General features: G+C 66.4%; 105 protein-coding genes and 4 pseudogenes (1 of these 109 only partly in view). 75 read left to right on the top strand and 34 right to left on the bottom strand.

Annotation, left to right across the window (positions count from 1 at the left end; all coding sequences use genetic code 11):
• The 10 genes and pseudogenes from QLQ86_RS17980 to QLQ86_RS17935 all read left to right on the top strand — a co-directional run.
• Positions 1 to 923: the 3' portion of a sodium:solute symporter family protein gene (locus QLQ86_RS17980; protein ID WP_282817867.1), read on the top strand. 550 nt of this gene lie to the left of the window's left edge; only the last 923 of its 1473 coding nucleotides appear in the window; its start codon lies beyond the left edge, outside the window; its stop codon occupies positions 921 to 923.
• A gap of 138 nt (positions 924 to 1061) precedes the next feature.
• The gene (locus QLQ86_RS17975) at positions 1062 to 1184 is read left to right on the top strand and encodes a hypothetical protein (protein ID WP_282817866.1); all 123 of its coding nucleotides are present in this window, start codon (positions 1062 to 1064) and stop codon (positions 1182 to 1184) included.
• A 96-nt stretch (positions 1185 to 1280) separates the two neighbouring features.
• Entirely contained in the window at positions 1281 to 2216 is a 936-nt protein-coding gene (locus QLQ86_RS17970; protein WP_282817865.1) for a BKACE family enzyme, read from the top strand.
• Positions 2217 to 2226: 10 nt separating this feature from the next.
• Positions 2227 to 3036, top strand: coding sequence for a glutathione S-transferase family protein (locus QLQ86_RS17965; RefSeq protein ID WP_282817864.1), 810 nt, complete (start codon positions 2227 to 2229; stop codon positions 3034 to 3036).
• 60 nt (positions 3037 to 3096) lie between these two features.
• The gene (locus tag QLQ86_RS17960; protein ID WP_282817863.1) at positions 3097 to 4113 is read left to right on the top strand and encodes a type 2 periplasmic-binding domain-containing protein; all 1017 of its coding nucleotides are present in this window, start codon (positions 3097 to 3099) and stop codon (positions 4111 to 4113) included.
• Positions 4113 to 4634, top strand: a complete 522-nt coding sequence (locus tag QLQ86_RS17955; protein WP_282817862.1) for a TRAP transporter small permease — start codon at positions 4113 to 4115, stop codon at positions 4632 to 4634. Before QLQ86_RS17960 ends, QLQ86_RS17955 begins: the two co-directional genes overlap by 1 nt.
• Positions 4634 to 5929 carry a TRAP transporter large permease gene (locus QLQ86_RS17950; protein ID WP_282817861.1) on the top strand — a complete coding sequence of 432 codons (1296 nt, stop codon included), beginning with the start codon at positions 4634 to 4636 and terminating at the stop codon, positions 5927 to 5929. Before QLQ86_RS17955 ends, QLQ86_RS17950 begins: the two co-directional genes overlap by 1 nt.
• A 4-nt stretch (positions 5930 to 5933) precedes the next feature.
• The gene (locus QLQ86_RS17945; RefSeq protein ID WP_282817860.1) at positions 5934 to 7523 is read left to right on the top strand and encodes an alkaline phosphatase family protein; all 1590 of its coding nucleotides are present in this window, start codon (positions 5934 to 5936) and stop codon (positions 7521 to 7523) included.
• A 3-nt stretch (positions 7524 to 7526) separates the two neighbouring features.
• Complete coding sequence (locus QLQ86_RS17940) at positions 7527 to 9320, top strand: SulP family inorganic anion transporter (protein ID WP_282817859.1); 1794 nt, start codon at positions 7527 to 7529, stop codon at positions 9318 to 9320.
• A gap of 195 nt (positions 9321 to 9515) precedes the next feature.
• A pseudogene (locus tag QLQ86_RS17935) lies at positions 9516 to 10831 on the top strand (IS1380 family transposase).
• Between the two features lie 180 nt (positions 10832 to 11011).
• On the opposite strand, the gene QLQ86_RS17930 reads toward QLQ86_RS17935, so the two are convergent.
• Positions 11012 to 12583, bottom strand: a complete 1572-nt coding sequence (locus tag QLQ86_RS17930; RefSeq protein ID WP_282817858.1) for a CocE/NonD family hydrolase — start codon at positions 12581 to 12583, stop codon at positions 11012 to 11014.
• A 168-nt stretch (positions 12584 to 12751) separates the two neighbouring features.
• Here QLQ86_RS17930 and QLQ86_RS17925 point away from each other — a divergent pair, with 168 nt between their 5' ends.
• Complete coding sequence (locus QLQ86_RS17925; RefSeq protein WP_282817857.1) at positions 12752 to 13726, top strand: LysR family transcriptional regulator; 975 nt, start codon at positions 12752 to 12754, stop codon at positions 13724 to 13726.
• 165 nt (positions 13727 to 13891) lie between these two features.
• Here the strand turns inward: QLQ86_RS17925 and QLQ86_RS20190 are convergent.
• Together QLQ86_RS20190 and QLQ86_RS17915 are read right to left on the bottom strand one after the other, a co-directional pair.
• A pseudogene (locus tag QLQ86_RS20190) lies at positions 13892 to 13942 on the bottom strand (hypothetical protein); the annotation flags it as partial.
• A gap of 74 nt (positions 13943 to 14016) precedes the next feature.
• Positions 14017 to 14265, bottom strand: a complete 249-nt coding sequence (locus tag QLQ86_RS17915) for a hypothetical protein (RefSeq protein ID WP_282817856.1) — start codon at positions 14263 to 14265, stop codon at positions 14017 to 14019.
• Between the two features lie 211 nt (positions 14266 to 14476).
• Here QLQ86_RS17915 and tnpC point away from each other — a divergent pair.
• The 5 genes and pseudogenes from tnpC to QLQ86_RS17895 all read left to right on the top strand — a co-directional run.
• Positions 14477 to 15712 (top strand): annotated as a pseudogene (gene tnpC, locus QLQ86_RS17910) (IS66 family transposase); the annotation flags it as partial.
• Positions 15713 to 16062: 350 nt separating this feature from the next.
• Positions 16063 to 16872, top strand: coding sequence for a GlxA family transcriptional regulator (locus QLQ86_RS17905; RefSeq protein ID WP_282817855.1), 810 nt, complete (start codon positions 16063 to 16065; stop codon positions 16870 to 16872).
• Positions 16844 to 17026: a helix-turn-helix domain-containing protein gene (locus QLQ86_RS20185; protein WP_407650123.1), complete on the top strand. Its 183-nt coding sequence runs from the start codon at positions 16844 to 16846 to the stop codon at positions 17024 to 17026. Before QLQ86_RS17905 ends, QLQ86_RS20185 begins: the two co-directional genes overlap by 29 nt.
• Positions 17027 to 17625: 599 nt before the next feature.
• On the top strand, positions 17626 to 18630 hold the full coding sequence (gene thpD / locus QLQ86_RS17900) for an ectoine hydroxylase (RefSeq protein WP_282817854.1): 1005 nt from the start codon (positions 17626 to 17628) through the stop codon (positions 18628 to 18630).
• Between the two features lie 103 nt (positions 18631 to 18733).
• The gene (locus QLQ86_RS17895) at positions 18734 to 19399 is read left to right on the top strand and encodes a fumarylacetoacetate hydrolase family protein (RefSeq protein ID WP_282734404.1); all 666 of its coding nucleotides are present in this window, start codon (positions 18734 to 18736) and stop codon (positions 19397 to 19399) included.
• An 85-nt stretch (positions 19400 to 19484) separates the two neighbouring features.
• On the opposite strand, the gene speA is transcribed toward QLQ86_RS17895, so the two are convergent.
• The 3 genes from speA to QLQ86_RS17880 form a co-directional block, all read right to left on the bottom strand.
• A complete protein-coding gene (gene speA / locus QLQ86_RS17890; RefSeq protein WP_282817853.1) occupies positions 19485 to 21407 on the bottom strand; it encodes a biosynthetic arginine decarboxylase in 1923 nt (640 codons plus the stop codon).
• Entirely contained in the window at positions 21404 to 22363 is a 960-nt protein-coding gene (locus QLQ86_RS17885) for a homoserine kinase (protein ID WP_282817852.1), read from the bottom strand. The genes speA and QLQ86_RS17885 overlap by 4 nt, the downstream gene beginning before the upstream one ends.
• Before the next feature lie 122 nt (positions 22364 to 22485).
• On the bottom strand, positions 22486 to 22779 hold the full coding sequence (locus QLQ86_RS17880; protein ID WP_282734401.1) for a DUF2782 domain-containing protein: 294 nt from the start codon (positions 22777 to 22779) through the stop codon (positions 22486 to 22488).
• Between the two features lie 155 nt (positions 22780 to 22934).
• Between QLQ86_RS17880 and polA the strand changes: the two genes are divergently transcribed.
• The gene (gene polA, locus QLQ86_RS17875; RefSeq protein ID WP_282817851.1) at positions 22935 to 25703 is read left to right on the top strand and encodes a DNA polymerase I; all 2769 of its coding nucleotides are present in this window, start codon (positions 22935 to 22937) and stop codon (positions 25701 to 25703) included.
• A 58-nt stretch (positions 25704 to 25761) separates the two neighbouring features.
• Here the strand turns inward: polA and QLQ86_RS17870 are convergent, their stop codons facing one another.
• Positions 25762 to 26793: a Fe(3+) ABC transporter substrate-binding protein gene (locus QLQ86_RS17870; protein WP_282817850.1), complete on the bottom strand. Its 1032-nt coding sequence runs from the start codon at positions 26791 to 26793 to the stop codon at positions 25762 to 25764.
• Between the two features lie 299 nt (positions 26794 to 27092).
• Here QLQ86_RS17870 and QLQ86_RS17865 point away from each other — a divergent pair, with 299 nt between their 5' ends.
• Positions 27093 to 28220 (top strand): ABC transporter ATP-binding protein, encoded by a 1128-nt coding sequence (locus QLQ86_RS17865; protein ID WP_407650122.1) that lies wholly within the window; start codon positions 27093 to 27095, stop codon positions 28218 to 28220.
• Here the strand turns inward: QLQ86_RS17865 and QLQ86_RS17860 are convergent.
• The 4 genes from QLQ86_RS17860 to dctP form a co-directional block, all read right to left on the bottom strand.
• Complete coding sequence (locus QLQ86_RS17860) at positions 28137 to 29744, bottom strand: ABC transporter permease (RefSeq protein WP_282817962.1); 1608 nt, start codon at positions 29742 to 29744, stop codon at positions 28137 to 28139. The two genes, QLQ86_RS17865 and QLQ86_RS17860, sit on opposite strands and share 84 nt — an antisense overlap.
• Positions 29745 to 29979: 235 nt before the next feature.
• The gene (locus tag QLQ86_RS17855) at positions 29980 to 31308 is read right to left on the bottom strand and encodes a TRAP transporter large permease (RefSeq protein ID WP_282817849.1); all 1329 of its coding nucleotides are present in this window, start codon (positions 31306 to 31308) and stop codon (positions 29980 to 29982) included.
• Entirely contained in the window at positions 31305 to 31808 is a 504-nt protein-coding gene (locus QLQ86_RS17850) for a TRAP transporter small permease subunit (protein ID WP_282734396.1), read from the bottom strand. Before QLQ86_RS17850 ends, QLQ86_RS17855 begins: the two co-directional genes overlap by 4 nt.
• 106 nt (positions 31809 to 31914) lie before the next feature.
• Positions 31915 to 33018 carry a TRAP transporter substrate-binding protein DctP gene (gene dctP, locus QLQ86_RS17845; RefSeq protein ID WP_282817848.1) on the bottom strand — a complete coding sequence of 368 codons (1104 nt, stop codon included), beginning with the start codon at positions 33016 to 33018 and terminating at the stop codon, positions 31915 to 31917.
• A 336-nt stretch (positions 33019 to 33354) separates the two neighbouring features.
• Here dctP and QLQ86_RS17840 point away from each other — a divergent pair, with 336 nt between their 5' ends.
• The 3 genes from QLQ86_RS17840 to rmuC are packed head-to-tail and all read left to right on the top strand — an operon-like array spanning position 33355 to position 38508.
• Positions 33355 to 35538, top strand: coding sequence for a tRNA(Met) cytidine acetyltransferase TmcA (locus QLQ86_RS17840; protein ID WP_282817847.1), 2184 nt, complete (start codon positions 33355 to 33357; stop codon positions 35536 to 35538).
• Positions 35539 to 35570: 32 nt separating this feature from the next.
• Positions 35571 to 37034 (top strand): aminoacyl-histidine dipeptidase, encoded by a 1464-nt coding sequence (locus QLQ86_RS17835; RefSeq protein WP_282817846.1) that lies wholly within the window; start codon positions 35571 to 35573, stop codon positions 37032 to 37034.
• A 58-nt stretch (positions 37035 to 37092) separates the two neighbouring features.
• Positions 37093 to 38508 (top strand): DNA recombination protein RmuC, encoded by a 1416-nt coding sequence (gene rmuC, locus QLQ86_RS17830; RefSeq protein WP_282817845.1) that lies wholly within the window; start codon positions 37093 to 37095, stop codon positions 38506 to 38508.
• An 84-nt stretch (positions 38509 to 38592) separates the two neighbouring features.
• Here rmuC and QLQ86_RS17825 read toward each other — a convergent pair whose 3' ends face one another.
• Together QLQ86_RS17825 and QLQ86_RS17820 are read right to left on the bottom strand one after the other, a co-directional pair.
• Positions 38593 to 39066, bottom strand: a complete 474-nt coding sequence (locus tag QLQ86_RS17825) for a Dps family protein (RefSeq protein ID WP_282817844.1) — start codon at positions 39064 to 39066, stop codon at positions 38593 to 38595.
• 119 nt (positions 39067 to 39185) lie between these two features.
• Entirely contained in the window at positions 39186 to 40331 is a 1146-nt protein-coding gene (locus QLQ86_RS17820; RefSeq protein ID WP_282817843.1) for a glycerate kinase, read from the bottom strand.
• Between the two features lie 127 nt (positions 40332 to 40458).
• On the opposite strand from QLQ86_RS17820, the gene QLQ86_RS17815 reads away from it, so the two are divergent.
• From QLQ86_RS17815 to QLQ86_RS17800, 4 genes are read left to right on the top strand one after another with little or no spacing between them, the layout of a single operon-like run.
• Positions 40459 to 40995 carry a hypothetical protein gene (locus tag QLQ86_RS17815; protein ID WP_282734389.1) on the top strand — a complete coding sequence of 179 codons (537 nt, stop codon included), beginning with the start codon at positions 40459 to 40461 and terminating at the stop codon, positions 40993 to 40995.
• Positions 40992 to 41348 (top strand): outer membrane protein assembly factor BamD, encoded by a 357-nt coding sequence (locus tag QLQ86_RS17810; RefSeq protein WP_282734388.1) that lies wholly within the window; start codon positions 40992 to 40994, stop codon positions 41346 to 41348. The genes QLQ86_RS17815 and QLQ86_RS17810 overlap by 4 nt, the downstream gene beginning before the upstream one ends.
• A gap of 27 nt (positions 41349 to 41375) precedes the next feature.
• Positions 41376 to 42047, top strand: coding sequence for a DUF1007 family protein (locus tag QLQ86_RS17805; protein WP_282734387.1), 672 nt, complete (start codon positions 41376 to 41378; stop codon positions 42045 to 42047).
• The gene (locus tag QLQ86_RS17800; protein WP_282734386.1) at positions 42038 to 43054 is read left to right on the top strand and encodes a nickel/cobalt transporter; all 1017 of its coding nucleotides are present in this window, start codon (positions 42038 to 42040) and stop codon (positions 43052 to 43054) included. Before QLQ86_RS17805 ends, QLQ86_RS17800 begins: the two co-directional genes overlap by 10 nt.
• On the opposite strand, the gene QLQ86_RS17795 is transcribed toward QLQ86_RS17800, so the two are convergent.
• The gene (locus QLQ86_RS17795) at positions 43051 to 43485 is read right to left on the bottom strand and encodes an HIT domain-containing protein (RefSeq protein WP_282734385.1); all 435 of its coding nucleotides are present in this window, start codon (positions 43483 to 43485) and stop codon (positions 43051 to 43053) included. The genes QLQ86_RS17800 and QLQ86_RS17795 overlap by 4 nt on opposite strands.
• A gap of 138 nt (positions 43486 to 43623) precedes the next feature.
• Between QLQ86_RS17795 and QLQ86_RS17790 the strand changes: the two genes are divergently transcribed.
• From QLQ86_RS17790 to QLQ86_RS17775, 4 genes are all read left to right on the top strand, one after another.
• Positions 43624 to 44370 (top strand): sulfite exporter TauE/SafE family protein, encoded by a 747-nt coding sequence (locus QLQ86_RS17790; protein WP_282817842.1) that lies wholly within the window; start codon positions 43624 to 43626, stop codon positions 44368 to 44370.
• 88 nt (positions 44371 to 44458) lie between these two features.
• Complete coding sequence (locus QLQ86_RS17785; protein ID WP_282817841.1) at positions 44459 to 44590, top strand: entericidin A/B family lipoprotein; 132 nt, start codon at positions 44459 to 44461, stop codon at positions 44588 to 44590.
• A 102-nt stretch (positions 44591 to 44692) separates the two neighbouring features.
• Entirely contained in the window at positions 44693 to 44824 is a 132-nt protein-coding gene (locus QLQ86_RS17780) for an entericidin A/B family lipoprotein (protein WP_282817840.1), read from the top strand.
• Positions 44825 to 44939: 115 nt separating this feature from the next.
• A complete protein-coding gene (locus QLQ86_RS17775) occupies positions 44940 to 45272 on the top strand; it encodes an I78 family peptidase inhibitor (protein ID WP_282817839.1) in 333 nt (110 codons plus the stop codon).
• Between the two features lie 13 nt (positions 45273 to 45285).
• Here QLQ86_RS17775 and QLQ86_RS17770 read toward each other — a convergent pair whose 3' ends face one another.
• The 4 genes from QLQ86_RS17770 to QLQ86_RS17755 form a co-directional block, all read right to left on the bottom strand.
• Positions 45286 to 45795 carry an acyl-CoA thioesterase gene (locus QLQ86_RS17770; RefSeq protein ID WP_282734380.1) on the bottom strand — a complete coding sequence of 170 codons (510 nt, stop codon included), beginning with the start codon at positions 45793 to 45795 and terminating at the stop codon, positions 45286 to 45288.
• An 84-nt stretch (positions 45796 to 45879) separates the two neighbouring features.
• Positions 45880 to 47190: a short-chain fatty acid transporter gene (locus QLQ86_RS17765; RefSeq protein ID WP_282734379.1), complete on the bottom strand. Its 1311-nt coding sequence runs from the start codon at positions 47188 to 47190 to the stop codon at positions 45880 to 45882.
• Between the two features lie 71 nt (positions 47191 to 47261).
• Positions 47262 to 48635: an MATE family efflux transporter gene (locus QLQ86_RS17760; RefSeq protein WP_282817838.1), complete on the bottom strand. Its 1374-nt coding sequence runs from the start codon at positions 48633 to 48635 to the stop codon at positions 47262 to 47264.
• A gap of 101 nt (positions 48636 to 48736) precedes the next feature.
• The gene (locus QLQ86_RS17755) at positions 48737 to 49348 is read right to left on the bottom strand and encodes a porin family protein (protein ID WP_282817837.1); all 612 of its coding nucleotides are present in this window, start codon (positions 49346 to 49348) and stop codon (positions 48737 to 48739) included.
• Between the two features lie 187 nt (positions 49349 to 49535).
• On the opposite strand from QLQ86_RS17755, the gene QLQ86_RS17750 reads away from it, so the two are divergent.
• Positions 49536 to 49859 (top strand): hypothetical protein, encoded by a 324-nt coding sequence (locus QLQ86_RS17750; protein ID WP_282817836.1) that lies wholly within the window; start codon positions 49536 to 49538, stop codon positions 49857 to 49859.
• Positions 49860 to 49998: 139 nt separating this feature from the next.
• On the opposite strand, the gene QLQ86_RS17745 is transcribed toward QLQ86_RS17750, so the two are convergent.
• The 3 genes from QLQ86_RS17745 to QLQ86_RS17735 all read right to left on the bottom strand — a co-directional run bounded on the left by QLQ86_RS17745 (position 49999) and on the right by QLQ86_RS17735 (position 52683).
• On the bottom strand, positions 49999 to 50247 hold the full coding sequence (locus QLQ86_RS17745; RefSeq protein ID WP_282734376.1) for a YfhL family 4Fe-4S dicluster ferredoxin: 249 nt from the start codon (positions 50245 to 50247) through the stop codon (positions 49999 to 50001).
• A gap of 67 nt (positions 50248 to 50314) precedes the next feature.
• Positions 50315 to 50794, bottom strand: a complete 480-nt coding sequence (coaD, locus tag QLQ86_RS17740; protein ID WP_282734375.1) for a pantetheine-phosphate adenylyltransferase — start codon at positions 50792 to 50794, stop codon at positions 50315 to 50317.
• Positions 50794 to 52683, bottom strand: a complete 1890-nt coding sequence (locus QLQ86_RS17735) for a beta-ketoacyl synthase (protein WP_282817961.1) — start codon at positions 52681 to 52683, stop codon at positions 50794 to 50796. Before QLQ86_RS17735 ends, coaD begins: the two co-directional genes overlap by 1 nt.
• 193 nt (positions 52684 to 52876) lie before the next feature.
• Between QLQ86_RS17735 and trmB the strand changes: the two genes are divergently transcribed.
• The 16 genes from trmB (at position 52877) to QLQ86_RS17655 (ending at position 71605) form a co-directional block, all read left to right on the top strand.
• Positions 52877 to 53593: a tRNA (guanine(46)-N(7))-methyltransferase TrmB gene (trmB, locus tag QLQ86_RS17730; protein ID WP_282817835.1), complete on the top strand. Its 717-nt coding sequence runs from the start codon at positions 52877 to 52879 to the stop codon at positions 53591 to 53593.
• Positions 53590 to 53922, top strand: coding sequence for a DMT family transporter (locus QLQ86_RS17725; protein ID WP_407650118.1), 333 nt, complete (start codon positions 53590 to 53592; stop codon positions 53920 to 53922). Before trmB ends, QLQ86_RS17725 begins: the two co-directional genes overlap by 4 nt.
• A 31-nt stretch (positions 53923 to 53953) precedes the next feature.
• Positions 53954 to 55387, top strand: coding sequence for a D-alanyl-D-alanine carboxypeptidase/D-alanyl-D-alanine endopeptidase (gene dacB, locus QLQ86_RS17720; protein WP_282817834.1), 1434 nt, complete (start codon positions 53954 to 53956; stop codon positions 55385 to 55387).
• Positions 55388 to 55405: 18 nt separating this feature from the next.
• The gene (locus QLQ86_RS17715; RefSeq protein WP_282817833.1) at positions 55406 to 55777 is read left to right on the top strand and encodes a diacylglycerol kinase; all 372 of its coding nucleotides are present in this window, start codon (positions 55406 to 55408) and stop codon (positions 55775 to 55777) included.
• A gap of 62 nt (positions 55778 to 55839) precedes the next feature.
• Positions 55840 to 58827, top strand: coding sequence for a bifunctional [glutamate--ammonia ligase]-adenylyl-L-tyrosine phosphorylase/[glutamate--ammonia-ligase] adenylyltransferase (gene glnE / locus QLQ86_RS17710; RefSeq protein WP_282817832.1), 2988 nt, complete (start codon positions 55840 to 55842; stop codon positions 58825 to 58827).
• A 417-nt stretch (positions 58828 to 59244) separates the two neighbouring features.
• Positions 59245 to 60183 (top strand): sugar ABC transporter substrate-binding protein, encoded by a 939-nt coding sequence (locus tag QLQ86_RS17705; protein ID WP_282734370.1) that lies wholly within the window; start codon positions 59245 to 59247, stop codon positions 60181 to 60183.
• Positions 60184 to 60455: 272 nt separating this feature from the next.
• Entirely contained in the window at positions 60456 to 61433 is a 978-nt protein-coding gene (locus tag QLQ86_RS17700; RefSeq protein WP_282734369.1) for an ABC transporter permease, read from the top strand.
• 14 nt (positions 61434 to 61447) lie between these two features.
• Complete coding sequence (locus QLQ86_RS17695) at positions 61448 to 62407, top strand: ABC transporter permease (RefSeq protein WP_282734368.1); 960 nt, start codon at positions 61448 to 61450, stop codon at positions 62405 to 62407.
• A gap of 11 nt (positions 62408 to 62418) precedes the next feature.
• Positions 62419 to 63978 (top strand): sugar ABC transporter ATP-binding protein, encoded by a 1560-nt coding sequence (locus tag QLQ86_RS17690; RefSeq protein ID WP_282817831.1) that lies wholly within the window; start codon positions 62419 to 62421, stop codon positions 63976 to 63978.
• Positions 63979 to 64031: 53 nt separating this feature from the next.
• Positions 64032 to 65111: a maleylacetate reductase gene (locus QLQ86_RS17685; protein ID WP_456067104.1), complete on the top strand. Its 1080-nt coding sequence runs from the start codon at positions 64032 to 64034 to the stop codon at positions 65109 to 65111.
• Positions 65108 to 66472: an amidohydrolase family protein gene (locus QLQ86_RS17680; RefSeq protein WP_282817830.1), complete on the top strand. Its 1365-nt coding sequence runs from the start codon at positions 65108 to 65110 to the stop codon at positions 66470 to 66472. The genes QLQ86_RS17685 and QLQ86_RS17680 overlap by 4 nt, the downstream gene beginning before the upstream one ends.
• Positions 66469 to 67371 (top strand): NAD(P)-dependent oxidoreductase, encoded by a 903-nt coding sequence (locus tag QLQ86_RS17675; protein WP_282817829.1) that lies wholly within the window; start codon positions 66469 to 66471, stop codon positions 67369 to 67371. Before QLQ86_RS17680 ends, QLQ86_RS17675 begins: the two co-directional genes overlap by 4 nt.
• 4 nt (positions 67372 to 67375) lie before the next feature.
• Positions 67376 to 68239, top strand: coding sequence for an intradiol ring-cleavage dioxygenase (locus QLQ86_RS17670; RefSeq protein ID WP_282817828.1), 864 nt, complete (start codon positions 67376 to 67378; stop codon positions 68237 to 68239).
• A gap of 54 nt (positions 68240 to 68293) precedes the next feature.
• The gene (locus tag QLQ86_RS17665; protein ID WP_282734363.1) at positions 68294 to 68884 is read left to right on the top strand and encodes a malonic semialdehyde reductase; all 591 of its coding nucleotides are present in this window, start codon (positions 68294 to 68296) and stop codon (positions 68882 to 68884) included.
• A gap of 130 nt (positions 68885 to 69014) precedes the next feature.
• On the top strand, positions 69015 to 69752 hold the full coding sequence (locus QLQ86_RS17660; RefSeq protein WP_282734362.1) for a sulfite exporter TauE/SafE family protein: 738 nt from the start codon (positions 69015 to 69017) through the stop codon (positions 69750 to 69752).
• An 80-nt stretch (positions 69753 to 69832) separates the two neighbouring features.
• The gene (locus QLQ86_RS17655) at positions 69833 to 71605 is read left to right on the top strand and encodes an ABC transporter substrate-binding protein (RefSeq protein ID WP_282734361.1); all 1773 of its coding nucleotides are present in this window, start codon (positions 69833 to 69835) and stop codon (positions 71603 to 71605) included.
• A gap of 25 nt (positions 71606 to 71630) precedes the next feature.
• On the opposite strand, the gene QLQ86_RS17650 is transcribed toward QLQ86_RS17655, so the two are convergent.
• Entirely contained in the window at positions 71631 to 72437 is an 807-nt protein-coding gene (locus QLQ86_RS17650) for an SDR family NAD(P)-dependent oxidoreductase (protein ID WP_282734360.1), read from the bottom strand.
• Positions 72438 to 72804: 367 nt separating this feature from the next.
• On the opposite strand from QLQ86_RS17650, the gene aroQ reads away from it, so the two are divergent.
• A complete protein-coding gene (gene aroQ / locus QLQ86_RS17645) occupies positions 72805 to 73260 on the top strand; it encodes a type II 3-dehydroquinate dehydratase (protein ID WP_282817827.1) in 456 nt (151 codons plus the stop codon).
• Between the two features lie 10 nt (positions 73261 to 73270).
• Here aroQ and QLQ86_RS17640 read toward each other — a convergent pair whose 3' ends face one another.
• Positions 73271 to 74221, bottom strand: coding sequence for an AEC family transporter (locus QLQ86_RS17640; protein WP_282817826.1), 951 nt, complete (start codon positions 74219 to 74221; stop codon positions 73271 to 73273).
• A 28-nt stretch (positions 74222 to 74249) separates the two neighbouring features.
• Complete coding sequence (locus QLQ86_RS17635; RefSeq protein WP_282817825.1) at positions 74250 to 75041, bottom strand: IclR family transcriptional regulator domain-containing protein; 792 nt, start codon at positions 75039 to 75041, stop codon at positions 74250 to 74252.
• Between the two features lie 141 nt (positions 75042 to 75182).
• Here QLQ86_RS17635 and QLQ86_RS17630 point away from each other — a divergent pair, with 141 nt between their 5' ends.
• The 10 genes from QLQ86_RS17630 to QLQ86_RS17585 all read left to right on the top strand — a co-directional run bounded on the left by QLQ86_RS17630 (position 75183) and on the right by QLQ86_RS17585 (position 85589).
• The gene (locus QLQ86_RS17630; protein WP_282817824.1) at positions 75183 to 76526 is read left to right on the top strand and encodes a class-II fumarase/aspartase family protein; all 1344 of its coding nucleotides are present in this window, start codon (positions 75183 to 75185) and stop codon (positions 76524 to 76526) included.
• A 208-nt stretch (positions 76527 to 76734) separates the two neighbouring features.
• Positions 76735 to 77565 carry a CoA transferase subunit A gene (locus tag QLQ86_RS17625; RefSeq protein WP_282817823.1) on the top strand — a complete coding sequence of 277 codons (831 nt, stop codon included), beginning with the start codon at positions 76735 to 76737 and terminating at the stop codon, positions 77563 to 77565.
• Complete coding sequence (locus QLQ86_RS17620) at positions 77565 to 78338, top strand: CoA-transferase subunit beta (protein WP_282817822.1); 774 nt, start codon at positions 77565 to 77567, stop codon at positions 78336 to 78338. The genes QLQ86_RS17625 and QLQ86_RS17620 overlap by 1 nt, the downstream gene beginning before the upstream one ends.
• Positions 78339 to 78350: 12 nt before the next feature.
• Complete coding sequence (gene pcaF / locus QLQ86_RS17615; protein WP_282817821.1) at positions 78351 to 79553, top strand: 3-oxoadipyl-CoA thiolase; 1203 nt, start codon at positions 78351 to 78353, stop codon at positions 79551 to 79553.
• Positions 79554 to 79625: 72 nt separating this feature from the next.
• On the top strand, positions 79626 to 80456 hold the full coding sequence (locus tag QLQ86_RS17610; protein WP_282817820.1) for a BKACE family enzyme: 831 nt from the start codon (positions 79626 to 79628) through the stop codon (positions 80454 to 80456).
• 103 nt (positions 80457 to 80559) lie between these two features.
• Positions 80560 to 81753: an alpha/beta fold hydrolase gene (locus QLQ86_RS17605; protein WP_282817819.1), complete on the top strand. Its 1194-nt coding sequence runs from the start codon at positions 80560 to 80562 to the stop codon at positions 81751 to 81753.
• Between the two features lie 139 nt (positions 81754 to 81892).
• The gene (locus QLQ86_RS17600) at positions 81893 to 83098 is read left to right on the top strand and encodes an MFS transporter (protein WP_282817818.1); all 1206 of its coding nucleotides are present in this window, start codon (positions 81893 to 81895) and stop codon (positions 83096 to 83098) included.
• Entirely contained in the window at positions 83099 to 84025 is a 927-nt protein-coding gene (gene pcaQ / locus QLQ86_RS17595; RefSeq protein WP_282817817.1) for a pca operon transcription factor PcaQ, read from the top strand. It begins immediately after the preceding gene.
• Positions 84026 to 84128: 103 nt separating this feature from the next.
• Positions 84129 to 84857 carry a protocatechuate 3,4-dioxygenase subunit beta gene (gene pcaH / locus QLQ86_RS17590; RefSeq protein ID WP_407650117.1) on the top strand — a complete coding sequence of 243 codons (729 nt, stop codon included), beginning with the start codon at positions 84129 to 84131 and terminating at the stop codon, positions 84855 to 84857.
• 39 nt (positions 84858 to 84896) lie between these two features.
• Positions 84897 to 85589: a protocatechuate 3,4-dioxygenase subunit alpha gene (locus QLQ86_RS17585; protein ID WP_282817816.1), complete on the top strand. Its 693-nt coding sequence runs from the start codon at positions 84897 to 84899 to the stop codon at positions 85587 to 85589.
• A 115-nt stretch (positions 85590 to 85704) separates the two neighbouring features.
• On the opposite strand, the gene QLQ86_RS17580 is transcribed toward QLQ86_RS17585, so the two are convergent.
• Positions 85705 to 87414, bottom strand: coding sequence for a sigma-54-dependent Fis family transcriptional regulator (locus tag QLQ86_RS17580; protein ID WP_282817815.1), 1710 nt, complete (start codon positions 87412 to 87414; stop codon positions 85705 to 85707).
• A 345-nt stretch (positions 87415 to 87759) separates the two neighbouring features.
• Between QLQ86_RS17580 and QLQ86_RS17575 the strand changes: the two genes are divergently transcribed.
• From QLQ86_RS17575 to QLQ86_RS17550, 6 genes are all read left to right on the top strand, one after another.
• Positions 87760 to 88143, top strand: coding sequence for a c-type cytochrome (locus QLQ86_RS17575; protein WP_282817814.1), 384 nt, complete (start codon positions 87760 to 87762; stop codon positions 88141 to 88143).
• Between the two features lie 4 nt (positions 88144 to 88147).
• A complete protein-coding gene (locus tag QLQ86_RS17570) occupies positions 88148 to 88693 on the top strand; it encodes a hypothetical protein (protein ID WP_282817813.1) in 546 nt (181 codons plus the stop codon).
• A 31-nt stretch (positions 88694 to 88724) separates the two neighbouring features.
• Entirely contained in the window at positions 88725 to 90275 is a 1551-nt protein-coding gene (locus QLQ86_RS17565) for an FAD-binding oxidoreductase (protein ID WP_282817812.1), read from the top strand.
• Between the two features lie 35 nt (positions 90276 to 90310).
• Complete coding sequence (locus QLQ86_RS17560) at positions 90311 to 91777, top strand: aldehyde dehydrogenase family protein (protein ID WP_282817811.1); 1467 nt, start codon at positions 90311 to 90313, stop codon at positions 91775 to 91777.
• A 70-nt stretch (positions 91778 to 91847) separates the two neighbouring features.
• Positions 91848 to 92759 carry a SphA family protein gene (locus tag QLQ86_RS17555; protein WP_282817810.1) on the top strand — a complete coding sequence of 304 codons (912 nt, stop codon included), beginning with the start codon at positions 91848 to 91850 and terminating at the stop codon, positions 92757 to 92759.
• A gap of 105 nt (positions 92760 to 92864) precedes the next feature.
• Positions 92865 to 93953 carry an NAD(P)-dependent alcohol dehydrogenase gene (locus QLQ86_RS17550; protein ID WP_282817809.1) on the top strand — a complete coding sequence of 363 codons (1089 nt, stop codon included), beginning with the start codon at positions 92865 to 92867 and terminating at the stop codon, positions 93951 to 93953.
• Between the two features lie 135 nt (positions 93954 to 94088).
• Here the strand turns inward: QLQ86_RS17550 and QLQ86_RS17545 are convergent, their stop codons facing one another.
• From QLQ86_RS17545 to QLQ86_RS17535, 3 genes are all read right to left on the bottom strand, one after another.
• On the bottom strand, positions 94089 to 95387 hold the full coding sequence (locus tag QLQ86_RS17545; RefSeq protein ID WP_282817808.1) for an amidohydrolase: 1299 nt from the start codon (positions 95385 to 95387) through the stop codon (positions 94089 to 94091).
• Between the two features lie 17 nt (positions 95388 to 95404).
• Positions 95405 to 96658 carry a sodium:solute symporter family protein gene (locus QLQ86_RS17540; protein ID WP_282817807.1) on the bottom strand — a complete coding sequence of 418 codons (1254 nt, stop codon included), beginning with the start codon at positions 96656 to 96658 and terminating at the stop codon, positions 95405 to 95407.
• A gap of 206 nt (positions 96659 to 96864) precedes the next feature.
• Positions 96865 to 97077, bottom strand: coding sequence for a hypothetical protein (locus tag QLQ86_RS17535; protein WP_282734325.1), 213 nt, complete (start codon positions 97075 to 97077; stop codon positions 96865 to 96867).
• 158 nt (positions 97078 to 97235) lie between these two features.
• On the opposite strand from QLQ86_RS17535, the gene QLQ86_RS17530 reads away from it, so the two are divergent.
• Positions 97236 to 98159 (top strand): LysR family transcriptional regulator, encoded by a 924-nt coding sequence (locus tag QLQ86_RS17530; RefSeq protein ID WP_282817806.1) that lies wholly within the window; start codon positions 97236 to 97238, stop codon positions 98157 to 98159.
• 39 nt (positions 98160 to 98198) lie between these two features.
• Entirely contained in the window at positions 98199 to 99014 is an 816-nt protein-coding gene (locus QLQ86_RS17525; RefSeq protein ID WP_282817805.1) for a M48 family metallopeptidase, read from the top strand.
• On the opposite strand, the gene QLQ86_RS17520 is transcribed toward QLQ86_RS17525, so the two are convergent.
• A complete protein-coding gene (locus QLQ86_RS17520; protein ID WP_282817957.1) occupies positions 98978 to 99223 on the bottom strand; it encodes a type 2 periplasmic-binding domain-containing protein in 246 nt (81 codons plus the stop codon). The genes QLQ86_RS17525 and QLQ86_RS17520 overlap by 37 nt on opposite strands.
• A 69-nt stretch (positions 99224 to 99292) precedes the next feature.
• Here QLQ86_RS17520 and QLQ86_RS17515 point away from each other — a divergent pair.
• The 3 genes and pseudogenes from QLQ86_RS17515 to QLQ86_RS17505 all read left to right on the top strand — a co-directional run.
• Positions 99293 to 99541, top strand: a pseudogene (locus QLQ86_RS17515) (FAD-dependent monooxygenase); the annotation flags it as partial.
• 73 nt (positions 99542 to 99614) lie between these two features.
• Positions 99615 to 99905 (top strand): hypothetical protein, encoded by a 291-nt coding sequence (locus tag QLQ86_RS17510; protein ID WP_326521291.1) that lies wholly within the window; start codon positions 99615 to 99617, stop codon positions 99903 to 99905.
• A 212-nt stretch (positions 99906 to 100117) separates the two neighbouring features.
• Positions 100118 to 101146 (top strand): TRAP transporter substrate-binding protein, encoded by a 1029-nt coding sequence (locus QLQ86_RS17505; protein ID WP_282734322.1) that lies wholly within the window; start codon positions 100118 to 100120, stop codon positions 101144 to 101146.
• Positions 101147 to 101314: 168 nt separating this feature from the next.
• Here QLQ86_RS17505 and QLQ86_RS17500 read toward each other — a convergent pair whose 3' ends face one another.
• From QLQ86_RS17500 to QLQ86_RS17490, 3 genes are all read right to left on the bottom strand, one after another.
• Positions 101315 to 102325 carry a TRAP transporter substrate-binding protein gene (locus QLQ86_RS17500; RefSeq protein WP_282734321.1) on the bottom strand — a complete coding sequence of 337 codons (1011 nt, stop codon included), beginning with the start codon at positions 102323 to 102325 and terminating at the stop codon, positions 101315 to 101317.
• A gap of 67 nt (positions 102326 to 102392) precedes the next feature.
• Entirely contained in the window at positions 102393 to 103364 is a 972-nt protein-coding gene (locus QLQ86_RS17495; RefSeq protein ID WP_282734320.1) for a PDR/VanB family oxidoreductase, read from the bottom strand.
• Positions 103361 to 104419, bottom strand: coding sequence for an aromatic ring-hydroxylating dioxygenase subunit alpha (locus QLQ86_RS17490; protein WP_282817804.1), 1059 nt, complete (start codon positions 104417 to 104419; stop codon positions 103361 to 103363). Before QLQ86_RS17490 ends, QLQ86_RS17495 begins: the two co-directional genes overlap by 4 nt.
• 149 nt (positions 104420 to 104568) lie before the next feature.
• On the opposite strand from QLQ86_RS17490, the gene QLQ86_RS17485 reads away from it, so the two are divergent.
• From QLQ86_RS17485 to QLQ86_RS17475, 3 genes are all read left to right on the top strand, one after another.
• Positions 104569 to 105273 (top strand): GntR family transcriptional regulator, encoded by a 705-nt coding sequence (locus QLQ86_RS17485; RefSeq protein ID WP_282734318.1) that lies wholly within the window; start codon positions 104569 to 104571, stop codon positions 105271 to 105273.
• 123 nt (positions 105274 to 105396) lie between these two features.
• Positions 105397 to 105924, top strand: a complete 528-nt coding sequence (locus tag QLQ86_RS17480; protein ID WP_282734317.1) for a TRAP transporter small permease — start codon at positions 105397 to 105399, stop codon at positions 105922 to 105924.
• Positions 105914 to 107203, top strand: a complete 1290-nt coding sequence (locus QLQ86_RS17475; RefSeq protein WP_282734316.1) for a TRAP transporter large permease — start codon at positions 105914 to 105916, stop codon at positions 107201 to 107203. Before QLQ86_RS17480 ends, QLQ86_RS17475 begins: the two co-directional genes overlap by 11 nt.
• A gap of 70 nt (positions 107204 to 107273) precedes the next feature.
• Here QLQ86_RS17475 and QLQ86_RS17470 read toward each other — a convergent pair whose 3' ends face one another.
• On the bottom strand, positions 107274 to 108167 hold the full coding sequence (locus QLQ86_RS17470; RefSeq protein ID WP_282817803.1) for a helix-turn-helix domain-containing protein: 894 nt from the start codon (positions 108165 to 108167) through the stop codon (positions 107274 to 107276).
• Between the two features lie 160 nt (positions 108168 to 108327).
• On the opposite strand from QLQ86_RS17470, the gene pobA reads away from it, so the two are divergent.
• Positions 108328 to 109512, top strand: a complete 1185-nt coding sequence (gene pobA, locus QLQ86_RS17465) for a 4-hydroxybenzoate 3-monooxygenase (protein WP_282734314.1) — start codon at positions 108328 to 108330, stop codon at positions 109510 to 109512.
• 101 nt (positions 109513 to 109613) lie between these two features.
• On the opposite strand, the gene QLQ86_RS17460 is transcribed toward pobA, so the two are convergent.
• A complete protein-coding gene (locus QLQ86_RS17460) occupies positions 109614 to 110516 on the bottom strand; it encodes a LysR family transcriptional regulator (protein WP_282734313.1) in 903 nt (300 codons plus the stop codon).
• 105 nt (positions 110517 to 110621) lie between these two features.
• Here QLQ86_RS17460 and QLQ86_RS17455 point away from each other — a divergent pair, with 105 nt between their 5' ends.
• The 3 genes from QLQ86_RS17455 to catA all read left to right on the top strand — a co-directional run.
• A complete protein-coding gene (locus QLQ86_RS17455) occupies positions 110622 to 111740 on the top strand; it encodes a muconate/chloromuconate family cycloisomerase (protein ID WP_282734312.1) in 1119 nt (372 codons plus the stop codon).
• Positions 111741 to 111806: 66 nt separating this feature from the next.
• The gene (gene catC / locus QLQ86_RS17450) at positions 111807 to 112097 is read left to right on the top strand and encodes a muconolactone Delta-isomerase (RefSeq protein ID WP_106232437.1); all 291 of its coding nucleotides are present in this window, start codon (positions 111807 to 111809) and stop codon (positions 112095 to 112097) included.
• A 65-nt stretch (positions 112098 to 112162) separates the two neighbouring features.
• Positions 112163 to 113073, top strand: a 911-nt coding sequence (catA, locus tag QLQ86_RS17445) for a catechol 1,2-dioxygenase (protein WP_282816692.1), incomplete at its 3' end; no start/stop codon positions are given.

Genomic DNA, 113073 nt, shown 5'->3' with positions numbered 1-113073 from the left:
ACTGTGGCGTGATGTACGTGGGGCTCATGGTCACGATGGTTTTCCTGACCGGTGCGCTTCCAGAAGGCGGCTGGGGGCGCGTCTCGAGCTTCTATATCGACCAGGACCAGGCCGAGATGCTGTCACTCTTCGGCACTCCGGAACTGCTCTACACGTTCGCGCTTGGTACCATCCTATCGGTCACGTTCTGCCAGTCGATCAGCCAACAGCATCTGCAGCCGGCCATGTCGGCGAAGAGTGAGGTCACGATCCGCCGGACGCTTTGGATTGCTGTGCCCCTGAACGGCCTCTTCGCGGTCTTCATCGCCAGCATCGGGCTTGCCGCTAAGGCGGATCCCGCCTTCAACGAGCTTGGCCCGAAGCTCGCCGCGCCGACCATGCTGCTCAACAGCCTGCCGGAATGGCTCGTCGCCTGGCTGATGGCGTCGCTCCTCGCAGCCGTCCTGTCGAGCTTCGCAATGGCGGTGCTGGCGCCGGCGACGATCTTCACCAGCGACGTCTACAAGAACCTGTTCAATCCGCAGGCGAGTGAGGCCGAGGAGCGGCGGGTCACGCGGATCATGATCGTGGTCCTGGGTGTCGCGGCATTCCTCGTCGCCGGGTACCTGCCGACGATCGTCGAAGCCATCAACTGGCTCTTCGCCTGGATGACCCCGGTCTTCTGGATGATCATCATCGGTCTCTTCTGGAAGCGGTCCAGCGCCGCGGCCACGATCACGATGGCGGTCACCTGGATCGTGAACTCGCTCTGGAGCTTCACGTCGCTTCCAACAAGCTTGGGACTTGAGAGCACCCCCAATGTCTATCCCTGCCTGGTAGTCAGCCTGGTGGTCGGACCCGGCCTGACCGCGGTGTTCGGCGGCAAAACAGGCCTCTTCCGCGAACGCAAATCCGCTGGTGCGCCGGCCGGCGCGTCGAAATAAACGAGGTGATTGCTGATGCTGTTCTGGAGCCTGTTCCTGAAATCCGCTGCGATCATCCTGGTTGTGATGCTCATCGGAAAGGGAGTCGCTGCATGGATCCGCTCGCGAGCCGAAGACTGAGAGCTAGAGGAAACGAAAATGGGACTAGAAGCGAACTGGATGCTAATGGTGATGGGGCTGATGCTGGCCTACGCCATCACGATCTTTGTGGGTCTCGTGGTCAAGCGCACCCGCGACGGGCGGATGACGCCGCCCGAATGACGCGGCGGCTCTCTGGCAGTGGACCGTGCCACTGTGGCTCTGCATGCCGGCATTTGCCCCCCCCACCCCCCCGGAATGACCTGAAAGGAGGCCATCATGGCTCGCCAAAAGACCATCATCACCTGCGCCATCACAGGCGCGATCCACACCCCTACCATGTCGGAGGCACTGCCGTATACCTATGACGATATCGCCAAGCAGGCGGTCGCCGCAGCCGAGGCAGGAGCCTCTATCTTGCACCTGCATGCCCGCGACAATGAGACCGGCGCACCTTCGGTCGATGTAAAGGATTTCCAGCCTTTCCTGCCGCGTATCAAGCAAGCAACGGATGCGGTGGTCAATATCTCGACTGGCGGCTCGCTGTCGCTGTCGATCCAAGATCGGATTAAACCCGCCAAGACGTTCTCCCCCGAGATGTGTTCGATGAACATGGGGAGCATGAATTTCTCGTTCCACCCATTGGCCAAGCGCTACAGCGATGATGACTGGAAATTCGACTGGGAAAAGGATTACGTCGCCAACTCCGACGGCAACATCTTTCGTAACACCTTCCGCGACATCAAGGAAGCCGCCGATACGCTGGCCCCACACGACATCAAGTTCGAGCACGAATGCTATGACGTGGGCCACCTCTACAACCTGAAATTCTGCATGGATATTGGGCTCTTCACGGCGCCGGTCTTCATCCAGTTCATCTTTGGCATCCTCGGCGGCATTGGGCCGGAGATCGACAACCTGATCTTCATGAAGCGCACCGCCGACCGGCTCTTCGGCGACGATTACCGCTGGTCCGTGCTGGGGGCGGGCGGGTCGCAAATGAATCTCGCCACCACCGCAAGCCAGATGGGCGGAAACGTGCGGGTGGGACTGGAAGACAGCCTGTTCATCAGCCGCGGTAAGCTGGCAGAGAGCAACGCAATCCAAGTCGCCAAGATCCGCCGCATCGTCGAGGATCTGGACTGCGAGGTTGCCACTCCCGACGAGGCGCGGGAGATCCTCGCGCTCAAGGGCGGCGACCAGGTCAATTTCTGAGGAGCAAGAAATGCCCCGTATCGAGCCGAAAGACCCCGCGCTGAAAACACTTACCGGTCTGCACCTTTGGCACGCCCCGATGTCGAGCTGTTCGCAGCGGGTGCGGATCGTGATGGCGGAGACCGGGCAGGATTTCGAAAGCCATCTGGTCAACCTCCAAGAGAACGAACATGCGACCGAGGCCTACCAGAGGATTCACCCCAAGGGGCTGGTGCCGGCTCTGGTCGATGACGGCGATCTGATCATCGAGTCGATCGACATCATCCGCCACCTTGCGGGCCGGAACGTGGCGCTAGCGCAGACCACCTTGCACGAGCTTCTGGAGATGGCCGATGCGGCGCAACTGGACCTGAAACTTCTGACCTACGAGTTCCTGTTCCGCGCCGCACCTCCGCCGCCTGAAACGGCCGAGGCTTTCCAGGCGCGGCACCAGAATGAATGGCTGAAGCAGTTTCGCCGCGATTTTGCCGTCGGTTTTGACCGCGACAGGGTCGAAGCAGCGGTACAGCGCACCGATGAAGGATTCCACAATCTAGACGCATTGCTGTCGGACGGGCGGGCTTTCCTGGCGGGCGAGGAGTTTACGCTCGCCGATATCGCCTGGATGCCTAACCTGCACCGGTTCGACCTGATGGGCTGGCCCTATGAGCGTACACCGAACCTGAAAGCCTGGTTCGACAAGGTATCGCAGCGTCCGAGCTATTACAGCGCGCTGGAGAAATGGGAGGATGCGCAGGCGGTGGAGGCTTTCACCGCCTACACAGAAAGACGCCGCGCCGCGGGCACGGATATCCGCAGCTTAGGCGGGTTGTCAGACTGACGATTTTCAAGACGCTATGGCCACACCGCAAGCTAACAGACACACAGGGGGGAGAGAATAATGAAACTGAAACTTGCACTGATCGCCTCGTCGTTTATCGTCACGGGAGAAGCCGCCACGGCCAATACCCGGCTACTGGTCAACTGCTTCTGGCCGGCGAGCCATTTTGCCTGCAGCGAAGTGCTACCCAACTGGATCGAAGAGGTAGAGCGCGTGACCAAAGGTCGCGTTACGGGCATCATTCCGCCGAAATCCGTGGCGCCGCCGCCGGAGCAATTGGCCGCCGTGGAAGAGGGTATTGTCGACATTTCGGTCATGTTCAACGGTTTCTTCGGAGACGATGTCCAGGGATCGAGGGTCGCGATGAACCCCTTTGTCGGTATTCACGACGCCGAGACAATGTCGCGTGCTCTCTGGGCCGCCAATCAGAAATATTTCCCAGACGAGATCACCTCGGTACAGCTGCTGTCGCAGTTCGTGATCTCTCCAGGCGAGCTTTACAGCCTGACAGACACACCGATCAATTCAATTGACGATATGGCCAGCCGCAAGATGTGGGTGCTGCCCGGGCCGCTTACTGCGATCACCAAGAAACTGAACTCCGGCGTGGTGTCGACCCCGGCGGTGGAATCGAATGAGATAATTTCGCGCGGGGTGGTCGATGGGCACCTCGGCCTCGATCCGCAGGCGGTACAGTCTTTCCAGCTTCTGCCTTACACCGAGTCGACCACGAAATTTGCTAATCCGATCTATTCTTCCTCCTTCTCGGTCTTCGCCAACAAGGACAAATGGGACGAAATCTCGGCCGAGGATCAGGCGGCGATCATGAGCGTATCTGGCGACGTGCTGGGCGCTGCCTTCGGCGCGCGCTGGGACGCGGCGGCTGCGCAAAGCGAAGCGGCCTATAGCGATGCGGGTCTTGAGGTGGTCGAGGCCGACCCGGACTTCGAGCAGGCACTGAACGAGGCTTCGGCCTTTGTCACCGAGGACTGGATCAAGAGGGCGAAAGAGACAGGGATCAACGCACAAGGAGCACTCGGCTTCTACCGCAGCCAACTTGAAGGGGGGACGAAATGATGACCCGGCGGATAGATAGAAACGCGGGTGCGGCGATCCTCGCGCTAATCGTGCGGATGCTGGAGATATTCTCCAGCATCATTCTGGCGCTCATGATGCTGCTGACCTTCGTCGATGTCGTCGGCCGCTACCTCCTCGGTGCTCCGATTTTCGGGGCGACGGAAATGATCTCGACGATGCTGGCGCTGGTGATCTTTGCAGGGCTGGCCATAGCCAACGCGCGAGACAAGCACATCGTGGTGGAGCTGTTCGATTCACGTGTACGGGCGTTGGCGCCGCGGGTCTACGATATTGCCGTGCAGGGCCTGTCGCTCTTCGTGATGTGCCTAATCGTCTACGTGCTGTTCGACGCCGCATTCCACGCTGCGGAAGTGGGTTCGAGCACCATCGTGCTGGGATGGTCGCTGGCCTGGATATTCGGGATCGTCGCCGTACTGGCCGCGCTCAGCGTCGTGTGCCAGATCCTGGGGCTACTGACCGGCGCCACAAGTCCTAGAGACCATCATCTGGAGGACGAGTGATGACAACCGCACTGATCGGCTTCGCCGCACTCCTTGGGCTATGTTTTCTGGGCTTCCGCGTTGGCTTTGCCACTTTGCTTGTGGGTTTCGTCGGTTTCGGATTCATGCGCGGGTTTGAAGCCTCGCTGACCATGGTCGGCCAGCAGGTGCTGGAAGACAGCATGAACTATAGCCTCTCGGTCATTCCGCTCTTTATCCTGATGGGTGTCTTCATTGTGCACGCGCGGATATCAAGTGACCTCTACGATGCCGCCTATGCCGGCCTCGGTCGGTTCCGCGGCGGACTGGCACTGGCGACGGTGCTGGCGGCGGGCGGGTTTTCCTCGGTCTGCGGCTCGACACTCGCGACAGCGGCTACCATGTCCAAGGTCGCGATGCCGCCGATGAAGGCCTACAAGTATTCCGACCGGTTGGCCTCGGGCACCATAGCAGCGGGGGGCACGCTTGGAATCATGATCCCGCCTTCCGTTCCGCTGGTGATCTATGGGCTAATCGCGGAACAGGACATCGGGCTCTTATTCATCGCCGGGATCTTGCCGGGACTATTGCTGATCACGCTGTTCATGATCTGCGTCGGCATCGTCGTGCGGCGTGATCCGCTGGCGGCTCCGGAAGCACCGCCGCTGGAGCCTGCCCGTAGGAAAGAGGCCATTCGCGGCACGCTACCGGTTCTGATCCTATTTCTCGTTGTTCTCGGCGGTATCTATACCGGAGCCTTCACCGCCACCGAAGCCTCGGGCATCGGTGCGTTCGGAGCCGCTGTGATCGCGCTTCTGCGTGGTAACCTGCGCACTTTGTCCGAGTGGAAGGAATGCTTGACCGACGCCACCACCACTACAGCTACGATCTTCATCGTGCTGCTGGGCGCCATCGTTTTTGCGCAGTTCATCAACCTCTCGGGCATGCCCTATGAGCTTTTGGATTTCGTCGATGCTTACGAACTTACGCCGTTAGAGTTAGTGATCTTTGTTTGTGTCATCGCAATCCTCATGGGCATGGTGTTTGAAGCCATCGGCATCCTCGTACTGCTGGTACCGGTGTTTCTTCCAGCACTAATGATCAGCGGAGTTGATATGATCTGGTTCGGCATACTCGTGGTGCTGGTCTCGGAAATCGGGCTGATCACGCCTCCCATTGGCATGAACGTGTTTGTCGTAAAATCAGTGTTGCCGGACGTCAAGCTCGGCGCGATCTTCCGCGGCGTTACGCCTTACATCTTTGCGCTGCTGCTTGGGCTCATACTCGTGCTTGTATTTCCGCAGATTGCCATCTTCCTACCCAACCTGATGAGGTAAATTAATGACCAAGATCAAGAATATCCTCTTCATAATGGCCGACCAGTTGCGATGGGACTACCTGTCCTGCTACGGCCATCCGCATCTGGACACGCCCAATATCGATAGCCTCGCGGCGCGGGGTGTGCGTTTCGACCGGGCCTATGTGCAATCGCCGGTCTGCGGGCCGTCGCGTGCATCCTGCTATACCGGCCGCACGGTTTTCAGCCATGGCGCCACTTGGAACCGTGTGCCATTGCCGGTGGGGGAGCTCACGCTGGGCGATTACCTGCGCCCACAGGGTGTAACCACAGCCGTTGTCGGAAAGACGCACATGGTTCCTGACCGCGAGGGCATGGCGCGTCTTGGGCTGAACGCCTCGACAGAACTCGGCATGGTGATCAGCCAGCCCGGGTTCGATCCCTATGAACGCGACGACGGGCTCCACCCGACGCCTCTGTTGCGTAACAAAGGCGGCATGCTGCGTTACAACGACTGGCTCCGCAAACGGGGCTATGGTGGCGAGAACCCCTGGAACGACTACGCCAACGCGGCCGAGGGTCCGGATGGCGAGATCCTGTCGGGCTGGCATCTGAAGAACTCGAACCTGCCGGCCCGGGTCAGAGAAGAGGATTCCGAGACCGCCTATATGACCATGCGTGCACGCGAATTCATCGAGGAGATGGGCGACGAGCCTTGGCTCTGCCACCTGTCTTACATCAAGCCGCATTGGCCTTACATGGCGCCTGCGCCTTATCACAACAGGTACGGGCCGGAAACATTCCTGCCAATCCACCGCAGCGAGGCAGAGCACGAAAACCCGAACCCGGTCTTCAGCGCCTTCATGAAGATGGAAGTCAGCGAGACTTTCTCGATGCAGGGCGCGCGCGAGGTTGTGCTGCCGGCCTACATGGGCCTGATCAAGCAGATCGACGACCACCTGGGGCGGCTCTTCGACTGGCTGGAGGAAACCGGGCGCGACAAGGACACGATGATCGTGCTGACGTCGGACCATGGCGATTACCTGGGCGATCACTGGATGGGCGAGAAGGAGTTGTTCCACGAATGCTCGGTCCGCGTGCCGCTGATCATATTCGATCCTCGGCCCGAGGCTGACGCCAGCCGCGGTACGGCGAGCGATGCGCTAGTCGAGGCCATCGACCTCGTGCCGACCTTCCTCGAGGCCACCGGCGCACCACCTGCCGATCACCGGCTGGAAGGCCGCTCGCTGATGCCGCTGTTAAACGGCGAGAAGCCTGAGAATTGGCGGGACGCGGTGTTCTCGGAGATCGACTATGCCTTCTATGCCGCACGAGAGACGCTCGGCGTCGGCATCTCGGATGCGCGCGGTTACATGCTGCGCACCGACCGGTGGAAGTACGTACATTTCCGGGGCTTCCCGCCGCAGCTTTTCGATCTTGAGAACGATCCGGACGAGTTCCATGATCTCGGCCGCGACACCGATTACAAGGCCCAGCGCAATCACATGCGCGCGGCACTGCTCGACCGGCTGACGGCGCGCAAGAACCGCGTGACCATGACTGACGACGGTGTGCGCGCGCTGCGCCGTGACGAGGACACCTCCGGCATATTGATCGGCAAATGGGGGGACTGATAAATGAGGGGACTGAGTGGGATAAGCCTGCGCGGGCCGGACTGGCTGGCGCAGATCACGCCTGCCTCGCTGCGCGGTGACGCGCTAGCCGGTCTGACCGGCGCTGCCATCGTCTTGCCACAGGCTGTGGCCTTTGCCTCCATCGCTGGTTTGCCTCCGGAATATGGGCTCTACACAGCGATGATCCCGCCGATCGTCGCGGCGATCTTCGGGTCGTCGCTGGTGATGGTCTCCGGCCCGACGACGGCGATCTCGGCCGTGGTCTTCAGTGCGCTTGCCGGAAATTACACCCCCGGCTCGTCGGAATTCGTCTCGGCGGCTATCCTGCTGGCACTGTTGGTGGGCGTCATCCAGCTGGCCTTTGCGCTGGCCCGCGTCGGGCGGCTCGCGGGATTCGTGTCGCATTCGGTGATGACCGGCTTCACTGCCGCCGCTGCGCTCCTGATCTTCGTCAGCCAGCTTGGTCCAGCGCTTGGCCTGGTGACGGAGAAAGGTCACGGGATCGTCGGGCGGCTTTCTGCGCTAGTTACCGCGTTGCCAGGCATCGATCCGGTAGCGGCGCTGGTCGCGGGCGTCACGCTGGCGACAGCGATCCTGCTACGTGTCTTTCTGCCGCGGTCTCCGGGATTCCTGATCGCCGTGGGCCTCGGCACCGTGGTGGCGATGCTCATGGGCGACATGGCCGGCGGACTGTCGCGGGTCGGCAACCTGCCCAGCGCCTTCCCAGCGCCGATGCTGCCGCAGATCGCGGAGGGCGAATTCCCAGGCATGCTGGAAAGCGCCTTCGCCATCGCGCTGATCGGCCTGCTGGAGGCCATCGCCATCGGCCGCAACCTCGCCCATCGCACGCGCACCGATTTCTCCGCCAACCGCGAGGTGGTGGGACAGGGACTCTCTAATATCGTCGGCAGCCTCTTTCAGTGCTACCCGGCGTCCGGCTCCTTTACCCGCAGCGGCGTTAACCTTGAAGCCGGCGCGCGCACCCCCATAGCCGCGATCTTCGCCGCACTGTTTCTCATCACCATGGTCGTCGCTTTTCGCCCGGTCATTGCCCAGGTGCCGATTGCCGCAGTCGCCGGGCTGATCCTCTATGTCGCCTACAAGCTGCTCGATTTCCATGAAGTGGCGCATCTGATCCGCACCAGCTTGACCGAGACGACTATCGCCGCGCTGACCTTTTTGGTTGGGCTGCTGGTCAGCCTTGAATTCGCGATCTACATTGGCACCTTCGCTTCGCTCGCGGTCTTCCTCGGTAAGAGCGCAAATCCAGTGCTGGCCATCGGTGCGCCGGACCAGAGTGCCGAGCCGCGCAAGATCAAGAACGCTAAGATTTTCGACCTTCCTGAATGTCCCGCCGCGCTGATACTGCGGCTCGACGGGCCGCTGTTCTTCGGTTCGGTGGATTCGATCAATGCGAAGTTGCGCCAACTGGCTCGCCGCCGCCCGGAACAGGTCAACCTGATACTGATCTTGCATGGTGTGGGTGAGGTCGATCTGGCAGGGGTTGGGCTTCTGGAGCTTGAGGCCGAACGTCGTCGCGCACTGGGGGGCGACATTTTCGTCGTCGTGCATTACCCGCAGCTGGTGGCAAAGCTGAAACGTTTCGGACTGGTCCGCATCCTAGGCGAAGACAGGATCTTTGCAGACAAGGGTGCGGCAATTGCCGCTGCTGTCACTAATATCCGCCTCGAGCGCTGCGCTACTTGTTACGCGCGCGTTTTCCTCGAGTGCCGCCACCGCCCCGCGCCGCCCGATCTGGAACCGGTTTCGACACGAAAAGGCCCCGACCATGACTGATCTGACCTGAAAAACCGCAGTAACCGGGCATTCCGGCGCGCTATCTCTCGAAGCGGCTTATCCCCCTACGCTGATCCCGTCACTCACCGACGGATAATCACTTCCTATCCCGGAAATTGCATCAGACATGAAAAAAGCGGCTGAAAATCGGTTATAATTCAAGAGCCTAACCAAGAATCAACCACATCAGCCGCCATGACAAAATGTACCACGCCGACTGCTTCCTTTCCACGCTGTAAAGGCCGCCAGGTCACCGCCGGTTTCGACGGGGGCGATATCACCTCCGATGGCGGTGTCCTGCTGCTTCGCCAGCTCGATCGCGAGATGGGGCTGACCGTACCATCGCGCGCCGCCTCGATGATGCTCGGGCCGCTCGCCGTTGCCAGCACCGCGCCGAGACCATGCTCCGGCAGCGCGTCTTTGGCCTGCCACTGGGCTACGAGGACCTCAACGATCACCACGACCTGCGCCGCGACATCGCTCTGCAGACCGCGGTCGATACCGACGGCGTGCTGGCCAGCCAGTCGACGCTGTGTCGCTTCGAGCAGCAGGCCAGTCGCCAGTGGGCGGTAGCCATCCAGGAGGAGATCGTCGAGCAGTTCATCCGCTCGTTCCGCAAGCCGCCGAAGAAGCGCTTGATCCTCGACTTCGACGCCACCGACGACCCGGTGCATGGCGAGCAGCTCGGCCGCCATTTCTCCGACTTCTACGACGGGTACTGCTTCCTGCCGCTCTACGTCTTCTGTGGCCAGCAGTTGCTGGTCAGCTACCTGCGCCCGGCCTATCGCGATGCGGCCCACCATGCCGGCGCCATCCTGGCGTTGCTGGTGCGGCGGCTGCGCCAGGCCTGGCCCGAGGTGAAGCTCGTCTTCCGCGGCGATAGTGGCTTCTGCCGACCGCTGATTCTCGATTGGTGTGAGCGCCATGGCGTCGAGTACATCGTCGGCCTGGCCACCAACAGCCGTCTCGAGAAGATGTCGTTGGAGATTCGCTATGAGTCGGCCATCCGCTGGGAGGCCGAGCGCACCAAGCAGCGCCACTCCGGGCGCATCGACTATGCCGCCCACAGCTGGAGGAGCCCGCGACGCAAGGTGGTGGTCAAGGCCGAGACTAGCCACCGCGGTTTCAACACCCGCTACGTGGTGACCAACCTGCGCGGCAGCCCTCAGTGGCTCTACGACAGCCGCTATTGCCCGCGTGGCGACATGGAGAACCGCATCAAGGAGCAGCAGTGGCTCTTCTCGGATCGCACCAGCTGCCATGAATGGTGGCCCAACCAGTACCGGCTGCTGCTGGCCGGCCTGGCCTACCTACTGATGGAACGGCTGCGTCGGGTTTACCTCAAGCGCACGGCATACGCCACGGCCCAGGTCACCACCCTGCGCCTGACGTTGCTGAAGATCGGTGGCGTGGTGATCCGCAATACCCGGCGCTTCCGCCTGATGCTGAGCAGCCACTATCCCGACCACGACCTCTTCCTAAAGCTGGTCAAGAAACTGGTGCCGGGATGACCGGCAGGGTGCTGTCCCCGGCACGGAATAAACAACGGGGGTAGGGGGAAGTGCGTCTTGATGGCGGGAAATCGATCACAAAGTGACCAAATCTCGCTCCATCCAGCATGAAGAGTGGACCTGCTTACCCAGCAGGCCGAACTCGCGACACTGGTGCAATATGCAGGCTAGCGTCGTTCGTCACGGTTTGCCAACGAATGGCAGCGCCAGGTGCGAAGGATAAGCGCCACCAAAGTATACTGTGTGCGTGCCGCGCGGTCGGCGGTGCCAGCCGCTCAGGTAGCCGGCCCCAGATCCGGCGATACGAAGGCGTAGACGCTCTCCGGGCTGAATCCGTACCGCGAAAGGCCAGATCTCGATATGCATTTCCACCTTCTCCCCGGGAGTCAACGGCGTGCGCCGCGTGTGCGCGTGGTACGGCCTCCGCTGGGTGCTGCGCGCGGGGTCAAGTTCGCGCTGCGACGCCTTGAGCCACCCGCGTGAGAGGTCAATCAAGTCGCCATTGGCTGAGACCAGGCTCAGGTAAACGTGTATGTCCATGTCATCGTAGGAGGACGCGGCCCAGAGGTCGAGCGCGGCTTCTCCGACGAGGTCGGTCGTCTCCTGGAACGGCGCCGACAGGAAGATCGCTCCTGTGTCGTCCCCCATCGCCCCGAGGATCGGTTCGGCATGAACTGAGAGTTCTCCCGGGGCTTCGTACTGAACGCTGCCCTCCCGCTGTGACTCCATGCCGAGGGCTCCCGCGCCCGAGCTGTCATCGCCAAGATAGAGCGTCATGGTCTCGGTGTCGGGTAAGGGCCAGTCCTCTTCGTTCCGCCAGATCGCTTCGTTGCTGGACGACTGCAGCTGCACTCGTACGCGCGGCACGTGATACGCCTCACTAGTCTCGCCCTTCAGCCAGTAATCGAACCAGGCTCGCTGTTCCGCGAAGACCTCGTCGGAGTAGTACTCGAGGAAGTAGTTGCCGGTGGAGACACGCAGACGCTTGTGCTCGCATGGAGAGTCCTTGAACATCTCCAGGTTACCGCGGATGTGGCCGGGACCGCGCCACGCATGCCAGGAGCTGGCACTGAGGAACGGGATGTCAATGCGCGTCCCGTCAGGGCGTCGCTCGTCCCAGAACGGCCCGTCGAGGTCGTTGATCACAAACGTACGGAAAGCGTCTTCCTCGCCATAAGCGACGGGCGCGTGCTGTGCCTTGCCGTGGTAGTGGTCGGCGACGAGCCGCGTGTACCACTGGGAGAAAAAGTCATGGGCCATCAGGCCGCCGCGATAGACGAACTCGCGGTAGGCGTCGGCGCTGCCGCTCCATGGCACAAAGGCCTTCAGAGACGGTGGAGCAAGGGCGGCAACACGCCACTGTGACATCGCGTAGTAGGAGATCCCCGTAGCGCCGACGTTACCTGTGCACCAATCCTGAGTGGCGACCCACTCGATCGCGTCGTAGTAGTCAGTGGCCTCCTGATGCGAGAAGATCGCGTGTATGCCGCCCGACTTTCCCGACCCACGTGCATCGACCCGGACTGTAGCGTACCCCGCCGCGGTCCATTGTACCGGGTCTGGTGTCTCCCAGCACTGGTACTCGTGATGTGCGGCGGTATGTCCCTCAGGCACGAACCAGGGCACATCCTTCTGGTAAGGGCTCAGCGTGACCAGTGCAGGGTGGCTGCCTCCCTCATCAGGCAGGAACACGTCGGCGTAGAGAACGGTCGAGTCACGCGTCGTGATCGGGAGATCCTTGAGAACTTTCATCTTGCTTCCTCATTAGGGGCACAGCATCGGTTTTTCTAGCGTGCTTAAGATATCGGTGTCTCGTTACCTCAGTTCGGCTTGGCCTGATTGCCTCCGTCCGCGAATGGGATGGTTCCACCTTTCTTCGAAGCTGAGCCGGTCCGACCGGGATAGGTTCGGAGGACATTATTGAATAGAACGAAATTACAATCTAATATCTATCTGCAAATACAACATACCCCTGACAATATGTTTATCAACCCGATACATTTGGAGCAACTGGCGGCAATTGTCGACTACGGGACGTTCCAGGACGCGGCCACGAAGCTCGGCACGACGCAGCCGGCACTGAGTCGGATGATCCGGACGCTCGAGGAGCGCACCGGCTCGCTGTTGTTTGAGCGGTCGACCCGTCCGCTGGTGCCGACGATCATCGGCCTGGAACTGGCCGAACAGGGCCGCAAGGTCCGTGAGGCGAGGAGCAGAGCCGCCGAGGTGCTCGATTTCACCAAGCGGGGCATCTTCGGCAGCCTTAAGATCGGTGCGCCGCCGTTCCTGTGCAGACGGCTGGCGTCCGACATCATCTCGCCATTTTTCGAGCACCGCCGGGAGATCCGCGTGGAATTGGTTCCAGATTACTTCCCAGTTCTGCAGGAGAAGCTGATTCTCAACCAGCTCGATGTCGTCATCTGCCCTTCGAATCTCGTCGACACCAGCCGTGCCGACCTTGTACTGGAACCACTGTTCGACGACCGGATTGTCGTCGTCTGCCGGCCTGGACATCCTCTGGTCGATAAGTGGCCGATCGAACCAGCTGATCTCGAGTCGGTGAACTGGATCAGCCACTCGAAACGCAGCATGCTGCGCACCGACCTGGAAACAGCACTTGCCGAAATCGGTGTCACGCAGCTCCGCTTCGCATTCCAGAGCGAGTCATCGAGTGCGGTGATCGATATGCTGCGCCGGAACGATTACCTGACCATCCTTCCCGAGTACGCCGTAACGGAACTGTGCCGAGGCGAGGAGCTGGTGATCCTGCCGGTGGGGCTGCCGACCATGCACCGAGCCGTCAGCATGATCACCGATGCGCGGCGTGCCGAAAACCGGCTGTTGACGGCGTTCATGGCCCATGTCCGCACGGAGGTATCCCGCTATCAACGCTGATGGTGACCACGCCCAGTGACCCAGCGACAGATACCGGAAATGCAGGGCTTCTACGACTCGCCGGACGGCCTGGTGTTGATTCAGAAGCTCATCGCGCCTGCAGCCAGCATCGCGCGTCTCGGGCTCCAACGCCCTGGTCTGTTGCTCCTCGGCATAAAGCTTGCGGATCTGGTTGAGCGCCCAGTCGACCTCGCCGGTCTTGTCCTTGGTTTGCACTTCCTGGGCCTTTACGAACTTGCTCTGCGCGTGTGCCCAGCAGCCGGCTGGGTGATGCCCTTGCGGCGCACCACCTATTGGTCCAGTGGGCCACCGCGCTGCAGCCTCATGTAGGGCGTGGAACTCGCCGACCGATCCGGTGCGACGTTGACCTGCGTTATGATCTCGTCCATGTGGATTAGCGGAACCTGCACTAGGTACTGCCGCAGCGCCTCGACCTGTGCCGGCACCAAGTGGAGTTCCTCGCTGATCTCCTCGACAATGACCTTGAACGCGGTGACATCCATGGCGTAGTGACGGGTGTCTTCGGGAAGCTCTTGCACGACCTCGACACGTGGCAGCTCGGGTGGAAAGGCGACGCGGCCACCTCGGGGACGCGCTGGGTCAGCGTGTGGGTGTCGAATGCCGATTTGCCCGTGGCCAACTCATCGGCAGTCGCCGCGTCCTTCTCACCCGCAGCAACTTCGGCCTCGTTAATGGGGAGATCCCCCCTGCTCGATGCGGTACTTCACTGCGGATCTACTCGCCGCCACCAAGAAGACGCCCAAGCGCGCCCCCTTGCCCTCTGAGCTGCCGCGCACCGAGATCCGCCATGACCCGGAGAGCGAGCACTGTCCCTGCGGTTGCCAGCTGCGGCGGATCGGCGAAGAGATCAGCGAGAAGCTGGACTACACGCCGGGCATATTCCACGTCGAGCGTCATATCCGTGGCAAGTGGGTCTGCGATCAGTGCGAGACGCTGACCCAGGCGCCAATGCCGGCACAGATCATCGACAAGGGCATCGCCACCGCCGGCCTGCTGGCCCAGGTGCTGATGGCCAAATACGCCGATCACCTGCCGCTCTATCGCCAGGAACAGATCTTCGCCCGTGCCGGCGTGCCGACTCCGCGCTCCACTATGGCCGAGTGGGTCGGCATCTGCGGCGTGCGACTCCAGCCGCTGATCGATGCGCTGCGTGACCTGCTGCTCACCGAGCCGGTGCTGCATGCCGACGAGACCCCAGTGCCGATGCTGGCCCCGGGCAAGAAAAAGACCCACCGCGCCTACCGCTGGGCCTATGGCACCACGCCCTACGCCGGGTTGAAGGCGGTGATCTACGACTTCACCGAGGGGCGCGTCGGTCAACATGCCCGCGATTTCCTCGGGAAGTGGCTGGGCAAGCTGATCTGCGACGACTACAGCGGCTACAAGCAGAGCTTCGCCAAGGGCGTGACCGAGATCAGTTGCATGGCCCACGCGCGGCGCAAGTTCGTCGACCTGCATGTGGCCGGCAAGAGCCAGATTGCCGGTCAGGCCATCGAACTGATCGGCCAGCTCTACCAAGGGGAGCGCGAGGCCCAGTCACTGAGCGTGGAGGAGCTCCAACGACTCCGGAAGACACGGGCGAGGCCCATCGCCGACGCCCTGCACCGCTGGATGCCTCACCGGGGGAAGGTGCCGAACGGCTCGGCGACGGCCAAGGCGCTGGACTACAGCCTGAAACGTTGGGCGGTGCTGACGCGCTACCTGAATGACGGCGGGCTGCCCATTGACAACAACCGGGTCGAGAACCTGATTCGCCCCTGGGCGCCGGGCCGTAGCAATTGGCTGTTCGCCGGGTCGCTGCGCAGTGGCCACCGCGCCGCCACCATCATGAGCCTGATCCAGTGCGCCAAGCTGAACGGCCATGAGCCCTACGCCTACCTGCGCGACGTGCTGGAACGGCTGCCGACGCACAAGGCCAGCCAGGTCCACGAACTCCTGCCGCAGAACTGGCAAAAACCCGCCTGATCATACGCCGGCGGTGTTCGGCGGCCGCTTACGAAAAGATAGCTCTGGCTTAAATATCATGCCGTGAGGCATGCTTGTCAGGTAAATATCGTCACACATCAATTAGGTGAGTGCGAAGGTGAAGCCGGCTCGGTTCATCGGGGTATCCCTGTCACGCCGCTGGTGAGGGCAGCGGCCAGGATCAGAGGGCTGAGAAGGGGCTTGAGTGACATCGGGAATCTCCTCGTATGGTGTTGGCTGAGACACACTGTAGGAGAATCGCCTTGGCCAGATAATCGGCCCAAGAGACAATAATCGAAAGGTTTGGGCCAGGCAGGTGCATTGTCCTGTTTGGGACCAAGAGAGGTGTTATGTCGCTTCCCCGCGTGGGGCTGATTCTCTATCCGCGCTTCAGCCCCTTCCATTTCTCGGTGCCCTATATGGTATTCGGCACGCCCTCCCCCGAGCGCTCCCTGTTCGATCTGCGCATCGTGGCGCCTGAGGGCCGGCCGCTTGAGGCCGAGCGGGCCATGACGGTGCGTCCCGATGGTGGCCTCGAGCTGCTGGAGGAGGTGGATATCGCCGTGGTCCCCGGCTGGCACGACCTCGATGAGCCGCCGACGCCGGAGCTGCTCGAGGCTCTGGTCCGCTGCCATGAGAGGGGCATCCATGTGGTGGGGCTCTGCTACGGCGCCTATGCCCTTGCCTATGCGGGGCTACTGGATGGCCGGCGGGCGTCGACCCACTGGTTGGCCGAGGAGGATTTCAGCCGTCGCTTTCCTGCCGTCGAGCTGGACACCAATGCCCTCTATGTGGATGACGATCGCTTGGTGACCTCCGCAGGCACCGCCGCTGGCCTGGATTGCTGCCTGTTCCTGGTGCGCGAGTATCATGGGGGCCGTGTCGCCAATCAGCTTGCCCGACTACTGGTAGTGCCGCCCCACCGGGAGGGCGGCCAGGCGCAATTTATCGAGCATCCGGTGGCCGCCTCCACCCAGGACGCCCAGATTAACCAACTGCTTGATTACCAACACGCCCACCTGACGGAATCGCATAGCCTCGATGCCCTGGCCTCTCGCACCACCATGAGTCGCCGCACCTTCACGCGCCACTTTCACCGGGCCACGGGCATGACAGTGGGGGGAGTGGCTAATCAACGAGCGCCTGAGGCGAAGCTGTGAGCTTCTGGAGACCACGACCCTGCCGATCGAGCAGGTGGCAGAGTGCAGTGGCTTTAACACGGCGACATCGCTCAGGCAGCACTTCCAGCAACGCTTCCGCGTCAGTCCCAGAGAGTGGCGAAGATCCTTTGGTATCCGGAAGAAGAGTGGGTGATGGTGGCGTTCGCCGATGCCACGTAGCCGGGCAGGAGAGGAGGGTGCCGACACGCGTAAGCTGCAGGTCAGCACCAAAGGCGACACCGCTCCGACGATATTCCAGGAGCTAGTCGATGGAACCACGTACTCAGTGCAGCCCATCCTTTGACTATCGTCTGAATTAGATAGCCATCATGCAGGTTGACAGCTGGGGCCTCTTCCTCTTCAATAGCTACTTGATGATGCCGTGTGATGCTGGTGATGAAACCTGTTCTCAGGTTGTCCCTGTAAGCATTTCACGAAGATTTCTACACGTCACAACGTGTTGATTTTTTGAGAGTTTTTGGTGGTGTGACTTGTAATCAGTAGGTCGCGGGTTCGACTCCTGCTGCCGGCACCATCAAGCACCGGGAAGTCCCTGGCCCATCGCCAGGAAAACCAAGAGTCGCAGCATAGAAGAGGCCACCCGTCGAGGTGGCTTTTTTCGTTGCCCTTGAAACCCCCTAGGGCGTCACCATATGGCCTCGTGCGGCTCCTTCACTGGGGTCGCCCGCGGCTGTCCTGCCGTCGGAACATGTTCGAACTGAGACTGATCACGGAGTCACAGGAGGTGATTGGATGACAGTGCAGACATCGTCCTATCGCACGCTGGAACAGGCTGACCTCAACGCCGTCGTCGATTCTCCCGACCCCCAGAGCCGCGTGAAGAGCGCGCCGCGCCCGGGCCAGGATCCCTATCCGACCCGGCTGGCCGAGCCGTTGGACATGCCATGGCTCAGCCGCCACGAAGGGGTGGTCAAGGGACGTGCCGAGGAAGGGCCACTGAGCCAGGCGCAGCTCGATGCGTTCGAGCGCCAGGGGTTCCTCTTCGAGCCCGGCTTCATCACTGGCGACGAGCTCGCCGAGCTGCGCCGGGAACTCGAGGCCCTGCTCGACAACGACGACTTCCGCGGCCGCGACTTCAGCATCACCGAGCCCCAGGGCAACGAGATCCGCTCGCTGTTCGCCGTGCACTTCCTCTCGCGGCGCTTCTCGCGCCTGGCCCATGACGCTCGCCTGATGGGCCGTGCCCGCCAGATCCTCGGCGGGGAGGCCTACGTCCACCAGTCGCGCATCAACTACAAGCCCGGCTTCGAGGGCAAGGGCTTCAGCTGGCACTCGGACTTCGAGACCTGGCACGCCGAGGACGGGATGCCGGCCATGCATGCGGTGAGCGCCTCCCTCGTGCTCACCGACAACCACCCCTTCAACGGGCCGCTGATGCTGGTGCCGGGTTCCCACAAGGTCTTCGTGCCCTGCCTGGGGGAGACCCCGGACGACAACCACAAGCAGTCGCTCAAGCAGCAGGAAGTCGGGGTGCCGGGCCGCGAGGCGCTGCGCGCGCTGATCGACCGGCACGGCATCGATGCGCCGACCGGCGCGGCGGGCGGCCTGTTGCTGTTCGACTGCAACGTGCTGCATGGCTCCAACGCCAACATGTCGCCTGATCCGCGCAGCAACGCCTTCTTCGTCTACAATCGCCTCGACAATCGCTGCGTCGCCCCCTTCGGGGCAGGCCGTCGTCGTCCGCGTTTCCTGGCCCACGAGCCGGGCGAGCGCTGGTCGCCCGAGACGCCATCGTGAGTGGCCGGCCACCGCCGTACGCTGGACCCATGATGTCGCTGGGGTAGACTGAAGGGCTTGTCGCCTGACCGCGGCGGCGACCACCAGAAGGAGAAGAATCGCCATGCGCTTCGTGCCCCGTTTCACCGATGGCCAGCCATTCCCCGAGCCATTGGGCAAGATCGTCTGCGTCGGTCGCAACTACGCCGACCATGCTCGAGAGCTGGACAACCCGGTGCCCAGCGAGCCCCTGCTGTTCATCAAGCCGGCAACCGCTGCCGTGCCCCTGGAGCAGCCGGTCGACGCGCCCTTCGCGCGGGGTGAGGTGCACTACGAGACGGAGCTGGCGCTGCTGATCGGCGAGGAACTCTCCCATGTCACGGCCGACGAGGCCGAGCGGGGCATCGTCGGCATTGGGCTGGCCCTGGACCTGACCCTGCGTGACGTCCAGTCGCGCCTCAAGGAGAAGGGGCACCCCTGGGAGATCGCCAAGGCCTTCGACGGCGCCTGCCCGCTCTCGTCCTTCCTGCCGCTCTCGCAGGTGCCCAACTGGAGCGGGCTCTCCTTCACCCTGGAGGTCGACGGCGAGCCGCGCCAGCACGGTGAAGGGGCAGACATGCTCTTCCCGGTGGCGACCCTGGTGGCGGAGATGAGCCGCCACTTCACGCTGCAGCCGGGCGACGTGGTGCTCACCGGCACCCCGGCCGGCGTGGGGCCGCTGGAGCGTGGCGCGACGCTGCACTTCACCCTCACCGGCGGGCTGGAGGTCACGACCCGCGTCGTGGAATAGGGCGACACCGCACTGGATCCCAGACGAAGACGCCCCGCAGTTCAAGGCTGCGGGGCGTCTTCGCGTTCCGGGCGGCGTGCTGCGCTCACTCCAGGTAGGTGTAGCCCTCCAGGCCATCCGAGAGGTCGTCGAGGAAGGCCTGCTGTTCGGCTCGCTCCAGGCCGCTGCGCGCGAGCTGCTCGGCCAGCCGCTCGCGCAGGGCAGCGACGTCGAAGTTGACGTAGCCGAGCACGTCGGCGACCCGGTCGCCTTGCTGGATCTGGCTGATCGACCAGCGGCCGTTGCCGTCCAGGGCGGCATCCGCCGAGTCGGTGTCGCCGAACAGGTTGTGCAGGTCGCCGAGGATCTCCTGGTAGGCGCCGACCATGAAGAAGCCCAGCAGCTTCTCGTCGCCCTCCTGCCACTCGGGCAGCGGCAGGGTGGTCTCCACCCCCTGGCCATCCACGTAGCCGTCGATGCGTCCATCCGAGTCGCAGGTGATGTCCTGGATCACGCCGCGGCGCACCGGCTCGTGGTCCAAGCCGGTCAGCGGCAGCACCGGGAAGATCTGCTGGATGCCCCAGACGTCGGGTACCGACTGGAACAGCGAGAAGTTAACGAACAGCTTGTCGGCGAGCTTCTCGGCCAGCTCGTCGTCGATCTCGCGATGGGCGCGGTTGCGGGTATCGAGCCGCGCACGCAGCCGGGCACAGGCGGCGAAGTAGACGCCCTCGCCCTCGGCCCGGGCGGTGATGTCGGTCAGCCCCATCACGAAGCGCTCGTGGAGCTCGCCCATGGCCTGCACCAGGTCGTGCCAGGCCTCCACCAGGCCGCGCGGCTCGGCCTGGTCGTGCAGCAGCTCGTGGACGCGCCACAGCTCGTCGACCTGGGGGTCGCCCTCGACGCGGCGCGGGGGTGCCTCGTCACCGATGCGCTCCTCGCCGATCACGTTGGTGATCAGCACCGCATGGTGGGCGGTGAGTGCCCGGCCCGACTCGCTGATCAGGTGGGGCTGGGGCAGCTCGAATTCCTGGCAGGCCAGGCGGAAGGCGTACACCACGTTGCGGGCGTACTCCAGCATGGAGTAGTTGGCGGAGCAGAAGCTGCGCGAGCGGGTGCCCTCGTAGTCGACACCGAGGCCGCCGCCCACGTCCACGGTGTCCACCGGTGCGCCCAGCGCCACCAGGCTCTGGTAGAAGCGCGCGCACTCGCGCAGGCCACGCTGGATGTCGCGGATGTTGGCGATCTGCGAGCCGAGGTGGAAGTGCACCAGCTGCAGGCTGGCCAGGGCATCGGCCTCGCGAAGCTGATCCACTACCGCCAGCACCTGGCTGGCGGTGAGGCCAAACTTGGACTTTTCGCCGCCGGTGTTCTGCCAGCGGCCGCGTCCCACGGTGGCCAGGCGGGCGCGCAGGCCGATGCGCGGCGTGACGCCGATGCGCTCTGCCTCCTCGAGGATCAGCGGCAGCTCGGAGAGCTTCTCCACCACCAGGTAGACCCGATGGCCGAGCTTCTCGCCCATCAGCGCCAGGCGCACGTACTCGCGGTCCTTGTAGCCGTTGCAGACGATCAGCGAAGGGCCGTCGCCGGAGAGCGCCAGTACGGCGAGCAGCTCCGGCTTGCTGCCGGCCTCGAGTCCCACCCGGCCATGGCCGCGCTCCTGGGTGCCGAGGATCTCTTCCACCACCCGGCGCTGCTGGTTGACCTTGATCGGGTAGACCGCGGTGTAGCCGCCGCCGAACTCCTCCTCCTGCATGGCGGTATCGAAGGCGGCGCAGAGCTGCTCGACACGGTCGTGGAGGATGTCGGTGAAGCGCACCAGCACCGGCAGGCGCAGCCCGGCCTGGCGGAGCTCGGTCACCAGGTCGTCCAGCGGCAGGGCCGGGCCCTCGGCCTCGCTGCCCAGCGGGCGCACCAGGGCGTGGCCGCTGTCGTCGACGTCGAAGTAGCCGCTGCCCCACTGGTCGATGTTCCAGGTGCGCCGCGCGCGCTGTGCCGGGCTGCCGGCACTGCTCTTGGACAGGCTCATTCGCTCACCTCGGGCAGCGGCAGGGCGCCATCTTCCAGGCGCGCCTTGAGGATGGTACGGAACTGGTCGGGATCGTGGGGCGTGAGGTCGTGGGCCGGCGGGTCCACGTAGACCACCAGCAGCCGCGACAGCCAGTAGCGCAGGGCGGTCAGGCGCAGCATCATCGGCCAGGCGTCGCGCTCGGCGGCGGTCAGCGGCCGGCGCGCCAGGTAGGCGGCGAGGATGGCATCGTGGCGTGCGGCATCCAGGCGGCCGTCGGGGCCGGTGGCCCAGTCGTTGATGACGATGGCCAGGTCAAACAACAGGTCACCGGTGCAGCCGTTGTAGAAGTCGATCAGTCCGCCCAGGCGGTCGCCGTCGAAGAGGGTGTTGTCGCGGAACAGGTCGCCGTGCAGCGCCCCCTGGGGCAGTGCCGGAGCGTCGCCGAAGAACCCCTGGTAGATCTCCACCTCGTCCTTCATCAGTGTTTGGTCCTGCGGCGAGATGTAGACCAGCACCTTGTGGTGCATGGGCAGCAGCCAGTGCAGATCCCGCGGGTTGGGACGGTGGCCGGGGAAGTGCCGTGAGACCACGTGCATGCGCCCGAGGGTGTCGCCGAGATCGCGGCACTGCGCCAGATTCGGGTCCTTCGGGTGCCGACCGGGCAGTTTCGGGAACAGCAGGGCCGGCTTGCCGGCGAGGGTGTGCAGGGCGACGCCGTCGCGGTCATGCAGCGGGCCCGGCACCGGCAGGCGGTGCTCGTCCAGGTAGTCGAGCAGCTCGACGAAGAACGGCAGCTCCTCGTGTTCGCCCTGCTCGAACAGGGTCAGCACCAGCTCGCGCCGGTCGGTGGTGACGAAGAAGGTGGTGTTCTCGGTGCCGGCGGGCACGCCCTCGAGGGAGACCAGCGAGCCGGCATCGAAGCGGCTGAGGAACTCGACGACCTGCGGTTCGGTAAGCGGTGTGAATACAGCCATGTGTCTCTCGCCCGGGAAATGCCAAGCCGCCTATTGTAGCGACTTGGCACACCGATGCACGTGACCCGGCTGCGGCGGTTTGCCTGCCAGGGCCGGGAGTCCGAAGCGGGGTGGCCGCGGGCTCAGAAGGTCTTCAGCACCCACTGGGGAACGGCGATGCGGTCGCCCTCCCGGCGCTCGAAGTCGCCGTCACCGTCATGGTCGACGAGATAGTAGGAGGGGCCGGAGGAGGGGCGGATCTCGATGGCATAGAGTTCGCCGTTGACGCGGTACTCGCGGATGGTGCGCTCCTCCTCCTGGCGGACGGTGATGTCCGGCTCGAGGTCGGCGGAGGACTGCGCCAGGGCACTGCCACCGGTGGCCAGGGCGAGGGCGAGCAGCAGGGCGGTGCTCAAGCGTCTCGGGAACTTCTTCATGGTGACCTCCAGGGCCGCACGGGGCGGGGATGCAGGGATACCCCCAGTGTAGGGGCTTGCGGCCGCCCGGCCTACCACCCGCGGCAAAAGGCGTCGGCAATGCGTATCATGGATGATCAGGATCACCTCACGCCACGCTTCAATGGATGCCCTACATGGCCGATACGCCCATCGTTCTCGTCGACGGTTCCTCCTATCTGTACCGCGCCTTCCATGCCCTGCCGCCACTGACTACCTCCGACGGCCAGCCCACCGGGGCGATCAAGGGCGTGCTCAACATGCTCAAGCGTCTGATCAAGGACTATCCCGACAGCCCCATGGCGGTGGTCTTCGACGCCCCGGGCAAGACCTTCCGCGACGAGCTCTTCGAGCAGTACAAGTCCCACCGGCCGCCGATGCCCGACGACCTGCGCTCCCAGGTGGCGCCGCTGCACGACTGCGTGAAGGCGCTGGGGCTGCCGCTGCTGTGCATCGAGGGCGTGGAGGCCGACGACGTCATCGGCACCCTGGCCCACCAGGCCACCGAGGCGGGTCGAGATGCGGTGATTTCCACCGGCGACAAGGACATGGCCCAGCTGGTCAACGCGCACATCACGCTGGTCAACACCATGAAGGACGAGACGCTGGACGTGGAAGGCGTGAAGGAAAAGTTCGGCCTGCCGCCGGAGCGGATCATCGATTTCCTGGCCCTGATGGGCGACAAGGTCGACAACATTCCCGGCGTGCCGGGGGTCGGCGAGAAGACCGCGCTGGGCCTGCTGCAGGGCATGGATGGCGGGCTCGAGACCCTCTATGCGGACCTGGAGAAGGTCAAGGAGCTGGGCTTTCGCGGCGCCAAGACGCTGCCGAAGAAGCTCGAGGAGCACCGCGATCAGGCCTTCCTCTCCTACCAGCTCGCCACCATCAAGACCGACTGCGAGCTGCCGGTGGGGCTCGATGACCTGGACATCGCCCATCCCGACCGCGAGGCGCTGCTCGAGCTCTACCGCCGGCTGGAGTTCCGGGCCTGGCTCTCCGAGCTGCTCGAGGGCAAGGATGAAGGAGTCGACGACGCGGCGGGCGGCACGCCGGTGCCGGCCCAGGACGAGGGGGCGACCGGCTCGGGCAGCCGTGGCGCGCGCGAGGACCATGTCATCCTCGCGCAGGCCGACCTCGAGGCCTGGCTCGAGCGGCTGACGGCGAGCGACACCTTCTGCTTCGACCTGGAGACCACCAGCCTGAACTACATGGAGGCGCAGGTGGTCGGCGTGGGGCTGTCGCTGGAAGCGGGCGAGGCGGCCTATATCCCGCTGGCCCATGACTACCTCGACGCCCCCGAGCAGCTTGACCGGGACGCCGTGCTCGCCGCCCTCAAGCCACTGCTGACGGATGGGCAAAGGACCAAGGTCGGCCAGAACCTCAAGTACGACATCTCGGTGCTGGCCAACCAGGGCATCGAGGTGGCCGGGCCCCTGGAGGACACCATGCTGGAGTCCTATGTGCTCGACTCCACGGCGACCCGCCACGACATGGACTCCCTGGCGCTCAAGTATCTGGGGGAGAAGACCATCTCCTTCGAGGAGATCGCCGGCAAGGGCGCCAAGCAGCTCACCTTCAACCAGGTGGCCCTGGAGCAGGCCGCGCCCTATGCCTGCGAGGACGTCGACATCACGCTGCGCCTGCACCGGGAGCTGCGTCCCCGCGTCGAGGCCGAGGGTCGGCTGGCCGAGGTGCTCGAGGAGATCGAGCTGCCGCTGATCCCGGTGCTCTCGCGCATGGAGCGCACCGGGGTGGCGCTGGACCCCGAGCAGCTGCATGCCCAGAGCCGTGAGCTCGAGACGCGCATCCGCGAGCTGGAGGCCAGGGCCTTTGCGCTCGCCGGTCGCGAGTTCAACCTCGGCTCGCCCAAGCAGCTCGGCCAGATCCTGTTCGAGGAGCAGAAGATCCCGGTGATCAAGAAGACCCCCAAGGGGGCGCCCTCCACCGCGGAGGCGGTGCTAGAGGAGCTGGCGCTGGACTACCCGCTGCCCAAGGTGATCATGGAGCACCGCGGTCTCGCCAAGCTGAAGTCCACCTACACCGACAAGCTGCCGCGGCTGGTCAACAAGGCCACCGGACGGCTGCACACCAGCTACCACCAGGCGGTCACCGCCACCGGCCGGCTGTCGTCATCGGATCCCAACCTGCAGAACATCCCCATTCGTACCGAGGAGGGGCGCAAGATCCGGCAGGCCTTTATTGCCCGGCCCGGCTACCGCATCGTCGCCGCCGACTACTCGCAGATCGAGCTGCGCATCATGGCCCACCTCTCCGGCGACAAGGGACTCCTCGAGGCCTTCGCCGAGGGCCGCGACATCCACGCCGCCACCGCCGCCGAGGTGTTCGGGGTGGCGCTGTCCAAGGTCTCGCCCGACCAGCGTCGCAGTGCCAAGGCGATCAACTTCGGGCTGATCTACGGCATGAGCGCCTGGGGCCTCGGCCGGCAGCTGCACATCGAGCGCGGCCAGGCGCAGACCTACATCGACCGCTACTTCGACCGCTACCCCGGCGTGGCCCGCTACATGGAACGCATCCGTGCCCAGGCGGCCGATGATGGCTACGTGGAGACGGTCTTCGGTCGGCGCCTTCACCTGCCGGAGATCCGCTCGCAGAACCGCGCGCGTCGCCAGGGCGCCGAGCGCACCGCCATCAATGCCCCCATGCAGGGCACTGCGGCGGACATCATCAAGCGCGCCATGATCGACGTCGATGCCTGGCTCGCGGGGGAGGCGTTCGATGCGGTGATGGTGATGCAGGTCCACGACGAGCTGGTCTTCGAGGTGGCCGAGGGCCAGGTCGAGGCTTTCATCGAGGAGGTGAAGGGGCGCATGGAAGGCGCCGCCCGGCTAGACGTGGCGCTGACCGTCGAGGCCGAGAGTGGGGCCAACTGGGACGAGGCCCACTGACCATGAAAAACGCCACCGCGGCTGCGGTGGCGTTTTCGTCCGGGGCTGGCCTGACGGCTTACCGCCAGCCGACGCGATCGAAGATACGAATCGCCTCCGGGTTGTTCTCGCCCAGCACGCTGACGTTCAGGTCATCCTTCTTGAAGTCGGCCCAGGAGGCGATGACGCCATCGGTCTCCGCGGATTCCACGGCGGGGAACTCGTAGTTGCCGGTGGCAAAGAGTGCCTGGGCCTCGTCGGAGGCGAGGAACTCGAGGAAGCGCACGGCGTTCTCCTCGTTGGGCGCGCCCTTCACCATGCCGGCACCGCCCACGTTGACGTGCGCGCCGCGACCGTCCTGGTTGGGGAAGACGATCTCGACCTTCTCGGCCGCCTCGCGGTCGGCTTCCTGGTCGGAGTTGACCAGGCGGACGTAGTAGTAATGGTTGGCCAGGGCGATGTTGCACTCGCCGCTGGCGACGCCGCGGATCTGGTCGGTGTCGCCGCCCTCGGGGTCACGCGCGAAATTGTCGACCACGCCCTTGGCCCAGGCTTCCGCCTCTTCCTCGCTGTGGTGGGCGATCAGCGAGGCCAGCAGGGACTGGTTGTAGATGTTGTTCGAGGAGCGGATGCAGACCTGGCCCTCGAACTTCGGGTCCGCGAGGTCCTCGTAGCTGGTGATCTCGTCGGCATTGACCTCGGTGGGGTCGATGAAGATCGCCCGGACGCGCTGGCTGAAGCCGAACCACTTGCCTTCCGGATGACGCATGTAGTCGGGCAGCCGCTCGTCGAGCACCTCCGAGTCCACGCTGGCGAAGATGTCCTCCTGCTCGCCGCGCCACAGGCGTCCGGCATCCACGGTGATCATCACGTCCGCGGGACTGGCCTCGCCCTCCAGCTTGAGGCGCTGGATCAGCTGGTCGGAGTCGCCCTCCAGGACGTTGACCTCGACACCCGTCTGCTCGGTGAAGGCGGCATAGAGCGCCTCGTCGGAATCGTAGTGGCGAGCCGAGTAGACATTGAGCTCCTCGGCGGCAGCGGCCTGGGAGGCCATGGCGGAGCCGGCCACCAGGGCGGCGAGGGGCACGGTGAGACGACGATTCAGCGGCATGGAGACACCTCGTGTTGCGGGGTTGCGGTTTCGAATGATAATGCTTTGCATTACACTTACGCTATTGAAGCGCCTCCCGCCACCGTCGTCAAGCCCCGCCGGCGGGCCACCTGATCCAGGTCAGGGGTCGCCGTGCCTTGACAGTCGGCGGAGCGAAATGCGAGCGATAGTACAACGCATTCAGGAGGCTTTCGCGTTACCATGCAGGACACACCTTTCTCAATGGCCGCTCAGATCCCATGACTAGCCAACCGATGCTCCCGATCGACGAGAATGCTGCCGTGGCACCCGTTCTCGCCATGCACCAGATCCGCCATGCCTACCAGCAGCACCTGGCCGTGGAAGATGTCTCCCTCGAGGTCAAGCCCGGCGAGATCGTCTGCCTGCTGGGGCCTTCCGGCTGCGGCAAGTCCACCCTGTTGCGGATCGCCGCGGGACTCGAGGTGGTGCAGCAGGGGCGTGTGGAACTGGGTGGCGAGTCGATGGGGCGCGCCGGGCGTTCCCATGTGCCGCCGGAGAAGCGCAACGTCGGCCTGGCCTTCCAGGACTCGGCGCTCTTCCCGCACCTCTCGGTGCTCGACAACGTGGCCTTCGGGCTCGAGTCGCAGCCCGCCCAGCAGCGACGTCGCCGGGCCTATGAGCTTCTCGAGCTGCTGGGCATGGAGCGCTATGCCCGGGTCTTCCCGCACATGCTCTCGGGAGGGCAGCAGCAACGCATCGCCCTGGCCCGGGCGCTGGCGCCGGCGCCGCAGCTGATGCTGCTCGACGAGCCCTTCTCCAGTCTCGATGCCCGCCTGCGCGACCGCATCCGCGACGATACCCTGCACGTGCTGAAGAAGGTGGGCGCAGGAGTGCTGCTGGTGACCCACGACCCGGAGGAGGCCATGTTCATGGCCGATCGCATCGTGCTGATGCGCGAAGGTCGGGTGGTGCAGGCCGGAACGCCGCTGGACCTCTACTGCGCCCCCACCGACCCTTTCGTGGTCACCTTCTTCGGCGAGGTGAACGAACTCGAGGGACGCGTGGTGGACGGCAAGGTGGCGACGCCAGTGGGCGACGTCTCAGGCGGGGGGCTGCCCGAAGGCAGCCGGGTGCAGGTGATGATCCGGCCCGAGGCCCTGCGGGTGGTACCACTGGACGAGCCGCCGGAACATCACCATAGCCATGTCATCATGGCCAAGCTGCTGGGCCGCACCAGCCTGCTGCACATCTGCGCCCATTCCCCCGACGGCGGGGAGAGCCACCTGCACGCCCGGGCCCCGGGGGTCTTCCTGCCCCGGGAGGGCCAGCCGGTCATGATCGGCCTGGATGCCTCTCAGGTCTTCGTCTTCCCCCTTGCACCCTCAGCGGCTGCCGGGGCGGGAGCGGCGCATGGCGATGCTGAGCAGTATCACCGGCAGGATGCCTACTGCCACGATGGCCAGTGACGAGGTCGAGGCCTCGGCCAGGCGCTCGTCCGCGGCCAGGCTGTGGGCGCGGATCGCCAGGGTGTCGAAGTCGAAGGGACGCAGGATCACCGTGGCCGGCAGCTCCTTCATCACGTCCACGAAGACCAGGATGCCGGCGGCGATCAGGCTGCCGCGCATGATCGGAGTGTGCACCTTGCGCAGGGTGCCGCCCGCCGTCTGACCCAGGGTCCGCGAGGCCGCATCCATGCTCGGCGTCACCTTGCCCAGGCTCGCCTCGATGGCATTGAAGGAGACGGCGAGGAAGCGCACCAGGTAGGCATACACCAGGATGAAGGCTGACCCGCTGAGCAGCAGCCCCACCACGACCCCGAACTGGCTCTTCATGACGTCGTTGATCTGGTGGTCCATCCACACGAAGGGGATCAGGATGCCCACCGCTACCACCGAACCGGGCACCGCATAGCCCATGGCGGCCACGCGCGTCGCGACCCGCGTCACCTTGCCGGGGTGCAGGCGGGCGCCGTAGCTGAGCAGCAGCGCCAGGCTCACGGCGACCACCGCGGCGAGCGACGCCAGCAGCAGGCTGTTGCCGGCAAAGCCCAGGAAGGCCGAGCCGAACAGCGCATCCCCGCCCTGGACCGAGAGGTAGCCCAGCAGGCCGCTGGGGATCAGGAAGCCGAGCAGCACCGGCGCCAGGCAGGCCAGGGTGGCGGCCCAGGCCCGCCAGCCATGGAGCGCGAACTCCGGCAGGTGCTGGTAGCGACCGGTGGTGTGGAAATAGCGGCGCTTGCCGCGCGAGGCGCGCTCGAGCAGCACCAGGGCGATGACGAAGGCCAGCAGGCAGGCGGCGAGCTGGGCCGCAGCCACCTGCTCGCCCATCCCGAACCAGGTGCGATAGATGCCGGTGGTGAAGGTGTCGACCCCGAAGTACTGCACGGCCCCGAACTCGTTGAGGGTCTCCATCAGCGCCAGCGACACGCCGCCGACGATGGCCGGCCGCGCCAGCGGTAGGGCCACGCTGGTGAACAGCCGCCAGGGACCCCGCCCCAGGGTCCGCCCCACGTCCAGCACGCACACCGACTGCTCCAGGAAGGCCGCCCGCGCCAGCATGTAGACATAGGGATAGAGCACCAGGGTGATCAGGGTGGCCGCCCCCCACAGGGAGCGGATGTCGGGGAAGACGTAATCGCCGGCCGACCAGCCAAGGCTCTCCCGCAGCCAGGTCTGGACGGGGCCGGCGAACTGCAGGAAATCCGTGTAGGCATAGGCGATCACGTAGGTCGGTACCGCCAGCGGCAGCAGCAGTCCCCACTCGAACAGTCGACGCCCGGGGAAGCGGCACATCACCACCAGCCAGGCGGTCCCGGTGCCGATCACGAAGGTGCCGAGCCCCACCGTCACCACCAGGAAGAGGGTGTTGACGAGATACCTGGGCAGCACCGTGCTGCCCAGGTGCTGCCAGATGCCCTCGGTGGGCATAAACAGGTGGGCCAACACCACGATGACCGGCAGTGCCACGATCAGGGCGATCCCGAGGGTCAGGGCGTTCCAGACATTGAAGGGCAACGACAGACGGGACGGGGCGCGGGAACTGGCCGGACTGGTCAACGAGGTCTCCTTCCAGCGAGCTCTGGAGGCGGTGTGGATGCGAGGCATTTGCGCGTGAGAATTGTATCAGCTGGCCCCCGTGGCTGCAGCCATTGCGGTTGCCCCGGATCAAGGCAAACGCCCGCCGCTCAATGAGCGGCGGGCGTCAGGGGGTGCCGGCAGGGGAGGCTCAGTAGCCGATCAGCAGGGAGGGCAGGCCGGTGACCAGTGCCGGGAAGAAGGCCATCAGCACGCAGGCCAGCACGATCAGCGCGCAGAAGGGGATCACCGCCTTGTAGAGGTCGACGATCTCGACCCCGGGCGGCGCCACCCCCTTCAGGTAGAAGAGCGCATAGCCGAAGGGCGGTGTGAGGAAGGAGGTCTGCAGCACCACGGCGACCATCACCACGAACCACAGCACGTCGATACCCATGCTCTCGACGATCGGCAGCATGATCGGGAAGCTCAGCAGCACGATGCCGGTCCAGTCCAGGAACATGCCCAGGATGAACACCAGGAAGAGCATCAGGATCAGCGCCCCGGTGGTGCCGCCCGGCATCGCCATCACCAGCTCGTGGATCACCTGCATGCCGCCGCCGCGGGAGAACACCCCGGTGAAGGCGGTGGCGCCGACCAGCACCAGCATCACCATGGTGGTGGTCTTGCTGGCATCGATCAGGGTGCGGTAGCAGGTCGAGGCCTTGCGGTCGCCGAAGATCAGGAACAGCACGAAGGCGATGGTCACGCCGATCGCCGAGGCCTCGGTGGCCGTGGCGATGCCGGTGAACAGGGCGCCCAGCACGCCGAGGATCAGCGACATGGGCGGCAGCACGTACTTGGCCAGCATGACCAGCAGCTCGCGGGTGCTGGTCTCGGCGCGCTCCGCCGCCGGCACCAGCGGGCCGTAGGAGGGCTTCACGTGGCAGATGATCAGCACATAGAGGGCATACATCACGCCGAGCAGCAGGCCCGGCACCAGGGCGCCGGCGAAAAGCGCGCCCACCGAGACCGGCGAGTAGCTGGCCATCAGGATCAGCATGATGCTCGGCGGGATCAGGATGCCCAGGCAGCCGCTGGCCATGATCACCCCGGTGCTGAGCTCCTTGTTGTAGCCGTACTTGAGCATCGGCACCAGGGCGATCATGCCCATCACCGCGATCGAGGCCCCGACGATGCCGGTGGTGGCGGCCAGCAGCACCGAGACGATGACCACGGTGAGTGCCAGGCCGCCGCGCAGGTTGGCGAGCAGCAGGCGCATCGCCTCGAACATCTTCTCGGTGACCCCTGAATCGTTGAGGAAACGCGCCATCAGGATGAACAGCGGGATGGCCACCAGGACATAGTTGTCCATGGCGTTGCCGTAGATGTTGTTGATCAGGGTGCCGAGGATCTTGGCGCCGGGGCCGAGCCAGGCGCCGAGCACGGCGATGCCGCCGAGCACGAAGGCCAGCGGATGGCCCATGAACAGGCCGACCAGCAGGCCGCCGAACATGAACAGGGTGAGCATTTCGGGGCTCATGCGGGCTCCTCCTCACGCAGCTGCTGGATGGCGCGGATGACGATGGCCACGGCCTGCAGCAGGATCAGGAAGGCGGCGATGACGATCACCGCCTTCACCGGGTAGACGGGGATGGCGACCATGCCATAGGTGGTCTCGCCGCGGCTGAAGGAGCGCAGGAAGAAGTCCCAGCCCAGGGTGAGCAGCATCCAGATGAAGGGCACGAAGAAGATCAGGTAGCCGAGTATCTCCAGGGCGGCCTGCTTGCGGCGCGACAGCAGCCGCTTGAGGACGTCGACCTCCACGTGGGCATGGTGGCGCAGCCCATAGGCGGCCATCAGCATGAAATGGACGCCGAACAGCATCTTGGTGGTATCGAAGGCCCAGTCACTGGGGCGTCCGATGAAGAAGCGCATGGCGATGTCGTAGATCACGATCAGGGTGATCACGGCGATCAGCGGAGCGATCAGGCGACCGAATGCCTCGTTGAGGGCATCGATGGCCTTGGCAATGGCGTTCATGAGCGGGGATCTCGTGAATCAGTGGGAACACGACGTTCGGCCGGCCGGCGACGATCAGCCGCCGGCCGGCCAGCGGGCCCTCCCGGGGGAGGACCCCGGCGGGGCCTTACATGCAGGCCTCGATCTCCTCGAGCGAGGGCAGGTCGTCGGTGACGCGGCTCATGTTGTAGGGCACCGAGACGTCACGCCATTTGGCGTAGTGCTCCAGGTAGCTGATCATGGAGTGGTAGACCTTGGCGTGCATCGGGTCCTCGCAGGCCCCCTGGACGATCACGTCGTTGGTGATGCGCTGGATCTCGGCGAGGTCCTCCTCGGAGAGCTGGTTGATCTCCGTGCCGTCCTCGAGGAACTTCACCGTGCCCTCGGTGGACTCGCGCTCGGACCAGGCCAGTGACCAGGCCATGGTGGCCTCGGCGGCGATCTTCAGCTTCTCCTGGGTCTCCTCGGAGAGGGCGTCCCAGGCATCCTGGTTGATCATCACGCCGAACACGCTGGCGGACTGGTGCCAGCCCGGCACGGACCAGTAGTCGGCCACCTCGGAGAAGCCGGCCTTGTAGTCCACGCCCGGGGTGGAGAACTCGGCACCGTCGACCACGCCACGCTCGATGGCCTGGTAGATCTCGCCGCCGGCCAGGGTCACCTGGGAACCGCCCAGTTCCTCGAGCACGCGGCCCTGGTCGCGACCGGAGAGGCGCAGGCGCTTCCCATCCAGGTCGGCAATGCTCTCGATGGGCGTGCCGCCGCGGAAGCCGGACTCGTTGTTGGTGATGCCGTAGGGCAGGTAGACCATGTTGTACTGGCCGTAGACCTCCTGGTAGAGCTCCCAGCCGCCCCACTCCATGATCCAGTTCAGGTAGTCGACGCCATTGAACAGGCTGGTGGTGGTGGCCAGCGGCGAGAAGGCCGGACTGCGACCGGCCCAGTAGCCCGGCCAGTCGCCGGCGGCCTCGATGCTGCCGGTCTCGGTGGCATCGAAGACCTCGGTGCCGGGCATCAGGGTGCCGCCGGCACGGAACTCGATCTGCACCTCGTCACCGGCGAGCTTGTTGACCAGCTCCGCCCAGTGGCGGTCGATCTGGATCAGGTCCAGGTTGTCCGGCCAGGTGGTGGTCATGGTCCACTGTTCCTGGGCCTGGGCGGTGGAGCTCATGGCGGCGAGGGCGACGCCCGCTGCCAGCCCGGTGAGGGCGAACTTGCGCATCTTCTTCATTGAGGTGCTCCCTTGTGGGTTGTTCTGCTTGTCCAGAAGTCGATGGAACGGCCGTCGGTGCCGGGAAGCGGCCGCCTGCGGAGCGGGCCTGACCGTCCGGGCAACTCGGCAACAGGAAACAAGCTAGCATGGGACGACGGAGATGTTCGACCGGGCCCTGGCTGCCTCCGGGCCTGGGACGTGCCCCGCAAGGCCACCGCATGGATTGGGATAATATCTTTTCAATCAAAGAGTTGAAACGCACGTATGACAATCATGTTGCAATGCCGAAATGCCCGGCAACGTTGAAAGGCCGCGCACCCTTAGACCAAAGTTGAGCCGCAGGTGGAGCCCCGTATGATCCGCGACCATCTCGCCCCCCTGCAGGAGACCCGACGCCGGCTGGACCGGCAGCGCTGGCGCGGCCTGGTCTGGCTGACCGGCGCCGCCGATGCCTGCCGCCGGGAGGCCCTGGCGTTGTGGCAGCAGGGCGACTGGTCGTCGCCGCTGTGGGTCGCCGCCGAGCCGGTGGACGGCATCGAGGCCTCGTGCTGGCTGCCGGCGGCCAAGGCCCGCACACGACTGGGGGGCGAGCAGGACCTGGTGGTGATGGACGCCGTCTCGGCCGAGAGCGGCTTCGACCCCGAGGCCTTCGGCGCGCTGGCCGGCACCCTGCGCGCCGGTGGCCTGCTAGTGCTGATGACCCCGCCCGACTGGGGGGCACGCCCCGATGCGGACTATAGCCGCCTGGCCGAGTACCCCTGGCGCGCTGAGCAGCTCAGCGCCCGTTACCTGGCCCGGCTTGCTCGGCTGCTGCGCGCCGACGCGCGAGTGATCCACTGGACGGCGGGGGAGGCGCCGCAGCGACCCTCTCTGCCCGAGGCACCGCCGGCAGCGGCGTCGTCGCCTGACGCGGACGCGGACTGCCTGACCCGCGACCAGGCGGAAGCGGTGGCACGGCTCACCCGGCTGCGTCGCCGTCGACCACTGGTACTGACCGCCGACCGCGGTCGCGGCAAGACGGCGGCCCTGGGCATCGCCTGCGCGCGGCTGCTGGCGGCGGGGGAGGTGGAGATCCTGGTCACGGCGCCGCGCCCGTCGGCCGTGGCCGGGCTCTTCGAGCGCCTGGTGGTCCTCTGTCCCGAGGGACAGCGGCACGGCAACGCCTTCGAGGCGGGCCACGGCCGGGTCGCTTTCCTGCCCCCCGACGCGCTGGACCGGCTGGCCGAGCAGGGCGAGGTCGGTGGCCCCGGCCGGCTGCTGCTGGTCGACGAGGCGGCGGCGATTCCCGCGCCGCTGTTGGGACGCTGGCTCGCCGCCTTCCCGCGCATCGCCTTCGCCACCACGGTGCACGGCTACGAGGGGTCGGGGCGTGGCTTCGCGCTGCGCTTCCGGGAACGGCTCGAGCGCCAGACGCCCGACTGGCGGGCGTGCCACCTGGCCGAGCCGATCCGCTGGGCCGAGGGCGACCCCCTGGAGGCGCTGACCTCGCGCCTGTTGCTGCTGGATGCCGAGCCGGCAGCGTGCCCGGACGCCGGGGACATCGCGACTCTGCGGCGCCTGGACCGTGCTGCCCTGGCCCGCGACGAGCCGCGGCTGCGGGCGCTCTTCGGCCTGCTGGTACAAGCCCACTACCGCACCACGCCCGCCGACCTGCGCCGGCTGCTGGATGGCCCGGGGGTCGCCCTCACCGTCCTCGAGGCCGAATCAGCCCTGCAGGGGGTCGTAGTGAGCGGCGACGAGGGGGGCTTTCCGGCCGGGCTCGCCGAGCAGGTGGCACGGGGCGAGCGACGACCGCGTGGCCACCTGCTTGCCCAGTCGCTGGCCGCCCATGCCGGGGAGCGCGAGGCGCTGACGGCCCGCCTGCGGCGAATACTGCGCATCGCCGTCCCGGCCGAGCGGCGCCGTCACGGGACGGGGCGCCAACTGGTCGAGGCCGAGGTCATGCGGGCCCGTGACGACGGGATCGACCTGCTGGGGGCGAGTTTCGGCGCCGAGGCGGGGCTGCAGGCCTTCTGGCGGGCGGCGGGCTTCCGGGCGGTGCGCCTGGGGCTGACCCGGGAGACGGCCACCGGCGAGCACGCGCTGATGGTGGTGCGCCCCACCGGCCCGACGGGGGTGCGACTCGCCGAGCGCCTCCAGGCGCGCTTCCATCGCCAGCTGCCGGGGCTGCTGGCCTTCGAGCTGGCCGAGCTGGAGCCGGCGGTGGTGATGTCCCTGCTCGGCGAGGCGCCTGCCGCCCCCCTGGGCGACGAGGACCACCGCGACCTCGATGACGTCGCCTTCGGTCATCGCGAGCCCGCCCTGGCCCGTCCGGCGATCCAGGCCCTGGTAAGGTGCCATGCGACACGCCTGGCGGGCCGCCAGGACGAGACGCTGGCCCTGCTCGCCGCTTGGGCCTTCCAGGGACGCGAGGTGGCCTGGCTGGCAGCGCGGCTGGGGGTGTCGGGCAAGCGAGGCGTGCAGGCCCGGCTGCGCGAGGTCGTGGCACGGCTCCATGACGGCGACCGCGGGCTTTCCCCCGGCGAGGCCGGCCGGTAGAGTGCCCGGGTCAACCGCGAGACAGAACCGTCATGAACGCACATCTCGAGCAGCTCTCCCCCCGGCCCCTGTGGCATCACTTCCGCACCCTGTGCAACACGCCGCGTCCCTCCGGCCACGAGGCCGCGCTGGTGGTGATCCTGGAGCGCTGGGCCGACACGCTGGGCCTGGCCCATGACCGCGACGCCTTCGGCAACCTGCGCATCCGCAAGGCCGCCACGCCGGGCTTCGAGTCGGCCCCGGGGGTGATCCTGCAGGGTCACCTGGACATGGTGGCCCAGGCCAATGCCGACCATCCCCACGACTTCACCCGGGATCCCATCGAGACCCGGGTGGGCGAGGATGGCTGGCTGCGCGCGTGCGATACGACCCTGGGCGCGGACAACGGCCTGGGGGTGGCGGCGGCGCAGGCGATCCTCGAGGACGAGACCCTGGTACACGGCCCGCTGGAGGCGCTCTTCACCCTGGAGGAGGAGTCCTCCATGGGCGGGGCCCTCAACCTGGCCGAGGGTTGGCTCGAGGGACGCCTGCTGCTCAACCTCGACTCCGAGGACCGTGGCCAGGTCTACATCGGTTGCGCCGGCGGCGCCGACGTCATCGTCGAGGCCCAGCTGCCCACCGCGCCGCTGGTCGACCACGAGGTGGCGCTGCGGCTGTCGCTGACCGGGCTCTCGGGGGGGCACTCCGGCATCGACATCCACAAGGGACGCGGCAACGCCAACCGGCTGCTGGTGCGGGTGCTGCGTGCCCTCGAGCCCTTCGGTGCGCGGCTGGTCGACTACCATGGCGGCACGCTGCGCAATGCCCTGCCGCGGGAGGCCTTCGCCACCCTGGTCCTGCCCGGCGATGAGCAGGCCTCTGCCAGTGAGCGAGTGGCCGTGCTGCAGGAGGAGCTGCGCGCCGAGCTGGCCGGGGTCGACGAGGGGCTTACTCTGACGCTGTCGCCACTGGAGGTCCGGCCTACCGAGGCGCTGACGGAGCACGCCAGCCAGCTGCTGGTCCGTGCCCTGCACGTGGCCCCCTGCGGCGTCGAACGCATGAGCGTCGCGGTGCCGGGGGTGGTGGAGACCTCCAACAACCTGGGCGTGGTCAGCCTGGAGGGCGGGCGCTTCCACCTCTGCGCCCTGGTGCGTTCGCTGCGCGACAGTGCCACCGAGGACCTCGCCGACCGCTTCCGGGCGCTGTTCGAGCTGATCGGCGCCCGCACCCGGGTCGAGAACGCCTACCCGGGCTGGACGCCGAACCCGGATAGCCCGCTGCTCGCGCGCTTCTGTCGCCTGCACCGTGAGCGGCTGGGCAGTGACCCCGAGGTCAAGGTGATCCACGCCGGCCTCGAGTGCGGCATCCTCGGCGGCAAGTATCCGCAGCTGGACATGATCTCCTTCGGCCCGCTGATCCGCGGTGCCCACTCCCCCGACGAGCGGGTGGAGCTTACTTCCGTGGCGGAGTTCTGGGAACTGCTGCGCGCCCTGATCGAGGACCTGGCCAGGGGCTAGGGGCTGCTCCTCGGCAATCGCGGTCGACACCATGGTGCAAGGCTCAGGAGTGACCGAGATGAATGAACTGCTGCAGGAGGTCGTACCGGCCTGGCTGGCCTTGGGGCTGGCCGGGCTGCTGGTGGCGATGGCCTGGGCGGGACTGTCCTGGCGCAAGCGGCTGGTCGCCGTCGAGGCACGCCTCCTCGTCCGGGAGCAGGAGGGCGCCGAGGGCGAGGCCACCGTGCGGCGGCTGGAGCAGGAGCTGGCCCAGAGCGATGCGCAGCTGGATGGCAGCCGCGAGCGCCTGGCCGCCCTGGAGGCCGAGCTGGCCGCGACGCGCGACCGGCTGGCCGAGCGGCGCGAGCATGCCGCCCGGCTGGAGGTCGAGCGCGAGCAGATGGCGCTGCGTCATCGCGAGCAGCTGGACCTGCTGGAGGAGGCCCGGGAGCGGCTCAAGGAGGAGTTCCGCCAGCTCGCCGGGCGCATCTTCGAGGAGCGCCAGCAGGCCTTCTCGGTGCAGAGTCGCGACAGCCTGGAGGCCCTGCTGCGGCCCTTCCGCGAGCAGGTCGACCAGTTCCGCCGTCGGGTCGAGGAACTGCATGGCCAGCAGAGCCGCGACAGCGGCTCCCTCAAGGCCCAGCTGGAACAGCTTGCCGGGCTCAATGCACGCCTTGGCGACGAGGCCGCGGGCCTCGCCCGGGCCCTCAAGGGCGACCAGAAGGCACAGGGCCATTGGGGCGAGCTGATGCTCGAGACCGTACTGGAGCGCAGCGGCCTGCGTCGGGACATCGAGTACCGCCGAGAGGTCTCGCTGCAGGGCGACCAGGGTCGCCAGCGCCCCGATGCGGTGATCTACCTGCCCGACGACCGCCATCTGATCGTCGACGCCAAGGTGTCGCTGGTGGCCTGGACCCGCGTGGTCAATGCAGAGGACGAGCCCGAGCGCGAGGCGGCCATGAAGGCCCACCTGCAGTCGCTGCGCGGCCATGTCGCCGGGCTATCGGGCAAGGACTACCCCGCGCTGCCGGGGCTCAACTCGCCGGACTTCGTGTTCCTCTTCGTGCCGGTGGAGCCGGCCTTCGCCGCCGCCTTCGAGCGCGATCCCACGCTCTTCCAGGAGGCCTTCGACCGCCAGGTGGTGGTGGTCACCCCGACCACCCTGCTGGCCAGCCTGCGCACCGTGGCCGGCCTGTGGAGCCTGGAGCGCCAGAACGAGAACGCGCGCCTGATCGGCGACCGGGCCGAGAAGCTGCTGGCCAAGTTCTCCGGCTTCGTCGAGAGCCTCGAGGAGGTCGGCCGTCACCTGGAACGGGCGGGCGACAGCCATCGCCGGGCCATGGGGCGGCTCTCCAGCGGGCAGGGCAGTCTGGTGGCCCAGGCCACCGAGCTGCAGCGCCTGGGGGTGCGCATGAAGAAGCCGTTGCCGACGGAGCTGGTGCGCGCCGCCGGGGGAGACGGCGAGCCGGACGACGAGGCGACGGGGCGCGCCTGAGCCTCTCCCCCATCGACCGGATCGGCAACGACGACGCCGCCCCGAAGGGCGGCGTCGTGTGCGGTGGTCCTGCGGAGCCAGTGATCAGTCGAGGTAGGCGCCCAGCATCCACACGGTCTTCTCCTGCTCGCGGATGTAGTCGCCGGCCTGGGCGGCGGTGCCCTCGTCGTCGGCATCCGAGGCTAGGGAGAGCAACTCGCGCTGGAGCTCGATCAGGGTCTGGTAGCCCTGGAGCACGCCGCGCACGCAGGCCTCGCCGTCATGGACATTCTTGTCCTCCTGGATCCTGGCGAGCTTCACGTAGTCGCTGTAAGCGTGCACCGGCTGGTGGCCCAGGGTGAGGATGCGCTCGGCGACCTCGTCGACCTTGGTTAGCAGGTCGGTGTAGAACTCCTCGAACTTCTCGTGGAGCTGGAAGAACTGGCGGCCCTTCACGTTCCAGTGGTAGCCGCGCACGTTCATGTAGAAGATCTGGTAGTTGGCCAGCAGCTCGTTGAGCTTCTCGGCCAGCTGGCTGGCGCTGGCCTCGTGCAGGCCGATGGTGTTGGTGTCGCTCATGCAATGCCTCCTTGATCGCGATGCAGGTAGGGTAAGACGTCCGCCGGCGGTGGATAAGTCGATTGTCGCCATGGCCACCATAGCCGATGCCCATGTTATGCGGGTGTCGGCCGCGCTCTTCAAGGCCGACGGCCGGCCAGTGCGACCCAGAGACGCACCAGGCCCTCGGTGCGATCGGCCAGCAGCTCGGCGCTGCGCGCGAGGGCCTCGTCAAGCACCATGGGGCCATCGGCCAGGGCGAAGGCCGCGGTGACCCCCTCGTCGAAGGCGGCCTGCCAGCCCGGGGCCAGGCGCCCGGCCAGCACCACCACCGGCACCCCGTGACGATGGGCCAACCGTGCCACCCCGACCGGTGTCTTGCCGGCCAGGCTCTGGCCGTCGAGCTGGCCTTCGCCGGTGATCACCAGGTCGGCGTTCGCCAGCAGGGCCTCGATACCGGCCTGCGCCATCACCAGCTCGATGCCGGGGCGCAGCTCGGCGCCGAGGAAGGCCCGGGCGGCAAAGCCCATGCCCCCCGCGGCGCCGGCCCCGGGCAGGTCACGGTGATCCTGGGCCAGGGTCGCAGCAGTGACGTCGGCGAGGCGGGCCAGGGCGGCATCGAGGCGCGCCACCTCCTCCGGCGTGGCGCCCTTCTGGGGGCCGAAGACCGCACTGGCGCCGCGCTCCCCCAGCAGCGGGTTGTCCACGTCCACCGCGGTCTCGACCCGCAGGCCGGCCAGGCGCGGGTCGAGGCCCTCGAGGTCGAGCTCGGCCAGGTCGGCCAGGGCGGCGCCGCCCGGTGCCAGGTCGCGGCCCTCGGCGTCACGCAGTCGCGCCCCCAGGGCGGCCAGCATCCCCGCCCCGCCGTCATTGGTGGCACTGCCGCCGAGCGTGAGCAGCAGGCGTTCGGCACCGGCATCCAGCGCCTCGCGGATCAGCTCGCCGACACCGAGGGTGGTGCTGTGCAGGGCGGTGCGCTCGTCGGGCGCCAGCGCCTGCAGGCCACTGGCCTCGGCCAGTTCCACGTAGGCGGTGCGGCTCCCGGCGTGCCAGCCCCAGTCGGCCCGGGCAGGGCGTCCCAGGGCGTCGTGGACGTCAGCCGAGCGCCGCTCGGCCCCGGTGGCAGCCAGCAGGGCATTCAGGCTGCCCTCTCCACCATCGGCCAGCGGGCATTCCAGGGCCTCGATGTCGCCACCGGCACGTCGCGCCCCGACGGCGATGGCGCGCGCGGCGTCGGCGGCGGGCAGGGCATCCTTGAAGCTGTCCGGGCAGATGAGGATCTTCATGTCCGCTCTCGTCGTGTGGAAGGGGTTTCCAGCTTAGCGCCAGCCGGCGCGGGACAGAACCCCGGGGCGCTTCATCCCTGTCGGCTTCCGGCGTAGACTGCTTTTTACCCTTCGCGGAGATCATCCGATGCGTGCATGGTTGTTAATGCTGCTGCCGGCGGTGCTGGCCGGCTGCCAGGTGACGCCGACGACCCTGCCCGTGGCCGAGCCTGCCCCGGCCGCCGAGTGCCGCTGGCCCGCCGGGCCCGGTGACAGCCTGGCCAGGGCCGTCACGGCCCTGGAGACGGAGGGCTTCCTGGTGCGGCACACCGATGCCTCGCTGGGACTGGTCAGTGCCGAACGCGCCCGGAACACCATCTATCACGACCATGGCGTCGAGCGCCTGCCCCGATTCGGCGGCTTCGTGCTGGGCGGCAGTGGTGGCCATGTCGCCTCCGGCGTGATGATCGGCATCGGTAGCGGCATCGGATCGGCGACCGACGAGGCGACTCGAATCGAGCGGGTCTCGGTGGTGGTGGGGGCGCAGCAGGTGCAGGTGTCCCGGGATATCCGCATCTTCGACTGGCGAGGTGAGCTGCGCGAGTCACGCAGCGCCAGCGATGCCGCCTTCTGCCGCGATCTGCGTGCTGCCATCGAGGCCGTACCGGCACAGGAGGCCCCATGATGCGTGCCCCCCTCGTCATCCTGCTGGTCGCCTGGCTGGCCGGCTGTGCCACGCCGGCTCCGCCTGAGCCCCGCGAGATTTACCTGGCGGCGACGCCCGAGACCACCCTGCGCGAGGCCATGGACCTGCTGATGGAACGCGGCTACGTGATCCATCATGCCGACGCCGACCTGGGTCGCCTGGAGGCGGTGCTGGGCCGGATGCCGGGATACGGCGTGTCGCTGCGCGTGGCCGGCCAGGGGGACGGCAGCCGCGTCAGCTTCATCGCTACCCGCGGTGGTCGGCCCCTGCCGCCCACCGTCCTGGACCCGCTGCTGACCGACCTGCAGTCGCGGCTGGGGCTGTTGCCCTGACCTGCTCGAATGATGACAAGGCCTACGATGATTCCTTACGTACTCTTCCCTCGCGTGATCGGCGTGCTCTGCCTCGCCGCCGGCCTTCTTCTGCCGCTTACGGCCACGGCGCACCCCCACGGCTGGATTGACCTGCGCATGCGCCTGGTGCTCGACGATGAAGGCCGGCTGGAAGCGCTGCAGCAGTCATGGCGCCTGGACCCCTTCTACAGCCTGGTGCTGCTCGAGGAGCTCGAACGTGAGCAGGGGGACGGTGGGGTCGAGGCCGCTCTGGATCAGTTGGGCGGCGAGATGCGGAATACCCTGTCGCCGCAGGACTATTTCACCGAGCTGCAATGGGGCGACGACAGGCCAGGTTTCGGCGAGGTCGAGGAGTACACGGTGCTCGCACGGGAGGGGCGCATCGAATTCGTCTTCCTGCTGCCGCTGGCTGAACCGCTGGACCTGACGGGAGGGCCACTGCGTTACCGGGTGTTCGACCCCTCCTACTATATCGAGGTGGTGCACGAAGCGGAGGGTGATACGCCGCTTGACGATGCCCTGGTGGTGAGCGGCAAGCTCGATTGCGAGACGCGCATCCTGGCGGCAGAGCCCGATCCCGAGCGAGTCATGGAGGCCGCCATGCTGGATGTCGATGACACCGCCGAGTCGGGGCTGGGGCGTCACTTCGCCGAGACCGGGGAGGTGGTATGCCATTGACGGTGAGGCACCTGACCGTGGTACTGGTGGCCCTGCTGGTGGTTGCGGCCCTCCTCCAGTTCGTCATGCAGGGCGGCCTGAATGCCATCACCCTGCAGCTGGTGACCTGGCAGCGCGACTTCCATCGCGCGCTGACCATGGCCATCACGGGGATTTCCGGCACACCCTCGCCGGCGACCTGGACGACCCTGCTCGGCATCAGCTTCGGCTATGGCGTCTTCCATGCCGCCGGCCCCGGCCATGGCAAGGCGGTGTTGACCACGTATCTGGTCTCCCAGGGCGGGGCACGGCGGCGAGCGCTGGCGCTCTCCTGTGCCGCCTCCCTGCTGCAGGGACTGGTGGCCATCGCCCTGGTGGTAGTGCTGGTGCATGGCCTGGACTGGTTGACCCGCCAGGCCATGGGCAGTGTGGCCTGGGTCGAGCAGGCGAGCTTCATCATGGTGGCGCTGCTCGGCGCCTGGCTCTGCCTGCGTGCCATCCGCCAACTGCGCCGCCCGGTGGTGGCATCCGGCGATGGCTATGTCCATGACGGGCATCAACATCACCCGGGTCACGACTGTTGCGGGGGGCACCACCATGTGGATCCGCAGCGGGCCGGGGATTGGCGCACGGCCCTGGCCACGGTGGTCGCCATCGGCATACGCCCCTGCAGCGGGGCCGTTCTACTGCTGGGGGCGGCGACCCTGCTCGGCAATTTCATGGTCGGGGTGACGGCGGTACTGGTGATGTCGCTGGGTACCGCCCTCACCGTCTCGTCCCTGGCGCTGGCAAGCGTGTTCGCTCGAGGCTGGGCAGAGCAGCGGCTGGCGGCCCGGAGCACGGACCACCGCATCGGCAGGCTGCTGGGCTGGGCCGCCCTGGCGGGCGGGCTGGCCATCATGGTCCTGGGGGTGTCGCTGACCGTGACCGGCGTCGGCCAGCCGGCCAGCGCGCTGCTGCTGGGCGAGCCCCCGTCGCGCGGTGCGACGGCGCAGCCGGATACTGCGCCCCATCCCTTCGGCGGTTAACCTTCGTGCGATGCCAGGTCCAGCCCTTCCACCTCGGCCAGGATGCGGGCACGCATGTCGGCCAGCCGGTCAAGGTCATAGCCCTCGGCCTGACCATGGCCCCAGACCGGCGCCGGCCAGGCGGCATCCTCGCGACGCCGCACGATGACGTGCACATGCAGCTGGGCGACGACATTGCCGAGGCTGGCGATGTTGAGCTTGTCGCCACCGAGGGCATCGAGCATGGCCCTGCCGACCGCGCTGGCTTCCCGCCATAGCTGCTGCTGAGCCGGGGCATCGAGCTGGAACACCTCGCTGACCTCGAGGCGGCGCGGTATCAGCACCAGCCAGGGGAAGCGGGCATCGTCCATCAGCCGCAGCTGGCACAGCGGCAGTTCGGTGACGGGATAGCTGTCATCCACCAGACGGGGATCGGGTTCGAAATCCGACATCACGGGGGCTCCTTTCGCGTCGGCTGTCCCTGTCCGTCATCATGGCACAACTACCCGATATCGGGGCAGATTCCCCCTACAGGGCTGCCCCGGTATGCTGGACGGCCTTTCTCCGACCCGCAAAAAACGGACGCTGTCATGACGCTGCTCGAGGCGCTTGCCCTGCTGGCCATCGGGACCCTGGCCGGGTTCATCAACGTGCTCTCCGCCGGGGGCTCGATGCTTACCCTGCCACTGCTGATGTTCCTGGGGTTGCCGCCTCAGGCGGCCAACGGCACCAACCGGGTCTCGATCGCGCTGCAGAGCATCTCCGCGGTGACCAGCTTCTTCCGTGCCGGTGCACGCTACCTGGGCCTCTCGTTGCGGCTCTCGGTGCCGGCAGTGGTCGGCTCGGTGCTCGGTGCCTGGCTCGCCCTGCACACCGGGGATGGGCTCTTCGAGGCGATCCTGATCACGGTGATGGCGTGCTCGGCGGTGTTGATGCTGCTGCCCCAGCCGCGCCTGGAGACCCGGACCCTGACACCGGAGCGCCTCACGCCGGCGGTCTATCTGGCCATGTTCGCCATCGGCCTCTATGGCGGCTTTATCCAGGTTGGTGTCGGCATCCTGTTTATCGTGGTGCTCTACCGTATGCTGAAGATCGACCTGGCCCAGGTGAACGTCTTCAAGGTGCTGATCATACTGGTCTACACCTTGCCGGCTCTGGCCATCTTCCTGGCCAACGATCAGGTGCGCTGGGGCTACGGCCTGGTGCTGGCGGCCGGCAGCATGCTGGGGGCCTGGTTGGCGGTGAAAGTCAACATGAGCCCGCGTGGCGCCTTCGTCGTCAAGTGGCTGACCATCGCGGTGATCATCGCGATCATCCTGCGGCTGCTGCTGGGGTGAGAGCCCACTGGGCACTTTCGCCGTATCTGCTAGATTTAAAGGGACACCCCTTGTGTTCCACATCGGGAACGGCAACGAGGACGCCATCATGAAACGAATGATATCGCTGATACTGGTCTCACTTTTCACCCTTTCCCTGCTCAGCGGCTGCAATACCATGCGCGGGGCCGGCGAGGACATCGAGGAGGGCGGCGAGGCGATCCAGCGCTCCAGCTCCTGACGTTGCTTTCCCGAAGCAGGTTGGCGAGTGGGCTGCTAGGCTGAAATTGCCATTGCTTCACGGCAAGGAATGGATCCCTGAACCCGTTAAGGAGGACATGCCATGAAGAAAGTGATCGCCATGGGCTTCATGCTGCTGATGACCGCCGGCCTGCTCGCCGGGTGTAATACCATGGAAGGCGCCGGTCAGGACGTCGAGCAGGGTGGCGAGGCCGTGCAGGATGCCGCCAGCTGAGCTCCCGCTCATCCGGCATAGCAAGCCTGCCTAGGTTGACACGGGCACGCCCTTCGGCGTGCCCGTCTTGATTCATTTTTCGACAAGATCCCCGTTCACTAGCTGGAACTCCCGCATGTTGCTCGCCTGGAAACCCTGGCTGGCCGCCGCTGGCCTGTCGCTGATGACCGCCTGCAGTGCCACGAACGATCCCCCGGTTCCCCGCGCGCCGGCACCCGAGCCTCCTCGCGTCACCGAGGTCGAGGATGCCTGTGGTGCCGGCCGCGTCCAGGACCGGGTGGGGCGCCACTTCGATGAGGCGCTGGGTGCGTCCCTTCGTGAAGAGAGCGGTACCGACACGCTGCGCGTGATGCGCCCCGGCGAGGCCCATACCCTCGATTACCGGGCCGAGCGCCTCAATGTTCGCCTGGACGACCGGGACCGGATCACCGCCCTGAATTGCGGCTGACGCACGCTTCTTCTCAGGGGTCGCCGTGCTCGGCCTGGGTGCGACGCTCTTCCTCCTCGGCCTGCTTTCGCAACTTCTTGCGCAGGGCCGCCTTCTCGAAACGCAGCTTCTGGAGCCGGGTCGCCAGCTTCAAAGGCGGGACCCGTGCCGGCTTGCCGGTGTCGTCCACGGCCACCATGGTCAGGTAGCAGCTGTTGGTGTGGCGGATCACCTTCTTGCGGATGTCCTCGGCCACCACCTTGATGCCGATCTCCATGGAAGAACTGCCGACATGGTTGACGCAGGCCAGGAAGGTGACCAGCTCGCCGACATGGATCGGCTGCTTGAACAGCACCTGGTCGACGGACAGCGTCACCACGTAGTGGCCGGCATAGCGGCTGGCACAGGCATAGGCCACCTCGTCGAGCTTCTTGAGGATGGCGCCGCCATGCACCTTGCCACTGAAGTTGGCCATGTCCGGTGTCATCAGCACGGTCATCGAGAGCTCGTGCTGCCCGTTCAGCGGTTGGTCGTCCATCGTCATGCTCCCTTGAGGTTTCCTACAGCATAACGCCTTGCCCCCGCGAGGGGAGCAAGGCGTTTGATGCGGGGCAGTCAGGCCCGGGGATCAGAACCAGGTCAGGCCCACCGCGATGATGATACCGGTGATGAACAGCTGGATCAGGCAGAAGCCCATGATGTCCTTGGCCTTGAGGCCGGCGATGCCGAGCACCGGCAGGGCCCAGAAGGGCTGCAGCAGGTTGGTCCAGGCGTCCCCCCAGGCCACGGCCATGGCCACCCGGGGAATGTCCACGCCCAGGGCCTGGGCGGCGGGCAGCATCACCGGCGCCTGCACGGCCCACTGGCCGCCACCTGAGGGCACGAAGATATTGACGATACCGGCGCTGATGAAGGACCAGAAGGGCAGGGTGGTCTCGGTGGCAAAGGAGATGAGTGTCTCCGACATGCTCTCGGCCAGCCCCGACTGCACCATGATCGCCATGATGCCGGCATAGAAGGGGAACTGGATGACGATGCCGGCACCGCCCTTGATCGCCTCCTGGAGGCTCTCGAGCAGGCTACGGGGCGTGCGGTGCAGCACGATGGCCAGCGACAGGAACAGGAAGTTGACCACGTTGAGGTTCAGGCCGCCGTCGCGGAAGATGAAGTGGTCGAGCAGGAACAGCACCCCGGGGATGCCCACCAGCCAGGCCAGGGTCGTGCTGTTCTCCAGGCGCTCGGCGGGACGGGTGATGCGCACGCGCCTTTCCTCGTCGTCACCCAGCAGCTTGGGGTCGATATAGACGCTCTCCTTCTCGTCGGGGAGCATCAGCCGGTTGACCAGCGGTACGGCGATGAACAGGCAGGCCACGATGGCCAGGTTGAACAGCGAGAAGATGGTATCGCCGGTACCGATCACGCCGATCTGCTCGGCGGTGAAATGGTCGTCGGTGGCGATGGTCAGCGGGATCGAGCCGGCCAGGCCGCCGTGCCAGACGATGAAGCCGGAGTAGGCGCTGGCCACCAGCAGGCGGTAGTCGACGCGCACCAGGCGGGCCAGTTCCTTGGCGAACAGCGCCCCTACCACCAGGCCGAAGCCCCAGTTGATCCAGCTGGCGACCAGCGACACCAGGGTGACCAGGATGATGGCGCTGCCGGCATTCTTCGCCAGACCGGCGAGCTTCTGCAGCAGGCGCTTGACGGGCGGGGAGCTGGCCAGCATGTAGCCGGTGACGAGCACCAGCAGCATCTGCATCGAGAAGGTCAGCAGGCCCCAGAAGCCGTCGCCCCAGAAACGCATCACCGCCAGCGGGGTCTGGCGTTCCACTGCGATGGCCGCGGCGGCGGCGATGATCGTCAGCAGCAGGACGAAGATATAGGGGTCGGGCAGGTAGCGTTCGACCAGCTTGACGGCTGGTCTCGATAGGGCCTTGAGCATGAGGGTTCCCTTCTTCTGTGGTCGAATTGTCGCGTGTCTGACAGAAAGTAGCGCAACCTCAGAGGGTTGCGCTACCCGGCGCGGGAGACTCCTTCAACGCCGTCGGCCGCGGCGTGGTGGCGCCAGCGGGAGCGGCGGTGGTGCCGATAGTAGGCCGCCAGCACGCCCGAGCGCACCACGGCAAAGGCCAGGAAGGCCAGCCACAGGCCGTGGTTGCCCAGGGGCGTGGTCAGCCACCAGAGTGGCAGGTAGACGGCGAGTCCTGCATAGATGCTGTTGCGCATCTCGCGGATCGCCGTGGCCCCGATGAAGACGCCGTCCAGCAGGTAGCTCCACACCGCCACCAGCGGCATGACGACCATCCAGGGCAGATAGTCGCCGGCGGTGGACCGCACCTCCGGCAGGCCGGTGAGCAGCGCGATCAGCCACTCGCCCCCCAGGGCGAAGGCCAGCGCGGCCAGCCCCGCTGTGACCAGCGAGAAGCGCGCGGCACTGCGGACGACCTGGCCGAACTCGTCGAAGCGCCGGCGGCCCACGGCACGGCCGGCCAGCGCCTCGGCGGCATGGGCGAAGCCGTCCAGCGCGTAGCTGGTCAGCATGATGAACTGCAGCAGTACGGCATTGGCCGCCAGCACCGTATCGCCCTGGGCGGCGCCGCGGGAGGTGAAGAAGGCCATGGCGAACAGCAGGCCCAGGGTGCGCACGAAGAGGTTGGCGTTGACCCGGAAGAGTTCGCCATAGGCGGCCAGGCGCAGCAGTCGTTCGCGCAGGAAGCGCCCTTCCAGCAGCTTGAGCTGGCGCGAGACCAGCCAGAGGCCGAAGGCCAGTGCCGTGTAGTCGGCGAGCACCGTGGCCCAGGCCACGCCGTCGCTGGTCATCCCCAGCCCCACCACAAACAGCAGGTCGAGGGCGATGTTGACGCCGTTGGTCAGCACCAGGATGGCCAGCGTTACCCGTGAGTTCTGCTGGCCGAGGAACCAGCCGAGGATGGCGTAGTTGGCCAGCACCGCCGGGGCGGAGAGCAGGCGGATGCGGGCGTACTCCGCGGCCAGCGCCGTGGCCACCTCGCTGCCGTCGAGCAGCCACAGTCCGAGGGTCACCAATGGGCCACCGGCGAGGATCAGCCACATACCGATCACCAGGGCGAGCAGTAGCGACTGGCCGAGCAGGTTGCGCACCTCACCGTCCGCCTCGCGGCCCACCGCCTGGGAGGTGAGGCCGGTGGTGCCCATGCGCAGGAAGCCGAAACCCCAGTAGAGGAAGCTGAACAGCGTCGCGCCCAGGGTCACCCCGGCGAGATAGCGCGAGTCGGGCAGGTGGCCGACCACGGCAGTATCCACCAGCCCGAGCAGCGGCACGGTGATGTTGGAGAGGATGATCGGCCAGGCCAGCGAGAGGATGCGCTGTCGCGTGCCCGCGCGGGCAGTGGTCGTGGGCGACGTCACGGCGGGGTCCTTGGCGGTGAAACGGGGCAGGGTGGCGTGTCCCGGCCCGGAACGCAACGGCCCCGCCGATGGGCGGGGCCGTCGAGGGCGTGTGTCAGGGGCTAGAAGCGGTAGCCCAGGCTGGCGGAGAAGAGGTCGACCTCGAAATCCTCGCCGCTGTCGCTGATGTCGTAGCGCTCGTACTCGGCACGCATCATGACCTGGTCGATCTCATATTCGGCGCCGATGCCATAGAAGGGATCGGTGCCGTCTTCGCCGGCAGTTTCACGATAGTAGGTGCCATCGACCGTCGCATTCCCATCGATGTCGGCATCCCAAGCGATCATCCCCAGCTTGCCATGGACACTGAAACCATTTTGGATCGGTAGCTTGCCGACCAGAGCTGCTGTGAAGCCATCGATACCTAGCTCCAGATTGACGCTATCGCTCCCCTCAGCGCCACTGGCTGAGAAATCTCCAAGGTCTACATAGCTAGCTTCTACAGCAAAGTTGGGGTTGAACTGGTAACCGGCAAATAGCTTGTAACCGGTATCGCTGTCATCGGTGTTGAATCCGTTGCGATCAAGCCAGCTCAGTCCCTCATTGTCCAATGAAGCATGACCGATCCCGGCACCCAGGTAGGGCCCCTCGGCAGGGTTGTACTGATAGCTCTGGGCGAAGGCGGGCGAGGCGACCAGGCCGGCCAGGGCGGCGGTGGCGATCAGGCGTTTCATCATGCGCTCCTTTGCATGGGGCGGGCGGGGCCCGCGGGGTTGGGCATGCGGCGAAAGCCGGCTACCCTGATGTAAGATCCTGTGAAAGGATGTAACTTTGAAGATTCTAGGTGCTAATTCGAATGAATGCCATGGTCCGGCGGCGGCCGGCAGGGCGACAATCCAGGCGACAGGGTAGGGAGCGAGGATGATGAAGCGACTGGGCAAGAGCACGATGTTTGCCATGCTGGCGCTGGTGATGCTGCTGGGCAGCCTGCCGGCCGTGGCACAGGGAGAGCGCATGGAGGCCCAGCCCAGCGGCGGGGCGATGATTGCCGATGCGGTCGTCGCCCGGCCGCTGCTGGCGGCGGCCACGGTGGGCGGTACGGCGATCTTCCTGGTGTCGCTGCCGTTCACCGCCCTGGGGGGGAACGTGGACGGGGCGGCGGAGACCCTGATCAAGACCCCGGCCGAGGCGGCCTTCCGGCGCTGCCTGGGGTGCAAGGTGAGCAGGCGCGCCGACGAGATGTAGGCCGGCTGCAGGCGACGGCCAGTCCCTCTGCGTTCTTGACAGGATAACCGGGCAAAAGGGGCTGAGTTTTTGCTGCTCCAGACAACGGCGCCCCGCTCATCGAGCGGGGCGCCGTCGGTTGTGCTGGCGTCGAACGGGGTCAGGCCGCGGTGATGAGGTGGTACTTCTCCATCAGCGCCTCACGGCTCTCCTTGTGCTCCGGGTCCAGCGGAATGCAATCCACCGGGCAGACCTGTTGGCACTGGGGCTCGTCGTAGTGGCCGACGCACTCGGTGCACAGGCCGGGGTCGATGACATAGATCTCTTCCCCCGGCGAGATGGCGCCGTTGGGGCATTCGGGTTCGCAGACGTCGCAGTTGATGCACTCATCGGTGATCATCAGGGCCATGGGGTACCTCACGGATGTCGCTGGCCAGCAAGCGGTCCCGGGAAGTGGGTAATCCCGAGTTTCCTGGTCAGGTATTGTAATGGCTCTTCAGCGTCTCGGCGACCCTGGGATGCACGTGCTTGGAGACATCGCCGCCGAGCCGGGCGATCTCGCGCACCAGCGTCGAGGAGATGTAGGAGTTCTCCACCTCCGGGGTCAGGAAGACCGTCTCCAGCTCCGGCATCTGGGCGCGGTTCATGTTGGCCAGCTGCAGCTCGTACTCGAAGTCCGACACCGCCCTCAGGCCGCGCAGCAGCACTCGTGCCTTCTGCTGCTTCATGAATTCGGTCATCAGCCCCGAGAAGCCGACCACCTCGACGTTGTCGAGGCCGGCCACCACCTCCTGGGCCAGGGCGATGCGGGTATCGAGGTCCAGGGCAGGCCCCTTGCCGGGGCTGGTGGCGATGGCCACTACCACCTTGTCAAACAGCCGGGCGGCGCGTTCGATCAGGTCGAGGTGGCCGTTGGTGATGGGGTCGAAGGTGCCCGGATAGATGGCGGTGTTCATCACGCTTCTCCCTCGTCGAGTCGTCCGAAGGGGTTGTCCACGGCCAGCGATACCTCCTGGGCATAGCCGGGAATGCGGATGGCGTCCCGGCCGACGTCGAGCTCGGGTCCCTCCAGCACGCCCTCGCCGAAGCGATAGCGGACCTCGAAATGGCCTCGGTCGGCGGCCCGATGAAAGGCCGCAGCGACCTCCCGGGTGGCCTCGCGGCGCATCTGCCAGGCGGCCATGGCGGTCTCGCCGTGGCGCTGGGCCATCAGTCGCTCGGTCACCGCAGGAGAGAGCACCACGCCGGTGGCATTGTTGCCACCGAAGCCCTTGGCGTTGATGAAGGCGGCATCCGCGACGAAGGGCAGTGGGTCGCGGAACAGCTTCAGACGTTCGGCATGGACGTCGTCGGCTACCGCATCCAGGGTGAAGATGCCCGGCAGCAGCCCGTGAGCGAAGCTGCCCAGGGCGCTGGTCAGCTGGTCGCCGGCGGCACTGCCCTGGGAGTGGCCGACGAAGGCCTTCACCGCCACCACCGGCCATGCCGTGATGCCGTGGGCGCGGGCCACCTGGTCGAAGACGTGGGACTCGGTGATACGGTTCTTGGGCGTGCTGGTGCCATGAGCATGGAGGAAGGTGCGCTCGCGCAGGGCCTTCTCGCCGAGCATGTCGCGCACCAGCGCGGCCCCCTTGGCCAGGGAAATATAGTTGCCGATGCCGGGGGCGGAGATCGAGCGCTTCCAGCCGTCGGCATTGACGAACACGCCCGGCACGCTGCCGAGGACCTCGGCACCGGTCTCCAGGGCCAGGGCGTCGTCCATCAGCATGATGAACTGGCTGGACTCGCCCATGGTGAAGCCGCAGTTGCGGGCGAAGGGACGGCAGGCACGCTGATAATCGGCGTCGGTGAGCAGCTCCAGGGCATCCAGGGCCTTGAGGCCGTCATCATCGGCGAGTGCGCCCATGGTGCGGAAGCCCTCGATGACCTCGGGCGTGATCGGGGCATCGGCGGTGCCCACCAGCACGACCCGGCGCCGCCCGGCACGGATGTCGTCCACCCCCAGGCGCAGGTTGTAGAGGAAGCTGGCGCAGGCGCCCAGGGCCGCCCCGGTGCCGCCGACGCTGCCCAGTACATAGGCATTGATGAAGTCGGCGGGCATCTGGCCGTAGCCCAGCGGCATCTGCTTGGAGGTGGCGCGCTTGCCGGAGACGAAGCTCTTGAGCAGGCCGCCCCAGCCCTCGTCGTCGAGCTGACCGATGGAGTTGCCGGCATAGACGGCAACCTCGTCGGGGTCCAGGCGGTCGCGCAGCCCATCCCACTCGAGTCCGCTGTCGCCCAGACAGTCGCTGGCGGCGAAGACGGTCATGGAGAGCCCGCGGGGGTGGTGCACGCTGCGGTAGAGTCGGCTGGGCTCGAACCCCGAGGGCAGCTGGCCGGCGGCGCGCACCTGGGCCGGGCGCGTCTCGGGCAACATCACTTCCATGGTGCCGGCCGGGACGGTGACCTCGAGGCTCTGACGGTCCAGTTCCTTGACCTGCCAGGTGGGGGGCAGGTCGTCGGGCAACTGCCGGCGACGGATGCGGAAGGTCAGCGGAGTGTCCAGCGCCAGGCTCGCCTTGCGGTTGGCCGGCAGGCCCTCCTCGTTGAAGCGGGGATCCTCGATGCGCCGGATCAGGGTGTGGTCGAGCACCTGCTGGCGGGTCTGCTCGACGATCCCGGCGGCGTCCAGCGGCCGGCCCTCGGCGTCATGCCAGGCGCCATCCGCCTGGCAGTCGGCCAGGCGCATCATCGCCGCCAGGCCCAGCAGGGTGCTGGCCTGGTCGTCGTCGGACAGGGCGTCGAGCACGGTGCGGCGAAACGCCTGGTGGCCCGAGGTTCGGCCGGCGGGATTCACGCCGCCCATGCCGACGATCACCGGTAAGTGTGGCAAGCCGGGTTCCTCGTTGTGCGGTTGATATCGTGGCTGCATTTAGTCGCTGTCAGGCCATGGATCATAGCACCCGGCCCGTGGCGGCGTCATGCCGGCGCCCCCTGCGCGGGGGGCTTGCGGCTGGTAGAATGCTTCCCCTTTCCGTTTACGCCGAGCCCGCTGACATATGACTGCCCGTTCGCGATCCATCGTCAGCCGCCAGACCGGCCCCCACGAGGACCTGGCCCGCCGCGTGGCGCGGGCCCTGGCGCATCCCCTGCGCAAGCCATTCGCCGAGCACACCCGCGAGGCCTTTGCCCGGGCCCGCGACTGGCTCGAGCGCCGCGATGGAGCGTCATTGATCCTGGATGCGGGATGCGGCGTGGGACTCTCGACGCGCCGGCTGGCCGAGAAGTATCCGGCCGCCGCGGTGATTGGCGTCGACCGCAGCGCCGACCGCCTGTCCCGGGACCATGGCCGGCTGCCGGACAATGCCCTGCTGGTGCGTGCCGACCTGGTGGATTTCTGGCGGCTGGCCCTGGCCGAGGGATGGCGGCCGGTGCGTCACTACCTGCTCTATCCCAACCCCTACCCCAAGGCCGCCCACCTGAAGATGCGCTGGCAAGGGCATCCGGTGCTGCCGGTGATCCTGGCCCTGGGCGGCCGGCTGGAGCTTCGCTCCAACTGGCGGCTCTACGTGGAGGAGTTCGCCCTGGCGGTGACCCAGGCCACCGAAGTGGCAGCCGAGGCGGCACCCTTCGTGCCGGGCGAGGCCTGCCTGACGCCCTTCGAGCAGAAGTACCATGGCAGCGGACAGGCGCTCTGGCGGCTGGTGGTCGAGTTGCCCCACGCTCCCGGGCTGGTGCCCGGGGGCGCGCTGCCGGCCGCCGGGGAAGAAGGATGATGGCGTTCCTGTTCCTGGCCCTGGCGATCGTCGCCGAGGTGATCGCCACCAGTGCGCTGAAGGCCTCGGAGGGCTTCACACGGCTGTGGCCCAGCGTCACGGTGGTGGTCGGCTATGGGCTGGCCTTCTACCTGCTCGCCCTGGTGCTGCGCACCATGCCCGTGGGCATCGCCTACGCCTTCTGGGCGGGGCTCGGCATCGTGCTGGTGACCCTGGTGGGCATCCTGGTCTATGGCGAGAAGCCGGACCTCCCGGCATTGCTGGGCCTCGCCATGATCGTTGGCGGCGTGGTGGTGATCCAGGTGTTCTCTTCCGTCTCATCCCATTAAGCTGAGGCCTCTCATGCTGCCTGGAGGTCCCATGCTCCGTCGCCCGCTGCTCTGCGTCCTGCTGACGCTGCTGCCGCTCTTCGCCCAGGCGAGCGGCTTCACCCGCCTGGCCGAACTCGCCGACAAGGGCTTCCTGCTCGGTGCCGAGGCCCGCTTGCTGAACAGCGGCGAGGTCCTGGGCGCCATCGGGCCCGAGCGCCAGCTGTCACCGGCTTCGGTGTCCAAGGTCTACCTGGCGGCGGCGGCGCTGGAGCGCTGGGGGCCGCAGCACCGCTTCTCCACCCGGCTGGTAAGTCTGGCCGAGCCCGGTGCGGACGGGGTGCTGCACGGTGACCTGGTGCTCGACGGCGGGGGCGACCCTATGCTGACCAGCGAGGACCTGTGGCGGCTCACGCAGCGGCTGCACCAGGCCGGCGTGCGCCGGGTCGAGGGACGCCTGGTGGTCAGCCAGTGGCGCTATGGCCCGGTGGAGTGCATCACCACCGACCGCTGTCAGGCCCATTCCCGGGTGGCCAACGCCTACAGTGCGCTGCTCTCGTCGGCCGGGGTGAACCATGGCAGCTGGTGCGTCAACGTGGCCCCCGCCGCCGTGCCCGGCGAGTCCGCCCGCATCACCAGCTGCGACAGCCAGGCGCCGATCGTCGGGATCGACAACCGCGTCGAGACGAAGCCCGACGACAGCGGCACCCGGCTCAATGCCGAGCGGGTGCTGCGCGACAGCGGCGACGTGATGGTGGTGAGCGGACAGATCTCCACCAATGCCCGCCCCCGGTCCATCTACCGGGCCAGTTCCGACCCGGCGCGCCAGAGTGCGGCCACCCTGCTGGCGATGCTGGAACAGGCCGGAATCCGCGTGCGTGACGGTGCCGGGGTGGCGTCCACCGAGCCGCCGGCCGAGGCCCGCTCCCTGGCCGAGGTGGAGAGCGAGCCGCTGCAGGAGCTGCTGCTGCGCACCCTCAACCACTCCAACAACTTCATGGCCGACCAGCTGGCGCTGAACCTGGTGGAATCCCCCCGCGCCGGCCTGGTGCAGGCCGGCGGGGCGCTGGAGGCCTTCGTGACTGGTCTGCCCGACCATGGTCCCGTGACCCTGCGCAGCGGCAGCGGTCTCACCCCCGAGAACCGCACCTCGGCGGCGGGCATCACCGCCCTGCTGGAGAGCATGTACCGTCGGCCGGCACTCTTCCCCAGTTTCGTCGCTGCCCTGCAGTCGCCGGCCAACGGCGTGATGCGCTTCCTGCGCCGCGGATCAACGACCTTCCAGCAGCATGTGATGCTCAAGACCGGCACCCTCAACCAGCCGGTGGCGGTGCGCGCCGTGGGCGGCTACTTCCGCACCCGCAGCGGGCAGTGGGGCGTGTTCGCGGCGATCGTCAACGGTACCTCGAACACCCCCTGGCTCAACTGGCAGCAGGTACTCGACCCATTGGCCGCCGACCTCGAGGAGATGATCGATGCCCACTGATACCCCGGACCTCGCGACATGAAGCCAGGACACACCGGCTGGCAGCACCTGGTGCACTCCACTCGCTACTCCCTCAAGGGACTCAGGGCTGCCTTTCGCAACGAGGCAGCCTTCCGCCAGGAGCTCGGGGTCTGCCTGGTCCTGCTGCCGCTGGCCTGGTGGATCGGCCAGGGGCCGGTAGAGTGGATCCTGCTGGTGGGTAGCTGCCTGCTGGTGCTGATCGTGGAACTGCTCAACAGCGCCATCGAGAACGTGGTGGATCGCATCGGCACCGAGCACCATGAGCTCTCTGGGCGCGCCAAGGACATCAGTTCGGCGGCCGTGATGCTCTCGCTGTTGATCGTCGGCCTGACCTGGGGCTTCTTGGTCTGGCAGAAATTCCTCGCCTAGGTTATGGAGCAGGGCTGGCTTCGCTATGCTGGAGGCATTCGAGAACCGGATGCGAGATGCCCATGGCCCTGCCCGATGACTTCCTGCCGCTGGATGACATTCCCGAGCCCCTGAGGGCTCCCCTGGCGCACGCTCGCGACAGGCTGGCGAGCTCGCTGGAGCAGGCCGACAACCTGGCCGACATGAACGGCAGCGACTCCCCGCTGGAGGACTGGCTGGCGCTGTCGGATGAGCGGCGCCGTCAGTTGTCGCGGGTGCTGGCCGTCTCGACCTTCGCCGCCGAGACCCTGGTGCGCTATCCAGAGTGGCTGTTGCACCTGGATGCCAGCGGCGAACTGGACGCAACGCCCTCCGCGGAGGCCCAACGAGACTGGCTCGACGAGAGGCTGGAGGTCGCCGAGGACGAGGAGGCCCTGCATGGCGCCATCCGCCGTTTTCGTCGCGCACGCATGCTGGGCATCGTCTGGCGTGACCTGACCCGCCCCCCGGGCATCGACATGTGGGAGACCAGTGGCGCGGTGTCGCGACTCGCCGAGACCTGCGTGGAGGCGGCTCTGGCCTGGCTCGAGGCGCATTTCGCGCCGCGCTGGGGGTGGCCCGCCCCGCGTCGCGACGGCAGCGAGCAGCGGCTGGTGGTGCTGGGCATGGGCAAGCTCGGTGCCGGCGAGCTGAACCTCTCTTCCGATATCGACCTGATCTTCGCCTTCCCCGAGAAGGGCGAGACCGAGGGCGGTCGCAAGTCCCTGGAGCACCAGGAATATTTCACCAAGCTTGGCCAGCGGCTGATCACCGCCCTGGATGCGGTGACCGCCGACGGCTTCGCCTTTCGCGTCGACATGCGCCTGCGCCCGCTGGGCGATGGCGGCCCCCTGGTGGGGAGCTTCTCCTCGCTCGCCGGCTACTACCAGGATCAGGGGCGCGAGTGGGAACGCTACGCCATGCTCAAGGCACGGCCGGTGGCCGGCGACCTGGGGGCGGGCGCCGAGCTGTTGTCGAGCCTGCGCCCCTTCGTGTACCGCAAGTACCTCGACTTCGGCGCCATCGAGTCGCTGCGCGAGCTCAAGTCGATGATCAACCGTGAGGTCCGGCGCAAGGGGATGCAGGGCAACATCAAGCTTGGCCCCGGGGGCATTCGTGAGGTGGAGTTCGTGGTCCAGGCCTTTCAGCTGATCCGCGGCGGCCGCGACACCGAACTGCAGGTCACCTCGCTCAAGACCGCCCTGGAGCGCCTGCCCGAGCTCGGCCTGTTGCCCCGGGAGGTCGTCGACGAGCTGATGCCCGACTATGTCTTCCTGCGCGACCTGGAGCATGTGCTGCAGGCCCTGGAGGATCGCCAGACCCAGACCCTGCCCGACGACGATAACGACCGCGAGCGCGTGGCCCTGGCGCTCGACATGGAGGACTGGCCGGCGGTGATGGCACGCCTCGACGAGGTCCGGGAGCGGGTGCGCCGGCACTTCGATGCGGTGATCGCCGAGCCCGAGGAGGAGGTGGACGAGGCCGATGACGCCGACCAGGCCTCCGGTGCCGTCGGCCTGGAGGAGTGGCGCGCACTGTGGCGCGACGAGCTGGAGGAGGACGAGGCCCGGGAGCTGCTGGAGGAGGCCGGCCTGGCGGAACCGGATGCCGCCCTGCGCCGGCTACGGGCGATGCGCCAGTCCCGCCAGGTGCAGGCCATGCAGCGTATCGGCTTCGAACGGCTGGAGGCCCTGATGCCGCTGCTGCTCGATGCCGTGGCCGGCAGCGAGACCCCGGACATCGCCCTGGAGAGGGTGCTTCCGCTGGTCGAGGCGGTGTTGCGACGCACCGCCTACCTGGCGCTGCTGCGCGAGAACCCGGATGCCCTGGGGCACCTGATGAAGCTGTGCAGCGCCAGCCCCTGGATCGCCGCCCAGCTCGCCCGCCATCCCATCCTGCTCGATGAGCTGTTGACCCCGGAGACCCTCTACACTCCGGCCGACAAGGAGCGCCTGGCCGACGAGCTGCGCCAGGCCCTGGGGCGGCTGCCTGAGGATGACGAGGAGGCCCAGCTCGAGGCCCTGCGGGTCTTCAAGCATGCCCAGGTGCTGCACGTGGCGGCCTCCGACATCGCCGGCACCCGCCACCTGATGAAGGTCAGCGACTATCTCACCTACATCGCCGAGGTGGTCCTGGAGGCGGTACTGGCCATGGCCTGGAAGCACCTGACCCGCAAGCATGGCTTCCCGGAACGTCGCGAGGAGGGGCGCTGCGGCAGCGAGCCCGAGTTCCTGGTGGTCGGCTACGGCAAGCTCGGCGGCATCGAACTGGGCTACAGCTCCGACCTGGACCTAGTGTTCCTCCACGATGGTGCCACCCAGGGGACCACCGATGGCAAGCGCCCCATCGACAATGCGGTCTTCTTCACCCGGCTGGGCCAGCGGATCATCCACCTGCTCACCGCGGTGACGCCGGCGGGCAGCCTCTATGAGGTGGACATGCGCCTGCGCCCCTCGGGCAACTCCGGGCTGCTGGTCTCGACGCTCTCGGCCTTCGCCGACTACCAGCGCGAGCAGGCCTGGACCTGGGAGCACCAGGCCCTGGTGCGGGCCCGGGTGGTGGCCGGCCATCCGCGGTTGGCCGAGCGTTTCGACGAGATTCGCGGCGAGATCCTCGGCCGCCAGCGGGATCTCGAGGCGCTGCGCAAGGAGGTGGTGAAGATGCGCCACAAGATGCGCGACCACCTGGGCAGCAAGGGCGAGGGCGACGATTTCGACCTCAAGCACGACCCCGGCGGGATGGTCGACATCGAGTTTCTCTGCCAGTACGCGGTGCTGGCCATGGGCCATGAGACGCCGGACCTCCTGGCCTACAGCGACAACATGCGCATCCTCGAGACCCTGGAGGCCACCGAGCGCCTGCCGGCCGAGACGTGCCAGCGACTGCGCGAGGCCTACCTGGCCTTGCGCACTGCCGCCCACCGGACGGCCCTGACCGGTGGGGCCGGGCGCGGGAGCAACGAGGACTTCCGGGCGCATCGCGAGGCCGTCATCGAGCTCTGGCAGCGCCTGCTCGAACCGCAAGGCCACTGAGCGCGCGGGTTCGACGTGGTGCGCGACAGCAGGCCATCGTTGCCAGCAGGCTGGCGCCGGTGGCCTAGTGGCCAGCCGAGCTGGCTTCGGAGCGTGATCAGACGCCCCGCCTGTCGACGACAGGCGGGGCGTCTTGCGTCTGCGCCATCGCTTTGCCGTTATCACGGAATTCCTCAGTAACAGTTGCCATGGGGCTTCCCCCCCCTGTCATTACAGCGGGTTAACAGGCCGTAGCGCCGCCTTTTCCCAGACATTGCCCCTTCCTCGGGCGAAGCGGGACGGAAAAGTATCCAGATTGGTCATTTCGACAGGATGGTCGCGTTGCGGTGAATCAAGCCTCGGCCCTAAGCTCCCCCTGACCCTGACAAGCCCCTCCGGCGAGTCGGTGAGACCAACTAAAACAAAGCAGGTGACAACATGTTCTACAAAACAGCGCTAGCGACCAGTGTCATGATGCTCTCCGCGGGCCTCGCTCAGGCCGAGGAGTCCTACCGGATCGGCATCACCCAGAACAATGTCGGTGTCGACAGCTACCAGACGACCTATGAAAGCGCCTTCGAGGAGGCGGCCGAGAAGCAAGGCAATGTCGATATCGTAGTGCTCGATGCCGGCGGCGATGTGGCACGTCAGATCGGCCAGATGCAGGATCTCATCCAGCAGAATGTGGATGCCATCATCATCTGGCCAACCAACGGCCAGGCGGTGATCCCGGCCATCCGCCAGGCCCACAAGGCCGGTATCCCCGTCGTGGTGACCAACTCCAAGATCGCCGAGGCCGGCATGGAGTATATCGCCTCCTTCTCCGGCCCCGACAACGTCCAGCAGGGGGCCTCTTCTGCCGAGATGATGTGCGAGGCCCTCGATGGCGAGGGTCAGATCGTGCAGATCGCCGGCCAGCCGGGGTATACCACGGCCATGGAGCGTTCCCAGGGCTTCGAGGAGCGACTGGCCGAGGCATGCCCCGGGATCGAACTCGTGGAGACCCAGCCCGCGGACTGGAACCGCGAGAAGGCCCAGCGGGTCATGGAAAACTTCCTCACCAAATACGATGACATCGACGGCGTCTACGCCGGAGATGACAACATGGGTGTCGGTGCCCTGAATGCCGCCAAGAGCGCCGACCGCGCCGATGAGATCGTTTTTATCGGTGCCACCAATTTCGCCGTGGGCTACGAGGCCATCGAACGTGGCGAGTACTACGGCTCCATCTACCAGTCACCGGTCGATGACGCGGAAGCGGCCCTCCAGACTGCCCTCGACGTGCTGTCGGGAGAGGATGTGCCGAAGATGAACTTCTTCGAGACGCCCAAGATCACCGCCGACAACCTGGCCGAGTTCGAAAAGCCCGTGTTCTGAATATCGTAACTCTCGGGGCACGAAGGGAACTCGTGCCTTCCCGCGTCTCCCCAGGCCAATGGCTCCGCAGCGGTCGATGAAGGCTCTCGCGGAATACCGAAAACCACACTCCGTTGGCCGTGACGAATGGTCAGAAGGTCACACGATTCGGTGGCATGCCCCCGGGTATGCCAGCGGGGCGTCGACTGCAACGGAAACACCCTGGCCTTCAGTCCGTAGCGCCAACATAGGTGAGTATCATGGCTTCTGTAGAACAAGGTAAACAAGCCATCATGCTGAGCAAGAAGCATAAAGCGGGTCTCCTGAACTTTCTTTCCGCTCAGGGCATCCTGGTCTTCTTTCTTCTCTGCATGTTTGCTTTCTCGCTGTTCTCCGAACAGTTCCTCTCCCAGTCAAACATCATGACGGTGGTCCGCCAGGCTTCGATCATCGGTATCATTGCCGTGGGCGTCACTGTGGTCATCATCGGCGGTAACCTGGATCTCTCCGTCGGGTCGATGCTCTCCTTCTCGACGGTGCTGGTCGTCGATCTGCATGACAAGATCGGGCCGGCCGGTGCCATCATCCTGATGTTCGTCCTCACCCTGCTGATCGGAGCCGTCAACGGCTTCCTGATCGGCTTCATGAGGCTGAACTCGCTGATCGTCACCCTGGCGATGCTGTCGGCGATCCAGGGGCTGGTGCTGATCTACAGCGGCGGACAGAACGTCGATATCGCCAACTCGAGCGACACCTGGTTCGCCTTCTTCGGTCGTGGCTATGTGCTGGGTATCGCGGTACCGGTGATCCTCTTTGCCTTGCTGGCGATCATCGTGCAGGTCGTCATGTCCTACACCAGCTACGGTCGGCGCATCTTCGCCGTCGGCGGCAACCCGGCCGCCGCCGTCTACTCCGGCATCCGCAAGAACTGGTGCGTGTTCAGTACCTATCTGATCTCGGCCTTCTGCGTGGCCTGTGCCGCCCTGGTGCTGGGCTCGCGGGTCATGGGGTCCCAGAACAACGTCGGGCAGGGCTACGAGCTGCTGGTGCTGGCCGGGATCATCCTGGGGGGAACCAGCCTGCTGGGCGGCGCCGGCAGCATCTGGAAGACGGTCATCGGGGTATTGATCCTGGGCTTCATCCAGAACGGTCTGCTGCTGGTGGGCTACCCCTATTACACCCAATGGCTCGTCACCTGGGTGATCATCATCCTGGCGGTGTGGCTGGACCTTGCCAACAAGCGCAAGCGTCTGTTCACGACTCACTCCTGAACCTGGTGATCAACATGATTAACGTGAAGGATTTTCTCAAGGGCAGTGGCGTCATCCAGCCGATCTGGGTATTCGTCATCGTCATTACCGTCTTCTTCAGCTTCATGTCGGAGTACTTCCTCTCGGTCGGGAACCTGACCAACATCCTGGTCCAGACCTCGACGATCGGGCTGATCGCCCTGGGCATGACCTACGTGATGATCAACGGCAACATCGACCTCTCGGTGGGCGCCGTCCTGGGGCTGGCGGCATCGCTGTCGGTCGGCCTTCAGGATTATGGCATCACCATCGCGGTCATCGCCGCCCTGGCATCGGGCCTTGTCCTGGGCGCCATCAATGGCCTGATCGTCTGGAAGACCGGCGTCAACGCCTTCATCGTGACCCTGGGGGCGATGATCGGTGTCCGCGGCCTCATCTTCATCTACACCGAAGAGCAGTCCTTCTACGCCACCAACTTCGCCTTCTCCGACTTCGGGACCGCCTCGATCGGGCCGATCCCCGTGCTCGCCATCATCTTTCTCATCTGCACCCTGGTGATGCACCTGGTGCTGAAGAAGACCGGTCATGGGCGCAATACCTTTGCCGTGGGTGGCAACCCCGAGGCCGCCCTGGATGCGGGCATCCGCATCGGCCGTCACATGATGATCAACTTCATCATCGTGGGCTTCTTCGCCGCCCTCGCCGGGGTGCTCCTGGCGACCCAGATGGGGGCTGCCACGCCGAACCTGGGCCGTGACTACGAGCTCTGGACCATCACGGCCGTGGTGCTCGGCGGCACCAAGCTGACAGGTGGATACGGCAGCATCACCGGCACCCTGGGCGGCGTGCTGGCCATCGGGATCCTGCGTAACGGCATGAACCTGATGCAGGTGCCGGCCTTCTACGTGCTGGTCATTCTCGGCGCCATCCTGATCTCGGTGCTGATCATCGACCAGCGGCTCAATGTCCATGCCAGCAAGGGAGTCAGCATATGAGCACTGCAGCCATGAGTCGGAATCCCCGCCACGCTGCGGATTCCCCGAGCCCCGTACTGTCGTTGATCGACATCACCAAGAAGTTTCCCGGTGTGGTGGCCCTGAACAAGGTCAGCTTCGACGTCAGGGCGGGCGAGGTCCATGCCCTGCTGGGCGAGAACGGCGCCGGCAAGTCCACCCTGATGAAGGTGCTGGCCGGCAAGCATCAGCCCAACGGGGGGCAGATCATCCTCGCGGGCGAGGAGAAGTCCTTCGAGAACCCCAAGCAGGCCAAGAAGAGCGGCATCGTGCTAATTCACCAGGAGCAGTCGCTGGTCCCCGAGATGTCGGTGGCGGAGAACATCTTCCTGGGCAGCCTGCCGCTGAAATGGGGCAACCGCGTCGACTGGAAGAAGCTGCACGCCGACAGCACCGAGATACTCAAGCGTCTCAAGTGCACCTTCAGCTCGCGCGACATGGTCAGCAACCTCTCCATCGCCAAGAAGCAGATGGTGGAAATCGCCCGGGCCCTGGTCTTCACCCCCCGGATCGTGGTCTTCGACGAGCCGACGGCATCACTGACCGATCACGAGAAGCCGGTGCTCTACGACATCATCCGCAACCTCCAGGAGCAGGGGGTCGGGATCGTCTACATCTCGCATCGCATGGACGAGATCTTCCACCTCTCCCAGCGCATCTCGGTCCTGCGTGACGGCGAGTACAACGGGACCCTGAATACGGCCGACACCAGCGAGGATGAGGTCACCAAGCTGATGATCGGCAGGACCCTCGAACTCGATCATGCCAGCAAGCCCAGCGAGTTCGGCGAGAAGATGCTGGAACTGCGTCACCTCACCGTGAAAGGGGTGTTCGAGGACGTCAGCTTCAGTGTCCGCAAGGGCGAGATCGTCGGCATGTACGGGCTGGTCGGGGCGGGCCGCTCCGAGGTCGCCGAGACGATCTTCGGCCTGCGTCAGCCATCCGCCGGCGAGATTCTGCTCGAAGGCAAGGCCCAGACGATCCACTCCAGCCACGATGCGGTCGTCAAGGGCATCGCCCTGGTCCCGGAGGATCGCAAGGATCAGGGCCTGATCCTCGGCATGAACTGTCGCGACAACATGACGCTCTCGGCGCTTGGCAGTGTCTCCTCCATGGGCTTCATGAAGACCGGGGAAGAGAAGGTCGTCTACGACAAGTACCAGCAGGCGATGAAGATCAAGACGCCCAGCTGGCGCCAGAAGGTCGGCAACCTAAGTGGCGGCAACCAGCAGAAGATCGTCATCGGCAAGTGGCTGCATACCCATCCCAAGCTGCTGATCCTGGACGAGCCGACCCGCGGCATCGACGTGGGCTCCAAGGCCGAGATCCATGCGCTGATCAAGGAGCTGGCCCGGTCGGGCTATGCGGTGCTGGTGATCTCGTCGGAAATGCCCGAGGTGCTGGGCGTCAGCAATCGCATCATCGCGATGTATGACGGCCGGGTGACGGCGGAATTCGACGGCGATGCCGTATCCGAGGACAAGCTGGTTCAGGCCATCACCGGACAGTACGTCACGGACGCCAGCGGGCCTGCCCCCGCGGCCTCGGCCTGATGTGGCCACGCGAGCCGCGCCCGAGCTTCCCACGCAATCACGAGGACACCACCATGATGCCCTTCATCTACAACGGCCTGCCGTCACGCGTCATCTTCGGCCAGGGAACCCTGTCCCGCCTCGCCGACGAGGTCCGTGAGCTGGGCTGCCAGCGTGCACTCGTCCTGGCAACGCCCGAGCAGGCCGGCCAGGCCCGCGAGGTGCTCGCCCAGTTGGGCGAGCTCGGGGCCGGCCTCTTCGCCGAGGCCAGGATGCACACCCCGGTCGAGGTGACCGACGCGGCGATGCGCCACCTGGAGGAACTCGAGGCGGACTGCACCGTGGCCATCGGGGGCGGCTCCACCATCGGCCTGGGAAAGGCCATCGCGCTGCGTACCGGCCTGCCCCAGGTGGCGATTCCCACGACCTATGCCGGCTCCGAGATGACGCCGATCCTCGGGGAAACCCGGGATGGCCTCAAGACGACCCAGCGCACCCTCGAGGTACTGCCCGAGGTGGTGATCTACGACGTCGACCTGACGCTGGGCCTGCCGGTCGGCATGTCCGGTACCAGCGGCATCAATGCCATCGCCCATGCGGTGGAGGCGCTCTACGCCAAGGACCGCAACCCGGTGGTCTCGCTGATGGCGGAGGAGGGCATTGCGGCCCTGTCGCGCAGCCTGCCGCTGATCGCCAAGGAACCGGCCAACCAGACCGCGCGTTCCGATGCCCTCTATGGCGCCTGGCTATGCGGTGCCTGCCTCGGCTCCGTCGGGATGTCGTTGCATCACAAGCTCTGTCACACCCTGGGCGGCTCCTTCGACCTGCCCCATGCCGAGACCCACACCATCGTGCTGCCCCACGCCGTGGCCTACAACGCCGGAGCCGCCCCGGAGGCGATGTCCCGCATCGCCCGGGCGCTGGGCAGCGACGATGCGGCCGGCGGGCTCCATGACCTGGCGCGCGCCGTGGGCGCGCCACTGGCCCTGGCCGATATCGGCCTGCAGGAAAGCGATATCGACCGGGCGACCGAGATCGCCACGAGCAATCCCTACTGGAATCCACGCGAGATCGAGGCCGACGGCATCCACCGCCTCTTGAGCGATGCCTATGCCGGCCGTCGCCCGACGTCAAGGGAGGTTACCGACGCATGAAGACCCTGCTGACCAATGCCACCGTGGTGACCATGGATCCCGAGATCGGCGATCTGGCCGATGGCCAGGTGCTGGTGGAGGACGACCGGATCCTGGCCGTGGGCCAGGACCTTCCCGCCGAGGGCGCCGAGGTCATCGACTGCCGGGGCGGCATCCTGATCCCCGGCCTGGTCAATGCCCATATGCATACCTGGCAGACGGCCCTGCGCGGCGTCGCCGCCAACTGGACGCTGCTTGAGTACTTCGGCCATGTGCATCGCGGCCTGGCGACCCTGTTCACCCCGGATGACATCCACATCGCCACCCGCATGGGGGCCCTCAACCAGCTCAACTGCGGTACCACCACCCTGGGTGACTGGTGCCACAACAACCCCACGCCCGAGCATACCGATGCGGCGATTCGCGGGCTCGAGGCGTCCGGTATCCGGGCACTGTTCTTCCATGGCTCGCCCAAGCCGGATCCCAAGCCGGGCCAGCCGCACTTCAGCGAGATTCCCCATCCGCGCAGCGAGGTCGAGCGGCTGCTCGCCGGCCCGTTGGGCGACCGCGAGGGGCGCGTGACCCTGGGCCTGGCCATCCTCGGCCCCCACTACTCCACCCTCGATGTCACCCTGCACGATTTCGAACTGGCCAAGGAGTTCGGCCTGGTGGCCTCGATGCACCAGGGCGGCGGCAAGGCCGTCAGCCCCGGTGGCTGGGACGTGATCGAGGAGCAGGGGCTGCTGGGGCCGGACATCAACATCGTGCACGGGCAGAGCCTGGACGACGGACAGCTGGCTCGCTTCTGCGAGCAGGGCGTGACCTTCTCCATCGCCCCGGAGAACGAGATGACCCAGGGGCACGGGTTCCCGATCACCGGTCACGTTCGCCGACACGGCGGCGTCGTCTCCCTGGGGGTGGATCTCGAATCGGTGATCTCCGGGGACATGTTCACGGTGGCGCGGATGGCGCTGGGCATGCAGCGCTCGCTGGACAACGATGCCTCGCGGCGCGAGCAGGGCAGCATTCCCGACACCTCGACCATCCGCACCCGTGAGGCGCTTCAGTGGATCACCCTCGACGGTGCCCGCGCCCTCGGACTCGAGGAGCGCATCGGCAGCCTGACCCCTGGCAAGCAGGCCGACATCGTGCTGCTCGACAGCAGTCGGCTGAACATGCAGCCGGTCAATGACCCGGTCTCGACCGTGGTCATGCAGGCGAGTCTCGCCAACATTGACAGCGTCATGGTGGCGGGAGAGTTCCACAAGCGACACGGCAAGCTGCTGGCGGACGTCGAGGAGGGGATCAGCCAGCTGGCAGCCTCCGGTCACCGCATCTACGCCGAGCTTCAGTCACGCCAACAAGAGGGGGCGTCACAATGACAACTACCACCAAGGTAGCCTGGATCGGCCTTGGCAAGCTGGGCTTGCCCATGGCGACGCGGATCGCCGCCGCCGGCTATCCCGTCCAGGGGTTCGATCTCAGCGCCGAGCGGACAGCGCTGGCCGAGCAGTCCGGCATCAGGGCACAAGATGACCTGGCCTCCGCCGTCGAAGGTTGTGGCCTGGTGTTCGTGTCGATTCCCGATGACCGGGCGCTGCTTGGCCTGACACTGGGGTCGGGTGGGCTGATCGAGGCGATGGCCCCGGGCAGCGTGCTGGTCGAGACCAGCACCGTCAGCATCGAGGCCTCCGCTCGCGTGGCCACGGCCGCCGAGGAGCGGGGCATTGCCTATCTGCGCAGCCCGGTGTCGGGCAACCCGGTCGCCGCCGAATCCGGCACCCTGTCGGCCATGGTCTCCGGGCCGCGCGAGGCGCTGGATGGGGCCGTGCCGGTGATGGCCACCTTCACCAAGGCCCAGTACTGGCTCGGTGACGAGGAACAGGCTCGCTACGCCAAGCTGGCCATCAACCTGATGATCGCGGTGAGCGCCGGAATGATGGGCGAGGCTCTGGCGATGGCCCGCAAGGGCAACATCGGCTGGGAGGCGATGCTGGACCTGATGGCCGACAGTGCCGTGGGCTCGCCGATGGTCAAGTACAAGACCCAGCCGCTGAAGGACCGTGACTTCACCTCCACCTTCTCGGCCGCTCAGATGGCCAAGGACCTGGACCTGATCCTCGGCTGTGCCCATGGGGACGGTGTCGCCGTACCCCTGGCCGCCCAGATGCGCGAGGCCTACAGCTCCCTGATCGGCACGGGGCATGGTGAGGATGACTACATCGCCACGATCCACCACACCGAGCGCCTCTCCGGGCTGCCGGCCATCGAGAGGAAATGACCCCATGCGAAACCTGAATGCAGAGAACATCACGGATGCCGTGATCGAGCAGTTCGCCGGCTGCAGTGACGAGCGCCTGAAGCGCGTGCTGAACAGCCTGGTCACCCACCTGCACGCCTTCATCCGCGAGGTGGAGCCCACCGAGAAGGAGTGGACCGACGCCATCGACTTCCTGACCCGCACCGGCCAGATGTGCGACGACAAGCGTCAGGAGTTCATCCTGCTCTCCGACACCCTGGGCGTGACGATGCTCGTCGATGCCATCAATCATCAGACATCGGACCCGATGGTGTCGGAAAGCACGGTGCTGGGACCCTTCTACGTGGCCGACCCGCCCCAGGTCGCCCAGGGCGAGTCGATCGACTGGAACGTCGAGGGAGAGCCCTTCTTCGTGGAGGGGCGGGTGCATGACGGTCGCGGCGAGCCGCTGGCCAATGTCGTGGTCGATGTCTGGCAATCGGACAGCGAAGGGTTCTACGACGTCCAGAAGGAGCTCGAGAGTGCCTCGCTGCGGGCCAGGTTCACCACCGACGACCAGGGGCGCTATGCCTTCTGGACGGTGACCCCCTCACCCTATCCGATCCCCACCGACGGACCCGTCGGCAAGATGCTGGAAATCACCGGTCGACACCCTTACCGCCCCGCCCATGTGCACTTCATGCTGATGGCCGAGGGCTACGAGACTCTGGTGACCCAGGTCTTCGCCGAGGACGACCCCTATCTCGACTCCGACGCCGTCTTCGGTGTCAAGGATTCCCTGGTCAGGGAGTACGCGTTGCTGCCGCCGGGAAGAGCACCGGATGGACGGTCGATGGAAGTCCCCTTCCGCCATCTGACATACGACTTCGGCCTGAAGGCGAGCCGCTAGTCGCATCGCAAGAGAAACCATCCAGCAACCACCATCCAGCAAGAGGAAAGCGACATGACTGCTATCGACAACACCGCGATCGAGACCCTGTTCACCGAGGCGCGTACCCATAACGTGTGGAAGGACCAGGATGTCAGCGAGGAGAAGCTGCGCGAGCTGTATCACCTGATGCATTTCGGTCCGACCTCCATGAACTGCCAGCCCCTTCGCGTGCTCTTCCTGAAGAGCCAGGAAGCCAAGGAGCGCCTCAAGCCGGCCCTGCTTCCCGGCAACCAGGAGAAGACCATGCAGGCGCCCGTGGTGGCCTTGCTGGGCTACGACACCGAGTTCTACCAGCACCTTCCGCGAATGTTCTCCCACAACAAGGATGCCAAGTCGCTGTTCGAGGGCAAGACGGACTTCATCAATACGACGGCGTTCCGCAACAGCTCCATCCAGGGTGGCTACTTCATTCTTGCCGCCCGCGCACTGGGGCTGAATGCCGGGCCGATGTCCGGCTTCAACAATGCGGCGGTGGATGAGGAGTTCTTCCCCGATGGCCAGGTGAAGAGCAACTTCCTCTGCAATCTGGGGTACGGCGATGCCTCGGCGCTCTTCCCGCGACAGGACCGCTTCAAGTTCGAGGAGGTTTGCGAAGTACTGTGATCCGACCTTCCGGGAGGCGACTCCCGGATACCTCATGAGGCATGCCACGCAAGGGAGGCAATGACCTCCTCCGATTGGGCCGTGATCGCCACGGCCCCTTTTTATATCCGGTCAGAGAGCAGGGGCCTGCATGGTGTACGACTGGCAGTTCATTGTATTGATTATCATCGCCGTGCTGATTACCGGCATTTCGAAATCGGGGTTCGCCGGAGGCGTCGGGGTGGTGGCAGTGCCGCTGATCTCGCTGAAGGCCAGCCCGGCCTTCGCCGTGGCCGTCATGCTGCCGCTGCTGATCGTGATGGACCTGTTCAGCCTCAAGGCCTGGTGGCGCCATCATGTGGGGTCCGTTCTGTGGCTGATGTTTCCCCCGGCGGTGCTGGGTGTGGCGGTCGGCTACCTGACCTATGGCCGCTTCGATCAGGAGCTGCTGAAGGTGATGCTGGGGGTGTTCTCGATCCTGTTTGGCCTGTGGGGACTGCTCAAGCCCCTCCGAGGCCGCGTCATGCCGGTCTGGGTCGGCGGGCTGAGCGGCGGCATCGCAGGCTTCACCAGCTTCATCGCCCATGCCGGGGGGCCGCCGCTCAACTTCTACCTGCTGCAGTGCCGGCTCTCCAAGGAGCAGTTCCTGGGAACCGCCGTGGTCTTCCTGGCCGCCACCAACCTGGTCAAGCTGGTGCCCTACGGCATGCTTGGCCTGCTGAATGTCGCGAACCTCACCATCGCGCTGCTGCTGATCCCGGTGGCCTGGCTGGGGGTGCGCCTGGGGCTGGTCATACAGAAGCGGCTGAGCGGCGAGCTCTTCTTCCGGATCATCCTGGGCCTGCTGATCCTGCTGGGCATGCGGCTGATCGTTGACGGCTGGGGATAGCCGCGTTGGCGTCGCGTTTGCCGCCAGGCGTGAGGCGGCGCTATCTTGTGGCACTCCCTTCTCCCTGCCTCGAGGCGACCATGAGCGACCTCCCCGACGAGAGCCATCCTGAGGGGCCCTACGACAGGCTTTCCCAGACGCCGAGGCCGAAGCTCTCCAATACGGAGCTCTCGCGCTTCATCGACTTCATCGAGAAGTTCGAGGAGGAGACCGAGCACTCGCTCTCCCTGAGCCACGGCTACCGGGAGATGCGCATGATGCTCCATCTGATGCGCAACCACCTCGCCGGCCGACTGACGACGCCCACCTCCCTCGCGGATGCGTCCGGGCTCTCCTACGGAACCGCCAAGCGCGGGATCGAGAGCATCATCCAGCGCGGGCTGATCCTGTCACGCCCCAGGACGAAATCGGGCAAGACCGTCTCGCTGCACCCCTCGGCCATGATGATCGACGAGTGGGAGGCCTATGCACACCGGATCAAGGACCTCCTGGGTCCCCTGTTCGGCGTGGACCCGGCGTCGGACACCGGTCGCCGGATGTTCCTCGATGCGGACGCGACGGGTCGCGTGATCTCACCGCCGGCGGTGCTGTCGGCACGGCTCGAACTGAAGGGCGGGCTGCGTGGGCTGATCCACGCCGACCCGACCTTCATGGCGATGCATAACCTCAAGCAGCAGCTGGAGTCCATCTTCGGCCTCGAGATCCACAACTCCGCCCGCTCGATCGACGACCTGCTCGACGCGATCCTGGCCAATGCCGGCCGCGCGAAGTCTCGCTACGACCTCGTCGCCTGCGACCTCCCCTGGTTCGGCGAACTGGCGTCGAAGGGAATCCTGCTGCCCCTCGACCGCTTCATGCGTCGCGATGCCTACGACCTGTCTGACTTTCATCCGGTCGCCGTCCAGAGCTCGCGCTACGCCGGGCGGCAATACGGTATTCCCCTGCAGACCACGCCGGAGCTGCTCTGTTACCGGAAGGACATATTCGAGCAGGCACAGCTCGAGCCCCCGTCGACGACCGAGGAACTGGTCAAGGCGGCCAGGCGCTTGCACGAACCCGCCCGGGGGAGATACGGCATCGCCTGGAACGCCGCGCGAGGAACGCCGCTGGGCCACACCTTCAGCTTCCTGATGGCCAAGTTCGGCCAGCCGATCATCAATCTCCGCCGCCGCGAGGGGGGCTATGACTTCCAGCAGGCGTCCGGGGAGGAATTGCGGCCGATGTTCCAGTCGGATGCGGCCTACCGCGCCTGCGAGTACATGCTCGATATCCTCAAGTACTCACCGCCCAACATCCTCAACATGGCCTGGTATGAGCGAGCCCAGTCCTATGCGAGCGGCGAAGCCTGCATGGCCTACTGTTATACGCTGCTGGCCCCGCTCATCGAGTTCGATCAAGCGTCACCGGCCTGGGGACAGACCGGCTATCTGCCGCACCCCGTTGGTAACCATGGCCGTCCGATCACCCCGATCGGAGGCTATGCCCTGGCCATTCCGGCCAACCTTTCGGAGGAGCGGATCGAGAATGTCTGGACGGCTCTTCGTCACCTCACCTCGGCCAACATGTCCAAGCTCTACATCCTCAACGGCAGCCTGGTGACCCCGCGCTTCAGCGTCAGCCAGGACCCGGAGGTCTCGGCGCTGTCGCCGCTGATCGAGATCGTGGATGACATGGCGAGGAAGGACATCCTGCAGGCCTGGCCGCGGCCCCCGGTGCCGGGTATCACTGACGTGATCAGTATTGCCGGGCACGAGATCTTCGAGGTGCTGGACGGGCGGCGCTCCATCAAGAAGGCCCTGTCCTTGGCGCAGGACAGGGCCGATCGGGTGATGCGTAACAGGGGATATTACTGAGCCACCCGCCGAGTTGCCGGTGGCATCACTGCATGATCATGCCGCCGTCGATCATCAGCAGCTGGCCGGTCATGTAGTCCGACTCGGGGCTGGCCAGGAAGGAAGCGGTTCCGACCACGTCTTCCGGGTAGGAGTAGCGCTTCATCAGGATCATCTTCTCGGCGAGCTCGTCCATGGACTGGCCCTGCTTGTCGAACTTGCCGATGCTGACCAGGTCCTTGTCGAGCTGCTCCCACAGCTCGGTGCGCACGACACCGGGGCCATAGCCGTTGACGGTGATGTTGTGGTCGACCAGCGCCTTGGCGCCACCGTTGATCATCGCCAGCACGGCATGCTTGCTGCAGGCGTAGGGCACCACGTCATCGAAGGCCTGGCGCGACAGGATGGAGCCGACATTGAGGATCTTGTAGGGGCCGTTCTCCTTGCCCTGCTCGATCATCTGCTTGGCGGCTTCCTGCATGCCGAGCAGGCAGCCCAGCGCATTGACGTCCATGATCTGTTGCCAGTTCTCCTCGGTGATATCGAGGAACATCAGCGGCTTGTTGATGCCGGCGTTGTTGACCATGACATTGAGGCTGCCGAAGGCCTCGACGGTGGCCTGGACGGCCGCTTTCATCTGCTCACGCTCGGTCACGTTGAGCTTCACCGCGATGGCCTTGCCGCCGTCCCTTTCGTTGATGCGCTGGGCGACTTCTTCGCAGCCTTCGATGTTCAGATCCGCCACGCACACATTGGCGCCCTGTGCGGCATAGTGTTCGGCAACGGCGGCACCCATGCCACGCGCGGCACCGGTAATCAGGCAGTTCTTTCCTTCAAGACGGGTCTTGTCCATGGTGTCACCTCGGGGTCTTGTTGTGGGTCTCTCCATGCCACCGCTGACCTGATGGCCTGTTGTCTGGGCGCATGGAGCCTGGATCGACAAGGAATCCTGTCACGCCTGCTTTCGCGTCAACGATGCGTCGTGCTTCCTTGTTGATCCGTATTGTCGGCAGGGCGGCATGGCAATGACAGTTGCCCCCACGGCCAATCTGACCAGATTGGATTTTTCCGAGGAGTTGCGTCATGTGCCGTCATTTCGCCGAGAGGATGGCCTCTGCCTTGCACCCCCGTGGGAAGGCACTGACAATTGCCGGGCTGCCAGGGACATCGCTGGCCGATCTCTTCAACCCCAAGGACAAACGATCAAGGGAGACTGCCGGATGAGTCAGCGCAAGGTACTGGTACTCCATGGCCCCAACCTCAACCTGCTGGGCACCCGTCAGCCCGAGATCTATGGCCATGAGACCCTGGAGGACATCAACAACGCCCTCTACGAGCAGGCGGCGCTGGGGGGCTGGGCGATCACCTGCCGGCAGAGCAATCACGAGGGCGAGCTGATCGACCTCATCCAGGCGGCTCGCCTGGATGGCACCGCGGCGATCATCATCAACCCGGCGGCCTATACCCACACCTCGGTGGCGATCCTGGATGCGCTCAACGCCTTCGACGGCAGGGTAATCGAGGTGCACCTCTCCAACGTGCACAAGCGCGAGAGCTTCCGCCACCACTCCTATGTCTCGCTGCGGGCCGACGGGGTGATCGCGGGCCTGGGGAGCCGCGGCTATGTCAGCGCCCTGGAGGCGGTGATGGCTGCCGGCGACGGGGCCGTCTCCTGACAGCCGGCGTTCAGACCGGCAGCAGGCCAAACTGCGTCAGCAGCCAGATCACCAGGCTGATGGTCCCGAAGGAGGCAAGCGTGCTGACCATCAGCCCCGCGGCACTGGTATCGCCCTGGCCGTACTGCTTGCCGAACAGCGGGTAGACGCTGATCATCGGCGCGCAGGCGAACAGCATGGCGCCGGCGATCAGCATCGGGTCCGGGTCGGGCAGCAGCAGGAAGGCGCCCAGCACGATCAGCGGGTGCAGCAGCAGCTTGCCCAGTACCACCTGTCCGACATCCATGGCCATGCCCCGCACCTTGAGGCCATGCAGCATGCCGCCGATGGTGAACAGGGCCGCGGGGCCCGCCGTGTCGGCCAGCATGCCGACGGCCCGGGCCAGGGGACCCGGCAGCCTCAGCCCGGTCAGGGCAAGGAGCATGCCGATCAACAGCCCGATCAGTACCGGGTTGCGTGTCAGGCGGGCGACAGTCTGGCGCGCCACCTGTCCGACGCCGTTGCCGTTCTGGCGGCTGGCCTCGGCCAGTATCAGCGCCGTGGGGATGATGAACAGCGTCTCCACCACCATGTTCAGCGCCATGAAGATGGCCGCCGGGGGACCGATCGCCATCAGGGCGACCGGGTAGCCGATGAAGCCGCTGTTGGAGGCGGACATGCCCAGGGCGTGGATGGCACCGGCATCCAGGCGCTTGCCGCGCAGCCCCACGGAGAGCGACAGCCCCAGCAGGAAGGTCGCCAGCGACCCCAGGCCGTAGGCCAGCAGGTAGGTCGGGTTGAAGACCTCCGCCAGCGGGTGCTCGGTCAGGGCGCGGATGATCAGCGAGGGCAGCGCCAGGTACATGACGAAGGTGCCCACGCCCTGCATGTTGTCGCGACTCAACAGGCCGGTGCGAGCCGCAATGAAGCCGGCGCCGATCAGCAGGAAGATCGGCAGCGTGATCGCCAGTATCTCTAGCACTTCGCCGTCCTTGGGGGGGCAGGTGGGATCAGCTGACGCTGGCGCGGATCTGTCGGGCCTTCTCCTGCAGCAGCGGCAGGTACTGGCGCATCAGGGTGTCGTAGTCGACCCGGGCGGCATTGGTGCTGATGTTGATCGCACCGAGCAGCCGGCCGTTGGCATCGAAGGCCGGAACGGCCACCGAGCGCAACCCGGAGTCCAGTTCCTGGTCGGCGATGGCGTAGCCCTGCTGGCGCACCTCGAGGATGCAGCGCTTGAGCTCGGCCTTGTCGGTGATGGTCTTGTCGGTATGCGGCTCGAGGACCACCCGCGCCAGGAAGGCGTCGAGCTCGGCCTCCGGCAGCTGGGCCAGCAGCACCCGCCCCATGGAGGTGTGGGCCGCCGGCAGGCGCGTGCCCACCGAGAGGGTAATGGCCATCAGTCGGTGGCGTGACGAGGAGCGAGCCACATAGGTGACGTCGTCGCCGTCCAGCACGCCCAGCGACGAGGACTCGCCACATTCGCTGGTGATGTCCTCGAGGATCTGCTGGATCACGCTGCGGTAGTTGTTGGCGGAGAGAAACGCATAGCCGAGGTTCAGCACCTTGGGGGCCAGCTCGAAGTGGCGCTGCTGCTTGCGGACATAGCCCAGCGCATGCAGGGTCAGCAGGAAGCGTCGCGCCCGGGCACGGTTCATGCCGGTGCGCGCCGCCACCTCGCTGAGCGTCATGCGCGGGTGGGCCTCGTCGAAGGCCAGGATGACCTCGAGGCCACTGGCCAGTGCCGTGACGAAGTCGCGATCATTGGGGCTCAGGGCCTCGTCCTGCAGGGACGTTTCCATCCGTTGTTATCCTTGGTCGTGTTGCCGGAGAACCATGGTCTAATCTAGCATATTTGTTCGAACTGCGAACAGTTGTGCGACCATAGGGGGAGCCTGTCCAGCCATCGGCCGAGGCCCCACGAAACCATCGGAGAGACCGTCATGCCTGCCGACCTGATCCAGCACCCCTTCATGAGCCAACAGGCGCTGGCCGAGTGCAATGCCCGGGCCATGGTCGATGCCATGCTGGCCTTCGAGCTGGCCCTGGCCGAGGTCCAGGAGGCCCGCGGGGCGGTACCCGACGGCGCCAGCCTGGCCATGTGCAAGACGCTCGAGGCGCATGCCTTCGACCTGGACGCCATCGCCGCCGGCGTCGCCAGCGGCGGCAATGCGGCCATCCCCTTCGTCAAGCAGGGGCGCGCTGCCTTGCAGGAAGACCTCAAACGCTATTGGCACCAGGGCGCCACCAGCCAGGACGTGGTCGACACGGCCCTGATGCTGCTGCTGAAACCTCGCCTGGCCGCCCTCGATGCCCTGCTGGTGCGCTGTCGCTCCGCGGCCCTCAGCCTGATGCAGGCGCATGACGAGACCGTGATGGTGGGGCGCACCCTGATGCAGCAGGCGCTGCCGATCACCTTCGGCGTCAAGGTGGCCCACTGGGCCATCGGCCTGGAGCAGGCCCGCCGTCGCCTGGCCGGGCTCGAGTTGCCGGTGCAGTTCGGCGGCGCCGTGGCGGTGCACTCTGGTTTAGACGGGCCGGGCTGGGACAACCTGGGCCTTGCCTTCATGGACGCCCTGGCCGAGCGGCTGGGCCTCGCGGCTGCCGTGCTGCCCTGGCACACCGATCGCCAGCCGATCCATGCCCTGGCCACGGGGCTGGATGCCGCCGCCGGGGCTGCCGAGAAGCTGGCCCTGGACGTGTCGCTGCTGACCCAGACGGAGCTCGGCGAGGTGGCCGAGCCGGCGGCCCCCGGCATGGGGGAGTCCTCGTCGATGCCGCACAAGCGCAATCCGGTGCGCTGCGCGCTGATCCGCGGCGCCGCCCGCCAGGTGCACGGCCACACCACGGTGATCCTCAACGCCGCGGCCCAGCCCCTGGAGCGGGGGCTGGGGGAGTGGCACGCCGAGTGGGCGCCGCTGCTCGACAGTGCCCTGCTGCTGGAAGGCGCGCTGGAACAGGCCGCGGTGCTGCTCGAGGGCCTGGAGGTGCACCCCGAGGCGATGCGGCGAAACCTGGCGGCGACGGGCGGCGGCATCATGGCCGAGCCGGTCTCGCGCCTGCTGGCCCCGGTCGTGGGCCAGGACGCCGCCAAGCGGATCAGCGCCGAGGCCGCCGAGACGGCGCGCCTGACGGGACGCCCCTATGCCGAGGTGCTGGCGGGGCACGAGGAGGTGGCGGGGCGCGTCGAGCGTACCGACCTCGAGCGGGCCAGCGACCCGGCCTTATACCTTGGTAGTAGTCGAGTCCAGGTGCAGCGTGCCATCGCCTGGCTGGAAGGCAAGTAATCGACTGAAAGTTCGACATTTACGCGGTGTGATCGTGAGGGGAGGCCAGGCCTCCCCTTTTTCGTGCGCGCACGGCGGGATTTGACGGCTGAATTCGACGGGAGTAATTTGTTCGCCATACAAACCTATGTTCACTTTGCGAACTTCTGCGGGTCTGCCGGCTTCCAGCCGCTGGCCTTCGGAACGCAACAGCAAGAGGCGAACCATCATGGCCGAGTTTCTCAGCCTGCATGACGCGGTCGCGCGCTACGTCGAGGACGGCGCCACCGTGGCCATGGAAGGCTTTACCCACCTGATTCCCTTCGCCGCGGGTCACGAGGTGATCCGCCAGAAGAAGCGTGACCTGACCCTGATCCGCATGACCCCCGACCTGATCTACGACCAGTTGATCGGCGCGGGCTGTGCCAGGAAGGTGATCTTCTCCTGGGGCGGCAACCCCGGCGTGGGCTCCCTCCACCGCCTGCGCGACGCCGTGGAGAAGGGCTGGCCCCGCAGGATCGAGATCCTGGAGCACAGCCACGCCGCCATGGCCTGCGCCTTCGAGGCCGGGGCCGCCGGCCTGCCGCTGGCCGTGCTGCGCGGCTACGTGGGCAGCGAGCTGCCCAACGTCAACGACCAGATCAAGTTCATCGAGTGCCCCTTCACCGGCGAGCGCCTGGCCGCGGTGCCGGCGGTACGACCCGATGTCTCCATCGTCCACGCCCAGAAGGCGGACCGTAAGGGCAACGTGCTGGTGGAAGGGATCGTCGGCGTGCAGAAGGAGGCCGTGCTGGCGGCGGCCAGGAGCATCGTCACCGTCGAGGAGATCGTCGAGGACCTGACCGCCGAGCCGGACTACCACCCCAACGCCTGCATCATCCCGGGCTGGGCCATCAATGCCATCGCCGTGGCCGAGAAGGGCGCCTTGCCCTCCTATGCCCATGGCTACTACCCGCGCAACAACCGCTTCTACAAGGAGTGGGATGCCATCGCCCGGGATCGCGACGCCTTCACGGCCTGGATCGACGAGAATGTCATGAACGCAGGGGGGAACGCCTGATGAGCCTCGAGTACACGTCCTCGGAGATGATGACCGTCACCGCCGCCCGCGCCCTGGAGAACGGCATGACCTGCTTCGTCGGCATCGGCCTGCCCTCCGAGGCCGCCAACCTGGCGCGCCTGACCCATGCCCCCGACGTGGTGCTGATCTACGAGTCCGGCACCCTGCAGACCAAGCCGGACGTGCTGCCGCTCTCCATCGGCGACGGCGAACTCGCCGAGTCGGCCCTGACCACCGTCGCGGTGCCGGAGATGTTCCGCTACTGGCTGCAGGGCGGCAAGATCAGCGTGGGCTTCCTGGGTACCGCCCAGATCGACCGCTATGCCAACCTCAACACCACCCTGATCGGCGACTACCATGATCCCAAGGTGCGCCTGCCGGGCGGTGGTGGGGCGCCGGAGATCGCGACGAATGCGGGAGAGGTCTTCATTACCTTGAAGCACTCCAAGCGCGCCTTCGTGAAGGACGTCGACTTCGTCACCACCCTGGGCTTCGGTCGCGACGGCAAGGGCCGCGACGGCGTGCCGAACATCGGCAAGGGCCCCACGCGCGTCATCACCGACCTCTGCGTGATGAAGCCCGACCCGGAGACCAAGGAGCTCACGGTGGTCTCCCTGCATCCGGGCGTGAGCCGCGAGGACGTCATCGAGGCCACCGGCTGGGAGATCCGCTTCGCCGGCGAGCTCGAGAGCACCCCGGAGCCCAGTGCAAAGGAGCTCGAGATCCTGCGCGAGCTGAAGGACAGAACCGAACGCCAGCACGCCGGCGAGTAACAGGAGACCCCCATGAGCGACGTATTCCTCTGTCATCCGCGGCGCAGCGCCGTGGGCCGCTTCGGCGGCACCCTTTCCAGCGTGCGCCCCGACGACCTCGCCGCCAGCATCTTCAAGGCGGTGATGGCCGAGGCCCCGGGGCTCGACCCGGCGGCCATCGACGATGTCTTCATGGGCTGCGCCAACCAGGCCGGCGAGGACAACCGCAGCGTGGCGCGCATGTCGCTGCTGCTCGCCGGCCTGCCGACCTCCGTGCCCGGCACCACCCTGAACCGCCTGTGCGGCTCCGGCATGGACGCGGTGGGCACCGCCTTCCGCGCCATCAAGGCCGGCGAGATGGAGCTGGCCCTGGCCGGCGGCGTGGAGTCCATGTCCCGGGCCCCATACGTGATGGGCAAGGCCGACAGTGCCTTCTCCCGCGGCCAGAAGATCGAGGACACCACCATCGGCTGGCGCTTCATCAACCCGTTGATGAAGAAGGCCTACGGCGTGGAGTCCATGCCCGAGACCGCCGAGAACGTGGCCGAGCAGTTCAAGATCTCCCGCGAGGACCAGGACGCCTTCGCCCTGCGCTCCCAGCAGAAGGCCGCCGCCGCACAAGAGGCCGGCCGCTTTGCCGAGGAGATCACCGCCATCGAGATCCCGCGTCGCAAGCAGGCGCCGCTGCTCTTCGACCAGGACGAGCACCCGCGCGAGACCACCCTCGAGAAGCTCGCCGGCCTGCCCACGCCCTTCCGCGAGGGCGGCAGCGTCACCGCCGGCAACGCCTCGGGCGTCAACGACGGCGCCGCCGCCATGCTGGTGGCAAGCGCCGCCGCGGTGGAGAAACACGGCCTGACGCCCATGGCCCGGATCCTCGGCATGGCCACCGCCGGGGTCGAGCCGCGCATCATGGGCTATGGCCCGGTGCCGGCAGTCAACAAGCTGCTCGAGCGCACCGGCGTGTCGCTCGACGAGATCGACGTGATCGAGCTCAACGAGGCCTTCGCCGCTCAGGCGCTCGCCTGCATGCGCGACCTCGGCCTCGAGGACGACGACCCGCGGGTGAACCCCAACGGCGGCGCCATCGCCCTGGGCCATCCACTGGGCATGTCCGGGGCGCGCCTGCTGTTGACCGCCGCCCACGAGTTGCAGAAGAGCGGCAAGCGCTATGCCCTGTGCACCATGTGCGTGGGCGTGGGGCAGGGCATCGCCACCCTGATCGAGCGGGCGTAAGTGCCCGCGGCACCACCCTCGAGATTCCTCCATACCCTCCACACCAGCCCCTGGGCATAACGTGAGGTTCCCATGTCAAATCCCTGTATTATCTGCGTTGCCATTACCGGCAGCCTGCCACGCAAAGAGAACAATCCGGCGGTTCCGATCACCATCGAGGAGCAGATCGAGAGCACCCAGGCGGCCTTCGAGGCCGGGGCGACCATTGCGCACTGCCATGTCCGCAACGAGGACCAGACCCCGACCTCGGATCCCGAGAAGTTTGCCCGTCTGCTGGAAGGACTGCGCAAGCACTGCCCGGGCATGATCGTCCAGCTCTCCACCGGCGGCCGCTCCGGTGCCGACCGTGAGCGCGGCGGCATGCTGCCGCTGAAGCCCGACATGGCCAGCCTGTCGGTGGGCTCCAACAACTTCCCCACGCGCGTCTACGAGAATTCCCCCGACCTGGTGGACTGGCTCGCCGCCGAGATGCTGACTCATGAGATCAAGCCCGAGATCGAGGCCTTTGACCTGTCGCATATCCATCAGGCGGTGAACCTGATGAAGCAGGGCAAGATCAAGGCGCCGCTGTACGTCCAGTTCGTGATGGGCGTGAAGAACGCCATGCCGGCCGACAAGCCTACCTTCGACTTCTACATCGAGACCCTCGAGCGACTGGCGCCGGGTTCCCAGTGGTGCGGGGCCGGGGTCGGTGCCAACCAGCTGGTGCTCAACGAGTGGTCGATCGCCGCCGGAGGCCACACGCGCACCGGCCTCGAGGACAATGTCCGCTGGGACAAGGAGCGCCTGGCCCCCTCGAATGCCGCCCTGGTCGAGCGGGTGGCGGCGCTTTGCGAGAAGTACGAGCGCCCGGTGGCTACCTGGCAACAGGCTCGCGAGATCCTGGGACTCAAGGCCGTCTGACGACTCCCCACCGGGTCCATGTCGGGGGCCACTGACGGGCGGTCCGGACCGCCGTCGAGGGGACAACATTGAATTTTGACGTAAGGCGTCAGGAGAGACTTCCATGGCATTTCTGAACATCAACGGCCGCAGCGTGGCCTATCGCCTGCTCGGCGCCGAGGCCAATCCCCTGGTGATGCTGGCCCATCCGCTGGGCATGAGCCAGGCGGTGTGGGACGACGTGCTGCCGGCGCTGCTGCCGCGCTACCGCGTGCTGACCTGGGACCTGCCCGGCCATGGCGCGAGCCAGGCCTGGGGCGAGGGGGCGATCACTCCGGCCTACCTGGCAAGCGAAGCCCTGGCGCTGGCCGACCACGCCGGCGTCGGCCGCTTCCACTTCGTGGGCACCTCCATCGGCGGGGTGGTGGGCCAGCAGTTGGTCAGCGGGCACGGTGAGCGGCTGCTCTCCGCCACCCTGACCAACACCGGGGCGGTGATCGGCAACGCCGAGCTGTGGAACACCCGCGCCGGTCGCGTGCGCCAGGAAGGCCTGGCGGCGATGTCCGAGGAGATCGTGCCACGCTGGTTCGCCCCGGCCTGCTTCGAGGCCGAGCCGGCCCTCAAGGACGGCTGGTGCACCCAGATGGGCCGCGGCGACGACGACTCCTATGCACTGCTGTGCGAGATGCTGGGGCGCGATACCTTCACGGGGAAACTCTCGGGCCCTCTTTCTCAAAACCCGGGCGTCAAGGTGCAGCTCTTCGGCGGCAGCGAGGACCTGGCGACCCCGCCGGCGACCCTGGAGGCCCTGGCGGCCGAGTGCGACGGCGCGCCCCTCGAGATCCTCGAGGGCGTCGGCCATGTGCCCTCCGTGGAGGTGCCGGCCCTGTTCGCCGAGAAGCTTCAGGCAGTGATGTCCGTGGACCTGGGCGACGTGGCCAACCAGGGCGTGGCCTACGCCACCGGCCTTGCGACCCGCAAGCAGGTGCTGGGCGAGGAACACGTGGCGCGCTCCACCGCGAACGCCACCCGCCTGGACGCGCCCTTCCAGCAGATGATCACCCGCCTGGCCTGGGGCGAGCTGTGGAGCAACGACGACCTGACCCGTCGCGAGCGCAGCATGATCACCACCGGCATCCTCGCCGCCCTGGGTCGCGAGGAGCTGACCCTGCACCTCAAGACCGCCAAGCGCATCGGCCTCTCCGAGGCGGAGCTGCGCCAGGTGCTGATGCATGTGGCCATCTATGGCGGCGTGCCGGCGGCCAATCATGCCTTCTCGCTGGCCAAGCAGCTGGGCTGGGGCGGGGAGAAGGACTGATACGCCACGCCACTATCTGTTAGGGCGCTAACATGGTGCCCGATATGGCAAGATGCGAAGCCGGCACGAGTGCCGGCTTCGTCCTTTTCACGGCGGGCCGAGGGGCCATCAGCATCGAGGGCAGGCAAGGAGGATCCGGATGAGCGGTGAGACGGCGACGATGGACGTGTCGGGCCAGTGGCGGCAGGCCCTGCTGGCCTATGGCCTGCTGTGGTGCCTCGGGCTCTACCTGCGCCTGACGGTGCTGGTGGTGCCGCCGCTGATCCCGCAGCTCAAGGCGGTGCTGGGCTTCACCAGCGGCGAGGTCGCCATCGCCACCAGCCTGCCGCTGGTCACCCTGGCCCTGGGCGGGCTGGCCGCCGGCTGGCTGCTGGCGCGAGTCGGGGTGCTTCCCGGCATGCTGCTGGGGCTGGCGGTGATGGCGGGGGGCAGTGCGCTGCGCAGCCTGCCGGAGAGCTTCCTGGCGATGATGGTGGCCACCGTGATCATGGGGGTGGGCATCGCCTTCATGCAGGCGGCCATACCGGTGCTGGCCAAGCTCTGGTCGCCGGGGCGCGTGGGCCGCGCCTCGGCGATCTACACCAATGGCCTGCTGGTGGGCGAACTGCTGGCCGCCGGGGCCACCGCTCCCCTGGTGGCCATCTGGCTGGGCGAGCAGTGGCAGTGGGCCTTCGCCCTCTGGGTGGCGCCGGTCCCGCTGCTGATGCTGGCCCTGGCCGCCGGCAGTCGCCGACTGCCGGCCACCGGGCGGGGCTCCTCCAGCGCCGAGCTGGTGCTCCCGGATCGCCGTGATGCCCGCATGTGGCGCCTGGTGACGCTGCTCGGCGCCGCCGCGGCGCTCTACTTCACCGGCAATGTCTTCCTGCCGCCGCTGCTCGAGGAGAGCGGGCGCCTGGCGCTGCTCACGCCCAGCCTGACGGCCCTCAACGGTGCCCAGATGCTCTCCTCGACGCTGCTGGTCCTCTATGCCGACCGGCTGATGGGGCGGCACCGTCCGCTGGTCGCCATCACGGCCCTGGCCCTGCTGGCGCTGCCGCTGATGCTCTGGCTGCCGGGGCAGCACGTGGTCTGGGCCGCGGGGCTGTTCGGCTTCTTCACCAGCGCGCTGTTCATCTTCGTGCTGGCGCTGCCCGCCTGGCTGGTGCGCGTCGAGGCGCTGCCGAGGCTGATGGGCGGCATGCTCTTCTTCGGCTATCTTCTGGTCTTCGTCATCACCGTGGTGGGTGGCGGGCTCTATGACCTCTCGGGGGTCGTGGCGCTGGCCTTCCTGCCGACCCTGGCGATCAGCCTGGCGGCCATGGCCAGCACCCGCCGGTTGCTCGCATCCCGCCAACGGGAGGCCTGAATGCTCAATGCCCGCATCAAGCTGCGCCACCTCCAGGCCTTCCTGGAGGTGGCCCGCCAGCGCAGCTTCGCGCGTGCCGCCGAGCGCCTGGCGATCACCCAGCCGGGCATGTCCAAGACCATCAAGGAGCTCGAGGAGATCCTCGGCACCGCGCTCTTCGAGCGGACCGCCCGGGGGGTGGCGCTGACCCAGGCCGGCCTGACCCTGCTGCGCCACGCCGGCCCGGCGATCCGCGCCCTGGAGGAGGGCGTCAGCGCGCTGGGCGAGGCGCATGCCGCGCTGCGCTGGCTCAGGGTGGGGGCGCTCTCCACGGTGGAGAGCCGACTGCTGCCCGAGGCGATCCGGCGCTGGCAGCAGGCCGAGGCCGGCGAGGCCGGTGTCAACGTGGTGACCGGGCCCAGTGCCTTCCTGCTCTCTCGGCTGCGCCGGGGGGAGCTGGAGCTGGTAGTGGGACGCATGACCGAGGCCCGCGAGATCCGCGACCTGGCCTTCGAGCACCTCTACTACGAGCGCCTTGTCCTGGTGGTGCGGGCAGGGCACCCGCTGGCCGGGGTCGCGCCCCTCGAGTCACACCGGCTGGAGGAGTATCCCTGGGTGCTGCCGCCCCCCCAGACCACCCTGCGCCAGCAGGTCGACAGCTTCTGCGTGCGCCACTCGCTGCGCCTGCCGGGGCGGCAGCTGGAGACCCTGTCGCTGCCCTTGAGCCACCGCTACACCCTGGAGAGCGACGCCGTCTGGGTGGCGCCGGAAGAGGCGGTGCGCGACGCCCTGCACGAAGGCCGGCTGGTCGAGCTGGCCCTGGCGCTGGAGCAGCAGGGCGGCTCCGTAGGGCTCTGCACCAACGCCAGCCTCGAGCCGTCGCTGGCCCTGGAGGGGTTCTGCGAGACCCTCCGCGAGGTGGCGGCGAGCCTGGTGGGTGGCAGGTAAGGCATAACCCCTGGGTTATGCCAGGCGATGAAGACGTCAATTGGCAGGCCTGCGACAGGGCGCCACACTGGCCGAGATCCATGACCCCTGGAGATGAATCGATATGCAGGACGACAGCAAGCGCTTCGTGGAGCGCGACCGCAACTGGCATCCGCCGGCCTATGCGCCCGGTTACAAGACCTCCGTGGCCCGCTCCCCGCGCCAGGCGCTGGTCAGCATGCAGCATGCCACCGCCTCCGAGCTCACCGGCCCGGAGTTCCGTGGCCTGCGCATGGGGCCCCACGACAACGACCTGCTGCTCAACTTTCGCCAAGATGAGAGCCAGGGGCTGCCGGTGGGGGAGCGCATCATCATGTTCGGTCGCGTGGTCGACCAGTTCGGCAAGCCGGTGCCCCACACCCTGGTGGAGATGTGGCAGGCCAATGCCGGCGGCCGCTATCGTCACCGCAACGACAACTACCTGGCGCCGCTGGACCCCAACTTCGGTGGCGTGGGCCGCTGCCTGACCGACGAGGCAGGCTGGTACCGCTTCCGCACCATCAAGCCGGGCCCCTATCCCTGGCCCAACGACGTGAACAGCTGGCGTCCCTCCCACATCCACGTCTCGGTGATGGGCCCGGCGATCTCCACCCGCCTGATCACCCAGATGTACTTCGAGGGCGACCCGCTGATCCCGCTTTGCCCCATCGTCAACACCATCAAGGACCCCGACGCCGTCGAGACCATGGTCGGTCGCCTGGACATGGCCCGCAGCCGGCCCATGGACTGCCTGGCCTACCGCTTCGACCTGGTCGTGCGCGGTGAGCTGCAGACCTATTTTGAAAACCAGTGATCGGTTCGAGAACCAGTGACAGGACGGGGTAACCAGACCATGAAACAGCCCAACTCCCAGCCCACCAGCGAGCTGATGCTGCGCGAGACCGCCTCCCAGACCGCCGGGCCCTACGTCCACATCGGCCTGGCCCTGGCCGCGGCCGGCAACCCGACCCGCGACGAGGAGATCTGGAACGAGATGGCCCGTCCCGAGGCCGAGGGTGAGCATATCGAGATCGTCGGTACCGTGATCGACGGCAACGGCGACCTGGTGCGCGATGCCTTCCTCGAGGCGTGGCAGGCGGACAGCAAGGGCGTCTATCAGCGCGAGTATGACCTGGAGAAGCCGTTCAACGGCTTCGGGCGCACCGCCACCACCTTCGAGCACGGCAGCGAGTGGACCCTCAGGACCGTCAAGCCGGGTCGCGTGCGGGTGGATGGCATCGACGAGGCGCACGGTGCCATCGACGACAAGGAGAACGACCTGGCGAGTGCCCGCAGCGCCCTGCTGATGGCCCCGCATATCAACCTGACCCTCTTCGCCCGCGGCATCAATATCCACCTCCAGACCCGCCTCTACTTCGAGGATGAGGCCGAGGCGAATGCCGAATGTCCGGTGCTCTCGCGCATCGAGTCGCCGGCTCGCCGCCAGACCCTGATCGCCCGGCGCGAGGAGGTCGACGGCAAGGTGCGCTATCGCTTCGACATTCGCCTGCAGGGCGAGGGCGAGACGGTCTTCTTTGATTTCTAGACGCCTCGAGGTCTGACCGGCCCTCACTCCAGCGCGAGGCCCCGCCATCCCCCTCGGGATGGCGGGGCCTTCTGCGTTGCCGGGGGTGATCCCCTCGCTGCCATACGGCCTGGCCCTACCGCATGCCGTGCTTCTTGAGCCGGTAGGCATAGGCGGCGCGGGTCATGCCCAGCCGGCGGGCGGCAGCGGTGATGTTGCCGTCGCTGTCGGCCTGGGCGGTCTCGAGCATGGTGCGCTCGACCTCCTCCAGGGTCATGCCGGCCTCGATCAGCGCACGGACACGCTCCCGCGGTGACGCCTCGTCGGGTGCGCCACCCGGCGAGGCGGTGAGCATGCCCGAGGCATCGAGGCCCTGGCCCTTCTCGCGCGCCAGGGTGGGGACCCGATAGTCGCCGAACAGTGCCTTCTCGGTGATGCGCTTGTGGTCGGCGGTGAGGATGACCCCCCGCTCGACGCTGTTCTTGAGCTCGCGGATGTTGCCCGGCCAGCGGTACTGGCTCAAGGCCGAGCGGGCCTGGTCGGAGAAGCCCAGGGTGCGGCGCTGGTAGTGGTGCTCGAAGCGTGACAGGAAGTGCTCCGCCAGGGCAGCGATGTCCTCGCGTCGCTCGCGAAGGGGCGGCACGGTCAGGGTGAAGGCGTTCAGGCGGTAGAAGAGGTCCTGGCGAAAGCTGCCCTCCTCGACGCGTCGCAGCAGGTCGGTATGGGTGGCGGCCACGATACGCACGTCCACGTCCTGCACCGCCTGGGCGCCGACCCGCTCGATCTGCTGCTCCTGCAGCACCCGCAGCAGGGCGGCCTGGGCACGCGGCGAGAGCTCCGCGAGCTCGTCCAGGAACAGGGTACCGCCGTCGGCCCGCTCGAAGCGCCCCATCCGCGACTGCACGGCGCCCGTGTAGGCCCCCTTCTCGACGCCGAACAGTTCCGACTCGATCAGCTCCGCCGGGATGGCCGCACAGTTGACGGCGATGAAGGGGCCCTCGGCGCGATGGCTCTGGTCGTGGAGGCGCCGGGCCAGGATCTCCTTGCCGGTGCCGGTCTCTCCCAGCAGCAGCACGGGGACCTCGGAGGGCGCTGCGCTGTCGAGCATGGCGAGCATCTCCTGGAAGGCCGGCGTCGAGCCGATGGGCGCCCAGTCCTCCTGGCCGCGGGTGCGGGCCAGGTCCCCCTCCAGCGTGGCGATGCGCGCCTGCAGCTCGTAGAGCTCATCGATCAGCGGCTCCTCGCGGAAGTGCTCGGCGAAGGCCTCATGGTCGGGCCACTCCTCGGCCAGCTTGCCGACGATGCGGCACTCGGCATCCCCGCAGCCGCGGCAGCTGACCTCGCGGAACTGCACCTCGCGGCCCAGCAGGTGGCTGGCATAGGCGCAGGCGTAACCCAGCAGGGTCCAGCAGACGGGCTCGGCCTGGGGCCCCCGCGGTCGCCAGACATCGACCTCGAAGGAGCCCTTCCAGATGAACTCGCTATAGAACCAGTCGTTCTCCAGGTCCATCTCCAGGTGCACCGGCACCGCCTGGACATGGCCCTGCAGGGCGTGCAGCTGGGGGCCTGCCAGGTAGCTCTCTTCCAGTGCCTGGTCGTCTCCCCTGAGTGACCTGCCGAGCTCCGCATCCATCAGTCCCGAATGGTAGCCCAGCCGCATGAAGAGCCCGCGGGCGCGCTCCATGCCCAGGGTGGTCACCAGCTCGTTGCGGAAGAAGGACGAGGCCGCCAGCGGCATCAGCAGCATGCGTTGCTCGCCGAGCCATATCTGGCCTTCCTCCGGCAGGAAGCGCAGGGCATCCATGAGGTCGCGGGCACTGGGGTAGTCGGGGGGTGAGGCGGACATGACGTCTTCCAGCTGTCGCGGATCAAGGCAAGAGGATATCACCCCCGCCCCGAGGAGAGGGGGAGGGAGCTATCCTGATGAGGTGAGGCCTTCATCATTTGCGCAGGGGCTCACCAAATGGTTGAGCCATAGTATCGAACGGGTGTCCGCGATCCGGACAATCTGGTGCCGGGGGTTCGCCTAGTGCCCTGATGACAAGGTTTTTTCCGATAACGGCACGGTTCTTGACAGCTAATTGGCGTGGAGCCCGATGCTAACCTCTTGATTTATACCAAAGTCTAAGACGCTGGTGTCGGTGTGCTCCGAAGGCGACATGCCCTTGACGAACAGACGGGTGACACTGACATGCACAACACAACAACGGTGCCCTGCCGGCACCTCCCCACGCTCAGACTCATGCCCCTTGCCCTGCTCGCGGCCCTGCTGCTGCCGGTGGCAGCCTCGGCAGCCCCCGACAGCGAGTCGGACGTTCGCGACCCCGCCGAGGTCTACCGCCAGGTCTGTGCCCACTGCCACGCCCCGGACAAGGCCGTCGGCCCCGAGATCACCATGGCCTTTCCCGAGGCGGCCCATGAGGCGCGGGGCAACTACATCCGCATGACCGTACGCAATGGCCGGGCCGCCATGCCCGCCTTCCGCCAGGCCAAGGTCAGCGACCCCGAGCTGGAGGCCCTGATCCAGGCCCTGGTGCGCGGTGACCTGGCGGCCGGCGCCGCGAACGAGGAGTGAGGCCATGAACCTGACACGTCGACAGCTCATGAAGAATGGCCTGCTGCTGGGCGCTGCCATGCCGCTCTCCCTGGGGGCCGCCTGGGCCGCCGATAGCGAACTCGCCGATGCGCCGGTGCATGGCCCGATCAGCCTCTATGGCGCCGATCGCTCCACCACCGAGCTGGGGCTGGGGCTGCGTCAGCAGGGCTGGGCACCACGCTACGAGGGGCGCCTCGACCCGCTGGCACTCAACGCCCTGCCTGCCGGCGCCCTGGCGACGGGCTTCACCGACGAGGCGGGCCTGGTGCTGCTGACCAGCCTGCTGGCCGGGCGCGGCCGGATCCTGGCGCTTGGCCGCCACGAGGCGGGACGCCACCAGCTGCTGAGCCATCGCGGCCCGGTCGCGGCGCCGCTGGCGGTAGAGGCCGGCAGCTGGCAGGCCGCCCTGGGACGCGAGTATGCCCGACTGGCACTGGCCGGCAGCACCGCCCGCCATGCCCGGCAGTTCACGCGCGCCGCCAGCGAGGCCGTGAATGCCCGTGAGCTGAGCTTCCTGGTTCGGCTCTGAGCCCCCATCACAACAATCGAGAGACCCATCCATGAGCACGACACAGCGCATTCTTCCCAAGGGCGTGAGTGAGGCGGACTTCGATGCCGCCCTGGCCCGTTTCCGCGAGATCCTCGGCGCTGACAGCGTCCTGACCGAGAGCGACCAGCTCGCGCCCTATACCAAGATCATGATGGCCGGCGACGACGCGGACTACATCCCCTCGGCGGCACTGCTGCCCACCACCACCGAGCAGGTGCAGGGGATCGTGCGCACCTGCAACGAGTACAAGGTGCCGATCTGGACCATCTCCACCGGCAAGAACCTGGGCTACGGCTCCGCCGCCCCGGGGGAGACCGGCCAGGTAATGCTCGACATGCACCGCATGAACCGGATCCTCGACGTGGATGCCGAGGTCTGCACGGCGCTGCTCGAGCCCGGCGTGACCTACCAGCAGCTCTACGACCACATCAAGGAGCACGACCTCAAGCTGTGGCTCGACCCCCCCGCGCCCTCGGCGATCGCAGGACCGGTGGGCAACACCCTGGACCGCGGCGTCGGTTACACCCCCTACGGCGAGCACTTCATGTTCCAGTGCGGCATGGAGGTGGTGCTGGCCAACGGCGAAGTGGTGCGCACCGGCATGGGGGGCATCGAGAACTCCAGCTCCTGGCAAGTGTTCAAGTGGGGCTATGGCCCCTACATCGATGGCCTCTTCACCCAGTCCAACTACGGCATCGTCACCAAGATGGGCCTCTGGCTGATGCCGGAGCCGCCCGCCTATCGTCCCTTCCTGATCCAGTACCAGGATCCCGAGGACATCGAGGAGATCGTCGACGTGCTGCGCCCGCTGCGCATCGCCCAGATCATCCCCAACGCCGTGGTGATCGTGCATACCCTCTGGGATGCCGGCACCCACGTGGTACGCAAGGAGTACTACGACGGCAGCGACTCCATCCCGCGGGAGGCCATCGAGCGCATCAAGGCCGATGAAGGCATCGGCGAGTGGAACGTCTATGCGGCGCTCTACGGCACCCCGGAGCAGATCGAGGTCAACTGGAAGATCGTCGAGCAGGCCTTCGGGGCGAGCGGCAAGGCGAAGATCATGTATGGCGAGGAGGCCGAGAAGCGGGGCGGTGGCTTCGAGTATCGCTCGGCGCTGATGAAGGGCGACATGAACCTGCAGGAGTTCGGCCTCTACAACTGGCGCGGGGGCGGTGGCTCCATGTGGTTCGCGCCGGTCTCCCAGGCCAAGGGCAGCGAGACCAGGGACCAGACCGAACTGGCCCAGCAGATCCTCGGCAAGTATGGCTTCGACTATGTCGCCGAGTACATCGTCGGATGGCGCGACATGCACCACGTCATCGACCTGCTCTACAACCGCCAGGACCCGGAGGAGACCCAGCGGGCCCATGACTGCTTCGCCGAGCTGATCGACGAGTTCGCCAAGCGCGGCTACGGGCTCTACCGCACCAACACCGAGTTCATGGAACAGGTCGCCGGCACCTTCGGCGAGCCGCTGCGCGAGGTGCACAAGACCCTGAAGAATGCCCTGGACCCCAACGGCATCCTGTCGCCCGGCAAGTCCGGCATTCGGCAGTGAGCCTCGGCCCGCGATATCCCAGAGGAGAGTGACCCATGAGTACTGCATACCGCGACTTCCATCTCCAGCCGATCGCCGGCGAGTGGCGCGAGGGCACAAGCGATCGCCGCACCACGGTGACCAACCCCTATGACGGCAGTGCGCTGCTCGATATCCGCCTGGCGGATCGCAGCGACCTGGACGCCGCCTTCCTGGCGGCCGAGAAGGCCCAGGCCGAGTGGGCAGCGACCCCGCCGGCCGAGCGCAGCGCCCTGTTGCAGCGGGTGGTGGAGATCTTCGACGCCCGCAAGGAGGAGATCATCGACTGGCTGATCCGCGAGTCGGGCAGCACCCGCCTCAAGGCCAACGTCGAGTGGGGCGCGGCCCGCGGCATCACCCAGGAGGCCGCCAGCATGCCGGGGCGCGTCCACGGCATGACCCTGGCCTCCAACGTGCCGGGCAAGGAGAACCGCGTCTATCGCAAGCCGCTGGGCGTGGTGGGGGTGATCAGCCCCTGGAACTTCCCGCTGCACCTCTCCCAGCGCTCCATCGCCCCGGCGCTGGCGCTGGGCAATGCCGTGGTGGTCAAGCCGGCAAGCGACACCCCGGTCACCGGCGGCCTGCTGCTGGCAAGGATCTTCGAGGAGGCCGGGCTGCCCGCGGGGCTGCTCAGCGTGGTGGTGGGCGCCGGCAGCGAGATCGGCGACGCCTTCGTGGAGCACCGCGTGCCGAGGATGGTCTCCTTCACCGGCTCGACCCCGGTGGGGCGGCGCATTGGCGGGATCTGCAGCGGCGGCGAACATATCAAGAAGGTGGCCCTGGAACTGGGCGGCAACAGCCCCTTCGTGGTGCTCGACGATGCCGACCTCGACCAGGCGGTGAACGCCGCGGCGATGGGCAAGTTCCTGCACCAGGGCCAGATCTGCATGGCCATCAACCGCATCATCGTCGACGAACGCCGCTACGACGACTTCGTCGCGCGCTTTGTGGAGAAGGTCAAGGGGCTCCGGGTCGGCGACCCGAACGACATGGAAACGGTGGTCGGGCCGATCATCAACGCCAGGCAGCGCGAGGGCCTGGAGGCCAAGATCGCCACGGCCCGGCAGGAGGGCGCAACCGTGCTGCTGGAGGGCGAGGTCGACGGCCAGCTGGTGCCTCCGCACGTGTTCGGCGACGTCACCCCGGAGATGGAGATCAGTCGCGAGGAGATCTTCGGCCCGCTGGTCGGCATCCAGAAGGCCCGCGACGAGGCCCATGCCCTGACGCTTGCCAATGCCAGCGAGTATGGGCTCTCGAGCGCGGTGTTCACCGCCGACCTGGCGCGAGGCGCCCGCTTCGCCCAGGGCATCAAGGCGGGCATGACCCATGTGAACGACATGCCGGTCAACGACGAGGCCCATGTGCCCTTCGGCGGCGAGAAGAACTCCGGCCTCGGCCGCTTCAACGGCGACTGGGCCATCGAGGAGTTCACCACCGACCAGTGGATCAGCGTCCAGCATTCGCCGCGCGCCTACCCGTTCTAAGCACGACCGACGGCCCTGCCACCCCTCGCCATGGGATGGCAGGGCGAGACAACAAGAGAGACAACACCCGATGAAGTATCCGACAACTGCCTGGCTGGCCGCCCTGGGCGCCAGCCTCGCCGCCACGCCCGCACTCGCCGTCAACGGCCATTACGTTCCAGGCATCGAGGGGCTGAGCGCTGCCGCCGCCCCACCGGAAGGCCTCTACTACCGGGGCTACCTGATGCACTACGACATCGACAGCTTCCGTGACTCCAGCGGCGACGCCGCACCCGGGCGTAACACGGGGTCGGTCAACGCCTGGGCCCATCGCGTCATCTGGATGACCGGCCAGCAGTTCCTGGGCGCCGACTACGGGGTCGAGGCGATCGTGCCGATGCTCGATATCGAGCTCGACCTCGATGTCGCCGGCGGCCAGCGCTTCGAGGACGACGGCCTCGGCGACGTCTTCGTCGGCCCGGTGATCCTGGGCTGGCACGGCGAGCAGTGGGACGCCACCTTCGCCGCAGGCCACTGGTTCGACACCGCCGATTTCGAGGCCGACAACCCGGCCTCGGTGGGTAAGGGCTATGGCACCACCATGCTCACCCTGGGCGGCATGTGGCACCTCGATGCCGAGCGGCGCTGGAACGTCTCGGCACTGTCGCGCTACGAGATCAAGACCGAGCAGGACGTGACCGGCATCACGCCGGGAGACAGCTGGCTGGTGGAGTGGGGCCTCGGCCACCGTCTGGAGAATGGCCTGGAGCTTGGCCTGGTGGGCTATGACGCCTGGCAGCTGGAGGCCGACGAAGGCGCGCCGACCACCGCCAAGGCCGAGCGGCACGCCATCGGCGTCGAGGCGGGCTACCTCTGGCCCACGGCCGGGGTGATGCTCAAGGGCGCCGCCTACCACGAGTACGATGCCGAAGGCGGCGCACTGAAGCGTGAGCTCGAAGGCGAAGGCGACGCCATTCGCCTGCAGCTGACCAAGTTCCTGTGAGCCTTTCCGGGCGGCCACCGACGTGGCGGCCGGGGGCATCACCGGAGCACTATCGACCCCGCTCGGCCGCCGGCCGGGCGGGGCCTTCGAGGGAGGAGAGTATCCATGCAGATTCAAGCGGCCGTGACCCCGGCGCAGGGGAGTGACTTCGCGTGGCAGGCGGTGGAGCTCGCCGAGCCCGCCCTGGGCGAGATCCGCGTGCGTATCGTGGCGACCGGTGTCTGCCACACCGATGCCGTGGCCAGGGACCTCGGCATCGCGCCCTTTCCCATCGTGCTGGGCCACGAAGGCGCCGGGGTGGTCGAGGCCCTCGGCGAGGGTGTGACGGGGCTCGAGGTGGGCGACCATGTGGTGCTGTCGTTTGCCCACTGCGGGCGCTGTGGCCACTGCCTGACCGGCCATCCCACCGTCTGCGATACCTTCAACGAGCTCAACTTCGGCGGGGCGATGGACGACGGCGGCCACCGACTGGCACGTGACGGCGAGGCACTGGCCACCTTCTTCGGCCAGTCGTCGTTTGCCACCCATGCCGTGGTCAGTGCCCGCAATGCGGTGAAGGTGGACCCCGAGGTGGACCTGGCGCTGCTCGGCCCGCTGGGCTGCGGCATCCAGACCGGGGCCGGCACCGTACTCAACCGCCTCAAGCCCGAATTCGGTTCCAGCCTGGTGGTCTACGGCTGCGGCGCCGTGGGGCTTTCCGCCATCATGGCGGCCAGCATCGCCGGCTGCCGGCACATCATCGCGGTGGATGTCCACGACAGCCGCCTCGAGCTGGCCCGGGAACTGGGCGCCACCCATGCCCTCAACGGCAAGCGCGAAGAAGTGGTCGAACGTATCCGGGAGATCACTGGTGGCGGCAGCGAGTTCGCGGTGGAGACCACCGGGGTGCCGGCGGTGGTGCGCCAGTCGCTGCAGGCGCTGCGCCCGCTGGGTGTTTCGGCGATCGTCGGCGTCACCCCCGAGGTGACCCTGGACGTGCACCAGGACCTGATGGCCGAGGGCAAGTCGATGATCGGGGTGATCGAGGGCGACTCCGTGCCGCGGGTCTTCATCCCGCAGCTGGTGGCCTACTACAAGGCGGGGCGCTTCCCCTTCGACAGGCTGGTGAAGTTCTATGCGCCCGAGCAGATCAACAAGGCCTTCGAGGACTCGAAGAACGGCACCACCGTCAAGCCGGTGCTGAAGATCGACTGACCTGCATCGAGACGAGATGGCATGCGCTTCGGGGCCGCCACGGCCGCCGCCCGACAGCCTACCAGCAACGAAGGGGGCGGCATCTAGGGATGCCGCCCCCTTTCCATTCTGCAGGGCGTCGCTGTCCGAGCGAGGCTAGCCCAGGTAGGCGAGCGCCCCGGCGGCCATGGCCTCGATGCCGGTGCGCAGGGTCACGGCATTGCCCGGGAAGTAGTAGGGCGAGTGGGGCATCTCCAGGTGGCGCATCTTCTCCGCCACGCCGTTGCCTGGCGTGGCCTGCCAGCGCTCCTCGGGGGTCGCCCCGATGAACCAGTAGACGTAGGGGATATCCTCGCCACCGAAGCCCCCCGCCTGGGCATTGCCGAAGTAGGGAAAGTCCTCGCTGCCGTTGAGGCGCGGCATGGCGTAGAGGTTGGCCTCGCCGAAGTGTTCGCCGTGGGCCTGGCGCACCCGCTCGACCGTGGCGGGATCGTTGTGCAGGGCGAGGGTCTCGTTGAGCACGCGGAATTCCGGCGGCGTCGGGGAGCGGCCCGCCTCGCACTCGGCGCGGATGATGCGCTCGATGGCCTCCACCACCTGGCGGTGCAGGGCGTTGTCGAAGCTGCGGATATTGATCTCGAGCTCCGCCGAGTGGGGAATGATGTTGGCCTGGGTGCCGGCATGCAGCTTGCCGACGGTGACCACCACGGTCTCCTCCGGTGGCACCTTGCGGGAGACGATGGTCTGCAGGCGCGTGACCACATGGGCGGCGATCACCACCGGATCCACCGTCTGGGCCGGCATGGAACCGTGACCGCCGGCGCCGTGGATGGTGACGGCCAGGTTGGTACAGGCGGCCATGGCGCCGCCGGCACGATGCCCCACGGTGCCCGCCAGGGCCGGCATGTTGTGCTGGCCGAGGATCACGTCCGGCCGAGCGAAGCGTTCGTAGAGGCCGTCCTCCAGCATGGCCCTGGCACCGCCGAAGATCTCCTCGGCCGGCTGGCAGATCAGCATCAGGGTGCCGGACCACTGGTCCTTGAGCCCGGCCATCACGGCGGCGGCCCCCACCACGCAGCTGCTGTGCAGGTCGTGGCCGCAGGCATGCATCAGCGGGACCGTGCCGCTCTCGGTCTCCGCCGTCCGCGTGCTGGCGTAGTCCAGGCCGGTCTCCTCCTTGATCGGCAGGGCGTCCATGTCGCCGCGCAGCATCACCGTGGGGCCCTCGCCGTTGCGCAGCAGGGCCACCACACCGGTGCCGCCCACGCCACGGGTCACCTCGAGGCCGAGATGTTCCAGCGCCTCGGCGAGCCGGGTACTGGTGGCGTGCTCCTGGAAAGGCAGCTCGGGATATTGATGGAGCTGGCGATAGAGCGCCTGGACCGTCTCGAAGGCCGCGTCGGCCTGGGCGCCGATCGCCTCTTTCAGGTCGGGATCTTGGGCGTGCATGGTCATGAGAGTCTCCGTATCCATCAAGAAGGTTGGCGGGCCGCGGACGGGTCCCGGGAAGCCGGCTGGCTGAAGTGCTGGCTGACGGCAACGACGAGGAGGTTGAGCAGGATCGCCCAGACCCCGGCATGCCAGCCCAGCGGGGAGCTCCAGATGAACTCCATCAGCAGATAGGCCAGGCTGCCGATCAGGGCACCAAACATCACGCTGGCGCGGCGCAGGCGCGGGAAGAACAGTGCGCCGATCACCATCGGGAACAGCTGGACGAGCAGGCCATAGGCCCCGAGCAGCAGCATGACCAGCGAGGCGGGGTTGATCAGCGCAAAGAGATAGGCGATCAGCGACAGCCCGAGCACGCTCCAGCGGGTGGCAGATACCGAGGCCTTCTCGCTGGCCCCCTTCATCACCGTGGGGCCGAAGACATCGCGTACGAGCACCACGGCCGCGGTATGGGCCAGGTTGGCCCCGGTGGACATGGCGGCTGCCAGCGCGCCGGAGAGCATCAGGCCGATGACCCAGGGCGAGAAGTTGGCCACATCCATCACCATGCGCAGCAGCACGGTATCGGCACGCGCCAGGGGCTCATCGGCGAACACCAGGATGCCGGCGAAGCCGATGAACAGCAGCGGGACCAGCAGGTATGCGTAGAGCGGGTAGAGCGGATAGAAGACACTGACCTTGCGCAGGGACTCGCCGCTGTCCGCGGAGTAGAACTTCATGAACAGGTGCGGCCACATGGCGCCGCCGAAGGCGCTGACCAGCACGGCGGTACTGAAGTAGCCCCAGCTCATGTCGGTGGCGCCCGGCATGGTCAGGTACTCGGGGGCGGCCTGCTGGAGCTGGGCGAACATCTCGCCGACGCCGCCATAGAGGCGTTCGGGAATGGTGAGGCCGAGGAACCAGGCGATGGCGATCATCATGATGCCCTGCATCAGGTTGGTCCAGCCGATACCGCTCAGGCCGCTGGCGAACACATAGGCGGCCACCACGAGGAAGGCCAGCAGGGCCCCCAGCCAGAAGGGTACCAGGCCATCGGTGGCCGCCTGGAACAGCAGGCCGGCCCCGGCGATCTGGATGGTCAGGTAGGGCACCAATGCCAGCACGCCGATGACCCCGGCCAGGATACCGAGCGGCTTGCTGCGGTAGTGGTCGGCGATCATGTCGCCCTGGGTGAGGTAGCCGCGCTCGCGTCCCAGCTTCGCCACCCGCGGACCCAGGGCCCAGATGGTGATGGGCACCAGCGACAGGTAGGCGAGGATATAGAAGCTCGGAGCCATGCTGGTAGGCCCAGCCCGGCGCACCGAGGAAGGCGAAGGCGGAGAAGATCTCCGCACCGAGAATGAAGAACAGGATCACCACGCCGACATGGCGGCCGCCGGCGACATAGCCCTCCAGGCTGGAGCTTTCCTGGTTGCGCGCCCGCAGGCCGACCCACAGCACCGCGGCGAGGTAGGCCAGCGTGATGCCGACCACGATCACTGAATCACTCATGGCGGCCACCTCCGTGACGTACGACGAAGGCGATCCACATGCCGACGAAGAGCACCAGCATCCACAGGATGTACCAGAAGAACAGGAAGGGCAGGCCCAGCACGGTGGGCTCGATGCGGTTGGCGATCAGGGCGCCGGGCCAGATCATGGCCAGGGTGCACACCGCGAAGTGCAGCCCCGTGAGGAGGTGATAGGTCTTGTTCATGGAGGGAGTCCAGCTCGCACACGGCGAGACTTGTTATGGGTTGTCCCGAGACTATGAAACCCTTCGAGCGATAGAAAAAATATAGGTTTAGTATTGCTGACATGCCGTATTGATATGGATAGAGTCGGAGGCACCCTGTATCTGTCGGCGAGGCAACCATGGAATTCCGCCAACTCAGCTATTTCATTGCCGTTGCTGAGACCGGCTCCATCTCCGCGGCCAGCCGCCAGGTGCACGTCGCCCAGCCGGCGCTGACTCGGCAGGTTAGACTATTGGAGGAGGACCTGGGCACTCGACTGCTGGAGCGTCATGCTCGTGGGGTCAGCCTGACGGTGGCCGGCCAGGCGCTCTACGACGAGGCCGTCCAACTACTCGACAGGCGTACCCGGATTCGAACGCGACTCTCGGCGCTGGGCCAGGGGCTGATCGGCAAGGTCAGCCTGGGGGTCACGGTGACCCATCTCTGGGTGCCGGAAGTGGCCAGCCTGCTGAGGCGCTATCGCGATCGCTATGCCAAGGTCGCCTTCGAGGTCTTCCCCCTGCTGTCGGGGCCCCAGCTGGAGCGGCTGCGGGAGGGTAGCCTGGATGCCGGCATCCTCTACCTGGACAGTGCCGAACAACCCGGCCTCGAGACCCGCCTGCTGCAGCAGGACCACCTGATGCTCGCCGTGCCTGAAGCTTCCCAGTGGGCCAGAGAGCCACCACGCCGCCTGCGAGAGCTGAACAATGCCGACTTCGTATGGGGCTTCCGCAGCGTCTCACCGGTCTACTACGACCGCGTGATGGCCCACTTCGCCCGCCTGGAGTTCGAGCCGCGGGTGGTGCAGTACGGCGCCGACAACATCACCATCCTCAGCATGGTGGCCGCCGAGCTGGGGATCGCCATCGTGCCCTCGGCGAGCAGCGCCCACCCCATGCCCGGCATCCGCTTCCTGCATCTGGAGGAACTCACCGCCTGCGACATGCCGCTGTGGCTGGCCTGGCGGTCGAGCAACGACTCGCCGGCCCTCCACAACCTGGTCGGCCTGGTCGACCAGGTGTTCGGGGAGGGGGACGTTTCCTCCCCGGGCCAGGCGGGCTAGGCTGGCCTGCCTGGTACGACAGACGAGAAGGATGACGTGATGCGCCTGCGCTGCCGATTGCGCCTGTCATTGATGATTCCGTTCGTGCTGCCCCTGGTCCTGCTGGCAGGCTGCGAGGAGACCCCGACCGGGCGCTCCCAGCTGGCCCTAGTGCCGGACACCCTGATGGAGCAGATGGGCGGGAATGCCTTCGACCAGCTGCGTCGCGGCCAGCCGGTCTCCCGCGATGCGGCCGTCAACCGCCGGGTGCAGTGCGTGGCCCGTGCGGTGGTGGCTTCTGCCGAGGCGCGCTACCCGGCCGGCGACCGGCCCGGGGCCTGGGAGGTGGTGGTCTTCGAGGATCCCTCCCCCAACGCCTTCGCCCTGCCGGGGGGACGCATCGGTGTGCATACCGGCCTGCTGCGGGTGGCCGAGACCCCGGCCCAGCTGGCGGCGGTGATCGGGCACGAGGTGGGCCATGTGCTGGCCGACCACGGAAACGAGCGTCTCACCCAGCAGCTCGGCATCAAGGCCGTGCTACTGCTGGTGGGGTTTTTCGGGGAGGGGGATCTGGGTCAGCAGCAGCTGATGCAGGCCCTGGGTCTCGGCGCCCGGCTCGGCATCAGCCTGCCGTTCAGTCGCGCCCACGAGGAGGAGGCCGACCTGATGGGCCTGGCGATCATGGCGCGAGCGGGGTTCGACCCGCAAGAGAGCGTGGCGCTGTGGCGCAACATGGCAGCCACCGGCGGTGGCCAGCCTCCCGAGTTCCTCTCGACCCATCCGGCCCACGGCTCGCGCATCGAGGCACTTCAAGACGCCATGGAGGAGGCCATGGCGACCTACCGCGCCACCACCCCGGCCGACTGCGCCGGGTAATCGTGGCGGGCCTGCTCGGGACGTCGGCAAGGCCGGCACGCGGCGACGAAGTCGTCCAGGCCGGAGTCCCCCATGGCCAGGGGGTGGTCCCGACGCATCAGGCAGACATAGCGCTGCACGAAGAGCCCCTGCTGGTAGAAGCTGGCGCCGAGCTGGGGGATCAGGCCGATCGCCAGGTCGATCCGGCCATCCTCCATCTCCCGCTTCAGGTCCTCGTTCTGGCTGCGTACGGTGCTCAGCCGGATGCCGGGCGCCTGCTCGACTTCCTACTGGAATATATGCACAACACCCCCAGCCGCCTGCGGGTCAACTACCTCCACGAGACGCTCAAGGTGACGGTGCCCGAAGACCCCGGCGAGCGCGTCACGGTGAGGCTCAAGACACCGGAGGGCGAGAAGAGCGTTCGCGCCAGGTACGTGGTCGGCTGTGACGGTGCGCACAGCGTGGTGCGCGAGTCCATCGGCCGTGTGCCCCAGGGCCTCGGCGGACTGGACGTGCTGGCGGTGACCGACTTCCCGGACATCCGCTTCAAGTGCACGATCCAGTCCGCCGAGGCGGGCAACATCCTGCTGAACCCCGAAAGGGGCCGATCCCGACGCGATCTTCGACGTCCACGGCATCATCCAGCAGTCCCACCTGGAGGTGGACTGGGCCGACATGCATGCGCTGCTCAAGCCCCACAAGGGAGCCCTCGGGCTCCAGGACTACCAGAAGGCCCACGCGCCGGTACTGGGGACCGACCAGGACATCTTCGACCTGCGGGGCATCGACCGAGGCGCTGGCGCGCTGGTGGTGGTGCGCCCGGACCAGTACGTCTCGCTGGTGCTGCCGCTCGACGGTGTCGACGAACTCGACGCCTTCTTCTCCCGTTTCATGGTGGAGCCGAGCTGAGACTGAGGTAATCGCGCTTCACCCGCGATAGGAAGGGATGGGCCGGCATGTGACGATTCCGGTCTACCCCGTCTTGCTCTCGGAGCATCCAGTAAGACCAAAGTCGCTTTTCGCCTTAGAGGAGGGTGGTTTACCTTCGAGTCAGTGAAGCGAACTGATGTTCACTCTGCGAACGGACGCGCGAACACGATAACGATACCCGGAGGATGACCATGAAGACCAAGTTCACCGCCTGCCTGCTGGCCGCGTCCATCGCCGGCCTAGGAGCCGTTTCTGCCCAGTCGGCCACCACTTTGCGCATGGCCCACTTCTGGCCGGGCGCCTCTGGCGTCAACCAGGAGATCTTCGAGGAGTGGGCGGCTACCCTCGAGGAGGAGTCCGACGGTGAGCTCAGCGTCGAGATGTTCCCCTCCGGGACCCTGGCCAAGCCCGATTCCATCTACGAGGCGGTAGGCAACGGCATCGCCGATATCGGGGCCACCGCCCAGGGCTATACCGCCGGGCGTTTTCCGCTGTCGCAGATCGTCGAACTACCTGGAGTCGCGACCACCGCGACCCAGGGCGCCTGCGTGCTGCAGACCCTCTATGACGAGGGGCATTTGGACAGCGAATATGAGGACACCCGTCCGCTATTCTTCTTCACCACCGGCCCGGGCGGTATCCACACCATCGATACCGACGTCCAGGAGCCCTCCGATCTCGAGGGGCTGCGCATCCGTCGCCCCACCGCGGTGGCCGGCGAGATGCTCGAGAACATGGGGGCGAGCCCGGTGGGCATGCCGGCCCCGGACATCTACACCTCCATGCAGCGTGGCGTCATCGACGGCCTGAGTTTCCCCTGGGAAGGGCTGAAGGGGTTCCGGATCAACGAGCTTGTCGAGTACCACACCGAGGTGCCGTTCTACACCCTGATCTTCGTGGCCACCATGAATCAGCGCACCTATGACGGCCTGAGCCCCGAGCAGCAGGAAGTCATCGACGCCAACTCCGGCATGCGGTGGGCCGAGAATGCCGGCGAGGTCTTCGACCGTCTCGACGTGGAAGGCAAGCAGGAGGCCAAGGACGCCGGCCACACCATCCGCGAGATCGAGAATCCTCTGGAGGATCCGGACTGGCAGAAGCCGCTCCAGGACGGCATCGACAACTACCTGGCCGAACTCGAGGAGCGCGACCTGCCGGCCCGCGAGGTCTACGAGGCCGCCCTGGCGGCCAGCGAGTCCTGCGCCGCCGAACAGGGGTAAGGGGCATGCAGTTCACCCTGGAACGGGCCAGCCAGTGGCTGGCCCTCCTGTACTCCGAGGCGACTAATTTGTAGGTATCTGCAGTGAATTAAAGGACCAGATTACTCAACAGGCACCCAAAAGCGACGGACCTTTCGGGTCCGCCGCTTTCCAGTAGGGGGGCAGCTGTCAGGCTTCGCACTCTTCCTTCAACTGCATTGCTCGCGCATAGACGTCCTCGGCGTCGCCGCCGACTTCCTCCAGATAGCGGTCGATGGTCTCCTGAAGCACGGGACCCCAATCGTCATGCTCGAGCGGGTCGTCGATAACCAGAAACTCGTGGCCAGCGTCCTTGGCATCCTGACGGCCCTGGGTGATCAGCTCGTCATAGACCGCGGCAGCCTTCAGCGACCACTCCATGCCACTGTGGTCATCGATGACCTGTTTCAGATCATCAGGCAGGCTATCGTAGGTACGGCTGCTCATGGTAGCGATCAGAGACAAGTCGTAGAGCGGGATTTCGGTGTGATACTCGGCCAATTCGTTGAGTCGGAAGGTCTTCATGCCTTCCCAGTTGAAGCTCAGCCCATCAACCACTCCACGCTGCATGGAGGTGAAGACATCCGGTGCGGGCATGCCCACCGCCTGGGCACCGAGACGCTCGAGCATATCGCCGACCACCGAGGTGGGACGACGAATGCGCATTCCCTCTAGATCAGCCGGCGACTCGATGAGCTTCTCCTTGGTATGCAGGTAGCCGGGCCCCGTGGTGAACATGAACAGCGGTCGCGTGTCGTCGTACTCACCGCCAATGTGGCTCTCATCGTAAAGTGATTGCAGGATGCACGAGCCTTGGCGACTGCTATCGGAAACACCAGGCAACTCGATGATCTGCGTTTTCGGGAAGCGGCCGGACGTATAGCCTTGGGCCGTGGCGCCCACGTCGGCGATGCCGGTAACCACGCTATGGTAGGTCTGGTCTGACTTGGCCAGCGTCTGGCTGGGATAGATTTCCACCTCGAGCTGGCCATCGGAGGCCGCCTCCACGCTCTCTCCCCAAGCTTGGAACAATTCCTTGTCGATCAGCGAGCCACCAGGCCAGACATGCGCGATCCGAAGGGTCGTGCTCGCCTCGGCTAGGGTAGTAGCGGTCAGCGTGAGAGCAATTGCACTGCTTACTGCGGTCTTGGTGAGATTCATAGGGGATCTCTCTCGTTGTGATTGTCGTATTGTTGGTTGCCATTGATGGCATGTTTGGGGCGGTATCTCAGAGATCCAGCACCAGGGTCTTGCTCTTGGCTCGTGAGCAGCAGGGGGTGAACTGGTCGTTCGCCGCATGCTCGTCATCGTCCAGGTAGAGGTCGCGGTGGTCCGGTTCGCCCTCGAGGACCCGCGTCAGGCAGGTGCCGCACACCCCCTGTTCGCAGGACACCATGACCTCGATGCCGTTGTCCGCCAGTACTTGGTGCACGGTCTTGTCGGCGGGCACCGTGAAGCTGGCACCACTGCTGGCGATCTTGACCTCGAAGCTGTCGTCCTCGCTGGTATCGGCCTCGGCGCCGGCGAAGTACTCTATATGCAGCTGGTGGCTGTCCCAGCCATGGGCCTTGCAGGTCGACAGCACGAAATCGATAAAGCCCTTCGGGCCGCAGATATAGACCAGGGTCTCGGGGTCGGGTGTGCCGATCAGCGGCTCCAGGTCGAGCTTCTGATCGGGATCACCGTCATCGAAGTGAAAGTGCACGCGGTCGGCGAATTCCCCCTGGCGAATGCGCCCGAGAAAAGCCGTGCGGTCGGGCGATCGATTGCAGTAGTGCATCTCGAAGTCGGCGTCGGTATGCGCCAGGCGTTCGGCCATGCACAGGATCGGTGTCACGCCGATACCCCCAGCGAACAGCAGGGTGCGCTTGGCGTGTTCCAGCGGGAAGTGGTTCTTGGGTGCGCTGATCTGGATCAGGTCGCCTTCCTGGATCTCGTCGTGCATGGCGATCGAGCCGCCGCGCGAGATGGGGTCGCGCAGCACGCCGATCTGATAACGATCGCGTTCCTCGGGGTGGTTGCACAGCGAGTACTGGCGAACCACCCCCGGCTTGACTTGCACATCGATATGCGCACCGGCGCCGAAGGCCGGCAGCGGCCGCCCGTGGGGGTCGGCCAGTTCGAAGGTGACGATATCCTCGGCCTCCTGGCGCTTGCTCTTGACCTCAACGATCAACGAGAGGGAGCTGGGAATGCTCATTTTGCAGCCTCCCGTGATCCGCTCGGCGTGTCGGCTTCCTCGGCCAGGATGCGGTCGATGATCCGCCGGGCCTGGACGCCGCCCCCGTCGATATTGAGCTTGAGCAGCTGACGGTCGGGGTACTTGAGCAGGTTACGCTGCTGGGACTCGAGCATCTCCAGGTCCTCGGCAAAGATCTGACCCTGCCCCTCGCGGATCTTGTCCGTGAGCGCCTCGTCCTCGGGCTTGAAGTGGCGAGCCATTCCCCAGAAGTACCAGATCGAGGTGTCGGTCTCGGGGGTGATGAAGTCGACCACGATGCTCGAGGCCTTGAGCTCGGCCGGGGCCTCGTAGCCGCCATGACCGGCATGCGCCACGCCGACGTCGATGTGCACGTGGCTGGGCGGGGTGAAGCGGCATACCTGCCAGCGGTCTACCGGCACGTCGTCGGCCAGGCCCATGCCGCGCAACGCGGCCTGCCAGAAGGGCGGTGCCGGGATTGCCTCCATGGTGCGGCTGGTGATCACCTCGTCGTCGTTGACAGTGGTCTCGGGAGCGGCTTCCTCGATCTCCGGCTGGCCGATGCTCGAGGCATGCACGTAGGTCTCGTGGGTCAGGTCCATGAGATTGTCGATCATCAGCCGATACTCACAGTTGACGTGGTAGAGACCGCCGCCATAGGCCCATTCCGGGTCGTGAGCCCAGCGCAGTTCTGGGATCAGTTCGGGATCGGCCTTGGTCGCGTCGCCGGGCCACACCCAGACAAAGCCATGGCGTTCCTCCGTGGGGTAGGCCCGAATGCTGGGGAAGCCGCGTACCCGCTGGCCGGGCATGCTGGAACACTTGCCATTGCAGGCCATCTCCAGGCCGTGGTAGCCGCACACCAGCTTGCCGTCGCGCACGAAGCCCAGCGACAGCGGGGCGCCACGGTGGGGGCAGAAGTCCTCGACGGCGGCGACCTTGCCTTCGTCCCCGCGGAAGAAGACCATCGGTTCGTTGCAGATGGTGCGGCCCAGCGGCTTGTCGTCGAACTCGTCGGGGGTGCAGGCGACATACCAAGTGTTCTTGGGGAACATGAGCTTTCTCCTCTTTGTCACGGCGTTGCTGGCGTCGTTGCGTTTGGATCCAAATTAGAGACCTTTCGGGGTTTTGTGGTCAAGTTATACCTTTGTTGGATCCATTCAGGCGTGCTGATGGATCTTCAACCTCGGTATGGGGAGGTCAAGTGAGCAGTAGCGGTGGGGACAGCGTGATCAGCCGGCTTCGCAAGTTGATCAGCGACGGCGAGTATCAGCCGGGTGATCGAATCGGCGAAGTGCGCGTGGCCCAACAGCTCGGCGTGTCGCGGACGCCGGTACGACTGGCTTTTCGCACCCTGGAACAGGAGGGCTTGCTGGAGCGAGCCGGTAAGCGTGGCTTCAGGGTGCGAGAGTTCAGTGCAGCAGATGTGCTCTGTGCTGTTGAGGTGAGGGGGGTGCTTGAGGGCTTGGCCGTGCGACGCCTGGCCGAGCGAGGGTTAGATGACAGTCTGGACGAGCTCTTGAGTTTTTGGATCCAGAAAGGCCGGGAGCTGCTGGCCAAGGGACATCTGGAAGAAGTCGATGTTGGCCGATGGGGCGACATCAACCACAGTTTCCACGAGGCGCTTGTGGCCGCGGCGGGGAGTCCGGTGATCGGTGATGCCATTGCCCGCAATAACCACCTGCCATTCGCCGCCGCAGACTCCATCATCATCGATACGGAGGCGCTGGATCGCGAATATCGCAAGTTGCTTCAGGCGCAGCTGCAACACGAGCTGGTACTCCAGGCGCTTCGCTGTGGGGAGGGTGCTAGGGCCGAGATGCTGATGCGTGAGCATGCCTTCATCGGGTTGCGCTATGTTGACCTTCTCGGGATGGAGCCGGTGTCGTTATCCGGTACGGATGAGTGATCGATTGGATCCCTTACGACCAAAGTCTCTCTGCACGACGGCATAGTCTGAGTTAGTCTTCCGCTTGGTACGAACTTGTGTTCACTATGCGAACTGATGCATGCAGAATGCCGGAGGATCCTTATGCAGACGCAGTTGGAACGGGCCAGCCAGTGGCTGGCCCTCTTGTGCAAGCTGGTCGCCGGCATTGCCCTGGTGGGGCTGCTAGGGGTGACCATCGCTGATGTTGGCACCCGCTATCTGTCTCGGCTCACCGAGGGGGCCATCGCCCTGCGCGTCTCCGGCAGCGTGGAACTGGTCAGCTACCTGATGCTCTTCTCCCTGCTGGCGGCCATGGCCGCCAACGTGGAGAAGAGCCAGGTGGTGGTGGAGGCCTTCTCCCATGGCCTGTCGCCCACCATCAAGAACCGCCTGCATGGCGTCTACCTGCTTGGGTTCACGGCCCTGGGGCTGGTGCTGTTCCTGGGGCTGCTCGAGTCGGCGGCGTCGGCCACCCGGCATGGCGAGGTGACCCAGGACCTGCGAATTCCCATGGGCCCCATCTACTACGCGGCCGCCGTGCTCAGCCTGCTGCTGGGGCTGCGCAGCCTGATCCATGCCGTGCTGAATGCCGTCTTCGGTGCCGAAGGGGAGGTCTCCCATGGGGAGTGAGATGATTGGCGCCATCGGCCTGGGCCTGCTGCTGGTGTTGATGGCGCTGCGGGTACCGGTGGCGCTGACCATGCTGATCGTCGGGGTAGTGGGCTTCGCCCAGGTGATCAGCTGGAGTGCGGCCATCTCCCAGCTCAAGACCGTGCCGGTGGAGGTGCTCTCCAACTACAGCTTCAGCGCCGTACCCATGTTCATCCTGATGGGCGTGCTGGCGGCGCATTCCGGCATGGCCGGCAAGCTCTTCAACTCCGCCCGGGTGATCTGCGGCGGCTGGAAGGGGGGGCTGGCCATCGCGGCCGTAGGCTCCTGCGGCATCTTCTCGGCGATCTCCGGCTCTTCGCTGGCCACCGCCAGCACCATGACCCGGGTCGCCCTGCCGGAGATGGAGCGCTACGGCTACAACCGCGGCCTGGCCACCGGGGCACTGGCCGCCGGCGGTACCCTGGGGATCATGATTCCGCCCTCCATTGCGCTGCTGATCTACGCCATCCTCACCGAGCAGTCGGTGGGCGACATGTTCATGGCCGGCCTGGTGCCAGGGCTGATGGGGCTGGTGATGTACGCCCTGACAGTCACCGTGATGATGCACCTCAAACCCTCGCTGGCGGTGGCCGGCGAGCCCACCGCCTGGCGGGAGAAGCTGGTGTCGATGACCGGCCTGGTGCCCTTCTTCGCGGTCTTTCTGGTGATGATCCTGGGGATCTACTTCGGCGCCTTCACCCCCACCGAGGGGGCCAGCGTCGGCGCCTTCGCCACCCTGCTCTATGCACTCGCCAAGGGCATGCGCGGAGCCGAGCTGTGGCGCAGCGTGCAGGAGACCCTGGCGCTTTCCTCCGTGGTGTTCTTCATGCTGGTGGGGGCCGAGACCCTGGGCTACTTCATCTCGGTGTCGCGGATCTCCTTCTCGATCACCGACATCCTCTACGGCATGGAACTGGCGCCGATCGTGGTGGTGCTGTGCATCCTGCTGCTCTACTTCGTGCTGGGGATGTTCATGGACTCGATCGCCATGCTGGTTATCACCGTGCCGGTGGTGTTCCCGATCATCCAGTCGCTGGGCATCGACCCGGTGTGGTTCGGCATCATCACCGTGCTCACCGTGGAACTGGGCCTGATGACGCCGCCGGTGGGCATGAACGTCTTCGTGATCAAGGCCATGGCCCCCCACGTGGGGCTGGGGGAGATATTCAGGGGCGTGGCACCTTTCGTGGTCTCCGACCTGCTGCGGCTCACCCTCTTGATCCTCTTCCCGGTGCTCTCCACGATGTTTCTGATCTGATTGACTGCGTTTGGCGGTTCACCGCGCCCTCGGTACAGCAAGCCTGGCCGAGGGCGCTTTTGTATCGGGACTAAGCCTCCGGCTGGCGCCGGCGGAAGTCCCGGGGCGAGAGGCCAGTGAGTCGCTTGAAGAAGCGGGTGAAGTAGGCTGGCTCCGAGAAGCCCAGGGAGTCGGCGACCTGGCCGATGGTCATGTTGGTGTAGGTGAGCTGGCGCTTGGCCTCGAGCAGCAGGCGCTCATGGAGCAGCTGCAGGGCACTGCGGTTGGCAAGGCGCCGGCACAGCAGGTTGAGGTGGGCGCTGGTCATGCCCATCTGCTCGGCGAACCGCTCGATGCTGGGCTGCTGGCGGAACTGTCTCTCGATCAGCGCCTGGTAGTTCTGCAGGTGGGCCAGCCCTCGGTGCTGGGGTTGCGGGCGTTTCGTTGTGCTGGCAGCAGCGCGCTTGTCGACGAGGCGCGAGATCTCGATGAACAGTGCCTCGGTGAACGCCTCAAGCAGCCGCTCGCGGCCGGGTGCCGGGTGGCGATACTCCTCTCCGAGTTGGTCCACCAGGGTGGCGATGCGCCCGGCCTGCCGGGTTCCCTCGAGAGGGTATGCGGTGGCCCGGGACAGCACCTCGGCCTGGCCACCCAGGCGCTCTTCCAGCCGCTTGGCCAGGGGGTTGGCCAGTGTGATGATATGGCCCTGGGTATCCGACGAGAAATGGAAGCCATGAATGCTCATGGCTGGCACCACGATGACCAGGGGGGCGTCATGGGCGTGCAGGCTCCCCTCCAGCTCCAGGCTGACTCGGCCGGAAGACAGGTGAAGCAGGTGCAGGAGGTCGGTATGGCGATGCGGGCGGATTCTCCAGTCGTGCAGCCGGCTGCGTTCGGGAATCGATTCCCAGTGGAGCAGGTCCGGCGTCGGCCAGTGGCGTGTCTCGCCATACAGCTTGAAGACGGGGACAGCGGCGTTGGACATCGGGCCTCCGGTCAGCGCTTTACGACTAAAGTCGGCCATGCGTATTGGGATTGTCCAATTAACTCTGCCAATATTGCCTTATATGGGCGTGGGTTTCAGTGAAAAATACAATCCACATAGCGAACAGATGTTCACCACTGCCTAACAACGGAGCCTCCCCATGAAGACACAGGTCGCGATCATCGGCGCCGGTCCCTCGGGCCTGCTGCTCGGCCAGCTGCTCAGCCGCCAGGGCATCGACAACGTCATCCTCGAGCGCAAGTCCGGCGAGTACGTGCTGAGCCGTATCCGTGCCGGCGTGCTGGAGCAGGGCATGGTCGACCTGCTGCGCGAGGCGGGTGTCGACAAGCGCATGGACGAGGAGGGCGAAGTCCACGACGGCGTCGAGCTGGCCCTGGACAATCGCCGCGTGCGCGTCGACCTGGCCGGGCTCACCGGCGGCAAGACGGTGATGGTCTACGGCCAGACCGAGGTGACCCGGGACCTGATGGAGGCTCGCGAGACTACGGGCGGCACGACCCTCTACGAGGCGGACAACGTCCAGCCCCATGATCTCGAGACCGACCGCCCCTATGTCACCTTCGAGAAGGATGGCGAGACCCATCGCCTGGAGTGCGACTACGTGGCCGGCTGTGACGGCTTCCACGGCATCTCGCGCAAGTCGATCCCCGAGGGTCGCATCAAGGAGTTCGAGAAGGTCTACCCCTTCGGCTGGCTGGGCCTGCTCTCCGACACCCCGCCGGTCGCCGAGGAGCTGATCTACGCCCGCCACGAGCGTGGCTTCGCCCTGTGCAGCATGCGCTCGTCGACCCGCAGCCGTTACTACATCCAGGTGGGTCTGGACGAGAAGGTCGAGGAGTGGTCCGACGAGCGCTTCTGGGAGGAACTCAAGCGGCGGATTCCCGACGAGGTGGCCGAGAAGCTGGTCACCGGGCCTTCCATCGAGAAGAGCATCGCGCCGCTGCGCAGCTTCGTGGTCGAGCCCATGCAGTTCGGGCGCCTCTTCCTGGTGGGCGATGCCGCCCATATCGTGCCGCCCACCGGCGCCAAGGGCCTCAACCTGGCGGCCAGCGACGTCAACACCCTCTATCGGCTGATGGTGAAGGTCTACCAGGAGGGTCGCACCGACCTGATCCCCAACTACTCCGAGACCTGCCTCAAGCGCATCTGGAAGGCCGAGCGCTTCTCCTGGTGGATGACCTCCATGCTGCACAAGTTCTCCGAGGAGGAGGACTTCAATACCCGCATGCAGCAGGCCGAACTGGACTACGTGACCAACTCCGAGGCCGGACTGACCACCATCGCCGAGAACTACGTGGGCCTGCCCTACGAGTCCCTCGAGTAGCGCGACCGCTCGCGCACATTACTTCGAGACCCGGGCCCGAGGGCCCGGGTCCTGTCGTGGGCGGTCACCGGCGGCCGGACAGACGGCATGGCGCCGGTGCCTCAGGGATAGCGCCCGCTGCGGCGGTTCTCCACCAGCACCTCGAGGATGGCGTTGGCCTCCTGCATCACGGGGGAGGGGGCCTCCCCGCGGCGGCGGCTGCAGATGACGGGGGTGGTGATGCTCCTGTCGGCGAGATAGACATAGCTGATGCCGTCGCGCTGCACGCGCTTGACCTGTTCGGGCACCAGGCTGATGCCGATCTCCGAGGCCACCAGGCCCAGCGCCGTCTGCAACTCGTTGGCTTCCTGCACCACCTCTACCTTCAGCCCCTGGCGGCGGAAGAGCCCGAGCACCATGTCGGCCATGCTGGGGCGTGGCTTGGCGGGAAACAGGATCAGCGGGTAGCGGGCGAGCTGCTCGAGGGTCGGGGTGGAGCCCTCCAGCGGATGGCCGGTCGGTAACACCGCCATCAGCGGCTCGTCGAACAGCACCTCCTGCTCCACGTCCGGGTCGTCGATCCTGAGACGACCGAAGCCCATGTCGATACGACCCGCCTTCAGGGCCTGGATCTGCTGCACCGTGGTCAGCTCGGCCAGGCTCAGCTCGATATTATCCTTTTGTCGTAAGTCGCGGACCAGCAGCGGTAGCTGGCCATAGAACACCGACGGCACGAAGCCGATGCCGAACATGACGCGCTTGCTGCGGGCCATGCGCCTTGTGGCCTCCAGGGTGGCGTCCACCTTCTCGAGTATCTGGATGGCGTGCTGCCGGAAGAACTGCCCAGTGGTGGTCAGGCGCAGGCCGCGGGAGCCTCGCTCGAACAGCTCCGCCCCGACTTCGTTCTCCAACTGCTTGATCTGTCGGGATAAAGGCGGCTGCGACATGTGCAGCCGCTCGGCGGCACAGGTCAGGTTGAGCTCCTCGGCGACCACGCAGAAGTACCTGAGATGGCGCAGTTCCATGATACCTCCTGGGTATGGCAGGGCACCCAAACAATATTGGTTCGGTCTTCCCGCTGCAATCAGACTGCCATGCAATCACCAGATTCCCGGACTTCGGAGCCCCCCATGTCATCCGTGATCGAAAGCATCGAGACGCTGCTGGTCGACCTGCCAACCATCCGCCCCCACAAGCTCTCCATGACCACCATGGCCTGCCAGACCATGGTCATCGTGCGGATGCGTCACAGCGATGGCATCGAGGGCCTCGGCGAGGGCACCACCATCGGCGGCCTGACCTATGGCCCCGAGAGTCCCGAGAGCATCAAGACCAATATCGATGCCTACCTGGCGCCGCTGCTGATCGGCCAGCCCTCGGGCAACGTCCATGCATTGCGTGCCCGGTTGAATCGCCAGGCCCGCGGCAACGCCATCGCCAAGTCAGCGCTGGAGACCGCGCTGCTCGACGCCCAGGGCAAGCGCCTGGGCCTCTCCGTGGCCGATCTGCTGGGCGGCGCCCGCCAGACCCACCTGCCGGTGCTCTGGACCCTGGCCAGCGGCGATACCCAAAAGGACATCGACGAGGCCCTGCTGCGCCTCGAGCAGCGTCGCCACTGCGACTTCAAGCTGAAGATCGGCGCCAACCCGGTGGACCAGGACGTGCGCCACGTGGCCGCCATCAAGGAGGCCCTGGGCGACCGGGCAAGCGTGCGGGTCGACGTCAACCAGGCCTGGGACGAGTCCACCGCGGTGCGCGGCATCCAGGCGCTGCAGGACGCCGGCATCGAGCTGATCGAGCAGGCCATTCCCGCCCGCGAGCATGCCGGCCTGATCCGCCTGGCCAACCGCTTCAACGTGCCGATGCTGGCCGACGAGGCGGTGCAGGACGCCCGCGACGGGCTCGACCTGGTGGCCGGCGGCTTCAGCGGGGCCTTCGCCCTCAAGATCGCCAAGTCCGGCGGGCTGCACGGCGTGCTGGAGCTGGCCCATGTGGCCCAGGCCGCCGGTATCGGCCTCTACGGCGGCACCCTGCTCGAGGGCAGCATCGGCACCACCGCCTCGCTGCACGCCTGGGCGACGCTTCCCGAGATGGCCTGGGGCACCGAGATGTTCGGCCCGCTGCTGCTCAAGGACGACATCGTCGCCGAGCCGCTCAACTACCGCGAGTTCGGTGTCGACCTGCCCCAGGGCGCGGGGCTCGGCATCACCCTGGACGAAGACAAGCTGGCCCACTACGCGCGCCGGTAAGGCCCGCTCGAAAGCGGCCGCCATCAATCGTTATCGGGCCAGTCCCGAAGAGAGGAGGAGGACATCATGCTGTTTCAGGTGGAAATGACCGTCAAGCTGCCGCCGTCCATGCCAGCGGAACAGGCCGCCGAGATCAAGGCGACCGAGAAGGCCTACTCCCAGGAGCTGCAGCGCTCCGGCAAGTGGCGCCACCTGTGGCGCGTGGCTGGCAGCTACTCGAACGTCAGCATCTTCGACGTCGAGGACAACGCCGAGCTTCAGGAGCTGGTCAGCAACCTGCCGCTCTTTCCCTACATGGAGATCAGCGTCAAGCCGCTGTGTCGCCACCCGTCCTCCATCCGCGAGGACGACGCCTGAGTCACGGATGAAGCACGCCAGTCCGCTGCGGGACTGCACCAGATAACGATCGAGGATAACCGACCATGACCGTGAAGATTTTCGACACCCCCGAGGTCCAGGACTTCCTGACCACCGTCGCCGGCTTCGACCAGGACGGCGGCAGCGAGCGCGCCAAGCAGATCATACACCGCCTGCTCTCCGACCTGTTCCGGCTGATGGACGACTACGACGTCAGTGCCGAGGAGTTCTGGTCCGCCGTCAGCGTGCTCAACGCGCTGGGCAATGGCACCCAGTTCGGCCTGCTGGCCCCGGGGCTGGGCTTCGACCACTACCTGGACATGCGCATGGACGCCGCCGACCGCGAGCGCGGCCTGCTGGGCGGTACCCCGCGCACCATCGAGGGCCCGCTCTACGTGGCCGGCGCCCCGGAGGCCGAGGGCTTCGCGCGCATGGACGACGGCAAGGACCAGGACGGCGAGACCATGTGGCTGACCGGCCAGGTGCGTGACGTCGACGGCCACCCCGTCGCCGGCGCCAAGGTCGAGATCTGGCACGCCAACTCCAAGGGCGGCTACTCCTTCTTCGACCCGACCCAGTCCGAGTACAACCTGCGCCGCAGCATCTTTACCGATGCCGAGGGCCGCTACACCGCGCGCAGCATCATCCCCTCCGGCTACGGCTGCCCGCCGGACAGCCCGACCCAGCAGGTGCTCGACCTGCTCGGCCGTCACGGCCAGCGCCCGGCGCACATTCACTACTTCATCTCCGCCCCGGGCCACCAGCACCTGACCACCCAGATCAACCTGGCGGGCGACCCCTACACCTTCGACGACTTCGCCTTCGCCACCCGCGAGGAGCTGGTGGTGCCGGCCAGCCGCATCGAGGACCCGGCCGAGATCGCCCGGCGCGAGCTGGACGGCCCCTTCTCCGAGGTGGTGTTCGACATCGAGCTGGCGAAGACCGACGCCCCCGAGCTGCAGGTGCGCCACGCCCG

This window comes from Halomonas rhizosphaerae, assembly GCF_030012485.1.
Classification (GTDB): Bacteria; Pseudomonadota; Gammaproteobacteria; order Pseudomonadales; family Halomonadaceae; genus Halomonas; species Halomonas rhizosphaerae.
This window is presented reverse-complemented; position numbering and strand designations above follow the sequence as displayed.

Bases quoted from the DNA above. Each gene is read 5' to 3' on its own strand.
- QLQ86_RS17635 (WP_282817825.1), bottom strand. From the start codon at position 75,041: ATGGAAACGTCCCTGCAGGACGAGGCCCTGAGCCCCAATGATCGCGAC.
- QLQ86_RS17500 (WP_282734321.1), bottom strand. From the start codon at position 102,325: ATGAATCTCACCAAGACCGCAGTAAGCAGTGCAATTGCTCTCACGCTG.
- QLQ86_RS17505 (WP_282734322.1), top strand. From the start codon at position 100,118: ATGAAGACCAAGTTCACCGCCTGCCTGCTGGCCGCGTCCATCGCCGGC.
- QLQ86_RS17870 (WP_282817850.1), bottom strand. From the start codon at position 26,793: ATGCCGCTGAATCGTCGTCTCACCGTGCCCCTCGCCGCCCTGGTGGCC.
- QLQ86_RS17725 (WP_407650118.1), top strand. From the start codon at position 53,590: ATGATGGCGTTCCTGTTCCTGGCCCTGGCGATCGTCGCCGAGGTGATC.
- QLQ86_RS17675 (WP_282817829.1), top strand. From the start codon at position 66,469: ATGACAACTACCACCAAGGTAGCCTGGATCGGCCTTGGCAAGCTGGGC.
- speA (WP_282817853.1), bottom strand. From the start codon at position 21,407: ATGAGCCTGTCCAAGAGCAGTGCCGGCAGCCCGGCACAGCGCGCGCGG.
- pobA (WP_282734314.1), top strand. From the start codon at position 108,328: ATGAAGACACAGGTCGCGATCATCGGCGCCGGTCCCTCGGGCCTGCTG.
- QLQ86_RS17785 (WP_282817841.1), top strand. From the start codon at position 44,459: ATGAAACGAATGATATCGCTGATACTGGTCTCACTTTTCACCCTTTCC.
- QLQ86_RS17610 (WP_282817820.1), top strand. From the start codon at position 79,626: ATGTCAAATCCCTGTATTATCTGCGTTGCCATTACCGGCAGCCTGCCA.
- trmB (WP_282817835.1), top strand. From the start codon at position 52,877: ATGACTGCCCGTTCGCGATCCATCGTCAGCCGCCAGACCGGCCCCCAC.
- QLQ86_RS17455 (WP_282734312.1), top strand. From the start codon at position 110,622: ATGTCATCCGTGATCGAAAGCATCGAGACGCTGCTGGTCGACCTGCCA.
- QLQ86_RS17705 (WP_282734370.1), top strand. From the start codon at position 59,245: ATGTTCTACAAAACAGCGCTAGCGACCAGTGTCATGATGCTCTCCGCG.
- QLQ86_RS17810 (WP_282734388.1), top strand. From the start codon at position 40,992: ATGATGCGTGCCCCCCTCGTCATCCTGCTGGTCGCCTGGCTGGCCGGC.
- QLQ86_RS17825 (WP_282817844.1), bottom strand. From the start codon at position 39,066: ATGAGCGACACCAACACCATCGGCCTGCACGAGGCCAGCGCCAGCCAG.
- QLQ86_RS17945 (WP_282817860.1), top strand. From the start codon at position 5,934: ATGACCAAGATCAAGAATATCCTCTTCATAATGGCCGACCAGTTGCGA.
- QLQ86_RS17960 (WP_282817863.1), top strand. From the start codon at position 3,097: ATGAAACTGAAACTTGCACTGATCGCCTCGTCGTTTATCGTCACGGGA.
- QLQ86_RS17850 (WP_282734396.1), bottom strand. From the start codon at position 31,808: ATGAACGCCATTGCCAAGGCCATCGATGCCCTCAACGAGGCATTCGGT.
- QLQ86_RS17620 (WP_282817822.1), top strand. From the start codon at position 77,565: ATGAGCCTCGAGTACACGTCCTCGGAGATGATGACCGTCACCGCCGCC.
- QLQ86_RS17460 (WP_282734313.1), bottom strand. From the start codon at position 110,516: ATGGAACTGCGCCATCTCAGGTACTTCTGCGTGGTCGCCGAGGAGCTC.
- QLQ86_RS17545 (WP_282817808.1), bottom strand. From the start codon at position 95,387: ATGACCATGCACGCCCAAGATCCCGACCTGAAAGAGGCGATCGGCGCC.
- QLQ86_RS17530 (WP_282817806.1), top strand. From the start codon at position 97,236: ATGGAATTCCGCCAACTCAGCTATTTCATTGCCGTTGCTGAGACCGGC.
- QLQ86_RS17480 (WP_282734317.1), top strand. From the start codon at position 105,397: ATGCAGACGCAGTTGGAACGGGCCAGCCAGTGGCTGGCCCTCTTGTGC.
- QLQ86_RS17895 (WP_282734404.1), top strand. From the start codon at position 18,734: ATGCGCTTCGTGCCCCGTTTCACCGATGGCCAGCCATTCCCCGAGCCA.
- QLQ86_RS17950 (WP_282817861.1), top strand. From the start codon at position 4,634: ATGACAACCGCACTGATCGGCTTCGCCGCACTCCTTGGGCTATGTTTT.
- QLQ86_RS17750 (WP_282817836.1), top strand. From the start codon at position 49,536: ATGATGAAGCGACTGGGCAAGAGCACGATGTTTGCCATGCTGGCGCTG.
- QLQ86_RS17790 (WP_282817842.1), top strand. From the start codon at position 43,624: ATGACGCTGCTCGAGGCGCTTGCCCTGCTGGCCATCGGGACCCTGGCC.
- QLQ86_RS17940 (WP_282817859.1), top strand. From the start codon at position 7,527: ATGAGGGGACTGAGTGGGATAAGCCTGCGCGGGCCGGACTGGCTGGCG.
- QLQ86_RS17660 (WP_282734362.1), top strand. From the start codon at position 69,015: ATGGTGTACGACTGGCAGTTCATTGTATTGATTATCATCGCCGTGCTG.
- QLQ86_RS17765 (WP_282734379.1), bottom strand. From the start codon at position 47,190: ATGCTCAAGGCCCTATCGAGACCAGCCGTCAAGCTGGTCGAACGCTAC.
- QLQ86_RS17625 (WP_282817823.1), top strand. From the start codon at position 76,735: ATGGCCGAGTTTCTCAGCCTGCATGACGCGGTCGCGCGCTACGTCGAG.
- aroQ (WP_282817827.1), top strand. From the start codon at position 72,805: ATGAGTCAGCGCAAGGTACTGGTACTCCATGGCCCCAACCTCAACCTG.
- QLQ86_RS17780 (WP_282817840.1), top strand. From the start codon at position 44,693: ATGAAGAAAGTGATCGCCATGGGCTTCATGCTGCTGATGACCGCCGGC.
- QLQ86_RS17930 (WP_282817858.1), bottom strand. From the start codon at position 12,583: ATGAAAGTTCTCAAGGATCTCCCGATCACGACGCGTGACTCGACCGTT.
- pcaQ (WP_282817817.1), top strand. From the start codon at position 83,099: ATGCTCAATGCCCGCATCAAGCTGCGCCACCTCCAGGCCTTCCTGGAG.
- QLQ86_RS17835 (WP_282817846.1), top strand. From the start codon at position 35,571: ATGAACGCACATCTCGAGCAGCTCTCCCCCCGGCCCCTGTGGCATCAC.
- catC (WP_106232437.1), top strand. From the start codon at position 111,807: ATGCTGTTTCAGGTGGAAATGACCGTCAAGCTGCCGCCGTCCATGCCA.
- QLQ86_RS17755 (WP_282817837.1), bottom strand. From the start codon at position 49,348: ATGAAACGCCTGATCGCCACCGCCGCCCTGGCCGGCCTGGTCGCCTCG.
- QLQ86_RS17695 (WP_282734368.1), top strand. From the start codon at position 61,448: ATGATTAACGTGAAGGATTTTCTCAAGGGCAGTGGCGTCATCCAGCCG.
- rmuC (WP_282817845.1), top strand. From the start codon at position 37,093: ATGAATGAACTGCTGCAGGAGGTCGTACCGGCCTGGCTGGCCTTGGGG.
- QLQ86_RS17690 (WP_282817831.1), top strand. From the start codon at position 62,419: ATGAGTCGGAATCCCCGCCACGCTGCGGATTCCCCGAGCCCCGTACTG.
- QLQ86_RS17540 (WP_282817807.1), bottom strand. From the start codon at position 96,658: ATGGCTCCGAGCTTCTATATCCTCGCCTACCTGTCGCTGGTGCCCATC.
- QLQ86_RS17965 (WP_282817864.1), top strand. From the start codon at position 2,227: ATGCCCCGTATCGAGCCGAAAGACCCCGCGCTGAAAACACTTACCGGT.
- QLQ86_RS17905 (WP_282817855.1), top strand. From the start codon at position 16,063: ATGTCGCTTCCCCGCGTGGGGCTGATTCTCTATCCGCGCTTCAGCCCC.
- QLQ86_RS17495 (WP_282734320.1), bottom strand. From the start codon at position 103,364: ATGAGCATTCCCAGCTCCCTCTCGTTGATCGTTGAGGTCAAGAGCAAG.
- QLQ86_RS17575 (WP_282817814.1), top strand. From the start codon at position 87,760: ATGCACAACACAACAACGGTGCCCTGCCGGCACCTCCCCACGCTCAGA.
- QLQ86_RS17805 (WP_282734387.1), top strand. From the start codon at position 41,376: ATGATTCCTTACGTACTCTTCCCTCGCGTGATCGGCGTGCTCTGCCTC.
- QLQ86_RS17885 (WP_282817852.1), bottom strand. From the start codon at position 22,363: ATGGCTGTATTCACACCGCTTACCGAACCGCAGGTCGTCGAGTTCCTC.
- QLQ86_RS17525 (WP_282817805.1), top strand. From the start codon at position 98,199: ATGCGCCTGCGCTGCCGATTGCGCCTGTCATTGATGATTCCGTTCGTG.
- QLQ86_RS17535 (WP_282734325.1), bottom strand. From the start codon at position 97,077: ATGAACAAGACCTATCACCTCCTCACGGGGCTGCACTTCGCGGTGTGC.
- coaD (WP_282734375.1), bottom strand. From the start codon at position 50,794: ATGAACACCGCCATCTATCCGGGCACCTTCGACCCCATCACCAACGGC.
- QLQ86_RS17565 (WP_282817812.1), top strand. From the start codon at position 88,725: ATGAGCACGACACAGCGCATTCTTCCCAAGGGCGTGAGTGAGGCGGAC.
- QLQ86_RS17670 (WP_282817828.1), top strand. From the start codon at position 67,376: ATGCGAAACCTGAATGCAGAGAACATCACGGATGCCGTGATCGAGCAG.
- glnE (WP_282817832.1), top strand. From the start codon at position 55,840: ATGGCCCTGCCCGATGACTTCCTGCCGCTGGATGACATTCCCGAGCCC.
- QLQ86_RS17820 (WP_282817843.1), bottom strand. From the start codon at position 40,331: ATGAAGATCCTCATCTGCCCGGACAGCTTCAAGGATGCCCTGCCCGCC.
- QLQ86_RS17955 (WP_282817862.1), top strand. From the start codon at position 4,113: ATGACCCGGCGGATAGATAGAAACGCGGGTGCGGCGATCCTCGCGCTA.
- QLQ86_RS17560 (WP_282817811.1), top strand. From the start codon at position 90,311: ATGAGTACTGCATACCGCGACTTCCATCTCCAGCCGATCGCCGGCGAG.
- thpD (WP_282817854.1), top strand. From the start codon at position 17,626: ATGACAGTGCAGACATCGTCCTATCGCACGCTGGAACAGGCTGACCTC.
- QLQ86_RS17770 (WP_282734380.1), bottom strand. From the start codon at position 45,795: ATGACGATGGACGACCAACCGCTGAACGGGCAGCACGAGCTCTCGATG.
- QLQ86_RS17775 (WP_282817839.1), top strand. From the start codon at position 44,940: ATGTTGCTCGCCTGGAAACCCTGGCTGGCCGCCGCTGGCCTGTCGCTG.
- QLQ86_RS17715 (WP_282817833.1), top strand. From the start codon at position 55,406: ATGAAGCCAGGACACACCGGCTGGCAGCACCTGGTGCACTCCACTCGC.
- QLQ86_RS17555 (WP_282817810.1), top strand. From the start codon at position 91,848: ATGAAGTATCCGACAACTGCCTGGCTGGCCGCCCTGGGCGCCAGCCTC.
- QLQ86_RS17815 (WP_282734389.1), top strand. From the start codon at position 40,459: ATGCGTGCATGGTTGTTAATGCTGCTGCCGGCGGTGCTGGCCGGCTGC.
- QLQ86_RS17840 (WP_282817847.1), top strand. From the start codon at position 33,355: ATGATCCGCGACCATCTCGCCCCCCTGCAGGAGACCCGACGCCGGCTG.
- QLQ86_RS17700 (WP_282734369.1), top strand. From the start codon at position 60,456: ATGCTGAGCAAGAAGCATAAAGCGGGTCTCCTGAACTTTCTTTCCGCT.
- QLQ86_RS17865 (WP_407650122.1), top strand. From the start codon at position 27,093: ATGCACCAGATCCGCCATGCCTACCAGCAGCACCTGGCCGTGGAAGAT.
- QLQ86_RS17630 (WP_282817824.1), top strand. From the start codon at position 75,183: ATGCCTGCCGACCTGATCCAGCACCCCTTCATGAGCCAACAGGCGCTG.
- QLQ86_RS17745 (WP_282734376.1), bottom strand. From the start codon at position 50,247: ATGGCCCTGATGATCACCGATGAGTGCATCAACTGCGACGTCTGCGAA.
- QLQ86_RS17550 (WP_282817809.1), top strand. From the start codon at position 92,865: ATGCAGATTCAAGCGGCCGTGACCCCGGCGCAGGGGAGTGACTTCGCG.
- QLQ86_RS17800 (WP_282734386.1), top strand. From the start codon at position 42,038: ATGCCATTGACGGTGAGGCACCTGACCGTGGTACTGGTGGCCCTGCTG.
- QLQ86_RS17490 (WP_282817804.1), bottom strand. From the start codon at position 104,419: ATGTTCCCCAAGAACACTTGGTATGTCGCCTGCACCCCCGACGAGTTC.
- QLQ86_RS17735 (WP_282817961.1), bottom strand. From the start codon at position 52,683: ATGGGCGGCGTGAATCCCGCCGGCCGAACCTCGGGCCACCAGGCGTTT.
- QLQ86_RS17880 (WP_282734401.1), bottom strand. From the start codon at position 22,779: ATGAAGAAGTTCCCGAGACGCTTGAGCACCGCCCTGCTGCTCGCCCTC.
- QLQ86_RS17685 (WP_456067104.1), top strand. From the start codon at position 64,032: ATGATGCCCTTCATCTACAACGGCCTGCCGTCACGCGTCATCTTCGGC.
- QLQ86_RS17650 (WP_282734360.1), bottom strand. From the start codon at position 72,437: ATGGACAAGACCCGTCTTGAAGGAAAGAACTGCCTGATTACCGGTGCC.
- QLQ86_RS17665 (WP_282734363.1), top strand. From the start codon at position 68,294: ATGACTGCTATCGACAACACCGCGATCGAGACCCTGTTCACCGAGGCG.
- QLQ86_RS17655 (WP_282734361.1), top strand. From the start codon at position 69,833: ATGAGCGACCTCCCCGACGAGAGCCATCCTGAGGGGCCCTACGACAGG.
- QLQ86_RS17605 (WP_282817819.1), top strand. From the start codon at position 80,560: ATGGCATTTCTGAACATCAACGGCCGCAGCGTGGCCTATCGCCTGCTC.
- QLQ86_RS17855 (WP_282817849.1), bottom strand. From the start codon at position 31,308: ATGAGCCCCGAAATGCTCACCCTGTTCATGTTCGGCGGCCTGCTGGTC.
- QLQ86_RS17580 (WP_282817815.1), bottom strand. From the start codon at position 87,414: ATGTCCGCCTCACCCCCCGACTACCCCAGTGCCCGCGACCTCATGGAT.
- QLQ86_RS17600 (WP_282817818.1), top strand. From the start codon at position 81,893: ATGAGCGGTGAGACGGCGACGATGGACGTGTCGGGCCAGTGGCGGCAG.
- QLQ86_RS17470 (WP_282817803.1), bottom strand. From the start codon at position 108,167: ATGTCCAACGCCGCTGTCCCCGTCTTCAAGCTGTATGGCGAGACACGC.
- QLQ86_RS17680 (WP_282817830.1), top strand. From the start codon at position 65,108: ATGAAGACCCTGCTGACCAATGCCACCGTGGTGACCATGGATCCCGAG.
- dacB (WP_282817834.1), top strand. From the start codon at position 53,954: ATGCTCCGTCGCCCGCTGCTCTGCGTCCTGCTGACGCTGCTGCCGCTC.
- QLQ86_RS17975 (WP_282817866.1), top strand. From the start codon at position 1,062: ATGGGACTAGAAGCGAACTGGATGCTAATGGTGATGGGGCTGATGCTG.
- QLQ86_RS17570 (WP_282817813.1), top strand. From the start codon at position 88,148: ATGAACCTGACACGTCGACAGCTCATGAAGAATGGCCTGCTGCTGGGC.
- dctP (WP_282817848.1), bottom strand. From the start codon at position 33,018: ATGAAGAAGATGCGCAAGTTCGCCCTCACCGGGCTGGCAGCGGGCGTC.
- QLQ86_RS17795 (WP_282734385.1), bottom strand. From the start codon at position 43,485: ATGTCGGATTTCGAACCCGATCCCCGTCTGGTGGATGACAGCTATCCC.
- pcaF (WP_282817821.1), top strand. From the start codon at position 78,351: ATGAGCGACGTATTCCTCTGTCATCCGCGGCGCAGCGCCGTGGGCCGC.
- pcaH (WP_407650117.1), top strand. From the start codon at position 84,129: ATGCAGGACGACAGCAAGCGCTTCGTGGAGCGCGACCGCAACTGGCAT.
- polA (WP_282817851.1), top strand. From the start codon at position 22,935: ATGGCCGATACGCCCATCGTTCTCGTCGACGGTTCCTCCTATCTGTAC.
- QLQ86_RS17585 (WP_282817816.1), top strand. From the start codon at position 84,897: ATGAAACAGCCCAACTCCCAGCCCACCAGCGAGCTGATGCTGCGCGAG.
- QLQ86_RS17475 (WP_282734316.1), top strand. From the start codon at position 105,914: ATGGGGAGTGAGATGATTGGCGCCATCGGCCTGGGCCTGCTGCTGGTG.
- QLQ86_RS17970 (WP_282817865.1), top strand. From the start codon at position 1,281: ATGGCTCGCCAAAAGACCATCATCACCTGCGCCATCACAGGCGCGATC.